Genomic DNA, 115,343 nt, shown 5'->3' on the forward strand with positions numbered 1-115,343 from the left:
TCCACCTGCAAAATAAGTGGGTGCTTAAGTTACAGGATCCTGGATTCGGGACCAGACGGTACTCAGACGACGCTTACGATTGGCAACCGGAACTACCATCGGCAACTTTAGCAGACAGTCCATCTCCAGTGGTGGATCGGCCACTGACACCACTATTAACATCGGTGGTGAACAGTTCATTTTCGACGGTGGCTCGGCTACCTCAATAATCATCAACAGCGGTGGTTCTCAAGTAGTCTCCAGTGGCGGTGAGGCCACCTCCACGACTATCTACAGCCGGGGAGAACAGGTCATATTCAATGGTGGCTCGGCTACATCTACCACCATCAATGACTTTGGTTATCAGCATGTTTACAGTGGTGGCACGGCAACCTCGACAATTGTCAATGAAGGTGGTTATCAGCACATTTCCAGTGGCGGTGCGGCCATTTCTACGACCATCATCAGCGGCAGTCAGGTTGTCTCCAGTGGCGGTTCGGCCACTGCCACGACCTTTTACGCTGGAGGCCTTGGCGGTCAGACCGTTGATGGTGGCTCTGTTACCTCGACAACCCTCAATGACGCCGCTCAGCTTGTCATAAATGGTGGTACAGCAACGGATACCATCATAAACGATAGCACTCAGATTATCTCCCTGGGAGGTACGGCAACCTCCACAACCATCAACGGTGGTGTTCAGTACGTTGAGAACTCTGGCTCTGCCATCTCCACCATCATTAGCAGTGGCAGTCAACGTGTCTCCAGAGAAGGGACTGTCACCTCGACAACCGTCAATAGCGGTGGTTCTCAGCAAATATCCTATTCAGGCTCGGCCACCTCTACTGACATTTATAGCGGTGGTGAACAGCTCATTTTCAATGGAGGCTCAGCTACTTCTACTACCATCTTCAAAGGCGGCAAACAACATATATCCAGTGGCGGTTCGGCAACCTCAACTACCATCAATAACGGTGGAAATCAGTATGTTTCCGGTGGCGGCACTACCACAGACACCACTATCAACGGCGGCAAGTCCTGGCTGATGACCGGCGCAGTGGCCAACGGCGAAACCAAATTGAGCACCGGTGGTGAACTGCTGATGGACGCTGGCGCTATCGCAACGAACGTCAACATCTCCGGGGGCACCCTCTCTGTCAATGACCTTTCCGCTGCCACATCCGGCCAGAACACAGTTCAGGTCGGGATGCTCACTATGGACGGCGGAAATGTCAACTTCCTGCGCAACAGCGACGGTGAGTTCGCGAAGCTGACGATTACGGAGCTGAACGGAACCGGGAACTTCCTCCTGAACACCTCGCTGGCTGATAAAGCCGGCAACTTCGTCACTATAGAACAGGGCTCAGGCCAGTTCGGTCTTGCCGTTAATGATTCCGGTAAGGAAATATCGAACCACGATGACCTGACGCTGAATCTGATTCATGAGAAGGGCGGTGACATTGACTTTGAAATGGTCACGGCGTCCGGCCGAAGCACCCGATTCGTGGATGGCGGTACGTATATGTACACCCTGTACAGCCAGCAGGATAAGGACGGCCTCACCGGCGGTAACGTCTGGTATCTGGGGGCCATGGGGAGTGGCGGCGAGAACCCGGGCGGCGAGAATCCGGGTGGCGAGAATCCGGGTGGTGAGAACCCGGGCGGTGAGAACCCGGGCGGCGAGAACCCGGGCGGTGAGAACCCGGGCGGTGAGAATCCGGGCGGCGAGAACCCGGGCGGTGAGAACCCTGGCGGTGAGAATCCGGGCGGCGAGAACCCGGGCGGTGAGAACCCGGGCGGTGAGAACCCTGGCAGCGGTGACAACGGCAACGCAGGAGGTAACGGAAATGGCGGTAAGAAGCCAATGACCACCCCTGCAACTGATGCCATTCTGGCCATGTCCAATGCAGGTCTGAACGTCGTCCATTCCGAGCTGGATGGCCTGCGCACGTATCGCGCGGGTCTGGATAAAACCGGACCAGAAAGCAACGTATGGGGACACTACCTCGGCAGTAAAAGTGACATTGATACAAGCAATGGCGCAGCCTATCAGCTTAGCCAGAACGGTATGGAGATCGGCGCTGACACCAGGACAGACTTTGCGGGCGGCAGCCTCGTCACTGGCGCATTCATGTCCTTTAGCGATAACAAAGTGAAGCATGCCCGCGGCGGCACAAGCAAAATCGACAGCTACGGCCTCGGCCTGTATGCCACGTGGTTTGACGCCAGCGGGTTCTACGCTGATGGTGTTGTGAAAGGTAACCGTCTTAACAACAAACTGAGAGCGGTTATGACTAACGGAGGTAGAACCGGCGGTGACTGGACGCAGTATGCACTCAGCACAGCCGTTGAAGGTGGTTATCAGTTTGATCTCAAAGATGACGTAAGCATCACGCCTTATGCGCGCCTGGCATTTGTTCAGATGACTAGTGAGGATGTGAAACTCAGCAACGGCATGAAAGGCAACACGGGCACTCCACGTTCTGTTACGGGTGAATCCGGTGCGAAGCTTTCCGGTAAGTTCAGTCTGGGTTCGACTGAATTCAAACCTTATCTGTCAGCTGCGGTGGTGCAGGAGTTTGCTAACTCAAACGAAGTCACGATCAATGAGCGCAATCGCTTTGATAACAACGTCAAAGGCACATCAGGTAAATACGGTCTGGGTGCATCGGTCAACGTTGGTAAAGACGTAACCTTGTACGGTGAGGCTAATTATCGTCAAGGCAGCCAAATCGAAACACCGATCCAGGGTGTGGCAGGTATCCGTATCGGATTCTGATGTTCCACAGGGGCCTTAGGGCCCCTTTTCACTGTGTTCTGAAATGTTCTGGTTATGTTTATGCCTCACATGATTTTGACGAAAGATGTTTTTTTGAATAAAGCGCTGTCTGTCATCCTTCAGCAAGCGTCCCCCGGCAGAAAGGTTTGCGTCGTAGATATTGAATCATTCAGAAGCCTGGGCGCCATTTTCAACCTACTGAAAAGAAAGAAACTCACTGAAAAGCATGAAATGATCTTCATCGGTGGCAAGGATGTCAGTTCAAGAGTTCTCGAACCGCTTGTGACAATCTACAGGAAATCATGCTTTATGGAGTTTCGAAAGCAGCTTACGGGCGGTCGGACGTATTCATCAGAATATGCGTTGAACCACATCGCGCGCTGCAGAAGTCTGAGCATGCTTTCAGAACAGGAGAAAAAGACACTTTTCGCCCTTCTGGATACTGATGACACGGTGGCTGCTGCAAGAAAAATTTACCTGTCCCCCAAAACTGTCTATACCTACACCAATAATATTGGGCAAAAACTTAACCTGAATTCGATACTTCAGGTCAGGCAATTTATTCATTCTGAATTCGAATAGCCGTTGCGAAAACCGGGCTCTGGGTCCGGTTTTGTTATTTGCTACGGTGACTTTATGTACTGAATCCGCAATTCTCCAGCATCGGTTCAAACTTCGGAACGTGCCCGCGCCAGGTGTAATACAAAGCCGCTCTGTTCGACAAACCCCAGCCAACCATCATCCCTGGCATCTTCGTCCACAGACAGGAGTCACACCCTGCCGCGCAGCTCCCGCCCAAAATATGGGCAAATAGCTGCTCCGCTAATGCGGCGCATTTCATAAAGAGGTGCTGGTTTTAGCCAGACGTTTCATCATTCCGTCGTAAAGCTAAGCTGCTCGCTGCCCATAAAATGGGACATGCGCCGATTAAGGCTGTACGCCAGCTCGCCCAGGACGCGAGAATGGACATAGTCACGACGCAATGACAGGCAAGGTCGATTGTACGAAAACCACAGAACAGAAATTTGTACCCGTTATGACACCCTGCTCTCTGTTTTGCTGAAATTAACGATCTACCTTGAGTTGTGTGAAAAACACTCAGGAGGGACACATGTACAACTCAATTTTGGTTCCTATTGACATTTCCGAGGATAGCCTGACGCACATGGTTATCCCGTTCGTTCAGGCGCACACCGCACTTAACACGGCCAAGGTCCACTTTCTCACTGTTATTCCATCGCTTCCCTATTATTCATCGTTAGGTTTGGCCTACTCCGTGGAAATGCCGAAGATAAAAGAATTCCAGCACGCTGCTTTAGCGAAACTGGATGAGATTGTTAAGCAATTCAAAATTCCTGCAGATAAGATACAGACTCACGCCGTGACGGGATCGCCTAAGGATCAAATCCTTAAGCTCGCTGACACAATCGGCGCCGACCTGATTATCATTGCCTCCCACAAACCTGACATATCGACGTATCTGTTGGGTTCGAACGCTGCGGCAGTGGTGCGGCATGCGAAATGCCCTGTGCTGGTCGTTAGATAGAACGCGCTTGCGTCTCAGTATACGGTCAGATAGCAGATGACAAAAAACCGGGCGAGAAGCCCGGTTTTTCATTTTCACTTCCCGGCGTAAAGCGTGTGAAGCTGATGGAAGCACACTTTAAAGATCTATTCTGTTTGCGTTTAAATTTAATTCCGTAATGGAAGCCGGTTTTCCAAGCAAGTAGCCCTGAACTTCATCACATCTATTTTTTTTAAGAAAAGAGAGCTGTTCGGTGGTCTCCACCCCTTCTGCAGTGACCGCCATTGAATAGGCCTTACCCAGATCGATAATTTTTTCTACGACTGACTGGTTCTGCGGCGAATCGGCCAGGGTAAAAATAAAACTCTTGTCGAGCTTGAGTCCATCAAACTGAAACTTCCGGAGATAGCTCAGAGAGGCATAGCCGGTACCGAAATCGTCAATCAAAATACGGACGCCCATTTTTTTGAGAGCCTTCATGGTCTGCAAGGTTTTTTCCGGGTCGGAAAGCGTAACGTTTTCAGTCACTTCAATTTCCAGCCGGTTGGGTTCAAGCCCCGTTTCGTGAAGGATCTCTTTTATTCTTTCGGCAAGATCGCTTGCCTGGAATTCGATAGCAGAAATATTGACGGAGACCGATAATCCCGGCAATTTGTCTTTCGTCTCCGTACAGGCTTTGCGTATGACCCAGTTGCTCAGGCTAATAATCAGCCCGGTTTCTTCTGCCAGCGGAATAAACTGATCGGGCATTATGGTCCCCCGAGCCGGGTGCTGCCAGCGCACCAGCGCTTCGACGGCATCAATAGTAGAATACCGGAGGTTATAACGCGGCTGGTAAACCAGGTAGAGCTGTTCTTCGCGAATCGCGGTCTTGAGTTCTAATTCCAGTTTCCTGCGTTCGGTCAACTTTTCCGACATATCCGGGCGATAATAGACCCATCGGTTTCTACCGGATTGTTTCGCCTGATACAGCGCAATATCCGCATAGCGTAGAAGATCGTTTGCGCTGCTGCTATCCCGGGGAGCCAGCGCAATGCCCATGCTTACGCCTATCGCCACATCATTGCCCTCAATGGCGAAAGGACGGTTAAGTTCTTGCACGATACGACGACACACCTCCTCAATCTGTTCTTGCTGGCTAGTGTTGCCGAGGAGAAGCATAAATTCATCCCCTCCCTGCCGTGCGACAAAATCACCTCGACGAACGCAATTTTTAAGACGTAGAGCGACCTCGCCAAGCAGCGCATCCCCCGTGGAGTGCCCAAAAATATCATTGACGGGTTTAAACTTGTCTAAATCGAGGCAAATCATGGCAAAGGGATAATGGTTAAGGTCTTCTTTAGCCAACTGGCCTGCCAGAAATTCCTTAATATGATAGCGGTTCGGCAGACCGGTTAATTCATCATGACGTGACAGGAACTCCACCCGTTTAGTTGCTTCAACTTCCAGAGAAACGTCGGTTGCCGCGCCTCGCAAGACCACCGTTCCATCAGGCTGAGCAGAAAGCTTTGCCAGAAGCGTGCAATAGGCCGTAGATTGTTGCGCATGAATATAAGGACAGCTCTTAAATTCAAAGCGTTCAGTTAATTCCCTGAACCTCACACAGTCTTGTAATAATCCGGTTGTAGAAGGAAAGAGCTCATCCAGCCTGCGGCCTATCCATTTGCTATTTTCATATCCCGTTACTGTAGAAAAACGACCTGAAAGCCAGGTTATCTTTAACGATAAATCTGTTTCCCAGAACCAGTCGCTGGTTGTTTCACTGACGTCCCGGAATCGTTTTTCACTGGTGATAAGATTCAACCGCGCCTGCTCGAGGAGAAAGGTATTTTCGTCAAGCATTCTCGCCTTCTGCATAATATGGCGCATGAGAATAACCGTCATCGATACCGTCAGAATAACTGAAAGAATGAGTAATGGTAAAAAATAAATAATCAACGCCTGGCCGGGGTTTTCACCGTCCCAGATAATTTGCACATCACCATTCTGGGTGCTTAAGGTAAATTCTGTTTGATTGTTTATTTGAGAAGTGACTGCATCAGGTGACGTACGAACATTTTTAATACCGGCATCCTGCCCAATCGCGAGGAGTTTTTTAGCCGTTAACTTGTCTACAAACACCATTATCGACGGTTTCCCCGGCAAGGGTTGCACGCTCGCGTCATCGCCCGTTGTTATCCATTCAGCAGAAACAATGGCTGGAATGGAATCGATAAGTGTGAGTATAGAAACCGGCAATCCATTGTTAACGCTCACCTCACGGAGTAATCGCTCCTTGGTTGATTTATCTAACCAGCGCCCGAGATCCTGAAGCTTCAGTTTCCCGTCAAGCACGCTGTATCGCGTGGTTCCTTCCGGGGAGAGAATAAACACCCCTTCGTAGCCAAAGTTGTCATACAGGGACTTACCCAGGTTCTGCTTATCCCATGCCCAGTGAACGTCAGTGTTCAAATGAAGATGTTTGTAGGCATCTCCCCATTCAGCATTATCTTTCAAGTGACTTCGCATGCTTTCCTGGCGGGAATCCAGGGCTTTCCTTAACAAAAATTCATCGTGCTTATCGCTGATTTTATTAACATTATTTTTTATTAATAGCAGGGAAATTATTGCCGCAATGAAAATACTTATCAACAATGTCACTATATAGGTAAAGGTTTTATTTATCAGCCCCTTAGAAGGCTCGGCATCCGTAAAACCGGGATTGTTCAGAGGTAGGGTCATCATTCGCCTTCTTATACTGCTAATACGTCAATTTTTATGCCACCTTTATTTATCGGCAAAGAATAATAAAAATTTATAGTTAAAACCCTTAAGCTTAAAGAACATTTGATTTTTACAATCCAGATCAAATTATTAGCTCTCTTACAGCCTGAATTCGGTTAAATACATCTCCCGGAGGGAGTGACCTTTAACCTCGCCGGTTTTATTTATAAAGAACATAATCTTAGTTTTTATGCTGAAACGGTTACAGGCGTATAAAAAACCGGGCGTAAAGCCCGGTTCTTTTTTCATACGGCATTGACTCTATTCGCTCAATCCGCGGTTATCCAGCATCGGCTCAATCTTCGGATCGTGCCCGCGCCAGTTCCGGTAAAGTTCAGCTAAATCAGTACTGTTCCCGCGCGACAAAATCGCCTCGCGGAATTTCTGTCCATTTTCGCGAGTCAACCCGCCCTGCTCGACAAACCACTGATAGCCATCGTCAGCGAGCATCTGCGTCCACAGGTAGGCGTAATACCCCGCCGCGTAGCCGCCGCCAAAAATATAGGCAAAGCATACTATCCATATATCTTTTTTATTCTTTATAAACAATAAATTAACTTGTAATCAAGGCATTGATTTGCACCATTTTCGCTCCTAATAGAACCTCATGCTATTCAGTAGGTTGCGTATCGTTTTGAGGAAGAATCTCCCTCAAAAATGCCCCTTCACCCACTCTAAAAATTCGCATTTCGCTCAATTAATGCACGACAAACGCTTCGGAACGTAAATAGCCTAACACTTTAACATTGCGTAGCTCCTTCCAGTTTCTCAACGACACGCTTTACCGTCTGCCTGACTTCCATCATGTCCCTGTTTCATAATCTTAATGTTTCGGTGCGCACCTCTTTTTCTCCCTGCCCTATACTTTCAGTCTGACTGACTGGAGGTTTCTATGTGTGGACGTTTTGCACAAGCCCAAACCCGTGAAGAATATCTGGCTTACCTGGCCGATGAAGCCGATCGCGACATTGCCTATGACCCGGAATCTATTGGCCGGTACAACGTTGCGCCTGGAACCAAAGTTCTGCTGTTAAGCAAACGCGATGAGCAGCTGCATCTCGATCCGGTCCTCTGGTCCCATGCCCCCGGGCGGTGGGACAAAGCACCACTGATTAACCCCAGCATTGAGACTGCGGCCACAAGCCGCATGTTTAAATCGTTATGACAACACGGCCGGGCGATATGCTTTGCCGATCGGTGGTTCGGAAGGCGACAAGAAACAACCCTACTTCATTCACCGCTCCGACGGACAGCCAATATTTATGGCGGCGATCGGTAGCACGCCTTTCGAACGTGGTGATGAAGCAGAGGGTTTCTTGATAGTGACGTCTGCGGCTGACAAATGACTGGTCGACATTCACGATCGCCGGCCACTGGTTCTTTCTCCAGAAGCGGCCCGGGAATGGATGCGGCAGGATATAGGCGGGAAAGAAGCTGTGGAGATTGCAGCCGACGGTGCTGTGCCAACCGACAAGTTTACCTGGCATGCCGTGACGCGCGCTGTAGGGAATGTACGTAATCAAAGCCATGAGCTTATAATGCCGATAAATTGAAACTATTAGGGCTATAGAATGACAAACAAGGAACTTTTGGATTGGATCAATAACACTTCTCCAACCATCGAACAGCAACTGAGGCGCTGGCTGAATGAAATTCTGGATAATGGACATAACTCATCGGAGTACCGCCATGGCGTAGAGTTGTATGACAAAAATCAATTGGCGTTCTTAAGGCCCTACACCAATAAATATAACGGGTTTTGTCTTTCGATTTGCACCGTGCGGTTGCCTGCTGAGATCCGGGGGAAGGGATGGTTTAAAAGTTTTCTTAAACTATGTTGCCACATGAATCCTTGACCCGATGTGATTTTAGAAAATGTTGAGAATGAACATTTAAAATCATTCTGCGAGCGTAACAATTTTCATGTACTGGACCCGTTTTATAAAACAACATATGTGGTTAATAAACAGGCTGTAATGAATTTAGTAACCAGCCCACTTGGTCGTTACACTAACTACCTAACTCTCAACAAATCTGAGTAACGTGTCGTATACCGCGGCGAAAGCATTTCCGGCTTCATCTGCCACTGCTGCTGTATGCCCTGTCCGGCAAAGTTGAGTGTGCCTTTTCCATCTTTAGCGTTCAGGTGATCGAGAACTTCCATCAACTTATCGCTTCCGGCCCGCGGCGCGTTCTCATCGAACAGGCTGAGCTGGGCCACACCCTAGCTGAAGAAGTCGCCCAGCATAATGCCAGCCTTTTGATAGCGGTGACCATCCTTCCAAATTTTGTCCAGGCACTTTACCGCGGCGTTGATGACGTCGCGGGAATTTTGGGTGGGGGTGAGAAGCTTCATTGAAGCGCTGTTGCCGTAATATGGCTCATTAAGCGCAAAGGGAGAGGTTTTCACGAATGCAGAAACAAAGCGGCAATACTGATGCTCGCCGTGAAGCTTTTCGGCACCACGCGCCGCATAGCTTCAAATGGCCTGCCTCATTTGCTCATAATCTGTGACCCGCTCGCCAAACGACCGACTGCAGACAATTTTCAGCTTTGCTGGTGCAAACTCCTCCAGATCCAGACAGGGCTCGCCGCGTAACTCCCGGACGGTTCGCTCGAGTACAACGTTAAAGTGCTTCCTAATAATCCACGTACTCTGTTCTGAGAGGTCCAGAGCCTTTTTGATGCCCATGGCGTTAAGCTTCTTGCTGATGCGCCTGCCGACGCCCCAAACGTCCTCTAGTGGTACCAGGGCAAGGAGTCGGCGCTGGCGATCGATATTGGATAAATCAACCACCCCGCCAGTCTGCCGCTGCCATTTCTTCGAAGCGTGGTTTGCGAGCTTGGCCAGTATCTTTGTCTGGGCAATCCCGACTTCAACTGTCAGATGAGTGCGTTCCGGGACCGTAGCGCGGATCTCTTTGCCGAACTCCGTCAGATCCCGGCAGTTTCGAACAACTGTTAGATCGCAAAAAGCTTCGTCGATGCTGTAAATTTCTACGCGGAGGCTCATTTCCTCCAGCGTCGTCATCACACGGTTCGACATGTCTGCGTACAGCTCGTAGTTACTGCTGAAGCAAACAACACCAGCGCGCCGGAACAATTCTTTTTGCTTGAAGAATGGCTCCCCCATAGTGATTCCGACCGCTTTTGCTTCTGCGCTGCGTGCGATTACACAGCCATCGTTATTTGAGACCACGACAACTGGGCGCCCTCTAAGATCTGGCCTGAGCACGGTCTCTCATGATGCGTAGAACGAATTCACATCACAGAGTGCAAACATGCTCAGCTCGCAGATTTCACGAAGAAAGTAACAACGCCGAAAACGTCCAGCGTATCTTCGCTGCCGACGATGATCGGCGAGTAAGCGCTGTTCATCGGAATGAGCTGGACTGTCGGGCGCAGCTGCAGGCGTTTAACAGTGGACTCCCCTTCTACAGCGGCGATAACAATGTCTCCATGCTCAGCAGTGCGCGAGCTGTCGACTACCAGCAGATCGCCGTCGCTGATCCCGGCCTCAATCATCGAGTCGCCGGCAGCTTTTACGAGATACGTCGAGCTGGGATGGGACACCAGCAACTCATTCAGATCGATACGCAGCTCGACGTAATCAGCAGCCGGGCTTGGGAACCCGCATTGCACCAAATCGCTGAAGAGCGGGATAGCAATAATTTCGCGTAACTCTGCCGGTCTGAAGAATTCCATGATGAATATCTCGAGCACTGTTTTTATATGCAGTAGTTTTAACTGAGGCACTGATCAAGATGGCCGCTTGTTTCTGTGCGGCTACTTCCTCGCCGCTTCGTTTCTAAGCCTGTAACGCTATTGGTTTTTTGGTATTTGTAAATTTCAGAAAGCAGAGTGTCGATTGCTCACTTTAGATACTACATGAAGGGACTTTCGTCTGAAGAAGCTGGGCAAATGGTATGCGTAACAACACCTACAAGACGAACGTCATCGAGTGCATCTCCTTCTGTAGTTTCACCATCTTCAGTGATGAGCGCGCCACCGGCCCAGTACGCATGCTGCTGGCGGCCGCAAAACAAGATGAGCAATGTGTCTCCGCGCTTGAATGCCGACGCGTTCTCAATGACATCATAGCCCTCCTGCGTTTCAACAATGCTCGCAGATGGAGGAAGGAATGTCTCACTGACCGCAACAAAGGCGGCATGTTTGTCTTCTGCTGACGATGGAAACTCCATAATGCACCTCTGAATAAGGCTGTATGTAAATACAGTGTTATTTATTTAAGATGTCGATCAATAGCGTTTGAGGTGCTACACTTCAGACCTTTCCGAATTCACTGATTTATATAATGTTAAAGTTATTCGCCAAGTACACATCAATAGGTGTCATCAACACGCTCGTCCATTGGGTTGTGTTCGCCATATGCATCTACACATTTCATACAGGGCAGGCTCTTGGCAACTTTGCCGGGTTCGTTGTCGCTGTGTCATTTAGCTTTTTCGCAAATGCTAGATTCACCTTCAAGTCATCGACCACGACCCTACGCTACATGCTGTATGTAGGGTTTATGGGGACGCTAAGCGCTGCGGTGGGCTGGGCGGCAGATAAATCAGGCATGGCACCTGTTATTACGTTAATCGTATTTTCCGCAATCAGCCTTGTTTGCGGTTTCATCTATTCTAAATTCATTGTCTTTAGGGATGCGAAATGAAAATTTCTCTGGTCGTTCCGGTCTTTAATGAAGAGGAAGCCATTCCAATCTTCTATAAAACCGTGCGTGAGTTTGAAGGCCTTAAACAGCATGAAGTCGAAATTGTCTTCATTAATGACGGCAGCAAAGACGCGACAGAATCAATTATAAACGCACTGGCTATTGCTGATCCTCTTGTGGTTCCTCTATCCTTCACCCGCAATTTCGGGAAAGAGCCAGCCCTGTTCGCTGGACTGGATCATGCAACCGGAGAAGCTATTATCCCGATTGACGTTGATCTGCAGGACCCTATCGAAGTTATACCCCACTTGGTTAATAAGTGGCTGGATGGGGCAGATATGGTTCTGGCTAAACGTTCTGACCGCTCTACCGATGGCAGACTGAAGCGTAAGAGTGCTGAGTGGTTCTATAAACTACATAACAGAATAAGCGACCCGCAGATCGAGGAAAACGTCGGCGACTTTCGCCTGATGTCTCGTGAAGTTGTTGAGAACATCAGACTAATGCCTGAGAGGAACCTTTTTATGAAGGGGGTTTTATCATGGGTAGGCGGTCGCACTGATATTGTTGAATATGCCCGTGCAGAACGAATTGCCGGGATATCAAAGTTTAACGGATGGAAACTGTGGAATCTGGCTTTAGAAGGCATAACAAGTTTCTCAACATTTCCGCTGCGTATATGGACTTACATCGGTTTAGCCGTTGCTGGAATGGCATTTCTTTACGGAGCATGGATGATAGTTGAAACATTGGCGTTCGGTAATCCTGTGCGTGGTTATCCATCTATTCTCGTTTCAATTCTATTTTTAGGCGGGGTTCAGTTGATTGGAATTGGAGTACTTGGTGAATATATTGGTAGGATTTACATTGAGACAAAAAAACGTCCGAAATACTTATTAAAAGGCAAAAAAAAATGATAAGAAAAGGATTACTCCTTACGCTGGTCTTTATATTAACATCTTATGTATTTATAGCATTTAGCCATAAATTCATACCTAGTTCTGACAGCATGAGCGGGATTTTAGAATCTGCAGATATAGCATATGGAAATTTAACATTGAAGGGTTGGTACCTTTCAACAGTAAACTTCTATTTTACAGATTTAATTTGGTATGCATTAGCCATAAAAATATTTGGTTACGAACCTTGGATTACATACATAATCCCAGGAATTATGGCAGGATCTCTTGTCACTGCAAGTTGTGCTTTAGGAACAAAAAAAAGCATAAGGAATATTTGGCCTATTTTTTTATTCATGGCCGTTCCAGGGGCAATGATAAGCTACATGCTTTCTGTAGCAATAATACACGTTCCAACCTATTCTTATATCGTAATAACATATATTTTCCTAGAAAAATATTGCAAATCAGAAGAAAAGAAATACCTTATACCCGCGATCTTCATATCCTCACTTACAGTATATAGTGATGATATAACGACATATCTGCTTTTTGTACCATTGACATTGGCCTGCTTATTTTCGAAAGAAAAAATCAAAATCAGAGTTTTTGTATTTGCATCTTTGATAATATCATTCGCTATCTATAAAGCAATATTACATTTAACAAGTTCTTCAGATTTCTTTTTCCTACCTGGTATCGGGAAGCCAGTTTTTGTAACTTACGAGAAACTGGCGTTCAATTTATCACTACTTTTCCAAGGCGTTCTTGTACTATTTGATGCTAACTTTTTTGGTAAATTGATAAGTTCACCAGAGGGTTTTTTTGCTGCTTTAAAATTTGTCGTTGGCGCTTCTTTTTTTTATTTTTTATATAAATCAACGAAGAAGTCATGTGCGTTATCATTAATCGAGATAGCCATCTTAGTGGCTGCGATGATAATGATACCAGCTTATGCTATTAGCGATAAACCAGTAGACCTTGGTACTACAAGATACCTTATCCCTGTGACGGTCTTCGGCTCTATTTTAATTTGCAGGAGATTAGACATTAGTGAAAGGAAAAATAATATTTTCATATCCTTGACCGTTATCACATCTTTAATATCGTTATTTTATATAAACAAGCCAGATTTTACATTCGAAGTCAATAGAAACACTGACAAATACAGCGCCATCTCGGATTATCTCTATAAACATAAACTGCAAAATGGTTATGCTACATTCTGGAATGCTTCAGCAGTAAGCAAAGCGCATATTTTTAATATCGGACCTATCAACATTGATACCAATTCAAAAAAAATAACTGCGTCATTTTGGCTTTCCAAGACTGCTAATTTTAATAATGGCAATAATTTCTTCATTGTAGACAATGAGCAACAATTAAATCTTATAAAGTATTTGTACGGAAATCCGATAGCGGTTGAAAAAATATACGACACCATAGTGATAACTTATGGTACACCTATAGCTTTGGATATTGGATCAATTAAATCAGTTGCTGGTGAAATAAATAGTTCCTTTGATGTTAACTCAAAAGGTGAAATATGCAACAATGGCAATGCTGGTTATGTTGCATTTGGTCCTTACAAGGATATTGGTGCTGGGCATTACATATTAAAAATTAATGCCACCGGAGATGATTATATCTTAGATATTTACTCCTACATAACAAATGTCAAAATAAACATTTCAAACAAATCCGCATTGGATGGCTACTACAATGTGACACTGCCAGTTGACATCCCTTCAGCAGAAGTCAGACTTTTTGCAAAAAATGGTACAAATGTTTGCTTTAAATCGTACTCCTTTGAAAGAGTGAGATAATCAAAGCCCACCAGTCAACTGATGGCTGGTGGGCCTTATAATGAAGAGGCAGTAAAGTTATTTACACAAGTATATTCCATTGAATTTATTGGCTTAAATGCCCCAAAATCTGCAAAGTTATCACAGACAAGATAACCAGTAGCTGAAACGTAGAGGTTTATTAATATAGAGGAACCGGATGCACTAACTCCAAATCCAGGAATTAATGTATAAATCTCTGGTATCATATTTAGGACAAGTTGAATGATATTTGCTCCTGACGATATCCCCCGAACAAAAGAACCAGAAATCTATACCTCACGGCCTAATGGTACGGCCTTGAAATCTGTTTCCTTAGTCCAATTGTTTAGTAGAGGTCCGTTTACAACGCTCGGTAGAGTACTGAAATTACCCGTGCAATTTCCATAACCTATGATTAAACCAGGATTGAAACCTACACCACCTGTATACTGTATACCATAGCCACCGTTGCCATTAGCAAGTAACGTATCGTGATAATTTGTATTTCCACCTGTAGAATAACCATGAGTTGTACTGCCAGTAACAGAACCATTAACGATACCACAATTTTGTGCAGCAGCATTGACTTTTATTCCACCAGATAAGCTACCGCAGATGTGAGAGCCTATACGCCAGTCGACGTATTATTGTCCGATTTCGAGTGAAAAGTAATTTCCGTATACCAGTAATGCAAAATATTCTCCGATAGCTACCTGGGTTGTATTACCTGTAGCTCCCTCATTAATTGCAGCAGGGATTAATACCCAAGAAGTATTAATTACTGAAAGACTTCCAATGTGAATATCAGCGATGCCCACTCCATCGTGCGCATCATATATTCCATCATTTGTTATAGTTGTTGGCCATCCTGCTGTTTCGACTAGGCCAACATCGATTGACTCCATACGTACAGAACGACATGCAGCGCCTGTATCTGATTTAATGATAAAAGCATCACCATACTGTATGTAACATTGTGCTCTTCCACCCTGAAGCCTTTGACATTTGATAGTCAAACTTTGGAAGCCACCGATACACTCGACATACCCCAATGTTACGCCAGGCAGAGCTTCTATAAGAATCGCATGGGTGGGTGGATTACTGGAAATTCCAAGCGAGTTGAGTGTTTTTACATTATCCAGTCCAATATGGAGGTTTTCATGGGACAGCTCGTTAGCCTGAAGGATTGGGCTTCCGGTCCAAACGGCTTTAAGCAACCACCATCCAGAGCGGCGCTGCACAAGATTGCTAAAACAGGACAAACAATCCCAAGGGCGCTGAAACAAGGTCGGCGGTGGGTTACTGATGAAGAGGCCAAATTCATTGGTATGCTCGCATCGCCGGCTCTACCACCACGCATGCCGAAAGCGGTTAAGACGCTTATGGAGAGAGTAATTAATGGCGGTCAGACCACGTAATCACTGGGTTAATATACCAAATCTCTATTGCAAGCTGGATAAGCGTAACAGCAAAACCTACTGGCAATATCGGCACCCTTTAACCGGTCAGTTTATCGGTTTTGGTACCGATCAGGCGGCGGCCAGACTTGCCGCCTCTGAACTGAATCGTCTTCTGACGCAGCAGGAAACTGCCCAGTCGTTTGCCCTGATAGATATGGTGAGCCATAAGAAGATTAATTCTAAGAAATCGATACGGATGCGCGTATGGATTGAACGGTATCTGAAAATTCAGGAGGAGCGACTCAGCAATAAAGAGATAAAAATTAATACGCTTAAATCAAGAAGGACATGCACAAACGTACTGGTTGAAAGGATGCCTGACATTGGCATTCAGGAAGTCACCACCAAAATGCTGGCAGCTATTACAGACGAATATAAAGCCAGAGGCAAACACGAATGGCGCAAACGCTCCGCAGCGTCTGGATTGACCTGTTCAAAGAGCGCAGCACGCAGGCGAAGTTGAGCCGGGATATAACCCGGCGCTAGCCACAAGAAAAGTCGTTGTCCGGGTAAGTCGTTCGTGCCTGAACCTTGAGATGTGGAAGGCGATATTTGAAGCTGCCTCCACTATGGTGCCCTACGTCCAAAACTCCATGCTTCTGGCAGTTGTCACCGGGCGCGGCGATATCGCCAAAATGAAGTTCTCTGATGTCTTGGACGGTCATATCCACGTTGAGCAGCAAAAGACCGGGGCGAAACTGGCTATACCGCTCTCGCTACGCTGCGAGATGTTGAATATTACACTGGCGCAGGTGATCAAGCGATGCAGGGATCGGGTCGTAAGCCCCTGGCTTCTCCATCACGTAACCTCAAGCGGTAATGTGAAAGCAGGCGATCAGGTTGGCGAGAACAGCCTTAGCGTCTCCTTCAAACTCGCGATCGATAGTACTGGCATTTCCGTAGAGGATGGGAAAACAATGCCGACTTTTCACGAGCAGCGTTCTCTATCTGAACGTCTATACGAGGGGCAAGGCATCAATACCCGGCAGCTACTAGGTCACTCATCAGACAGGATGACAGCGGAGTATCATAACGATCGCGGACTCGAATGGGTGAAAGTGAAGGTGTAGCTACGTGAATAATTGGACCGTATCCCCCTGCAAATTTCGCAGAATTTAAGAATTCATTTTGGGGAGGCATTTTGGAGGAGTTTTGGGGAAGAAAAAATCGGGCAAAAACCGGGCACCGCGCCCGGTTCTGCTTAGAGCCTGAAAAGCCCTTACGAACTCAACCCGCGGTTATCCAGCATCGGCTCAATCTTCGGATCGTGCCCGCGCCAGTTGCGATACAGTTCGGCTAAATCTGTGCTGTTCCCGCGCGACAAAATGGCCTCGCGGAATTTTTGCCCGTTTTCACGCGTCAACCCGCCCTGCTCGACAAACCACTGGTAGCCATCGTCCGCCAGCATCTGCGTCCACAGGTAGGCGTAATACCCCGCCGCGTAGCCGCCGCCGAAGATATGGGCAAAATAGCTGCTGCGGTAGCGCGGCGGAACGGCGGGCAGATCCAGCCCCTCTTTCTTCAACGCTGCCGCTTCAAAATCCTCCACGCTCGAAACGGCCTCGCTGATGCCGTGCCAGTTCATGTCCAGCAGCGCGGCAGCCAGCAGCTCCGTCATGTCATAACCCTTGTTGAAATGGGTCGCGTTGAGCATGCTTTCCCGCAGCGCGTCCGGCATCGGTTCGCCGGTTTCGTAATGGCGCGCATAGTGGGTAAACACCTGAGGATGGCTGGCCCAGTGCTCGTTGATTTGCGACGGGAACTCGACGAAATCACGCGGCGTATTGGTGCCGGAAAGGGTGGCGAAACGCTGGCTGGCAAAGAGACCGTGCAGCGTATGGCCAAACTCGTGGAACAGGGTTATTACGTCATCCCAGGAGAGAAGCGCGATACCGCCATTCGCCGGTTTCTGGTAGTTACAGACGTTGTAGATCACCGGACGGGCAGCAAACTCGAAGGATTGCTCGACGAAATTCCCCATCCATGCCCCGCCCTGTTTGGAATCACGGGCAAAGAAGTCACCGTAAAACAGCGCCATGCCTTCGCCGGTGTGGTCGAAAATTTCCCATACGCGGACGTCCGGGTGATACACCGGGATATCGAAGCGCTCGACGAAGCGAATGCCAAACAGCTGGCTGGCAGCCCAGAATACGCCATCCTGCAGCACGGTATTGAGCGCAAAGTAGGGCCTGATCTGCGACTCATCGAGGGCATATTTTGCCTGGCGCACGCGCTCCGCATAAAAGGCCCAGTCCCAGGCCTCCACGGTGAAACCGCCCTGCTCGTCGTCGATGACTTTCTGAATATCGGCCTGTTCGCGTTCCGCGCGGGCGCGGGCGGCAGGCACAATGCCGCGCATAAATTCCAGCGCGGCGGCCGGGGTTTTCGCCATCTGGTCAGCGATGCTCCAGCTAGCGTAATCCTCAAAGCCCAGCAGACGGGCCTGCCGCGCGCGCAGCGCCGTCAGACGAAGAATCAGCGCGCGGGTGTCGTTTTCGTCCCCTTTCTGGGTACGCGTCCAGCCTGCGTTGAAGAGGTTTTCGCGTGTCTGACGATTGCGCAGCGCGGAAAGCGCGGGCTGCTGGGTGGTGTTCAAAAGCGGGATCAGCCAGCGATCGTTTAGCCCTCGCTCCGCGGCAGCCTGCGCCGCGTCAGCGATCTCCGTTGCGCTGAGCCCGTCAAGCTGGTGCGCATAATCCACCACCAGCCCACCGGTCTTATCGGCAGCCAGCAGACGCTGGTTAAACTGGCTGGTCAGGGAGGCCGCCTCGGTATTCAGCGCCTTCAGCTCGGCCTTTTCTGTCTCATTCAGACGCGCACCGGCCAGAATAAACCGCTGATACAGCTCCTCGACCAGACGACGGCATTCGGCGTCCAGCGCGGCACGGTCCTGCCAGACGCTCTCCACGCGGGCAAACAGCGCGTCATTCAGCCAGATATCGTTTGCCAGCGCGGCAAGCTCGGTGGAGAACTGTTCTTCCAGCTCCTGTAAAAACGGATTGGTGTGCGCGGAAGTCATGGCGAAGAACACGCTGCTGACACGCGAGAGCATGGCGCCGCTCTTCTCCAGCGCCAGCACGGTGTTCGTGAAGTCAGGCGCAGCGGCCTGAGCGACAATCGCGTCAATGTCCGCACGCTTCTGGCGAAGGGCTTCATCGAAGGCCGGACGATAGTGGCTGTCGTTGATCTGATCAAAATGGGGGGCCTGGTAAGGCAGCAGGCTGATGTCAAAAAAGGGATTCGTGGCCGTCATCTTTCACTCCTGAGTACGGGTATCCTCCCAGAGTAGGCCAGGCCGCCATCCCCTGCAACGCTGTCATACAAATGTTGCCTTAACGCACCCTCTGCGGCCGTGCTATGTTAGTACAACACAAAAAGCGTTGAGGAACAGTGAGATGATTATTTTAGTTACCGGGGCAACGGCAGGTTTTGGTGAAAGCATCACGCGTCGCTTCGTCGCCAACGGGCACAAGGTTATTGCAACGGGCCGCCGTCAGGAACGTCTGCAGGAGCTGAAGGACGAATTAGGCGACAGCATCCTGACCGCGCAGCTGGACGTGCGTAACCGCGCGGCGATTGAAGAGATGATTGCCAACCTGCCCGCCGAGTGGCGCGCCATCGACGTGCTGGTCAACAATGCCGGTCTGGCGCTGGGCATGGAGCCGGCACACAAAGCCAGCGTGGAAGACTGGGAAAACATGATCGACACCAACAACAAAGGGCTGGTCTATATGACCCGCGCGGTGCTGCCGGGCATGGTTGAGCGCAATCGTGGCCACATTATCAATATCGGCTCCACCGCCGGAAGCTGGCCCTATGCAGGCGGCAACGTCTACGGGGCGACGAAAGCGTTTGTGCGCCAGTTCAGCCTTAACCTGCGTACCGATCTGCACGGCACCGCCATTCGCGTCACCGATATCGAGCCGGGCCTGGTGGGCGGCACCGAGTTTTCCAACGTGCGTTTTAAAGGCGATGACGCGAAAGCAGACAAAACCTATGAAAACGCTAACGCCCTGACACCGGAAGACGTCACCGAAACGGTCTGGTGGGTGGCGACGCTGCCAAAACACGTCAACATCAATACCGTAGAAATGATGCCGGTCAGCCAGAGTTTTGCCGGGCTTAGCGTCCATCGTAGCTAACGCTGCCCTTCCCGGCCTGCGGGCCGGGTCTGTTTCGGGTTATAAAAGAATGGTAGTATGTTCAGGCTAACTCTCTGAGAAATGACAACTCATGGCCGCTGAATCGCAACTCAATCCCACCCAGCCCGTAAACCAGCAAATCTATCGCATTTTGCGACGTGATATTGTCCATTGCCTGATCCCACCGGGAACGCCGCTTTCTGAAAAAGAGGTGTCCGTGCGTTTTGACGTTTCCCGTCAGCCGGTGCGTGAAGCGTTTATTAAGCTTGCGGAAAACGGTCTGATTCAGATCCGCCCGCAGCGCGGCAGCTACGTGAACAAAATTTCACTCTCTCAGGTGCGCAACGGCTGTTTTGTTCGCCAGGCCATTGAATGCGCGGTGGCGCGCCGTGCCGCAACGCTTATCAACGACAAGCAATGTTACCTGCTGGAGCAAAACCTGCATCAGCAGCGGATTGCGATTGACCGTAAGCAGCTGAATGATTTCTTCCAGCTAGATGATGAATTCCACCAGAAGCTGGCGCAGATTGCGGATTGCCAGCTGGCCTGGGACACCATCGAAAACATCAAGGCCACCATCGACCGCGTGCGTTATATGAGTCTCGATCACGTCTCTCCGCCGGAAATGCTGCTCCGACAGCATCATGATATTTTCAGCGCGCTGGAAAAACGCGACCCGGACGGCGTGGAAAAAGCGATGACGCTGCATCTGCAGGAAATCAGCGAATCCGTGCAGCTGATTCGTCAGGAAAATAGCGAGTGGTTTAGCGAAGAGTAATATTACGCCGCCCCCTTTCGGACGCGGCGATGGGTTTAGCGAACGACTAACACCGGAATTGTGGCGTAGCGCAGGATAGATTCCGCATTTGATCCCAGCAGATGGGTGGTGATGCCCGGATTTTTCGACCCGATGACGATCGCGTCATATTCCCCTTCCTTGCTCAGTTTGATGATTTCATCGCGGACGTTGCCAAAGCGAACCAGGCTGTCAATTTTCTCCGGCGAGATGTCGAACAGCCTTTTTAAGGCGTTCATTTTCTTCCCGGATTCCTCAGTCATATATTCTTCGAACTTTTTAATATCGGCGTTAAAACCGCGCAGCAGGGATCGGCTGCTGGTCGGCAGAATATTGACCAGGGTAATCGACGCGCCCTCGGCCTTCGCGAGGTTAGCCGCGTGGCGAACCGCTTTGTCACTCAAATCCATTTCAAATACATCAACAGGCATCAAAATCTTCTTATACATAAGCCTGGCTCCTTATTCCGATGAAAGGGTTATTTCCTGTATCCAGAATGGCATCGGGAATATAAACCAACCCTCAACGCTTCCCTGATGAAACTATCAATTAATGAAAATAACGGTCTGCTTTGTCAATTGCTGTCGTGAACCGTCAGCGCCCGACGCAATAAAGAAAAAAGTGTGAGTTTGATCAAAAACAAAAACATCTGATGCAGACAGGCGTATTTATATGCCCCGTGAACGGCAACCCTGAAATAACGCCGTAACGAACAGGTTAGAGAGGAGAAAATACCATGATGACATACGACCGTAACCGCAATGCAATCACCACCGGCAGCCGCGTCATGATTAGCGGCACAGGCAAAACTGGCGTGATTAAAGCGATCCACAGCGACGGGCTGGATGCTGCGCAGGTGCGCCGCAGCAAAACGGTTGAAGTGGAAGGATGCGAAGGTAAGTTCGAACCGATTGAGCTGATTCGCCTGGGCATGCACTAAACGGTGCGCAGACATGCCGCCGCGAACGGCGGCATGTGCTGAATTACCGTTGAGACACGTACTGCGCCACGGTCGCTTTCGCGCCCTTTTGCAGCAGCGTCTGGTACGCCTTCATCACCGCATCAACAAAGACGGCTTCACGCGGTAGCTCCTTGCCAAAGATGGCTTCAATGCCAAGCAGCGCCCTGACCCGGTTTTCCCCTTCCGCACTGCTCTTCACCGCCGCCTGAATCACTGCCAGCTGCGGATCGCTCACGTCAATTGCGTTACCCTGCTCATCCACGCCGCCGACATAGCGCATCCACCCTGCCACACCCAGCGCCAGCAGCGGGAAAGGCTTCTGATGCACCAGGTGCCAGCGCACGGAATCCAGCATGCGCTGCGGAAGCTTCTGGCTGCCGTCCATCGCAATTTGCCAGGTCCGATGGCGCAGGGCCGGGTTGCTGTAGCGGGCAATCAGGAGATCGGCATAGCGTCCTAAATCGACGCCTTTGACCTTCAGCGTAGGCGCCTGCTCGTTAAGCATCAGCGCGTGCGCGGCGACGCGGTAGTTTTCATCTTCCATACAGTCGTTAATATGCTGATAGCCCGCCAGATAGCCCAGGTACGCCAGGAATGAGTGGCTGCCGTTAAGCATGCGCAGCTTCATCTCTTCAAACGGGATCACGTCTGACACCAGCTCGGCTCCGGCTTTGTCCCACGCTGGACGGCCGGCCACAAAGTTATCTTCGATCACCCACTGACGGAACGGTTCACAGGCCACCGCCGCCGGATCGCGCACGCCGGTAAGCTGTTCAATTTTATTCAGCGTGTCGGGGGTGACCGCAGGCACGATGCGATCCACCATCGTTGACGGGAAAGTAACGTGGGATTCGATCCAGTCCGCCAGCTCACCGTCTACCGCACGGGCGTACGCGCAGGTGACATTGCGCATCACGTGACCGTTCTCCGGCATGTTGTCGCAGGACATCACGCTAAACGCCGGCAGGCCCGCCGCCTTACGCCGCGCGAGCGCTTCCACGACCACACCCGGCGCAGATTTCGGCTGGTGCGGGTTTTGCAGGTCTGCGACGATAAAAGGGTGATCGAGCATCAGCTGCCCGGTCGCCGGGGAATGGCAGTACCCTTTCTCGGTGATGGTCAGCGACACAATCGCCACCTGCGGTTCGCACATCGCGGCCAGGACGGTCTCGAGCCCGTCAACCTGCGCATGCAGCGCCTTTTTTACCACGCCAACCACGCGGGAGGTCCACGCATCGGCAGACATTTCCGCCACGGTATAGAGATTATCCTGCGCGTTCAGATCGGCAATCTGCTGTTCGCCGCCAATCAGGTTAACCTCACAGTATCCCCAGTCGCTACCGTGTTCCGCGGCGAGGATGTCGGCGTACACTGCCTGATGCGCACGGTGAAACGCGCCAAAGCCTAAATGAACGATGCGTGCTTTAAGGCTGTCGCGATCGTACTGTGGCAGCGTCGCGTTGGCCTGTAATAAGGTATTTTCCATGATTAAGACTCGTTAATTAGAAAGCTGTGGATCGCTGCCGCCCATACTGAAGCGGCAGCGCCTGCTGACTACACCAACTAGAATGGTAGCTGGAGTAAAAAAGTGAACTGCCATCAACCATACTGATACTGCCGTTTGAGTTTTTGATTTATATTAACTTTTGTTCATGTGGTGTGACACAAAATCAAAGTTGTGTGACAGGTAGCGCAAGCTATAAACCATCAGCGTCTTGAGGAGACGGCACCGTAACCGACCGTCTCTTTCGGCGCAGACTCGGCTGCGTCTTGCGCCGCGCTTAAATCACGGTCGCGCACTTCCGGCATCAGGATCGCCGAGATCAGTCCAATCACGGAATAGGCCACCAGCATGGCGACAATCGGCCACCAGGAGCCGGTCATATTGCAGAAAATCCCTGCCAGTACCGGACCAAAGCCCACCGCTACGAGACCGCCCGCCTCTTTGGAGATCGCCATACGGGTAAAGCGATTTCGCGAGCCAAACATCTCCGCCATGGTGATATTTTCCAGCGCAAACAGCCCCAGCACGGCGAAGTTATGGATAACGATGATGCAGAGCATGATCGTCCCGGGTGCATAGCTCTTATCGACGATGATCGACAGCATCGGATAGGCCAGAATAATGGCGGAGATATTGAGGATAATGTACGGCAGACGGCGCCCCACTTTATCGGAAAGCCAGCCCAGCAGCGGAATGGAGATAAACCCGAGAATGGAGCTGATCATCAGCGCATCGGTCGGGATGGCCTTATCGAACAGCAGCGTCTGGACCAGATAACCCGCGAGGAAGGTCTGGATCAAACCTGAGTTGCCTGCCTGGCCGAAACGCAGGCCGGTCGCCAGCCAGAAGGATTTGCTTTTCACCATGGAACCCAGTGAGGTGTCCGGCTGCGCAGCTTGCACATCGTTCACTTTCTCAAAGACCGGGCTCTCCTTGAGGTTCATACGCAGCCAGATGGCGAAGATCATCACCACGACGCTGGCGAGGAAAGGCACGCGCCAGCCCCAGGCGAGCAGCTGTTCACGATCGAGGGCAAAGAACATGATGGCCCAGATCGCCGTTGCGCTCAGCGTCCCGCAGTTAGTCCCCATCGCCACCAGCGAGGAGATGATGCCGCGTTTACCTTTCGGCGCGTACTCCGCCAGCATGGTCCCGGCGCCGGAGATCTCAGCCCCGGCGCCGAGGCCCTGAATAATGCGCAGCGTCACCAGCAGCACGGGGGCAAAAATCCCGATCTGCGCGTAGGTCGGCAGGACGCCAATCAGCGTGGTGCAGATCCCCATCATGGTGATGGTAATGAACAGCACCTTCTTACGACCAATGCTGTCGCCCATTCTGCCGAAGATAAAGGCGCCGACGATGCGCGCAATATAGCCTGCGCCGTAGGTGCCCATCGCGAGGATCAGCGCCATCGCGGCGGACTGTTCCGGGAAGAAGATCTCATGGAAGACCAGAGCGGCGCCCAGCGAGTAAAGCTGGAAATCCATAAATTCCAGGGCAGTGCCCAGCCAGCCGGAAACGGCGGCTTTCACCAGATCGGATGTGGTTCTTTGAGGTTGTACTTGCGTCATAATGGCTATCTCTGAAAGGTAAGATGCGTACCACATAGCGCCTGTCTGCGCAGGCGCTTAACCGCGTAAATGATTATTGGCCGAACGTGAGCAAAACTTTGCAGCACTGCCGCTGGTCTTTCTCAAACAGTTCAATAGCGTCTTTAACGTGGTGATAGTCAAAGGTATGGGTGATCAGTTTTTCCGGGTCGATCAGCCCCCTCTTCAGCCAGTCGATAACGACCGGGAATTTGTTGGCGTTCAGGCGCGAGGAGAAGATCGCCAGCTCTTTGCCGGTGATGCCCTGCTGAACAATCTGGCTCGGCTCGCTGGAGAACCCCATCAGCACGATGCGCGCCGCCGGTGAGGCCAGGGTTATCGCTTCCTGCAAAATGGAGGGATGGCAGGCGGCATCAATGATTAACGTCGGTTTGATGCCTTTTTCCTCCAGCGCGGCCTGCAGCGACTGCTCATCGTTATTAAAGACCCAATCCGCGCCGCTGCGCCGGGCCATCGCCAGACGCTCGTCTATGCGATCAACCACGATAACCTGCTTCACCTTATAGACGCCTTTCAGGGCCTGAACCGTAACCAGCCCCATCGGCCCGGCGCCATATATCAGCGCGACGTCCTGTTCAGTCGGTTTCGCCTGCCCCGTTACGTTGGCGGCGATGGTGAAGGGCTCAACCATGACGGCGTGCTTATCAGGAATGTCATCCGGAATGGGCCAGGCGTTTTGTGCGGGCACGACCGCATATTCGCTAAAGCCGCCGTCACGGTGAACGCCCAGCACCACCAGCGAGGTACAGACGTTCGGTTTTCCCACGGAGCACGGGTAGCAGTGCCCGCAGCTGATCACCGGATCGACCGAAACGCGTTGGCCCAGGCGCGCGCTGTCAACGCCCTCGCCCACGGCGTCAATCACGCCAAAAAACTCATGGCCGATGACGCGCGGATACTTCGCAAACGGGTTATGGCCGCGGTAGATGTGGCTATCCGACCCGCAGATCCCGGCCAGCTTGATACTGACGCGGACGTCACCTGCGCCAGGTACCGGGAGTTGACGCTCTTCAATTACCAGTTCGTTCGGCTGTTGAATCACTACGCTTTTCATCGTTTGCTCCTCGCTTACCAGTTCCACAGCGTGCCGTCTTCAAGACGGGCCACCGGCAGATAGGCCGGATCGTACGGGTATTTCGCCGCCAGCTTTTCATCAAACTCGATGCCCAGCCCCGGCTTGTCGCCCGGATGCATATAGCCGTTATCAAAGCGCCAGCTGTGCGGGAAGACCTCCAGCATCTGTTCGGAGTAGCCCATATATTCCTGCACGCCGAAGTTCGGCACCCACAGGTCGAAATGCAGCGCCGCGGCATGGCACACGGGCGACAGATCCGACGGACCGTGCGAGCCGGTACGCACCTGATAGAGCGACGCGAAGTCCGCGATGCGGCGCATCCCGGTGATGCCGCCTGCGTGGGTAATGGTGGTGCGGATATAGTCGATCAGCTGCTCTTCGATGAGCTGCTTGCAGTCCCAGATGCTGTTAAACACTTCGCCTACCGCAATGGGCGTAACGGTGTTCTGGCGGATCAGGCGGAAGCAGGCCTGGTTTTCCGCAGGGGTGGGATCCTCCATCCAGAACATGCGGAACGCTTCGATACTCTTGCCGAAGCGCGCCGCTTCGATGGGCGTCAGGCGGTGGTGCATGTCGTGCAGGAGGTGCTCATTGAAGCCGAATTTACTGCGCACCGCGTCGAACAGCTTCGGCGTGAAGTCGAGGTATTTTTCGGTGGACCAGAGCTGCTCTTCCGGCCAGTCGCCTTTGGTCGCAGGCTCGTAGGCCAGCCCCTTCCCTTTGGCCATGCCGTAGGTGGTTTTCATGCCCGGCACGCCGCACTGCACGCGGATCGCCTTAAAGCCCATCTCTTTGTGACGGGCGTAATCTTCCAGCACGTCGTCAATGGTGTGGCCGGTGGTGTGACAGTAGACCATCACCCCTTCGCGTGAGGCGCCACCCAGCAGCTGGTAGAGCGGCATGTTGGCCGCTTTGGCTTTGATATCCCACAGCGCCATATCCACGGCGGAGATGGCCGACATGGTAACCGGACCGCGACGCCAGTAAGCACCTTTGTAGAAGAACTGCCAGATGTCTTCGATGCGGTGCGCATCGCGGCCAATGAGCTGGGGGCAAAGGTGATCCTTCAGGTATGAGGCCACGGAGAGCTCGCGTCCGTTTAGGGTAGCGTCACCGAGGCCGACAATCCCCTCATCGGTGGTGATTTTAAGGGTGACAAAGTTCCTCCCCGGGCAGGTAACAAACACGTCAGCCGCGACAATCTTCATAATTCCTTTCCTTACATCGTTCGTTGTGATGCCGGAAATTTACGCAACTACACTACTACCATACAAGTATAATGATCGTAAAATAAGCTAACGATCACAAAACCGGGGGCTCATGCGCGGCCCCATCCCGCCACAATAATCAGCATACCGCACAGGGCAATCAGCGCGCCGCCCCAGTCATAGACGCTGAGCTTGACGCCGTCCACCACACGTAGCCACAGCAGCGCCGTGCAGACATAGACGCCGCCGTAAGCCGCATAAACGCGCCCGCTGGCCGCCGGATGCAGCGTTAACAGCCAGACAAACAGGGCCAGCGCAACGCTTGCCGGAATGAGCAGCAATACGGTTCCCCCCTTTTTGAGCCAGAGCCAGGGCAGGAAGCAACCGATGATTTCACACAGCGCAGTCGCAAAAAAAAGCAGCGTCGTTTTAAGCATATTTCACGTCAGGTGAGGATTTATTTAACCATCATACCTGATGATGCCCTTTACTTTTCCATACTCGCTCCGCGGGTATGCCGTCATTTCGCTTTAGTGTAGAATCTGTACGGGGTAACTTGATTATCTGCACCCATTTAAAAGGAAACGCTATGACCACATTAAGCAAACGCCTTTGTCTGACAGCCCTGCTGGCGCTGTCATCGTTCGCCTTTGCCGCCTCTGCGACAGCGGAAACCAGCAAGCTCATTATTGAGTCTGGTGACAGCGCGCAAAGCCGCCAGAACGCCGCCATGGACAAAGAACAATGGAATGACACCCGTAGCCTTCGCCAGAAGGTCAACAAACGTGCCGAAAAAGAGTGGGACAAAGAAGATGTCGCTTTTGACGCGCGCGATAAGTGTCAGCAAAGTGCAAACGTCAATGCCTACTGGGAGCCTAACACCCTGCGATGCCTGGATCGCCGCACTGGCCGCACGGTAGCCCCATAATGTCGGCGCCCTGCGACGTTAAACTCCGTCCGCTGGAGCGTGAAGACCTGCGCTTTGTCCACCAGCTCGACAACAATGCCAGCGTGATGCGCTACTGGTTCGAAGAGCCTTATGAGGCCTTTGTCGAGCTGTCCGATCTCTACGATAAGCACATTCACGATCAGAGTGAACGTCGTTTTGTGGTGGAGTGTGAAGGTGAAAAAGCCGGGCTGGTGGAGCTGGTTGAGATCAACCACGTTCACCGTCGGGCGGAGTTCCAGATCATCATCTCCCCTGAGCATCAGGGAAAAGGCCTTGCGTCACGCGCGGCCAGGCTGGCAATGGATTACGGATTCAACGTTCTGAATCTCTACAAGCTTTACCTGATTGTGGACAAAGAGAACGAAAAAGCGATCCATATCTATCGCAAGCTGGGCTTTATGGTGGAAGGCGAGCTGATTCACGAGTTCTTTATCAACGGTGAATACCGCAACACCATCCGCATGTGCATTTTCCAGCATCAGCACCTGGCCGGACATAAACCGTCAGGCGCCAGCCTGCTGAAACCTACCGCGCAGTGAGATCGATGACAAACCGTGTCATAAACCATTGAGCTGTCTTTCTTGCCGGGTGGCGCTGTGCTTACCCGGCCTACAGGGTGCTTCATTGTAGGCCCGTGCAAGCGTAGCGCCGCCGGGCGAAACGCACAAAATGCACTTTACGCTCAGTAATATTCAATCGTGTTCTTGATGGTGTACTTGTGCTCAACGGCGGGTTTGACGCTATCGTCCGTGATGGTCAGATCGCAGCTCACCGGGTTATTGTGGCGATCGTAGTCGCAGCTCTGCGTCACGTTGCCCAGCGGCTTGTCATTCAACATGCTGACTGCCGAGTAATCCATTCTTTTGCGCAGGTCTTTCGACGGCGTCGACTGGACGGACAGATGCTGATCCCCTGATACGGTGGTTTTGCCCAGCGGGTAACCATCCGCGTCGTAGCGATACTTCACTTCCATCTCTTTGCCGTGCGCCGCCACCACAAATCCGTTGTCGTCGGTATCCCACGTTACCCCGGCTGACGGCAGTTCGGCCAGCTGGCATTTGCCCTGCAGCTTCACTTTGCGCTGCTGGGTTTCCGCATCAAGATAGTAATTGGCATCCAGCACCAGCGCCACGCTGGTGTTGGCCTCCAGGTCGTGTAGCTCCAGCGTATCGAAACACCCTTCCGTCGAGACGGTGCCGGTGACCCGTTTAGACACTTCGCCCTTCTCGTTGAACAGCGTCTGGGTAAAGTCTTTGACCGGGCCGCGCAGCGGATCAAAATCAAATTCGTTTGAAAAACTCGCCATCTCGGGCGTAAACGACAGCGGCGCGGAGCTGTTGTCGCACCCCACCAGTGTTGCTGCCAGGAGCGTTATCGCTGCATATTTCTTCACATTCATTTCCGTACAGGGAGATTATTCCCAATCATATTAGCAAATACAGATGTTTACACGAAGCCTGCTAAAATTAATCTCTACACAGAGAAAAGGAGCTACAGATGAAACGGTTACCCTGGATTACCGCCCTGCTGTTAATGAGTGCCTCAACGGCCGCGCTGGCGGCACCGGATTCCTGCGAGCGCGTGAAAAGCGACATTCAGCAGAAGATCGTCAACAACGGCGTGCCTGAGTCAGGTTTTACGCTGAACATTGTGCCGAACGACCAGGCCGATCAGCCGGGCACTCAGGTTGTAGGCCACTGCGCTAACGACACCTTTAAAATTCTGTATACCCGCACAGGTAGCGGTGCGGCAGCTGAACCTCAGTAATTGAGCGTCAATTCCCTTTGATTTGATAAGGATTAAGATCTACTACCCCCAAATAAGTAACACTCACCCCATCATTAGCCCGGATATCATTTCGGGAGAAATAATACGCAATAATAATGATGGGGTGAGCCATGTCCGATGCTGAACATTACGACGGCGGAATTAGCCGTCGAACTCTCGTGAAATCTACGGCGATAGGTTCTCTGGCGCTTGCCGCTGGTGGGATCTCGCTTCCCTTTGGCCTTAAAAGCGCTGCCGCTGCGGTGAAGCATGCCGTCCAGCCTCCTGAAGATACCGTGGTGTGGGGCGCCTGCTCGGTCAACTGCGGCAGCCGCTGTGCGCTGCGTCTGCACGTCCGCGACAACGAAGTGTACTGGGTCGAAACGGATAACACCGGCGAGGATGTGTATGGCGATCACCAGGTGCGCGCCTGCCTGCGCGGACGTTCTATTCGTCGCCGCATCAATCACCCTGACCGTCTGAACTACCCGATGAAGCGCGTGGGCAAACGCGGCGAAGGCAAGTTCGAGCGCATCACGTGGGATGAAGCGCTCGACACGATCGCCGCCAGCCTGAAAGACGTGGTGGCCAACTACGGCAACGAAGCGGTGTATATCAACTACTCTTCCGGGATTGTCGGCGGCAATATCACCCGCTCCTCCCCTTACGCTTCGCTGGTGGCGCGCCTGATGAACTGCTACGGCGGCTTCCTGAGCCACTACGGCACCTACAGCACGGCGCAAATTGCCTGCGCGATGCCCTACACCTACGGCAGCAACGACGGCAACAGCACCTCGGACATCGAAAACACCAAACTAGTAGTGATGTTCGGCAATAACCCGGCGGAAACGCGCATGAGCGGCGGCGGGATTACGTACTATCTGGAACAGGCTCGCGAGCGGTCCAACGCGCGCATGATTGTTATCGACCCGCGCTACACCGACACGGCAGCCGGACGCGAAGATGAATGGATCCCGATCCGTCCGGGAACCGATGCCGCGCTGGTGGCGGGTATTGCCTGGGTATTAATCGACGAAAACCTGGTCGACCAGCCGTTCCTCGACAAATACTGCGTTGGCTACGACGAAAAAACGCTGCCGGAAGGCGCGCCCGCTAACGGTCACTACAAAGCGTATATTCTCGGCCAGGGCGATGACCACACGGCGAAAACGCCGGAGTGGGCCTCCCGCATCACCGGTATTCCCGCCGATCGCATCGTTAAGCTTGCCCGGGAAATCGGCTCCGCTAAACCGGCTTATATCTGCCAGGGCTGGGGACCTCAGCGTCAGGCGAACGGCGAGCTGACCTCCCGCGCTATCGCGATGCTGCCGATCCTCACCGGAAACGTCGGGATCAACGGCGGGAACAGCGGCGCGCGTGAGTCGACGTACACCATCACCATCGAACGTATGCCGCTGCCGGATAACCCGGTCAAAACGCAAATTTCCTGCTTCAGCTGGACGGACGCCATCGCCCGTGGGCCGGAGATGACCGCCCTGCGCGACGGCGTGCGCGGCAAGGATAAGCTGGACGTGCCGATTAAGTTCATCTGGAACTACGCGGGCAACCCCCTCATCAACCAGCACTCCGATATCAATAAAACCCACGATATCCTGCAGGATGAAAGCAAGTGCGAGATGATTGTGGTCATTGATAACTTCATGACATCATCAGCGAAGTATGCCGATATCGTGTTGCCGGACCTGATGACCGTCGAGCAGGAAGACATCATTCCAAACGATTATGCGGGCAACATGGGCTACCTGATATTCCTTCAGCCCGTGACCGCGCCGAAGTTTGAACGCAAGCCCATCTACTGGATCATGAGCGAAGTGGCGAAACGCCTCGGGCCGGATATCCACCAGAAATTCACCGAAGGACGGACACAGGAACAGTGGTTGCAGTATCTGTATGCCAAAATGCTCGAAAAAGATCCCAAACTGCCGTCCTATGACGAGCTGAAAAAAAGGGGCATTTACAAGCGCAAAGATCCGAACGGCCATTTTGTGGCCTATAAAAAATTCCGCGAAAACCCGGAAGCCAATCCGCTGAAAACCCCATCGGGTAAGATTGAAATTTACTCCAGCAAGCTGGCGGAGATTGCGGCCACCTGGGAGCTGGAAAAAGATGAGACCATCAGCCCGCTGCCCGTCTACGCGTCAACCTTCGACGGCTGGGACGCGCCCGAGCGCGCGCGGTTCCCGCTGCAGCTGTTTGGCTTCCACTTTAAGGCCCGTACCCACTCAAGCTACGGTAACGTGGACGTGCTGAAAGCCGCCTGCCGCCAGGAGGTATGGCTTAATCCTGTCGATGCCGAAAAACGCGGCATTAAGAACGGCGATACGGTGCGCGTCTTTAACGACCGCGGTGAGGTAAGAATTGAAGCGAAAGTGACGCCGCGCATCATGCCCGGCGTCAGCGCCATGGGCCAGGGGGCCTGGCACGACGCCACTATGAGTGGCGATCGTGTCGACCACGGCTCATGCATCAACACCCTGACCACGCACCGCCCGTCACCGCTGGCCAAAGGCAACCCGCAGCACACCAATCTGGTACAGATCGAGAAGGTGTAACGGGTGAATGGCGTGACCGTGGTTTATTCTATGGTTTGTATTATCGGTTAACTCAGTCGCGCGGACACCCTCCGCGCGAGCAAGGAAGATGTAATGAAAGATGTCTCACATCGTGAATCGTTCGCGTTCAGCGCCCGGGTGCTGGGTGCGCTGTTTTATTTCGCACCAGACAGCGAGCAGGCCGCGCCGCTGGTGCAGGCCCTCACCGCAGGCGAATGGGTTCAGGACTGGCCTCTGCCTTCGGAAACGCTGCGACCCGTAGCCGACACCTTTGCCGCGTCTGCCGACGAACCGCTGACGGACGCCTGGCAACGACTGTTTATTGGCCCTTACGCCCTGCCCGCGCCACCGTGGGGCTCCGTCTGGCTGGACCGCGAATCCGTGCTGTTCGGCGACTCGACCCTCGCGCTGCGCCAGTGGATGCGGGAGAACGCTATCGCATTTGAAATGCAGCAGAATGAACCGGAAGACCACTTCGGGACTTTGCTACTGCTGGCGGCGTGGCTGGCCGAGAACGGCCGCGATGAGGAGTGTGCTCAACTTCTGGCGTGGCACCTGCTGCCGTGGAGCACCCGCTTCCTGTCCGTGTTTGTCGACAACGCCGGGCATCCGTTTTATACCGCGCTGGGTAAGCTTGCGCAGCTGACGCTCGCGGACTGGCGATCCGGGCTCCTTATTCCGGTTGCGGAAAAGACGTTGTATCGCTAAGGGGTGTGGCTTGCTCGCGGGTAGCGAGCAAGCTACGGTCAAAAGAGGAAGCTTAAAAAATTTAACTCGAAACAGGAGGCATATTGAATTTAATAATATAAAATAGCTTTTCCTGGTAAGGTCAACACTTTCGTTTGATACATACAAAACAAAACCATGACTAAAAATTATTCTTTCGAAGATAAACGCAAGAAATTACTTGTTACAGCCGTGATATTCAGCGTTTTAGGTGGATGGCTCTGGTATATGTCATGGGCATCTGGCATCTCCCATAATACTATATTAAAAAAATCCGTCCCTGAATGGATGACATATATTTCACTTGGCGTTTTGATTGGAACAATTTTTGTTATGCGCGCTTTTTACCTGCGCACTTTTAACAAAACATTAGAATATATTGCCAGTGCTTTTTTTAGCGGCTTTTGCCTTGGGTTTGTATTGAGCTTAAATTGTTATGATATTTATGTCTATCTCTTCCCGGACAAAATAATTGGCTATGAATCTGAATATGAGGTTGTCTTTCCGGGACCTTCGAGAGGTAAGCATGGCCATTGTGAAGCGGGTCTCTGGTTAAAAGATCAGAACACCAACAGATGGATTCAGCTTTGTACAAACAAAGAATATCTGCACAGCCACCGTAAGCAGGGAATGACTGGGGTGTGGGTGACAGCCCGTGTGAATAATATTGGAAGTTACATTGTGAGTTATGAGTTTATTTATTTGTAGGCACGACCCTATCTATTTTTGTTCTGGCGAAAATGAATGGTACTCAAGGTCCCCTCCTTGCTTATAGCCGTCAGCCTGATACGGCGCACCAGAGATTGCGCATTCACAGCGGAGAAACCGGCTACGGGCAGGGTCATCTCAAAATCGAATCAGGGTAAATCTCATTCATACCCCCACATTTAGTGGTGGATACGTGACGACTGTTCCTCTATTCTGCTTTTTCAGCGAGCAAGCCGGAGTCATTTTTAGTGGATAATCCCATACTTCAGAAAACCATCATTATCTTTATTCTCATCCTGTGGGTAATAGACGGAGTCAGGAGAAAGAAAAAAAAGCGTTATGACTCCGCTATAGCAGAGGCTAATGCCAGAGAACGCTATGAATGGCGCTATCTCAGATGGGGCTGGCAGGCAATACGAGTGGCGGCGGCAGTGTATATCTTTGTTCAGCTGATTCAGGTTTTACTGAGATAGATGGCAGAAGAAGGTAAGACGGGCAAGGAACATCTCACTGTCCAGTCCAACAGTAGCTGAGCCTCGGTGGTAGAAATTGTGAGTGTTCCCTGCCTGCCAGTAGCATGCGTTACGAGCCTTTCACCACTATTTGGTTATGTATCACCGACTGATTCCCCCTCACTCGCACTCTCTTTGCTCTGAATGAACCGAAGTGCCAGGTAGAGGTCTGGCGCCAGAATCATGTCATCATCATTCATTGTTGGCCGACTGTCTTTAAACCAGCGTGTTAACTCCGTTTTCCTGCCCGCAAGAATTAATTTAATCTGTCGACCTTTCAGATCGCGCTTTAACTCATTAATGGTTGCCAGGACACTGATGTCTGAATAGGTGAAGCAGGCAACGGCATCAATGACCACCCATTTAGGCTGTATGGCTGCTCCATCAACCAGGTTCAATACCCGACGTTTAAAATAAGCCACATTAAAATAGGTCAACGGTGAGTTAAATCGATACATCAGCACGCCCGGGACCATTTTTATATCGGTGGTATTCCCTAACGAGTGAATCATTCCCTCTTCGTCAGTGCCCAGCAGGTGCTCAGAGGGACGAAATACCGTACGAAGGAACTGCAACAGGCCAAGCAACACTGCAAGGCCGATCCCCTGGATAACGCCGATAATTAACACACAGCCAAACGTGAAGAAGGCCAGGCGAAAGGCCTGTTTATTTCTGCGCCTCAGGTTCCATAGTCCACGTAAATCAATCAATGACCACGATGCATACATTAGAACAATCCCTAACGCAGATACCGGAATGAATTGTAATGGCTGGGTGAAAAATACTACGACGATACCGATGATCAAGGCGGCGACCACGGAAACCAACTGACTTTTCCCCCCAACCGAATCATTCACCGCGGTCCGGGAATCGGCTCCGCTGATAGCAAACCCCTGAGATAACCCCGACATAATGTTCGCAATACCCAGCGCACGGAACTCTGCATCCGCATTAATTTCGTAGCCATTTTTTGCGGCGAAACTGCGGGCGGTCAGCATCAGACTGACAAAACTGACCAACGCCAGGTTCAGCGCCGGGATCACCAAATCACGCATCGGCCCCGGCTGGAACGCCCCCCAGTGAACGACCGGTAAACCAGGCTGGAAGCCTTCTCCCCCAATCGTGGCGATGCCGTACTGTTGCGCAGAGGTCACCCATACCAGTGCCGTTGTTATCACAATGGCGATTAAAGGTGCTGGCCACTGGCTGCGATACGTTTTGATCACCATTAAAATAATTAACGTAAAAAGGGATATTCCTACGGTTAATAAATGGCTATCTGAAAGTCGACCTGGCAAGGCGATTATTTTTTCAATAACCTGCGCTTCATCAAGCTTAATCCCCAACACCTTGCCTAATTGCCCGACGATAATCGTCACGGCTACGCCATTAAGTAAACCGGTAAGAATGGGATGAGAAAGCAGATCGGCGAGCGCGCCCAGCCGAAATTTACTGGCAAGCAAACACCACCCGCCCATCATCAATGTCATGATGATCGTCAGCTGCCAGTGCAGTTCGGGGTTTCCTGCTGAAAGCGGAAATACGACGGCCGCAATCACCGCGCAGGTTGTGGCATCAGGGCCCACAATAAGCTGGCGTGAAGAGCCAAACAGTGCGTAAGCTATCATCGGTAAAACGCAGGAATAGAGCCCTACAATTGCCCCCACCCCCGCCAGCTCAGCGTAAGCAATCGCAACAGGTAGCGCTACGGCCGCAACGGATAACCCCGCTTTAACATCATGCTTTAGCCAGCTTTTATCGTAGGCTAACAAATTTTGTAAACCGGGCATGTAGTTTAACAACAGTTTTCCGAACACATTATTCTCCGGACAGAGATATTACTCGCGTCATGTTGGCACATTTCTTAGTGAGGTTCTGGTTTTCAAATGCTCCGGACGGAGGCCGACACTGTTGCGAATCTAATAAAACGTTAACTCTTTTATTATTCTGACTGATGTTAAACGTAGTTCAGATACTGCGGCTTAACCGGGGTTGGTCGTGCCGGATGCCGTGATGAAAGCAAGTGATGGAATAAATACAATGGTCATTATCAGTAAGTCTCGTTAATCGCTAATGTTGAATCATTTTGGCATAGATAGCAGGTTGTTACGCACCATGAGATTGAGATAGTTCATCACGCTTCCCGTCACCCAGCAGTAACGCCCCGCCATCTTAGCCGGAGCGGCTTACATACGTCGTTATCACATGCTCAAAAACTGTATGTCACCTTCAAACTCCCCGTCGGCGACGTTTTTCGATGCACAATCGGGCTATCGCCCGCATCCCCCGTCAGCTGCGCCACGCCCGCTGAGGCAAGCACGCTCCAGCGAGAGGTGAGCTTGTGGGTCCAGTCAAGGTTCATCGACCAGGCATAAATCCCGGCCCCGGCGTCATGTCGGGCAAAGCCCGATGCGGCCGACTGGGCGGCGTTGACCCCGTAATACGTCTGCATATACTTGTCGGATCCCCAACTGCCGGTCAGCGCCAGCGTCACCGCATTTGTTGGTGAGGTATAGAGCGGGCTGCTCAAGCCGAAATGCACTGCCTCTCCGTTGTCTCTCTCAGACACCGGTACCTCAGCCTGCAGCTGCAGATTCAGCCAGTCGGTCACCTTGTACCCCACCCCGGGTACCACGATAGCCGAGCCTTTAATCTCACCCATCCCCCGCAGCTCGTCGCTGCCAGAGCTGATCGAATCGCTGCTCACGTCTTTATCTTTACGGCCAACTCGATAGCTCAGCGCTGCGCTGTAATCCAGGTTGCCAACATTGTTTCCATAACCGATCCCTCGCGTGGTGCCGATAAAGAAGCCATTTGCCATGGAATAATCCACTACCTGAGCCGCTGAGACGCGGGTTTTCTCTGAACCCGAGTAGCGCGGCCCCACATCCACGCCGCCTCCCAGGGTTAAGACGTTACCCTGGCGCTGTTCTTCCGCCAGTACAGGCGTAGCCAGTAACGCCAGAACGACGCCCGGCACGAGGGTTTTCAGGCAGCGGCCCGAAAGTAAATGAGGGAACGTATGACGCAGTTCGATATTTCTCATTAAGGAAGTCCTTATGGATGCAAATGATGACGATGCAGGCGGTTAAACGCCGGAACGCCCATTTTGAAGCGTGACCCTAAGGTTCTTATGAGCCGAAAATGAAGAAAGACTGAAGCGCGCGCGGGCGCTGTCATCCGGACAGATTTCCTGCTACCGTTTTTTTCTTAAGAAATTCTTCATTCACGGTTGATACCGTTACCAATGTGAAAATTCTACTTATCGAAGACGACCTGGATCTCGGCAATGGCGTACGTATCGCCCTCTCAGATCAAGGGTTTGACGTCATATGGGTTCGCCGTAAAGAGGATGCGCTGCATCAGCTTGACGTCTGCGTGCCGGAACTAATTTTGCTCGACCTGGGGCTACCCGACGGCGATGGCATGAGCCTGATGACGCGTTTGCGCCAGCAGCTCAAGGGGATCCCCGTCATCATCCTGACGGCGCGAGGGACATTGCAGGATCGCCTGTGCGGCCTGGATGCCGGCGCGGACGACTATCTCGTCAAACCTTTTATTCTCGCCGAGCTGCTGGCGCGAGTGCGAGCCCTTGCGCGGCGCAGCTACGGTTTTGAAAATGAGGCGATAGAAATTCGCGGGCTATCCCTTCATGTCCCAACGCGCCGCGTGACGGTGAGTGCGCGCCATATCGATTTAACGGCCAGTGAATACGCGCTGCTGGAAACGTTGATGCTGCGCGCGGACCGCGTGCTGACCCGGCGGTTTCTGGAGGAAAGGATATTCGGCAACAAAGAGAACCTCAGCAACGCGCTCGACGTGCATATGGGAAATTTGCGGCGGAAAATCGGCGACGGCTATGTGCGAACGGTCCGGGGCGTCGGGTACGTCATTGATACCGTCTCCATTCAAAAGGTGAGCGGTTAATGCAAAACGTCTGGTATCACCTGAGGCGCCCGACGCTGGTGCGCCGAATTATCATCGCCCAGATGCTTCTGCTGACCCTGCTGTGGTGTCTTTTTCTAACCTTTATTCTGTGGGAGGACCTGCGCAGCCCTCCCATCCTCACGGGCAGTAAAACGTACGAAACCGTTTTTACCCTGGCTGAGCGTATGGACGGACGTCCGCAGGATCGTACCGCCGTGCTGGAAGCCTTTAGCCAGGCCCTGCGGGAAGGTTACGGCGGAGGGGAAGATCCCGTGCTGTCGATTAACCTCATCGTTCGCAAGAATAATGCCGTTATTTTTGCCTCCGACGGTGCGCCCGCGGGGATAACAAACACCCGATTCGGAGAACTGGAGCACGTTCAGAGTGGAGATCGTACCTGGACCAGCCGCACCCTTAAATCCCCTCACTCTGACGTTGAGGTCACCCTCTTCACGCCAGCCAGCGGCTGGAACTTCTTTATCTATCTGAACTCTCGCGGGTACTACATCCTGCCGCTGCTGGTCTGCTTCCCATTTCTGCTGTTTCCCGCGTGGCTCTCAATCCGCATTGCGATGCGTCCATGGAATAAGGTGGTCAATGAAATTACGTTACGCACGCCGGACGACCTCTCCCCTTTAAGAGCCGTACCGAAGCACCGGGAGCTTCGCCAGATGGTGGACGCGATCAACGACTTCCTTGCCAGGGTGCGTGAAAGCGCGGAAAGGGAGCGGGTTTTCATCGCGGATGCTGCACACGAGCTGCGTACCCCCCTCGCGGCGATGCGCATCAACGTGGAGGCGCTGCAGTCCTGGGTCATCAGCGAGAGCCAGAAGGAGCTGCTTGCGGGCGTGATTCGCAGCAACAGCCGCGCCGCGCGCCTCGTCAATCAGCTGCTGCTGATGATGCACAGTGAATCGCGCATTGATACGGCGATGGAACCCGTGCCGCTGACAACGCTTATTCAGGAACGAATGGCCGAGCTGGAACCGCTAGCGTCTGCGCGCAAAATTGAGCTGGAATTCTTTGCCGATGATGACGTCTGGATCCACGGCGTCAGGGAACGCCTGGTGTCGCTGATTGATAATCTCATTGAGAACGCCGTGAAGTACAGCCCCGAGGGCGGGCGGATTCAGGTCGACGTGAGCGCCTGCGATCGCGTCGTTCAGCTGCGCGTCTCCGATGCGGGCCCGGGTATTCCGCCTGAACTGCGCGAGCGCGTGTTCGACCGCTTTTTCCGCGATCCCAATCAGGTGCAGAGCGGCAGCGGGCTGGGGCTTGCCATCGTCAAAGCGGTGGCGCAGCAGCACAACAGCAGCGTAAACCTGAGTACGTCCTCGGAAGGCGGCCTCCTGGTGACGGTTGACTTCCCGAACCGCACGTTTAGCTAAAGCAGAACAGGGGGTTTGATCGCAAATGCCGCAGATTGCTTCAAAATAATTACCGTATTTGTTATATTGTTGTTTATTGCTTATTCACCTCTGCGGTGCCAAAAAGAACAAGATTCACCGCAACCCAGGACAGAGAAATGTTAGATTACCGCTTCCCGACAGCTTTGCAGATGGTTCTCAGCGTAGCGATGGCGGAGCAATTGGGTGAACGTTCGACGAGCGCGATTCTGGCCTACGGCCTGGAAGCGAACCCGAGCTTCATCCGCAAATTGATGGTTCCGCTGACGCGAGACGGCATTATCGTCTCAACGCTTGGCCGTAACGGCTCCATTCATCTTGGTCGCCCGCCGGAAGAGATCACCCTGCGCGACATCTACCTTTCGGTCATCGAAGATAAAAAACTGTGGGCGTCGCGCCCTGACGTACCGGCCCGCTGCGTGGTCAGCGCTAACGCCTGCTGGTACTTTAAATCGATTTCTGAAGAGGCCGAGCAGGCGTCGTTAGCGGTACTGGAGCGCCATACCGTGGCTAGCGCCCTGGAAGCGGTGAAAAACGCCGACAGCAGCGGATGGGATCCGCTCCCCGACCTCATTGCCCAGTATCAAAAAACGTCATAACGTTTTCCTGATGCGAAAAAAAACCGCCTTCACTGTGAAGGCGGTTTTTTATTATCAGCAACGTCCCTACGCGGGCAGCACGTCCCTTGCCTCTTTTTTGCCGCGCGTGACAAACTTACGCAGCGTCACGTAGAAAACCGGCGTCAGGAACAGACCAAACAGCGTCACCCCCAGCATACCGGAGAATACCGTGATCCCGGTGACGCCGCGTACTTCCGCACCCGCGCCGTGGCCGAGGATCAGCGGAATGGTCCCGGCAATAAAGGCGATGGAGGTCATCACAATCGGGCGTAAACGCAGGCGGCACGCCTCCAGCGCCGCTTCCATAATGCCTTTACCCTGAATTTCCAGCTCGCGGGCAAACTCCACGATAAGAATGGCGTTTTTACAGGCCAGCCCCATCAGCACCACCAGCCCCACCTGCACGAAGACGTTGTTATCGCCCCCGGTCAGCCAGACGCCAAACAGCGCGGAAAGCATGGTCATCGGCACGATGAGGATCACCGCCAGCGGCAGCGTCCAGCTTTCATACAGCGCCGCCAGCACCAGGAACGCCAGCAGTACCGCGACCGGGAAGACGATCAGCGCCGTGTTGCCCTGGGTGGCCTGCTGGAAGCTCAGGTCCGTCCATTCGATGTTCATCCCGTTCGGCAGGATCTGCTTAGACATCGCGTCCAGCTGCGTCATCGCCTGTGCAGATGAGAGCACGCGCGGGTCGGCATCGCCAATCAGGTCCGCCGCCGGGTAGCCGTTGTAACGGATCACCGGATCGGGCCCGTAGGTGGTCGTGATGTTCACCATACTGCCAATCGGCACCATTTCGCCCTGGCTGTTGCGGGTACGCAGATTCGCAATATCTTCCACGCTGTCGCGGAACTGCCCGTCGGCCTGCGCCATCACGCGCCAGGTACGCCCGAACTGGTTGAAATCATTGACGTACGACGAGCCCAGATAGGTTTGCAGCGTCCCGAAAAGATCGGTCAGCGACACGCCCTGCGCTTTCGCCTTGTCGCGGTCAACCTGGACGTCCAGCTGCGGCACGTTAGCCTGGTAGGTTGAGATCGGGAAATGCATCCCCGGCGTCTGCATAATCGCTCCGGACATGGTGTTCACCGCATTTTGCAGCGCGCCATAGCCCAGACCACCGCGATCCTGAATGTACAGGGAATAGCCCGACCCCTGACCCAGCCCTAAAATCGGCGGCGGCAGAATAGAGAAGCCAAAGCCCTGCTGGATTTGCGCGATTTTCGCGTTAATCTCCGCGTTAATTTCCGCCGCGGAATGTTTACGCTGGTCGAACGGCTTCAGGCCAAAGAAGACCGTTCCGGTATTCGGCGTATTGGTGAACTGCAGCGCGTTCAGCCCCGGAAACGCGACCGCATAATCCACGCCTTCGGTATTCATCCCGATTTCGCTCATTTTGCGGATCACCGCATCGGTGCGGGCCAGCGAGGAGCCTTCCGGCATTTTCACGCCGCCAATCAGGTACAGCTTGTCCTGCGTGGGAATAAACCCGCCGGGTACCGCTTTAAACATGACGCCTGCGGCACAAAGCAGCAGCAGGTAAACCACGAATACCGCGCCGCGCCGTCCCAGCGTTTTGCCCACCAGCCCCTGATAGCCGTTTGAACTGCGGAGGAAAAAGCGGTTAAACGGACGGAAAATCCAGCCGAACAGACGGTCGATAAGCCGGGTCGGAAAATCTTTCGGCGCGCCGTGGGGCTTTAACAGCAGTGCCGCCAGCGCCGGAGAGAGCGTCAGCGAGTTAATCGCTGAAATCACCGTCGATATCGCGATCGTCACCGCAAACTGCTTGTAGAACTGACCGGTAACGCCCGAGAGAAACGCCATCGGCACAAATACCGCGCACAGCACCAGCGCAATCGCGATAATCGGCCCGGACACTTCACGCATCGCCTGGTGCGCGGCCGCAAGCGGCGCAAGCCCCTCTTCGATATTTCGCTCGACGTTTTCCACCACCACGATGGCGTCGTCCACCACGATACCGATGGCGAGCACCAAGCCGAACAGGCTGAGGGTATTCAGCGAGAAGCCCAGCAGGTAGAGAATGCTGAAAGTACCCACCACCGACACCGGCACCGCGATCAGCGGAATGATCGACGCGCGCCAGGTTTGCAGGAACAGAATCACCACCAGCACGACCAGCACCACCGCTTCCAGCAGGGTTTGCACCACCGCACGGATGGAGTCGCGCACGAAGACCGTCGGATCGTAAGGTGCCGCCCACTTCATGTCTGCCGGGAAGCGCGTGGACAGTTCGTCCATTTTCGCGCGCACCGCGTTAGACAGATCGATGGCGTTCGCTCCAGGAGACTGGAAGATACCAATCCCGACCGCGTCTTTATTGTTCAGCTGGGAACGCAGCGCATAGCTCCCGGAGCCCATTTCAATCCGCGCCACGTCGCGCAGGCGGACGACCGTACCATCCTGCGTTGTTTTCAGGACAATATTGCCAAACTCTTCTTCGGTATGCAGGCGGCCCTGGGCGTTAATGGAGATCAGGAAGTCGCTCTCTTTCGGCAGCGGCTCGGCGCCAAGCTGACCGGCGGAGACCTGTACGTTTTGCTCCTGCATCGCCGTGACCACGTCCGAGGCGGTCAGCCCGCGCGCCGCCACTTTATTAGGGTCCAGCCAGACGCGCATCGCGTACTCACCGGAGCCGAAAATCTGGATCTGGCCGACGCCGGGCAGGCGCGCCAGCTCATCCTTCACCTTCAGCGTGGCGTAGTTGCGCATATACAGCGAATCGTACTTACCGTTTGGCGAAAACAGATGCACCACCAGCGTCAGCGTGGGCGACTGCTTCTGGGTGGTAATGCCCAGACGCCGCACGTCCTCCGGCAGACGCGCTTCGGCCTGCGCGACGCGGTTCTGCACCTGAACCTGCGCCTGATCCGGGTCAGTCCCCGGACGGAAGGTCACGGTGGTCACCAGCACGCCGTCCGAGCCCGCGACGGATTTCATGTACATCATGTTCTCAACGCCGTTGATCGCCTCTTCCAGCGGCGTCGCCACGGTCTCGGCAATCACTTTCGGGTTGGCGCCCGGGTACTCGGCGCGCACCTGCACGCTTGGCGGCACGACGTCAGGGTATTCGCTCACCGGCAGCAGCGGGATGGCGATTAACCCTGTGATAAAAATCAGAATCGACAGGACGGCAGCAAAGATCGGCCTGTCGATGAAAAAGCGGGAAAAGTCCATGGGTTGGATTCTCAGGTCAAGGGATCAGTTGAGGGCGGCGCTGGCGGTCATGGCAACGGTTTTGGCGTTAACCGGCATACCCGGCATAAACACTTTCTGTAAACCCTCGACGATGACTTTGTCGCCAGGGTTCAGCCCCTGCCGCACAATGCGTAAACCGTCTGCCAGACGACCCGGCGTAATGTCGCGACGCTGCGCTTTCCCCTCTTTATCGACGATATAGACGTATTTACGATCCTGATCGGTCAGCACCGCCTTGTCGTCGATAAGCGTGGCTTTGAACTCCGCGCTGCCCGGCAGGCGTACGCGGGCAAACAGTCCCGGCGTAAACTGACGCTGTGAGTTATCCAGCAGCGCGCGCATGCGGATGGTCCCGGTGCTCGGCGTGAGCTGGTTATCCAGGAAATCCACTTTGCCCTGATGGGGATAGCCCTCCTCGCCCGTCAGGCCAATCTCAACCGGCAGCGCCGTGTGATTGCTGGACGCCCCCTGCCCGCTGCGGGCCAGGTTTTGATAGTGAAGGTAGGTTGACTCGTCCACGTCAAAGTAGACGTACACCGTCTTCTGCGAGACCAGCGTGGTGAGGACGCTGGCGGTATCGCCCGCAGTCACCAGGTTCCCGCTGGTGATCAGCGCCCGGCTGGCGCGACCATCGATAGGCGCGGTCACTTTGGTGAAGTCCAGATTGAGCTGGGCTGCGTCAACCGCCGCCTGCGCGGCGCGAATATCGGCCTGCGCCTGAACGGCAGCCGAGCGACGCTGCTCCCACTCTTCCCGTGAGACCAGATGGGTATTGATCAGCTTATCGGTACGGTTAGCCTCACTTTGCGCCAGGCTGGCCTGCGTTTTGGCCCGCGCCAGGTTCGCCTGCGCCTGTTCCAGCGCGGCGCGATAGGTACGGTCATCAATGGTGAACAGCACCTCGCCCTTCTTCACTTCCTGGCCGTCGGTGTAATTCACCTTATCAATGTAGCCGGACACGCGCGGGCGCAGCTGAACGCTCTCCACCGCTTCAATCCGGCCGTTAAAGCTATCCCACTGGCTAATCGATTTCACCACCACGTCAGCGGCACTCACGGCAGGCGCAGGTGGCGCGGCATTTTGCGCGACGCTGTTATCGCATCCGACGAGCAGCACGGAGAGCAACATGGCCCCCAGCGCGCTCAGAGGAGAATTACCCCAGGTTTTTTGCAGGCTCATTATTTTTATTCCGATAATTGTCGCCACCGGGCAAGACGCAGCAGGAGGCACCGCGCCACTTCCTTTGTCCGGGGGCTGTCTTAAGGCCATTTGTGTCGTTCATCGCCACAAAACTGTAACAGTTGCGAATACACTATTCGCGGCGATTGTAGGAAGGCGCTTAACTAAGTGCAAGAATAATTGTTGCACTTTATGTGCTATTTGAGTGGATGTGAAAAGACCCGTTTCGGTCAGGGATTTAAATGCAACAATAAAACTTGCAATTACTGCAAAAACGCGCCACCTTTAAATGCAACAGACAAAGATACTTTTTCATCCGCTGCGTGGGGGTAACCAGATGAACACTGGCGCATTTATGCATGATTTACTCGACTGGATCGACAACAACCTGGACAGCCGCCTGGACATTGAGACCGTCGCCAGGCGTTCCGGCTACTCAAAATGGCACCTCCAGCGCCTGTTCAAAGAGCATACGGGCTATCCCCTCGCCGGGTATATTCGCGCGCAAAAGCTGCAAAAATCGGTTGAGCGGTTATCCCACAGCGACGAACCGATTCTGAACGTGGCGATCGCGCTGGGCTTTGACTCCCAGCAGTCCTTCAACCGCAGCTTTAAGCGCCAGTATGGTCAGGCGCCTGGGGCATGGCGACGCAGTATGGTTGGCCCGGAAACACAGCAGCTTCGCCAGTAATGCATATTTTGCTGCAACGTCGATTTGTTGCTGTTATACTGTATATAAATACAGTATAACGAGGTGCACGATGGCTGTTGAAACAAAATTTGTTGTCGTAAGAAAAGGTGAAGAGAAAATGACATTTGCCAGTAAGAAAGAGGCTGACGCTCACGACAAGCTGCTCGATATGGCCGACGCGTTCACCGACTGGCTGTTGCAAAGTGGAATGCAGATGGATGAAACGCAGGCTGAAAATCTTGGCCTGTATCTCGCCGAGCAGAAAGAGACCGTGCAGCATATTCTGCGTACCAGCAAGCTTCCCGATCTCACTGCTCCAGCTGTAGCGGATACAACTGACTCCGATGCGGCTGACACGAAAAAAATCAGGGCTGTGAAAGCGGCCTGATTGTCAGAAAACGTTATTAACGATCCTGTAGCCGTAAGCAGACATCTGCTTGCGGCTTTTTTTATCCTGAACATGAAAAGCGTAAAGGAGATGGCGTGCGGCAAGGAATTAAGGAAAAGATCATCAGGATCTATGATGCAAAAATTGCCTCTAAGGGAAGCGATGCTGGGCTTTCGTTTTATGCTTTTTTTGCTAATAAAAACGACGATCCGGAACTGCTTATGGAAGTGGCGCACTGGTGGATTGTGGAGATGAAGCTGGACCATTTTGAAAAGGCTGAAAAGATCAGGAACCTCGTCTCAGCCTTGTAAAACCTGCGTCTAAACATAGATTGAAACGCAAAGAGCAGGTTCGCAATACCTCGCCGTCTATTTCCAGGCTAGAGGCTGTGATCTGGTCAAACCCAAAGTAGCTGCTGTTGCAACATCGTGCCATGAATGGACGCTAGCATCTTTTTTATCTCACCTTTTGCAGGATTGCTCTGAACAGCTCGATGGACCTCCATATGTCATCATGCGTATCACCATCCCAATCAGGAACTGTGGCCAACTCAGCCATCAACTCCTTTATCAAGATATGCGCATCGGCAACTTCATCCTTCCGACATTTAGATGCGATACGAGATATCGCCTTCGGAGAGAGGCTGCTGTACGGTGAAAAGGTGGTACGCTCGGCTGCAATTAGTTTTTGTAATTTACGCATATGATCAATATATCCGGAGCACTGGTTGTGGGTCGCAAAAATAGAATACTATATATTAGTTCTTCCAGACTCTTGCAGCTAAAAATAGTTGGAACTCTGACTTCCGATCCTCGCTCAAAACAGACGTACTTATTTTGCAATGTCAGTTCTTGCCAAAAGCAGATGTGGTTATCGGCACGCTATATAATCATTAAAGTGTAAGCAGCCCTTTATTTATTGCCCTTTAATCAGTGCAACTTGTTGTAACAGTTTAACAGTTAACCCTCGTCTCATACTTAACCCATATTTATCCGGGTGGTGATAACTACTCGTGTTTAGACAAAATAGCACACCGAGTGACAGGACCATTTTCATAACCTTGAATGGTGTAGTTCGGGAAATCGGTCACTGTCACCATGCTGTCAGATTGATAACTCTCTGGGGCACTGCGAAGCTGGGTCTCATTTTTTTGAGCCATCTCCGCAGAGTATGGACTGGTTACGCTAACACTGTTCGGATCGATTTTATGTGTTTGGCCTGTTTCATCAGTTATGACGTTGAGGCGATAGCGTTGTGTGATCACAGCTGTGGCTGTGCCATAGGGTACAAATGTTGTGATGACCTGGTACGTTCGATTGTTACCTTGATTTGAAATCACAGTCATACTGTTTTTGGCGCCCTCCGTATTGCGCCGATAGCAGACATTCTTTATACGAACAAATTTTTTATTTTTATATTAATTTCAATTGAGGAAAAAACCATTGACACGAATAATAATCAATGGTTTTTTACCACAGGCTCATCTCGAGCCGTCCAGCATTGCTAAATGGCTAATGATGCCCGCCTAAAGATTACTCTAACAAGAGTACTGTTCACTTCTGCAATCTCTCTATTTTATTGTAAAGCATCTCAATTAGCTCTTTAGCATTTTGACTATAATGCAAAGCTCTATGACAATTAGGGCAAAGAGCAACACAGTTGCTTATGGTATCAGTACCGGATAACGAAAGAGGTACTACGTGATGTACTTCCAGATATGGGATTCCATCATTTATATAAAAAGGTGCATTTCCACCACAGCTTTCACAAATTCCATTACTTTTCTGTAATATCCACGTCTTCACTCTAGGATCTCGAGCATAGACCTTTTGAAGTCGCTCTACTACTAGTGGTGATTGATATCCTTTAGGTTCGCTTAAATTTTGTTTGATTAACTTGCTAACCCTTGCATTTAGAACAGCCTCATCTTCTGTAGGTTGAAAAAGTTCTGATAATTCCCCAAGTACTATCTGCTCCCAAAATTCGCCGCCATTGATACCAGGAACATTTATCATAATTCGCTTTGCCCTGTTCCCGGAAGGAACATCTTTTTTACCTGTACTACTAAAATGAGCCTGATAACTACACATTTCCAAGCGAATGTTTCGAGGATTATTACCTTTAAGAGAGAAAAATTCTCCAGGATGGATTTTCCTTTCAGTTATGGATGGCATATGTTTTCTAACTGTGGATGAAGCCAGATATACAATAACGTTATCTACACCGGAATCAATCAGTCTCTCAACGATACAATCAAGTGCTGTATTATAATCCTTGTTCCTGTGTGTTGGCCCCCAAGATTCAAGGATTAGTCCATAAATTCCATCCTCTTCACAAACAGAGCACTCTGCATCAAGTTTATTTCCATTCCCATCAAAAATATGCATTACATTGGCCTTTTCAGAGGGTTTTCTACAAAAATACTCTTCATCGATATAAATACATAACACTTAGTAGAAGCAATGTCGTCTTTATGCTTATTAGTAACTTCCAGTATGAAATTATTTGTGGATTTAAGTGTTCCGCCCCATTATATCCTATCGCAGACGTAACATTCTTCACTAAATCCTCCACTTCAAACCCAGAGCCTGCCAGCCACAAAACCTGGTAGCTATACAAACACGCCAGCCTGTTATGTTAATACGCGTTCCCCCCATCAACGAGGAATCGCGCATGACCCCACATCCGCTACGCCAGATCATCGAATCCTGTGACCACGCCATCACCACCAAAAACTATGATGTCCTGATGGAGTATTACGCAGAAGACGCAGCTCTGGTGGTCAAGCCCGGCATGACGGTTAAAGGCAAAGAAAACATCCGCAGCGCGTTTGTTGCCATCTCGGATTATTTCCAGGACCAATTGATTGTGGAACAAGGAGAGATGCAGGTGATCGAAGGTGGCGGCAATGCCCTCGTTATCATGGAAACCGTTCTACGTTTTCCTGATGGTCATGGTGGGACAACGGAAATGTCGCGCCGCGCGACCTATGTTTTTCGGCAGAAAAGCGACGGTCGCTGGCTTTGTACCATCGACAACTCCTACGGTACATCGCTTCTGGATACCGGGAACCGATCGCGTTAATCACGGCTTCAAAGGAGCGCTGCCGCCCCTCCACGCCAGCCCCTTAATGCGCAGTAATGCGCGGCTCCTTCACAAACTCAGCCAGCAGCCACACCATATCGTGCAGCAGGCCCGTCAGCTCTTTCGCTACGTGAGCGGGTAGCGTTCCCCCCATAACGGCCTGCGTCAGCGCCAGAACGTAGTCCACCTGCGTTAAGGTGTCCTGCCAGCAGTCGGGCACGCAGGAGTTGGTTTTCTCACCCATGATCAACTGTTCAATCAGGTATGGCGGAAGATCGGCATCACAGAGTTCACGCAACCTGCGCAGAGCCTGAAGGAGACGCTCGCACAGCGCAGTACGGCTCGCGACATCATCGGTTTCGACCAGCACGCTCACCAGCGCGGCGCAGTTGTCGGCGACGTCAAAGAGATCGGCATCGGCCGGAAGCGGTCGGGAGATACATTGCAGAATGATGTTTTCGTCAGACGGGAGATAATTCAAGGTTGGGATAGTCGCCATACAAGGCTTCCTTCTATATGGAGTTTATTTAACCACCCTTTGAGTTCCTACGCTCGGGGGGTAGCGCTGACAGAGGTAGGAATACCGCCCATATAGAAAACGGCCAGCCTTACGGCTGCTCCGTCAGCGCCACCGTTATTGTAACGAGATCGGCACTGCTGCGACATACGTAATGTCACTATATGGTTGACGGGTTCCTACGCCCGATTGCGGATGTGCCGCAACGCAGGCACTTTACGACCGCGACCCGTTGAGGAAAAGACATAAAGCTGAATTTCATAAGGTTACTTTGCGGTTTGCGAGGCGCCTTCCAGAAACGTTCACCGGGGCCACACAGAGCACGCCCCACCAAATTTTGCCCCAACCTCTCTGGCACATCTGGTGTATTGTTTTTAAACAATAACATCCTCTAAAGGACACCTGCGCAATGATCAGCATCCTCGGCAAAACCACCTCCATCAACGTTCGTAAAGTGCTCTGGACCTGCGAAGAAGCGGGCATAGCCTATCAGCAGGAAGATTACGGCAGCGGTTTTGCCTCGACGGAAACGGATGCCTTTCGCGCCCTGAACCCCAACGCCATGGTGCCGGTGCTGATAGATGGCGATTTCGTGCTGTGGGAGTCCAATTCCATCTGCCGTTATCTGGCGCGCAAGGCCGAACGTCACGATCTGCTGCCCGCAGAACCGCAGGCCTGCGCCAACGTTGAGCGCTGGATGGACTGGCAGGCCACTGAATTTAACAACGCCTGGCGCTATGTCTTCCCGGCGCTGGGGCGTAAAAACCCGGACTTTAACGACCCTGAGCGCATTGCGGCGGGAATCAAAGAGTGGAACCACTGCATCACCATTCTGGAAAACCAGCTGCAGCGCACCGGGGCCTTTGCGGCGGGCGAGACGTTTACCCTCGCGGACGTGGTGCTTGGGCTGTCGGTGAATCGCTGGAAAATGACGCCGTTTGATAAGCCAGACGTGCCCGCCATTGAGGCCTGGTTCGAGCGCCTTAACCTGCGTCCGGCATTTTTGCGTCACGGCAATAACGGCATGATATAAAACTTAATGCCTGAATGAATACCGCAACGAGGCTGTTTTATTTAATTACGAAACCCTGATTGTCGTCAGAGGGAATAATAATTAAGCCATATCCTGGACAGCCCGTTGCACCGCTTTGCTAGCCTGAATAGTCAGGCAAAGCTCAACCCGGAGGTATTCTTGCTGATTAAACTCAAGAAAGAACGAACGCATCAGGAGGATCGCCAGCTTGCTCTCTGGCTGGCGACCTCAGCAGGTTTGCTGAACGCCATCGCCCTCGGGGCATTTGGCTTTTTCCCCTCACACATGACCGGCAACACCTCACAGTTATCCAGCGAAGTTTCTTCTACCGATCTGAGCGATATGATTTTCTTCGGCTCGATAATTCTCTCTTTTGTGGCTGGCGCCATTATTGCGCGCACGATCGTGATATGGGGAATTATCCATAACGTCAGGCTGGTTTTTTGCCAGATCCTTTTTGTCGAGGGGATATTACTGACCGGCGTTTCCTTCTACGAAATGTATTTCCATGCGCTCACCAGCAATCGCGAAATTATTCTATTTCTCTGCTTTCTGATGGGCATTCATAATTCCACCTCCACGCAGCTTTCCGGCGGACGGGTAAGATCGACGCACATTACCGGCACGCTAACGGACGCGGGGATTTCCCTGGCCTCCGTCATGGTGGCGATGCTGCGCAGGGATTACTCCAAAGATACGGCGGCGCAAAAAAGCCAGCTAAAAACCCACTTAACCACCCTGTTTTCGTTCATTACGGGCGGCATCGCGGGGCTGCTGCTGTTCCGATGGATTGGCTTTAACGCCATGCTGGCGCTAGGCGTGATGCTCGCGTTTGTCGCCACCGTCTCAATAATCACCGTCTCGTCGCGGGTTCGACGGGTTCGCGCCCCTCTATGAAGGTAATGACCTGTACTCGGCATAAAAGCCCTTTAGATGTGACACTGTCACATTGAAAGATTCGCTTTAGGACTATTCTGCCCGCCCCACAATCAGGCCTTATGCCATAAGGCCTGACCTCAGGTTGCCACTAGTTTCATAGGGTTACTGATTTTCCCCCTTCGCTGGAACCCTTCCCAAACGCTTGCTATAGGTCAATTACCCCTGCCGAAACATGGCATAACAACAGGCAACCGGTGGTTGCTATAACGCATGCGCACAGGGAGACACACCGCAATGCACCCATTATTCAAACGTTCGCTGCTGTTTGTCGGCGCCATTATCGTGGTTCTCGCCCTCCTCGTCTGGGGGATCGGGCTGGAGACCATCAGAGCGCGTCAGGTTGACCTGATCTATCTCGGGCAACAGCATATGATTCTGGTTTTCTCATCAATGTTCTTTGCCCTGCTGGTGGGTATTCCGGCCGGTATTCTGCTGAGCCGCCCGGCCGCGCGGGGTATCGCCGAATATGTGATGCAAATCTTCAACGTCGGCAACACGCTGCCGCCGCTGGCCGTGCTGGCGCTGGCGATGGTGGTGATTGGTATTGGCGATACGCCGGCCATCATCGCCCTGTTCCTCGCCTCGCTGCTGCCGATCGTGCGCAACACCTATGCCGGGCTGTGCTCGGTCCCGCCGTCGCTGCTGGAAGCGGCAAACGGCATCGGGATGACCAAATGGCAGCGTCTGCGCCAGGTTGAGCTGCCTGCCGCCTGGCCGGTCATGCTCTCGGGGATCCGCATCGCCACCGCCATTAACGTCGGTACCGCACCGCTGGCGTTCCTGATCGGTGCCAGCAGCTACGGCGAGCTGATTTTCCCCGGCATTTACCTGAACGATTTTCCGACCCTGATCCTCGGCGCGGCGGCCACCGCCCTGTTCGCCCTGATCCTCGATACCCTGCTGGCGGCGCTGGGTCGCGTGATGAGTCCCCATCTCGCTCGATAACAATAACAAGGAGCTTTTATGAGACTGATATCCAGCCTGGCGGCGCTGTGTGCCGCGGCGCTGTTCACCGGCCAGACCATTGCGGCCCCGCTGATTCTGGCGACCAAGAGCTTTACCGAGCAGCACATTCTCTCGGCGATGACCGTGCAGTACCTTCAAAAGAAAGGCTTTCAGGTGCAGCCGCAAACCAATATCGCCACGGTGATCTCCCGCAACGCGATGATCAACAAGCAGATTGATATGACCTGGGAGTACACCGGCACGTCATTAATCATCTTTAACCATATCAACAAGCGCATGTCGCCCCAGGAGTCTTACGAGACGGTGAAACGTCTGGACGCGAAGCACGGTCTGGTCTGGCTCAAGCCCGCCGACATGAACAACACCTATGCGTTCGCCATGCAGCGCAAGCGCGCCGAGGCGGAACATATCAACACCATGTCGGAGATGGTGGCGAAGATTGAGCAGATCCGTAAAACCAACCCGGACAAAAACTGGCTGCTGGGCTTAGACCTGGAATTTGCCGGGCGCAGCGACGGCATGAAGCCGCTTCAGGCCGCCTATAAGATGGACCTGGACCGCCCGCAGATCCGCCAGATGGACCCCGGTCTGGTTTATAACGCGGTGCGCGACGGCTTCGTCGACGCCGGGCTGATTTATACCACCGACGGGCGCGTGAAGGGCTTCGATCTCAAGGTGCTGGAAGACGATAAAGGCTTCTTCCCGAGCTATGCCGTCACCCCGGTGGTCCGTAAGGACACGCTGGAGGCCAATCCGGGCCTGGAAGAGGCGCTCAACACCCTCTCGGCCCAGCTCAACAACGACGTTATCACCGAACTGAACAAGAAGGTGGATATCGACCATCAGTCACCGCAGCAGGTCGCCCGTGATTTCCTGCGTAGCAAACAGCTGCTGTAGGAGGCGCTATGGAGACGATTCACTACATTCTGGACAACTGGGACTACCTCTTAACCCTGACGCTGCAGCATCTCTGGCTGGTGGCGCTGGCCGTGGGCTTAGCCATTCTCATCGGCGTCCCGCTCGGCATTCTGATTGTCCGCCACAGGTGGCTGGCGACGCCGGTGCTGGGGATAGCCACCATCGTGCTGACCATTCCGTCCATTGCGCTGTTTGGCCTGATGATCCCGCTGTTTTCGCTGATCGGTCAGGGGATTGGCGCCCTGCCCGCGATCACAGCGGTGTTTCTCTACTCGCTGCTGCCGATTGTGCGTAACACCCATACGGCGCTCGACAGCCTGCCGCCGGGCCTGCGTGAAGCCGGACGCGGCATCGGCATGACCTTCTGGCAGCGCCTGCGCTGGGTCGAAATTCCGATGGCGCTGCCGGTGATTTTCGGCGGGATCCGCACCGCCGTGGTGATGAATATCGGCGTGATGGCGATTGCCGCAGTGATCGGCGCGGGCGGTCTGGGCCTGCTGCTGCTCAACGGCATCGGCGGAAGCGATATCCGCATGCTGATTGCGGGCGCGCTGATGATTTGTCTTTTAGCGATTGTGCTCGACTGGCTGCTGCACCGTCTGCAGGTGGTTCTGACTCCGAAGGGGATTCGATAATGATAAAACTGGAAAACCTCACCAAACACTTTTCACAGAAGCACGGCCAGACCTTCAAGGCCGTCGACAACGTCAACCTGAACGTGCCCGAAGGGGAAATGTGCGTCCTGCTCGGCCCGTCCGGCTGCGGGAAGACCACCACCCTGAAGATGATTAACCGCCTCATTACGCCGAGCAGCGGGACGATCCTGATCAACGGCGAAGACACCAGCGGGATGGACACCGTCACCCTGCGCCGCAATATTGGCTACGTGATCCAGCAGATTGGCCTGTTCCCGAACATGACCATCGAAGAGAACATTACCGTCGTACCGCGCATGCTGGGCTGGGATAAAGCGCGCTGCAAAACCCGCGCCGAAGAGCTGATGGATATGGTGGCGCTGGATCCGCATAAGTTCCTGAATCGCTATCCGCGCGAGATGTCCGGCGGCCAACAGCAGCGCATCGGCGTGATCCGCGCCCTGGCGGCGGATCCTCCGGTGCTGCTGATGGATGAGCCCTTCGGCGCGGTGGACCCGATTAACCGCGAGGTGATCCAGAACCAGTTCCTCGAGATGCAGCGCAAGCTGAAAAAAACCGTCATGCTGGTCAGCCACGATATCGATGAAGCCCTGAAGCTTGGCGACCGTATTGCGGTGTTCCGGCAGGGGAAAATCGTCCAGTGCGCAAGCCCGGACGAACTGTTGGCGAAACCGGCGAACGAGTTTGTCGGCTCGTTTGTCGGTCAGGACCGCACGCTGAAGCGCCTGCTGCTGGTCTCGGCGGGCGACGTCACTGACCAGCAGCCGACCATTACGGTGCGGGGTTCGACGCCGCTGCCTGAAGCCTTTGCCACCATGGATGATAACGATATTCGCGCGATTACCGTGGTTGACGAGCACGGCAAGCCGCTGGGCTTTGTGAAGCGTCGCGAAGCGCGTAACGCCAGCGGGACCTGCGCCGACATCCTGCATCCGTTCCGCATGACCGGCAAAGCCGAAGACAACCTGCGCGTGGTGCTGTCACGCCTGTATGAGAGTAACACCAGCTGGATGCCGATCGTGGATGAGGACGGGCGCTACAACGGCGAGATTTCTCAGGACTATATAGCCGAGTATCTCAGTTCAGGTCGTACGCGTCGGGCGCTGAATATACATAGCGAGAACTAATCTTTCCGGCCGGGCATCGCCCGGCTTTTCCGCACGCATACCTTTTGCTAACCCCGCGATTTCCCGCCACAATATTGTATCTTTCCCGTTTACTCGCGACCCATGCAACGTCTTCATACGTACCCCGACATCCGCGCGATGTTTCGTCGACTGCTGATTGCTACCGTCACCGGCGTGCTGGCCGCGCTGGCCGTTGCGGTGTTCCGCCACAGCATGTATCTGCTGGAGTGGCTGCTTCTCAGCAACGACAGCGGCAGCCTGGTGAATGCCGCCGCGTCGCTCTCACCCTGGCGGCGCGCGCTGACGCCCGCGCTGGGCGGGCTGGCTGCGGGACTGTTACTATGGGGATGGCAACGGCTGACCGCCCAGCGGCCTCATGCCCCCACCGATTATATGGAAGCGCTGGAGACCGGCGACGGTCAGTTTGACTACGGCGCCAGCCTGGTGAAATCCCTTGCCTCTCTGCTGGTCGTGGCCAGTGGAAGCGCCATCGGGCGTGAAGGGGCGATGATCCTGCTTGCCGCCCTCGCCGCCTCCTTTTTTGCCCGGCGCTTTACGCCCAAATCTGAATGGAAGTTATGGATCGCCTGCGGCGCCGCGGCCGGGATGGCCAGCGCCTACCATGCTCCGTTAGCCGGAAGCCTGTTCATTGCGGAGATTCTGTTTGGCACCCTGATGCTGGCCTCGCTCGGGCCCGTGGTTATCGCGGCGGTAGTGGCGCTTCTCACCACGCAGCTCCTGGCGCCGGGAACCGGCACGCTCTACGCGGTCCATTTGAGCGGCACACTCACCGCAACTGATTATGCCCTGCTGGTCGCCATGGGGCTGCTGGCGGGTCTTTGCGGGCCGCTGCTGATGTGGCTGATGGCGTTCAGCCACGGGCTGTTCCTGCGCCTTAAGCTTTCGCCGCCGTGGCAGCTGGCGCTCGGCGGTGCGATCGTCGGGCTGCTGTCTCTTCTGACGCCGAAGGTGTGGGGGAACGGCTATAGCGTGGTTCAGGCTTTTCTGCTCGCCCCACCGCTGCTGTCGATCGTTGCAGGCGTCTTTATCTGTAAACTGCTGGCGGTGCTGGCGAGCAGCGGATCGGGCGCGCCGGGCGGGGTATTCACGCCCACGCTGTTTGTCGGTATGGCGACGGGCATGCTGTTTGCACAGCTTTTCGCGCTGTGGCTGCCTGGCGCTGAGACGGCGATTCTGCTTGGGCTGGCGGGGATGGCGACGCTACTCGCCGCGACCACGCATGCGCCCATTATGTCGGCGCTGATGGTCTGTGAAATGACCGGGCAATATTTTTTACTGCCCGGTTTGCTGGTCGCCTGCGTGCTGGCGTCCGTGCTGTCGCGGACGTTACGCCACGACTCGATCTACGGTCAACACGCCACTGAGGGCAGAGAGATCGATGTACTGCGCTAGCTCGCGCTGCTCGGCGCGAGGCAGATAAGGCAGTTCACCCACCAGTGGTCCGGGTAGTTTAGCGCTCAGCACGTCGATGATCTCCGCATAGTGCGCCAGACCAGGGTTGATGCGGTTGGCCACCCAGCCAACCAGCGGCAGGCCGTCATTGGCAATCGCCTGCGCCGTCAGCAGCGCATGGTTAATGCACCCTTCCTGGATCCCCACCACCATCACCACCGGAAGCTGTTCCTGCACCACCCATTCCGACAGCGGGCGCAGATCGTTCATCAGGCTGCGCCAGCCGCCCGTGCCTTCCACCACCACGTGATCGACCTTCTCGCACAGGCTCGCCAGACCGTTGGACAGCAGAGGGTAATTAATCAGGCCGCTGTGCGCCACGCTGCTCTCCTCTTCGCTTAACGCAATAGGATTGATCGCGTGATAAGGCAGTTCCAGTGACGAGACGCTTTGCAGTACCAGGGCGTCTTTATTACGCAATCCCTCTGGCGTCTCTTTACTCCCTTTTGCGACCGGTTTGTACCCTGCCACGCGTTTACCGCTTGCTGCCAGCGCCTGCAGCAATGCGCGGGATACAACGGTCTTGCCGACAGAGGTATCTGTACCAGTAACAAAGAAACGCTTAAGCATGACTCACTCCACCTCTTGGGTATGCTTCGAAAATATAAACCAGGTAAATAATTCAGTGGAGGAAGTCTACGGGATGCGTGCGCTACCCGGCTTGAGATAGCGCAATTTTTCTTACATCTGCAAAAAAGAGTTAACCCTGTAACAGGCGGATCAACAGCGAGCCGTTATACATGGCATCTTTGACCAGCGCGGCGCCGGCCATCGTGCCCTGATTGGAAAACTGGGTACTTTCTACCGCAATGTTCCGGCTGTAGGCGGGAAGCGACTGCTGCTGAATACAGGCCGTAATCGCCGGGAAGAGGATCTCCGCCGCCTGGCTCAGCGGTGAGCCAATAAGGATTTTTTGCGGGTTGAAGAGGTTCACCATAATCGCCAGAATGCGGCCAACGTTATTCCCCACCCCGGTAATGATGTCCTTCGCCAGCAGATCGCCCTGACGCGCCGCGGCGCAGAGAGAATCCACCGTGAGGGGTTGTCCGTGCAGCGAGGAGCTCATGGACTGACTGAGCCTGACCTGCGCCAGCTCCAGCACGCTTTCCACGCTGGCAATGGTCTCCAGACAGCCGTGGTTCCCGCAGTAGCAGCGCTTGCCGTATGGGTCGACCTGGGTATGGCCAATTTCCACCAGACTGCTGCTTCCGGCGTGGAGAAGACGTCCGTCGGTAATGACGCCTGCCCCGACGTTATGATCGATAACCACCTGAATCACATCCCTCGCCCCGCGTGACGCGCCGAACAGCGCCTCCGCCATGGTCCAGGCGCTGATGTCATGCTGAATATAGACCGGCACGCCGGTATGGTTTTTCAGCACTTCCCCCAGCGGCATCTCTTTAACATCGTCGTAAAACGGCATGCGGTGAACAATGCCATTTTCGGTATCAATAATACCCGGCATGGTGATGGCAATGGCCGTTAAGCGTTCAAGCTTCTGCTGGTGACGAATAAAGAAGCGATCGATATGAGAAACAATCGCGTCGAGGAGCGGTTCCTCAGCGTTGAGTGGCAGATCAAGACGGTCTTCCACCACCAGCTTGCTGCTGAGATCGCGCAGCGCAAGGAAGATCTCCCCCCGGCTGATGCGCAGCGACAGGTAGTGCCAGGCCTCCGTCTCCACCACCAGCCCGACTGCCGGACGGCCACGGCTGCCCGGCTCCTGAATTTCCGTCTCCTGAACCAGGTGCGCTTCCAGCATCTCGCGGACAATCTTGGTAATACTGGCGGGTGCCAGCTGTGCCAGGCGCGAAAGATCGATACGCGAAACCGGACCAAGCTGATCAATCAGGCGATACACCGCGCCAGCGTTGGTCTGCTTAATCTGATCAATATGCCCTGGCTGACTATCAGCGACCACCTCGTACTCCCTTATTTTCGAGCTTCGAAATAAACTGTTGGCTATGGTGAAGCACTTGCAGGGCTGCCGTCAAATATTTACTTAGCCATGTGATTTACTGCACATTTTTGCCCACTTTTCCCTGAAAATGCCGCCCGGCGGAGGCGTTCATCAACTGCTGTTTGAAGCGCTGTGCGGCATGGCTCTGTTCGCGATGTTTTGCCCAGACCAGCCACATCTCTGAAACGGCATCCTCTTCGGCGATGGTCACCCAGCGCATTTCGCGCAGTTGTACCCGTTTAAAGGAGGCCGGAAGAATAGACACCCCCAGCCCGGCGGCGACCAGGCCGATAATGGTCATCGCTTCCCCGACTTCCTGGGTGATGACCGGGGCAAGATCGTAGCGGCGCATCAGCCCCAGGATATCGTCATACAGACCCGTTCCGACCTGCGGGTCAAAAAAGACAAACGGCTCGTTTGCCAGCTCTGCCAGCGAAACCGCCGGACGCGACGCCAGCGGGTGATCGTGCGGGATCATGGCCATCAGCGGCTCGCGCAGGATCACCTCCCACGCCAGCGAGTCCGGCAGCTGGGTATTACGCATCAGCCCCAGATCCAGCGAACCTTCATTGAGCGGCGCGATCTGCTCGCGGGTGTTGATCTCGCGCGTTTGAATATGCACATCCGGGAAATGGCGACGGAATGACGACAGGGTTTCCGAGACGGCGCTGATAAACGGTGCGGACGAGGTAAACCCGATGCGCAACTCTCCGGCCTCCCCGAGATAGAGCCGTTCTGCCCGGGCGGCGGCGTCCTCGACCATGCTCAGAATTTGTCGGCTGTCGATGAGAAACTGCTTACCCGCCGCCGTCAGGCTCACGCTGCGGTTGGTGCGGGCCAGAAGGCGCGCCCCGACCTGCTGCTCCAGGATCTGAATCTGCTGGCTTAACGGTGGTTGAGAGATATTCAGCCGTGCCGCCGCGCGGCCAAAATGCAGCTCTTCGGCGACGGCGACAAAGTAGCGAAGATGACGCAGCTCGATATTCATATTTCTAAAGTATCATTTGAGATTATTAATATATTAGACAGAATATTTACATTTTCCTACCCTTATCAGGTGGTCATACCCGTCACCAGAAATCACGGGGATGTTTAAGCAAGGAAACTGTGTGAGTCGTACAACTGCCATTGATATCGATCCGGCGAGCGATATCGATGATTTACCTGCAACATCGCAGCCGGTTCAGTTCATTAAACGTGGTACCCCCCGATTTATGCGCGTCACGCTGGCACTCTTCTCCGCCGGTCTGGCGACCTTCGCCCTGCTCTATTGCGTTCAGCCGATCCTGCCCGTGCTCTCCCATGAGTTTGGCGTTTCACCCGCCAGCAGCAGCGTATCCCTCTCTATTTCAACCGGGATGCTGGCGATTGGCCTGCTCTTTACCGGGCCGCTGTCCGACGCCATCGGCCGTAAACAGGTGATGGTAACCGCGCTGATGCTGGCCTCGGTTTGTACGCTACTCTCGACCATGATGACCAGCTGGCACGGCATTCTGGTGATGCGCGCGCTGATTGGGCTCTCGCTCAGCGGCGTGGCGGCGGTCGGGATGACCTACCTCAGCGAGGAGATCCACCCGAGCTTTGTTGCCTTCTCTATGGGGCTATACATCAGCGGGAACTCGATTGGCGGGATGAGCGGACGTCTGCTGAGCGGGGTATTCACGGACTTCTTTAGCTGGCGTATTGCGCTGGCGGTCATCGGCTGTTTCGCGCTGGCATCTGCCCTGATGTTCTGGAAAATTCTGCCGGAATCGCGTCATTTCCGCCCGACATCGCTGCGCCCGAAAACGCTGTTTATCAACTTCCGCCTGCACTGGCGCGACAAGGGGCTGCCGCGCCTGTTCCTGACCGGCTTCCTGCTGATGGGCTCGTTCGTCACGCTGTTTAACTATATTGGCTATCGCCTGATGCTCTCGCCGTGGCATCTGAGCCAGGCTCTTGTCGGTTTACTCTCGGTTGCGTATTTGACCGGAACGTGGAGTTCACCGAAGGCCGGGGCAATGACCGCCCGCTATGGCCGCGGCCCGGTCATGCTGTTCTTCACATCGGTGATGCTGGTCGGCCTGCTGCTGACGCTCTTCTCCTCCCTGTGGCTGATTTTTGCCGGCATGCTGCTCTTCTCCGCGGGTTTCTTCGCTGCCCACTCGGTCGCCAGCAGCTGGATAGGCCCACGCGCGCGTCGCGCCAAGGGCCAGGCATCGTCTCTTTATCTGTTTAGCTATTACCTGGGGTCCAGCATCGCCGGGACGCTCGGCGGCGTGTTCTGGCATAGCTACGGCTGGAACGGCGTGGGCGGGTTTATTGCGCTGATGCTCTGTGCCGCACTGCTGGTGGGCGCAAGTCTTCATAAACGTCTGAGATAATATGCTCGCGGGCGGACGTCCGTTTCCCGAAAAACGGCACCAGCGTACTGGTGCCGTTTTTCGTTCAGGAATCCCAGGCCTGTTCTATCTTACCGGCTTCAAACTGCGGAGGCGGTTTTCGGAAACGGCGCGTGAGCCATGTCAGGTAAAGGATCCCCAGCGCCGCCCAGATGAGGCCAAGCGTCAGGGACGTCGCTTCGAGGTTTATCCACAGCACGCCGACCGTGACGGCACCAATGAGCGGCAGCAGGAGATAGTGGAACCGATCTTTCCACGTTTTGTTCATCCCCTTGCGCCGCCAGAAATGGTTGTACACCGAGAGATTAACAAACGTAAACGCCACCAGCGCGCCAAAGTTGATCAGCGCCGTCGCGGTCACGAGATCAAAGTACAGGGCCGACAGCGCCACTATCCCAACCATAATGACGTTCAGGGCTGGCGTACGCCATTTCGGATGCACGTAGCCAAACACCCGCTCCGGAAACACGTTGTCACGCCCCATCACATACAGTAAGCGAGAGACGCTGGCGTGCGAGGCCAGGCCTGAAGCGAGCGTATTCACAAACGTGGTACACAGAAACACCGACTGGAAGAGCTTGCCGCCCACGTACAGCGCGATTTCCGGCAGCGCGGCGTCCGGGTTTTTGAAGCGCGCGATCGTCGGGAAAAAGAGCTGCATGAAAAACGAGGCAACAATGAATATCAGCCCGCCATACAAAGCGGTGAGGAAGATGGCTTTGGGGATCACCCGCGCCGCGTTTGGCGTCTCTTCCGACAGCGTGGTGACCGCATCAAAGCCGAGGAAAGAGAAGCAGACGATAGTCGCGCCGGTAATAATCGGGATCAGGTGTGCGTTCTCGCTGATAAACGGCTGGAGCGACCAGACGGTGCCGACGCCCTCCCCCTTATGCAGACCGTGCACCACGAGTATGACAAACACCACCATGATGGCGATCTGCACCAGCACAAACAGGGTGTTAAAGTTGGCGACCAGATTCACACTCTTCAGGTTCGCCAGCGTCAGGATCGTCACAAACCCCACCACCCAGACCCACGGCGGGACTTCAGGGAACAGCGCGGAAAGGTAGATCTTCGCCAGCAGCACGTTGATCATCGGCAGGAAGAGATAATCCAGCAGCGATGACCAGCCGACCATAAAGCCTAAATGGGGGCCGATCGATTTCTGCGTGTAGGTGTACGCAGAGCCCGCTTCCGGGAACTGTCGTACCAGTTTGCCGTAGCTGATGGCGGTAAACATGACGCCAGCCAGCGCCAGGAGATACGAGGCGGGCACGTGGCCGTTGCTGATACCGGACACAATACCGAAGGTATCAAACACGGTCATGGGGGTGAGATAAGCCAGCCCCATCATGACCACCTGCCAGAGCTTGAGGGAACTGCGCAGCCGGGTTCTGCCGGCCATGCGCGGCGAGTCAAGAGAGGTGTTAGTCGCCATAAACCGTCCCCCCCATGCTTACCGTGGTTTGCAATCGCGCTGTCCTTAACGCAAACCTGCTTAGCAAAGGGGGAAGTTGTAAAGAACACACGCGATCGTACCAGCGCACCGTCTCTGGCTCGCACTCACAGCAGGCGCCTGACTGGCCCCCTTCGCCCTGCGGATAGTTGAACATCTGCATCATTTCCTACCTCGTCACACAGTGTCGTTAAGAAAATCCCTGTGCCGCCTGCGCTCCATAACGCGACTCCCGGGAGAAAGCTGGCGTGCCAGCGAACAGTTAGGCCAGGCTCCGCGCAGGCCGTTTGGTGATACGTGTCAGATGAAACAAAGCGGCCCCTTACCGGGGCACGTCATCAGGCGTTTTTCAGCATCCACTCAATTTCCGTTTCGGTAATCAGGCGTTCAAACTGCAGCAATTCATCGTTTTTGCAGGCGTGATAGACGTGGCAGAAACGTTCGCCCAGCCGCTCGCGAAGGCTATCGTTTTGCATAAATTCCCACAGCGCATCGCTCTGACGAATCGGGAACGGCAGTCCGTCCTGCTCCAGACCGTTGCCTTCCACTTCTTCCTGCAGGGGTAAATCGTTATCCAGCCCATGTAAAATGCCGGCAAAAATCGCCGCCATCACCAGATACGGATTCGCGTCAGCGCCCGCCACCCGGTACTCGACCCGATGGTTATGGCGATCGCCGCAGGGGATACGCAGGGCAACGGTGCGATTATTGTGTCCCCATGACGCCTGCGTCGGCACGTACATCCCCGGCTGGAAACGGCGGTAGGAGTTGACGTTCGGTGCCAGCAGCGCCATGGACGCAGGCATCAGGTCGATCATCCCGGCCAGCGCGCGTTTCAGCAGCGCGGAATCCTCGCCGTTGGCGTCTGCGAGCACGTTTTCGCCGCGGTTGTTTTGCATGCTGATGTGGATATGCATCCCGCTGCCCGCATGTTCTTCATACGGCTTTGCCATAAACGTGGCGTGCATCTTATGTTTTTCCGCCATCTGCCTGACGAGACGTTTAAGCGCCAGCGCATCATCGCAGGCATCGAGCACGTTTTCCGTATGGTGCAGGTTTATCTCAAACTGGCCCGGGGAGGCCTCAGCCACTGCCCCGTCGGCGGGGATCAGCTGCAGCTGCGCCAGTTCGTCAATATCGTTCAGCACGTCAGCAAAATGGTTAAGATTATCAACCGAGTAGACCTGACTCTGCGTGTTACGCACGTCGGTGCCCGGCGCGCAGGGTGGCTGCAGATAGCCGTCGGCATCGCGTTTACGGTCAAGTAAATAGAACTCCAGCTCTACCGCTACCACGGGGAACAGGCCGCGCTGGCGCAGCTGCTGCCAGAGTCGGTTGAGTACGTTCCGCGGCTCAACGTCAAAGGGAGCGCCATCTTCATCGACCATGGTGAGCTGCACCTGACCAATGTATTCCGGGTCGGCGGCGGAAGGCGTCAGGGTGCCCGGCACCGGCACGCAGGTACAGTCCGGCTCGCCGAGCTCCTGCCCCAGACCCGCCTCTTCCACGACGTTACCTAAAATGTCCATGGCGAAAACCGATGCCGGGAAATAGCAGCCTTTTTCAAGCTTGCTCAGTCCAGCAACCGGGATGCGCTTGCCGCGAAAACAGCCGTTCAGGTCGGTCAGGAGGACATCAATAAACTGGGTGTCAGGATACTTTTCTAAATAGCGCTTCACTTCCTGCGTAAAGGCGCTGCCCCGCCTCTCATCCGTGTGCTGCACAAAGTTCTCAACTTCTACGATATTGGTTTCCATGATTTACCACCGTTTTTGGGATTTGCGTTCGCTGCTCTGGACTGTCAAATATAATGTCCACCCTATCGAATCTGTATGCAAATAAATTGTTTGTCAAATGTTAAATTAAGTTTGCAAAAGGCAGATCCCGTTGCTAGATTGAGAAAATATTGAACGAAAAGGCCGTTTATCAGGCGAAAATGGCCTAAATTTAGTCCACTTTGTGAGGGCGATCATGGAAAATATAATGAACAAGCCAGTTATTGGCGTGGTGATGTGTAGAAACAGGCTTAAGGGTCATGAGACCCAGACCCTGCAAGAAAAGTACCTGAATGCCATTATTAACGCGGGGGGTTTACCGATTGCCTTACCGCATGCGCTGGCAGAACCAGAGCTGCTCACCGCTCTGCTGCCCACCCTGGACGGGATTTACCTGCCGGGCAGCCCAAGTAACGTGCAGCCGCACCTTTATGGTGAAAACGGCGATGAGCCTGACGCCGATCCCGGGCGAGATCTTCTGAGTATGGCGCTGATTGCCGCCGCGCTCGAAAGGCGCATCCCCATTTTCGCCATCTGCCGGGGGCTGCAGGAACTCGTTGTTGCAACGGGGGGGACGCTGTATCGCCGCCTGTTCGAGCAGAACGACCTGCTCGAGCACCGGGAAGATCCTGAACTGCCGGTTGAGCTACAATACGCCCCGTCTCATGAAGTTCAGGTTCAGGAGGGAGGACTGCTGTCTCAATTAATACCAGGCTGTAACACATTTTGGGTAAACTCGTTACACGGGCAAGGTGCACGGACGTTAGGACCACGGCTTCGCGTGGAGGCCCGCTCGACGGATGGGCTGGTCGAGGCGGTCAGCGTTCATGACCACCCTTTTGCCCTCGGCGTGCAATGGCACCCCGAATGGAACAGCAGCGAGTACGCCCTGTCCCGTATGTTGTTTGAAGGTTTTATCACCGCCTGTCAAAGCCACATTGCCGAGAAGCAACGGCTTTGACCACTACCGTAAAGGAAATGCAACTATGAGCGATGACGGACTGGCGCCAGGGAAACGTCTGTCTGAGATCCGCCAGCAGCTGGGTCTCTCGCAGCGGCGTGCCGCCGAACTGTCTGGGTTAACACACAGTGCCATCAGCACCATTGAGCAGGACAAAGTCAGTCCTGCTATCAGTACGCTGCAAAAGCTGCTGAAAGTTTATGGGCTGTCGCTCTCGGAATTCTTTTCGGAACCGGAAAAACCTGATGAACCGCAGGTGGTTATTAATCAGGAAGACCTTATCGAAATAGGCAGTCAGGGAGTTTCGATGAAGCTGGTTCATAACGGAAATCCGAACCGTACGCTGGCGATGATTTTTGAAACTTACCAGCCTGGAACCACGACCGGAGAGAGGATCAAACACCAGGGTGAGGAGATCGGTACGATACTGGAAGGTGAAATATTGCTGACCATTAATGGCCAGCAATATCACCTGGTTGCGGGGCAAAGCTATGCCATCAATACCGGCATACCGCACAGCTTCAGCAACACCTCGGCAGGCATCTGCCGCATTATCAGTGCCCACACTCCCACCACGTTCTAATTACCACTCAGTCCCGGCGTAAGCGCGCTTACGCCGGGAAATATAAAAACGATCGCTGTCGGCATTTAACGGGTTAATTCCCGGGATGCCCCACGGCTTCGTATTGCCTGAAACGGCCATGCCTTTATTTATCTGATTGCGAAAGAAAGGAGTGAATATGCATTTTCAGCACCTGACTTACTGGCAGGATAAAGCAAAAAACAGCGCCATTGAGACCCGGTTATTTATTAACGGTGCCTATTGTGACGCCGCCGATAATGCCACGTTTGACACCGTCAATCCCGCGACCCAGCAGACGCTGGCGAACGTCGCACGGGGCAAGCAGGCGGACGTGGACCGCGCGGTTCAGGCCGCGCGTGCGGTATTTGAGCGCGGTGACTGGTCGCAGGCGTCTCCGGCGCAGCGCAAGGCCGTGCTAAATACGCTCGCCGATTTGATGGAACGGCATAGCGAAGAGCTGGCCTTACTGGAAACGCTGGACACCGGTAAACCCATCCGCCACAGCCTGCGCGACGATATTCCCGGCGCGGCGCGCGCCATTCGCTGGTACGCCGAAGCGGCGGATAAAGTCTACGGCGAAGTGGCGCCTACGGGTCCGGGCGAGCTGGCGATGATCGTGCGCGAGCCCATCGGGGTTGTCGCGGCCATCGTCCCCTGGAACTTCCCGCTGCTGCTGGCCTGCTGGAAGCTGGGCCCGGCGCTGATCGCGGGCAACAGCGTGGTATTGAAACCATCGGAGAAATCACCGCTCACCGCCCTGCGGCTGGCCGGGCTGGCGAAAGAGGCGGGCCTGCCTGACGGCGTGCTGAACGTGATAAGCGGTTACGGCCACGAAGCGGGCCAGGCGCTGGCACTGCACCCGGAGGTTGAGGTGCTGACGTTTACCGGCTCTACCCGTACCGGCAAGCAGCTGTTGAAGGACGCGGGAGAAAGCAACATGAAGCGCGTCTGGCTGGAGGCGGGCGGCAAGAGCGCCAACATTATCTTTGCCGACTGTCCGGACCTGGACAAGGCCGTGAGCGCGACCGCCGCCGGGATTTTTTATAACCAGGGGCAAGTCTGTATCGCCGGCACCCGCCTGCTGCTCGAAGAGAGCATCGCTGATGACTTCCTGGCAAGGCTGAAGGCGCAGGCCCGTCACTGGCAGCCGGGCGATCCGCTCGACCCCGACAGCACGATGGGCATGCTCATCGACGCCGCGCACGCCGATACCGTCCACACGTTTATTCGCGAGGGAACCCGGAAAGGTACGCTGCTGCTGGACGGGCGGGAACAATCATGGCCTTCCGCAGTCGGTCCAACCATTTTCGTCGACATCGACCCTGCCTCCCCGCTGTGCCGGGAAGAGATTTTCGGGCCGGTGCTGGTCGTCACCCGTTTTAAAACCGAAGAGGAAGCCTTAACGCTGGCCAACGACAGTGAATACGGGCTTGGCGCGGCGGTATGGACCCGCGATCTCTCCCGCGCGCACCGCATGAGCCGCCGCCTGAAGGCAGGCTCGGTCTTCGTCAATAACTATAACGACGGTGATATGACCGTCCCCTTTGGCGGCTATAAGCAGAGCGGCAACGGTCGCGATAAGTCCCTGCACGCGCTGGAAAAATTTACCGAACTGAAAACCATCTGGATTGCCCTGGAGCCTCAATCATGACCGAACATACCACCAGCTACTACGCGGCCAGCGCGAACGCTTACGAACCCTTCCCGACGCTTAACGAGTCGATCAGCTGTGACGTGTGCGTGGTGGGCGGCGGCTATACCGGCCTCTCCTCCGCGCTGCATCTCGCTGAAATGGGCTACGACGTGGTGCTCCTTGAAGGCGCGCGCATCGGCTTCGGCGCCAGCGGACGCAACGGCGGCCAGCTGGTTAACTCCTACAGCCGCGACATCGACGTGATTGAGAAAAACTACGGCCCCGATGCTGCCAGAGCCCTCGGGAGCATGATGTTTGAAGGCGGGGAAATCATTCGGGAGCGAATCCAGCGCTATCAGATCCAGTGCGACTATCGTCCCGGCGGGCTGTTTGTGGCGCTAAACCACAAGCAGCTGGAGACGCTGGAGGAGCAAAAGGCCAACTGGGAACGCTACGGCAACACGCAGCTGGAGTTGCTGGACGCCAGCGCCATCCGCCGGGAAGTCGACAGCGAACGCTATACCGGCGCGCTGCTGGATCGCAGCGGGGGGCACATTCATCCGCTGAACCTGGCGATCGGGGAAGCGGACGCCATTCGCCTGAACGGTGGGCGGGTGTATGAACAGTCCCCGGTGACTGCCATTCAGCACACCAGCCCGGCCGTGGTGAGCACGCAGCATGGTCAGGTGACGGCCCGCTACGTGATCGTCGCCGGGAATGCCTATCTGGGCGATAAGATCGAACCGGAGCTGGCAAAACGCAGCATGCCCTGCGGCACCCAGGTGGTGACCACCGCCCCGCTGCCGGAAGAGCTCGCCCGCACGCTGATCCCCAATAACTACTGCGTGGAAGATTGCAACTACCTGCTGGATTACTACCGTCTCACCGCCGACAACCGCCTGCTGTACGGCGGTGGCGTCGTGTATGGCGCGCGCGATCCGGACGATGTCGAGCGCCTGGTGATGCCAAAGCTGCTGAAAACTTTCCCTCAGCTGGCAGGCGTCAAAATCGACTACCGCTGGACGGGCAACTTCCTGCTGACCCTGTCCCGTATGCCGCAGTTTGGCCGTCTGGACAAAAACATCTATTACATGCAGGGCTACAGCGGCCATGGCGTGACCTGCACCCACCTGGCCGGACGGCTGATCTCGGAACTGTTGCGCGGTGACGCTGAGCGCTTTGATGCGTTTGCCAACCTCCCGCACTACCCCTTCCCGGGCGGCCGCAGCCTGCGGATTCCATTTACGGCGATGGGCGCGGCGTACTACAGCCTGCGCGATCGTCTTGGCGTATGATCGTTTCGACAAAAGGGTATCTGACATGAGTAACCAGGAATTTCATCAGCGCAGACTTTCTGCCACCCCGCGCGGCGTTGGCGTAATGTGTAATTTCTTTGCCCGCTCGGCGGAGAATGCCACGCTCACCGACGTGGAAGGCAACGACTATATTGATTTCGCCGCCGGGATCGCGGTACTGAATACCGGCCATCGTCATCCTGAACTGGTGGCCGCAGTGGAAAAACAGCTTCACCAGTTCACCCACACGGCCTACCAGATTGTGCCGTATGAAAGCTACGTTTCATTGGCCGAAAAACTTAACGAGCTGGCCCCGGTGCAGAGCCCGGCCAAAACGGCGTTCTTCACAACGGGCGCGGAAGCGGTGGAAAATGCCATTAAAATCGCCCGGGCCCACACTGGCAGACCGGGTGTGATTGCCTTCGGGGGAGGCTTTCACGGCCGAACCTATATGACCATGGCCTTAACCGGCAAGGTCGCGCCTTATAAGCTGGGATTTGGCCCCTTCCCGGGGTCGGTTTACCACGTGCCGTATCCCTCCGAGCTGCACGGCATCACGACGCAGGATGCCATCACGGCGATAGAACGCCTGTTCAAAGCAGATATTGAGGCGAAACAGGTGGCGGCGATTATTTTTGAACCCATTCAGGGTGAAGGCGGATTCAACGTCGCCCCGCCAGAGCTGGTGGCCGCCATCCGCCGTATCTGTGATGAGCACGGGATCGTGATGATTGCCGACGAAGTGCAGAGCGGCTTCGCCCGTACGGGGAAACTGTTTGCGATGGAACACTACGCGGACAAACCCGACCTGATGACGATGGCTAAAAGCCTGGCAGGCGGAATGCCGCTGTCCGGCGTGGTGGGCCGCGCCGAAATCATGGACGCGCCGGCTCCCGGCGGCCTGGGGGGCACCTATGCAGGCAACCCGCTTGCCGTGGCCGCCGCGCACGCGGTGCTGAAGATTATCGACAACGAGTCGCTGTGCGCGCGCGCCCGTCAGCTGGGCGATCGGCTGAAAGCCACGCTGGAGGAGATTCAGGGCACCTTCCCCGCGCTCGTGGCGATAAGGGGAAGAGGATCGATGATTGCGGCGGAGTTTTTTGACCCCGAGAGCCGTGAACCGTCGGCCGCCATCGCGCAGGCGATCCAGCAAAAGGCGCTCGCCCAGGGCCTGCTGTTATTGATCTGCGGCCAGTACGGCAACGTGATCCGCTTCCTTTATCCGCTGACCATTCCGGACGCCCAGTTCAACCAGGCGCTGGCGATCCTGCAACAGGTTATGCGCGATAAGTCCTGATTACCCACCGAAAACCGTCTCCCGGAATGCCGGGGACGGTTTCAACGGAGGAGATCGGCACAGATTTCCTCCGCGTGGGAAATGTTGGGGAATTGGGTCCGTTTCATTGTATGCTCCCTGAAACACATCCCCGGCATGAGGAAATAAGAATTGCAAAAAACATCAGCCTATCAGTCACTTGTGAAAACCTTCCAGCGTCTCTCCCGCTTCTCGCACCTTACCTCCATCGCCAGCTGGGACATGTTTACCATGATGCCGCCCGGCGGCAGCGCCGCGCGCGGCGAGGCGCTGGCGGAGATGAGCGTCCTGCAGCACCAGATCCTGACCGATAAAAAAGTCGGCGACCTTTTAGCGGCGGCGGCAGGTGAAGATCTGAATGACGTCGAACAGGCCAACCTGCGCGAAATGACGCGCCACTACCAGCAGGCGACCCTGCTGCCGGAATCGCTGGTGGAAGCCAAATCCCTGGCGGGCAGCAGGTGCGAGCACGCCTGGCGCACGCAGCGTCCCGCCAACGACTGGCAGGGCTTTTCCGCCAACCTGAAAGAGGTGGTCAAACTCAGCCGTGAAGAGGCACGCCTGCGGGCGGAAGCCAAAGGCTGCACACCGTACGACGCGCTGCTGGATATTTTTGAGCCCGACATGACCAGCGCCCGTCTGGACGTGCTGTTCGGCGACATGAAGTCCTGGCTGCCGGACCTGCTGGCAAACGTCGTGGAAAAGCAGGCTCAGCGATCGTTTGTTCCTCCTCAGGGGCCTTTCCCGACGGCAACACAGCGTGAACTGGGCCTGGAAGCCATGAAGATGCTCGGCTTCGATTTTAACGGCGGTCGCCTCGACGTGAGTGCGCACCCGTTCTGCGGCGGCGTACCGGAAGACGTGCGCATCACCACGCGCTACGACGAGGATGAACTGCTCAGCGCGCTGTTTGGCGTGATCCACGAAACCGGACACGCGCGCTACGAACAAAACCTGCCGCGCGCATGGGCAGGACAGCCGATTGCGCTGGCCCGCTCAACCGCGATCCACGAATCCCAGAGCCTGTTCTTTGAAATGCAGCTGGGACGCAGTGAAGCCTTCCTCAACCATCTTCTCCCTGCGGTGCACGCCCGCTTTGGCAGCCAGGCGGCGTTCAGCGAAGAGAACTTTATCGCCTGGAACCAGCGCGTGAAGCCGGGCTATATCCGCGTCGATGCGGACGAAGTGAGCTACCCGGCACACGTGGTGCTGCGCTATGAGATTGAGCGCGCGCTGATCAACGGCGAGATCGAAGTGGACGATATCCCTGCCCTGTGGGACGAGAAAATGCAGGCCTGGCTCGGGTTGTCCACCAAAGACAACTACCGCAACGGCTGCATGCAGGATATCCACTGGACCGACGGCGGTTTTGGCTACTTCCCATCCTATACGCTGGGGGCCATGTATGCCGCACAGCTGTTCCACGCCGCGAAAACGGCGCTTCCGGGTCTGCAGGCCTCCATCGCTGAGGGCGATTTTTCCGCACTCTTTGAGTGGCTGCGTCAGAACATCTGGCAGCACGGCAGTCGCTTCAGCACGTCGCAGTTAATCACCCAGGCGACGGGCGAAGATCTGAATATCCGTTATTTCCGCGAGCATCTGACCTCCCGTTATCTTTAATCCCTCTGCCGGAGCCTGCTCCGGCACTCTTCTCACCCTTTTCAATAAGAATATGATTTAGCACATATTGCCATGATTGCGCCGGGTGTATGAATGCGTGTCCTTCCGACACAATTAGACTGCTATCAGGCCAGGATTAAAAAAATAAAGGGATCAATGATGAAAGGCATAATGAAAACGATGTTAGCGATTCTGTGTGCGACCAGTTTAAGTACTTTCGCAGCCACGGATAATACCCCGCAAGACGCGTTCAACGATATTACCCGCTCTCTTGCAGACCTCCAGCCCATCACGTTTCAGGCTCCCGCTGAAAAATATAAGCTGCTGGTGTTTATTGATAATCAGTGCATTTACTGCAGCAATGTAGTGAAAAACGTTAAGCAATATACGGATGCCGGTTTGACGATGTCGTTTCTGACCGTTGCGCCCAGCGCCATTCGCGACTCGGTAATTGAAGATATGGGGCGCGTCTGGTGTTCAGCCGATAAGGTCAAAAGCCTGCAACAAGCGATGGCGGGATTTTTACCGAATAACGACACCACGACAGCGTGCTCCGATCTGATCGCGCGGCAATCTGCACTGGCAGAACGTTTGGGCATTAGCGTCACCCCGGTAATGGTGGTTATTGAGCCTGAATCACGGTCGATTATAGGCAGTCAGTCTCCGGCGGCTATTCTGGCCACACTGAAAAGATAACAGAGACCTGTACGAGCAGCAGCGTTTGGTCTGTTCGTACACTTTTCTCCCCTCTGTACATTCCGTTACACGCCGATACCAATCACTCACGGAAACCCCGAATTTACAGGGATATAGTTATTTCAACGGCCCCGCAGTGGGGTTAAATGAAAAACCAAATTCGAGGGTATGAACATGAAAAAAGTATTAGCTCTGGTTGTTGCCGCTGCTATGGGTCTGTCTTCTGCTGCGTTCGCTGCTGAAACCACTGCTGCACCGGCTGCTGCGGCACCTGCTGCAACGACCACCGCGGCGCCAGCAAAAACTGTCCATCACAAGAAACATCATAAAGCCGCTAAACCGGCTGCAGAGCAAAAAGCCCAGGCCGCTAAAAAGCACCACAAAAAAGCGACCAAACCAGCTGCAGAGCAGAAAGCCCAGGCTGCTAAAAAGCACCACAAAAAAGCGACCAAACCGGCTGTAGAGCAGAAAGCCCAGGCTGCTAAAAAGCATCACAAAAAAGCAGTAAAACACGAAGCTGCTAAACCAGCTGCACAGCCAGCTGCGTAAGAGTACAAGCTAAACCGTGCCCTTCGGGGCACGTTGGTAAACCGGCGCTGAACCGGAACAGGTTCCGCGCCGTTTTTTTTCCCGGAGGGCGTATGCTGCGGCGCTATCGGTTTGAGCTGATTCTGATCCTGCTTATTTTATGCGCGCTCATCGCCAGCCATTTTTATCTTTCCTGAATGTAGCACGCTGATTTTACTCCCACTTTAGCGCTGTCCCGTCTATAGTATTTTCATAGGGTTCACTTTTAATAATCATAATTACCCCCACCAGAGTGAGATATGCGTAAATCTGTTGTGTTGTTACTGGGAACGTTTGGTCTTTTTTCTGGATTCTCACATGCGGATGATGCCGGTGATGACACCATTAGCGCGAAAGAGCTAAAGACGCTTTTTTTCAATCATGACGACCGTACGCGCGTCGCCGATCCCACCCAGGCACCCTGGGATGCTATAGGTCAACTGGAAACCGCCAGCGGTAACTTATGTACTGCGACGTTGATCACCCCTCAGCTTGCCCTGACGGCAGGCCACTGTCTGTTAACGCCGCCAAACGGCAAGCCGGATAAAGCGGTGGCCTTGCGGTTTGTGTCGCAAAAAGGCACCTGGCGCTATGAAATACACGGCATTGAAGGCCGGGTCGATCCGTCTCTCGGCAAACGGCTGAAACCGGATGGTGACGGCTGGATCGTGCCACCGGCGGCCGCCTCATGGGACTTTGGCCTGATCGTTTTACGCTACCCCCCTTCCGGCATTACGCCGCTGCCGTTATTTGACGGCGATAAAGACGCACTCACCGCCGCGCTGAAAGCCGCCGACCGGAAGGTGACGCAGTCCGGCTATCCTGTCGACCATCTGGATACCCTTTACACCCACACCGACTGTATTGTGACGGGCTGGGCGCAAACCAGCGTACTCTCGCACCAGTGTGATACGTTGCCGGGCGACAGTGGTTCACCGCTGATGCTGAAAACAGATAACGGCTGGCAGTTGATTGGCGTGCAGAGCTCTGCACCGGCGGCGAAAGATCGCTGGCGGGCCGATAACCGGGCCTTGTCCGTGACCGGCTTTCGCGACAAGCTGGAAGCGCTGGCGCAGCAGTAAATCAGCATCGTCTGACCTGATGTAATGCCCTGATTGACTCAATCGGCATCGGCTGGCTGAACCAGAAACCCTGCAGTTGATCGCAGCCAGCCAGCCGCAGCAGTTTCATTTGTCTTTCGGTTTCGACCCCTTCGGCGACCACCGCCATCCCCAGCGCGTTGGCGATCCGCACCGTGCCGCTCACCAGCGCGGCCGCCTGTTCATCGTGGTCCACCAGCCCGGCCAGCGATTTATCAATCTTGATGGTGTCGAAGTTAAAACGCCGCAAATAGCCAATGCTGGAATAGCCGGTGCCAAAGTCGTCCAGCGCCACCGCGGTGCCCAGCGCTTTAAGATTGGCTATCGCCATGCGGGCACGCTCCGGGTTTTCCAGCACATAGGACTCCGTGACCTCCAGCTGCAGTCGGTTGGCAGGGAAATGGGTGGTCTCCAGCACGCTGGCCACTTTGTCTTCGAAGGCGGGATCGCGGAATTGTGCGGGAGAAATATTAACGGAAAGCGTTAAGTCACCGTATGGCTGGAGGTCCCGACAGGCGCGCTGCAACACAAACTGGCCCAGTTTGTAAATCAGACCGCTGGTCTCCGCGATGGCGATGAAGGTATCCGGGCCCAGCGGCCCTTCCGGGCGACGCGGCCAGCGGACTAACGCTTCGACGCTGTTCATTTTCTGGCTGCGGGCGTCAATAATCGGCTGATACCAGACCTCAAACTCATCGCGCTCCAGACCGTTACGGATCTGATTTTCAATCGCCAGCTTGCGCTCACGGGCGCTGTTCAGCTCGGCGTCGTAGTGGGTGATACGCCCTTTCCCGCTCATTTTGGCATGGTACATGGCAATATCGGCGCGACGAAACAGCTCGGAACTGGTGCATTCAATCAGGGTTCCGCTGGCGATCCCGATACTGGCCCCGATATGGATGGTGCGTTCCCCCAGCTGAATCGGGGCGGAGAGAGAATCCAGCACCGACACGGCAAAAGCGGTGGCCTGTGTCTCTGCCTTATCACCGCCGATTGTCATGGCAAACTCATCCCCGCCCATACGCGCCAGCATTCCCCCCGGCGGCACGCGTTCACTCAGCGTTTTCGCAATCGCCACGATGAGATCGTCACCCACGCTGTGGCCGTAGATGTCATTCACGTCTTTAAAGCCATCCAGATCGATAAACACCACGCTTTTGACGTCGATATCTCCGCGTAAGCTCACCCGATCCAGCGCCTCGATGAGCGCTCGCCGGTTCGGCAGATGGCTTAGCCAGTCCGTTCTGGCCACCAGACGCGCCTGGCTTTCTCCGCGCGCAAGCTTGTACAGCCCCACGCTGCTCACCAGAATAAAGAGCAGGATCAGGGCCGATGCCAGCACGACAATCTGGGTGATATCAGAGGATGCCGCCCGGGCGGCCTGCGCTCCCGGAAGCCGTGCCTGCCAGTTAAGATAGCCCAGCAGCTCCCCTGCCGAGCTGCGCAGCGGCATACTCAGCTCGTTAATTTTATCCGGCGTAAAGTGCAGGTTATCGATCTGAAAGGTCGACCCCAGGTCGGATAAAATTCTGGCGTTCAGATGACGGGTGATTACCAGATAGCGGCGCGTTCCGTCGGTAACCTGTAATCTTCCGACCATCGGGCGAATCAGCCCAATGCCCACAAAGGCGACGCCGCTTCGCGTTTTGCTGATCCCGGCATAGATATTTTTATCGCCTGATAAGGCGCGCGCGTGCTGAGCAATAAGCGCCTTCAGCCCCTTACCGAAAAAATCGAGATTCGTCTCCTGAAATGGCTGACTTTGAAACGATCCCCAGATGACGTTGAAATGCTCATCAAGCACGAAGGTGCCATCATAGAGGTTGTTGATTTTAAAGCCGGCGCCCCAGGTGTTATACAACCAGTTGGTATCGAGCGTGGGACGGTAGGCCTCCCGCACCGCATCGTCCCAGACGGCGTTATCCAGCACCAGCGAGGAGACGCGGTTGACCGATGTCTGAATGGCCCCCTGTACGGAAAGCGCCGCGCGATGTTCATCAATTTCATTGGTTTTGGTGCTGATAAGATGCAGGGAAAGATAGAGGAGTGCGACGACGGAGATGATTAAGCCGATGCCCGCCATAAAGACCATGGCAAACAACGTTCTCGCGGTGGGAATATTGCGCCAGCTTAATGTGCGATACATCCGCCATCCTCTTCAGGGTTTTGCTTTTCTAAGCGTAATACAGGCAGCGAATTTCGCTGCCTGTAAAGGATGGCTTTATGAGCGTCAGGCGAGTTTTATCATAATCATACCGGCAAGCAGCAAGATGAGTCCCATCCAGCCCTTGTTATTTAAACGCTGACCGAAGAGCACCCAGCCTGCGGCCAGCGTGGCGGCGATACCAAAACCGCCCCACAGCGCATAGGCCACCGACAGGTCAATCCCTTTTACCGCCTGGGACAGCGCGCTGAACGCGCCCAGAACCGCGGCAATCGACATCAGGCCGTAGAGCTTACGGCGAAAACCATCGGAGAATTTCAGCAGAACGTTCGCCAGAATTTCCAGCACGATGGCGAACCCCAGCCAGGCCGCATGAACCCACTCAAACTGTTGCATGGTTCTGCTCCTTCTGCACTTTAGACGGCTTACGGGTACCTGATTTAATCAGCACAATACCCGCGACCAGCGTCGTTAATCCGGCGACCTTCATTGTTGTTAATGTTTCGTCAAATATCAGAACGCTGAACAGCGTAATCAACAAAATACCGATCCCTTCCCACAGGGCATACGCGACGCCCAGCGCAATTTTTTTCACCGCAAATGAGAGGAAAATATAAGAAAGCGAAATCATCACCAGCATCAAAATAAAACCAGTATTGCCATCGCTGACGCTTGCCCACTTCATCGACAGCGTGCCGGTAATTTCAGCAATAATAGCCAGTGCTAATAAAATCCAGTAAAACATGTTTTTCTCCTGCTTGAGAATATAATCCATCGTGGCCCGCTGCGTGCAGCAAACCCAAAAATACGAATTGAAATCAGTCAGCTAAGCGCTTAGCGCCAGCTCAGGCAGAAGAAATGACTAGAGTGCGGTGCGCCAGTGTTGCTCACCAGAAAGCAGGCAGAAAGAGGTGAAGTATACAGCAGTATTGTTTGAAGAGTACGTCCTGAACATATTGTCCATAAAATTACAATTATCCGCGTTGTTGCTTCTCGTCTTTGCGGATGAAAATTGTCCTCGGTAGTTAAACACACCGAATTTGTACCATAAGCCAGGATTTTACTCAAAGTCTTTGCAATTCTTTACCCACCCCGTTTGATTTTGGTTAGTTTATTGCAACGCCTTTCACCTTTATTATAAAAATAACGAAAATTGCGGAGTCACCATGGCTAAACCCATCATTACCCTGAACGGGTTAAAAATTGTCATCATGCTGGGCATGCTGGTGATTATATTGACAGGCGTGCGCTTTGCCGCCGACATTATTGTGCCCTTTATTCTGGCCCTGTTTATTGCGGTGATCCTCAACCCGCTGGTGCAGCGCATGACGCGGCTTCGCATCCCACGCGTGCTGGCCATCACGCTGCTTATCAGCATCATTATTGTGGCGATGGTGCTGCTGGTCGCTTATCTGGGCACCTCGCTCAATGAACTGGCGCGAACGCTGCCGAAATATCGCTCTTCGCTGGCGATCCCCCTCCTGCAGCTGGAGCCCTGGCTGCAGCGCGCGGGGATCGAAGTCTCGGTTGAGGAACTCCTGAAATATATCGACCCCAATGCGGCGATGACGATCGTCACCAGCCTGCTGACGCAGCTTTCCAACGCCATGACCTCTATTTTCCTGCTGTTCTTAACGGTGGTGTTCATGCTGCTGGAGGTGCCCCAGCTGCCGGCAAAGCTGCAGCAGATCATGGTCCGTCCGGTTGAAGGAATGGGGGCGATCCAACGCGCGCTGGACAGCGTCTCCCGCTATCTGGTGCTGAAAACGGCCATTAGCCTGGTGACGGGCGTTGTCGTCTGGGTGATGCTTCTGGCGCTGGACGTCCGCTTTGCGTTCGTCTGGGGGTTACTGGCGTTTGCGCTTAACTACATTCCCAACATCGGCTCCGTGCTGGCGGCGATCCCCCCTATCCTTCAGGTGCTGGTTTTCAGCGGGCTTTATGACGCGCTGATCCTGCTGGCCGGATACCTGGTCATCAATCTGGTGTTCGGTAACATACTGGAACCGCGCATGATGGGCCGGGGCCTGGGGCTGTCCACGCTGGTGGTCTTTTTGTCCCTGATATTCTGGGGCTGGCTGCTCGGGCCCGTTGGGATGCTGCTCTCCGTTCCGCTCACCATCATCGTCAAGATTGGTCTGGAGCAGACGGCGGGCGGGCAAAGTATCGCCGTGCTGCTGAGCGATATGAGTCATAAATAGCCGTCATTCTGCCATCGACAGGAGGGGCTTGCGGGTCCTTCCACCTTCACGATAAGCGCTGAGCGCCCTTCGCCACTCCGCCAGCGGGTACACCGTAACGTCGCTGTACTCACTGTCGGGCAACCTCAGCCAGATGCGCTCGAACTCCGCGCGCCACGCCTCAACGCTGAGCGCATCCAGACCGTTTCGGATATGGAACCACGCCACGCGCGGCGCAGGCCGCCGCTGTGTAAAGGCTTGCCCGGACAGCAGCCCGTAGCAAACAAACATGCCCGGCTCGGGCATCACGCTGAGGATCGCTTCCGCAAGCGGCCCGCCGGTGGCATCGTAGACGATATCGCTGCGTGCGGCGACGGCGCCGATTCTGTGCGCGTCATGCTGCGCGACAGGCGTGATCCCCATCGCCTCCAGCCGTTCAGCATGCACGGCGGAACGGTGAATGCCGTACACCGCTTCCGCCCCCGCCTGACGCGCCCACTGCCCCAGCAGGATGGCGCAATCGGATCCCGCAGCCGTGAGCAAGACCCGCTTTCCGCGCGGCGGGTAGCGGGTCAGCATCATCTGCGCCGCCAGCGGGTTGATGTAGGCCCGCGCGGCCAGGCGCGAGTCGACAGCGTCCGGAACGGGTATCGCATACTCTGCCGGACAGTCCACATAGCGCTGCCAGGTGCCCTGACCGCGCAGCGGCAGGACGCGCTTACCCACCAGATGCTTAAACGAGGCGGGCGCCCCGGTGACAACCCCGACACCTTCATACCCCGCGACGGCGGGTAACGGGGTTCGGTGGCGATAGGCACCGGTGATGGGGATAAGATCGGACGCGTTGACCGGAGAAAACAGCATCCGCACGCGGAGCTGTCCGGGCGCAAGCGCGCCCAGCGGCGCGTTTTCAGGTTGCAGAACAGAGTCTGGCTCGCCAAACCGGCGATACCAGAGGGCCAGGTTTTCCATTACGATCTCAAGGCTGATAGCGGAACTACTCGCGCCAGCCCATTGCCGGTGCGACATGTTTGAGAATAGACTCAATCACGTGCGCATTATAATCCACCCCCAGCTGGTTCGGTACGGTCAGTAAGAGCGTATCCGCCTCGGTAATCGCCTCGTCTTTTTTCAGCTGTTCAACCAGCTTGTCCGGCTCCGCGGCATAGCTGCGCCCGAAGATGGCGCGCGTTTTCTCATCAAGATAACCCACGCTATCGCTGTCGTTGCGGCTGGCACCGAAATACATCCGGTCACGGTCGTCCATCAGCGCAAAAATACTGCGGCTAACCGACACGCGCGGCTCGCGCGTATGCCCTGCGTCTTTCCAGGCCTGACGGTACGCGCGGATCTGTTTTGCCTGCTGAATATGGAACGGCTCGCCGGTTTCATCGTCCTTCAGCGTTGAGCTTTGCAGGTTCATGCCCAGTTTTGCCGCCCATACCGCCGTCGCATTAGAACCCGCGCCCCACCAGATACGCTCGCGCAGCCCTTCTGAATAAGGCTCCAGACGCAGCAGCCCCGGTGGATTGGGGAACATTGGCTGTGGGTTCGGTTTGGCAAACCCTTCCCCACGCAGCACCTCAAGCAGCACCTCGGTATGACGACGCGCCATATCCGACTCGTTTTCCCCTTCCTGCGGGACATAGCCGAAATGCCGCCAGCCATCAATAACCTGCTCCGGTGAGCCCCGGCTGATGCCCAGCTGCAGGCGACCGCCGGAAATCAGATCCGCCGCGCCCGCATCTTCGGCCATGTACATCGGATTTTCATAGCGCATGTCGATTACGCCGGTGCCAATTTCGATGGTTTTTGTTTTTGCCCCTATAGCGGCCAGCAGAGGGAACGGCGAGCTAAGCTGTCGGGCGAAGTGGTGCACGCGGAAATAGGCGCCGTCTGCCCCCAGCTCTTCAGCCGCCACGGCTAAATCGATGGACTGCAGCAGCGTATCGGCCGCCGAGCGCGTGCCGGACTGCGGTGAAGGCGTCCAGTGACCAAAGGATAAAAATCCGATCTTTTTCATAACCCTGTGTCCTGATAATGCGTTGCGTTCTGTCCACTTTACGCATTACCCGGTAAGAATAAATGCCGTTTATTTAACGGAATGGTTCAAATAAATTGACATAACTGACGGGTTCGTCACGACGCAATGTTATGGGATATACTCTTCCCCCACTCTTTTCATGGCAGGTAAAACCGGCAATGGCTTTGATCCCCAAAAACTACGCGCGGCTGGAAAGCGGCTATCGCGAAAAAGCATTAAAAATTTATCCATGGGTGTGTGGACGCTGCTCGCGCGAGTTTGTCTATTCCAATCTGCGTGAACTCACGGTTCACCATATCGATCACGACCATACCAACAACCCGGAAGATGGCAGCAACTGGGAGCTGTTGTGCCTGTTTTGCCACGATCATGAGCATTCGAAATACACCGAAGCGGATCAGTACGGCACCACCGTGGTGGCCGGGGAAGACGCGCAAAAAGACGTGGGCGTCGCCACGTTTAACCCGTTTGCCGATTTGAAAGCGATGATGGATAAAAAGAAATAAACCTCTCGCCCCCTCGCTCACATCATGATCCGCGAATTTAGAATGTCCAGGTGATAGCGGCGGTTGCAGACCCCTCATTACGCCGCATCACGATCGGGCTTTGATTGGCATGGTCGCCAAGCCAGGTATAGTCCGCGCTGAGGACCGTTCCCCAGTGAGCATCGAACTGATGGCTCCAGGTCAGGCTGGTGTCGACGCCGTAAAATCCACCTGGCGCAGCATAGCGGCGATAGCCGGTGCGGCGGCTCTGCTGCTCACTGACCCCATACCAGGTATTCAGGTAACGGCTGTCGCCAAACAGGGCCGCAGACTGAAAGGCTATCGTGTCCTGGTTATTTTGTACCGGGATCAGCGTAACGGAGGCCTGATAGCTTGCCCCCTGACTGTCGGTTAACGGCAGCGTCGCTTTGCCTTCCATGCTCAGCCATGGCGCAGCCTGCCAGCCCACGGCAAGGCCGGTATTCAGGGTGGCATCAATATCCCCCATCCCTTTCAGGTTGTTTGCCCCCTCGCGCCAGCCAGAATTTTTATCAGCCCTTCCGGGGTCGTAGCCCAGCGTGTGTTCGAAATACCAGCCGCTGTCGTTTTGCAGGTCATATCCCACCCCTTTTTGTGCATCAACAAAGAAAGCACCTTTGCGTCCCTGCAGCACAGGAACCACCTGCCATACCTGCTTGTCTGAGCCTGAGTAACGCGGGGCATATTGCCCTCCCAGCCCGACGGTTAAGGAATCAGACGCGGTGTCATCATCCGCCTGCGCGGCGGATGCCACGACCATCAGAAGCGGGACGGACATATACAGGACTTTTTTTATCGCTATCATACTGCTCTCCTTACAGACGCTGGCGTCTCCTGAGACTGGGACAGCCACACAATGTTGGCGCAGTATGATTTGGCTGAATCAATGAATCGTCGGGATAGTGTTAAGAAATGGTCAAGGTGAACGGATGTTATCCAGAAGAGTGTTGATTATTGAAGATGACGCCGACGCGGCTGGCGTGCTCGAAGCCTATTTACGGCGTGAAAATTACGACGTGACCATTACCGGAGACGGTCTTTCCGGGCTGGATATGGCGCAGCGGTGGAAGCCCGACCTCATCCTGCTGGACGTGATGCTGCCGGGACTTAACGGCACCGAGGTGCTGGCGGGCCTGCGTCGTAAAAGCGATGTGCCGGTGATCATGGTCACGGCCATGGGGGATACTCCCGATCGCATTGGCGCCCTGCGTTACGGTGCCGATGATTACGTGGTGAAGCCTTATCATCCGGGCGAAGTGGTGGCGCGGGTGCAGGCGGTGCTGCGGCGCAGCAGTAAAAAAGAGACAGAGGAAAAGATCCTTCGCTGGCAAACGCTGGCGGTGGATGTCGCCGCCATTGTGGCGTGCGTGGACAACGGCGACGACGCGCCTGTGATGCTCGATCTTACGCCAACGGAATTCTCGCTTCTGGCAACGCTGCTGCGCTCGCCTGCGCACCCGTTCTCCCGCCAGTATTTACTGGAACACTGTTTGCCGGAAAGCGAGGCGCTGGAGCGCGTGGTGGACACCCATATTTATAACCTGCGTAAAAAACTCGAAGCTGTGGGTATTTCCGGCGTGCTGATCAACGTGCGCGGCGTGGGTTACAGGTTCAGACAGCCATGATAAAAAATCGGCACGCCTCTCTGTGGCGCTGGATTTGCGCGCGCATCTTAGCGCTGGCCATCGGCAGCGTGATCGTTATTGCCACCTGCATGTGGCTGCGCTATGCGGTCCAGAACTACTGGATCATGGGCAGGATGCCGCCAGCGGTCCGGCAGGAGTTTCTGACGCTCAGCCAGAACCCGCAGGCCAATCCGGCCCGCTTCCACTCGATTGTGGACACCTGGTGGGGCCTGAGCTATTCCACGCCGTCCATCGCCTCAGCGGACTGGGTCACGGTGGCCCTGCTGGTGCTGGTGATGATCCCGTTTATTGTGGTGATGGGGCTCAAACACGCCCGCCCGCTGGCACTGCAGTTCAGCCGCCTTCGCGATGCGGCAAAGGATGTCGCCGAAGGTCAGTTTGGCCGTCAGGCAGAGCTGATCAAAGATGCACCGGCAGAAATGGTCAGCTTTGCGACCGACTTTAACTCTATGACGGGACAACTTGCCCGCTATGAGAAAGAGCTCCGCGCCTCGCACGTCGCGATGGCGCATGAGCTGCGCTCGCCCCTGACGGCCGCCATCGGGCGTCTGCAGGGCATGTTAGACGGCGTGTTTGATGCCAGCCCGGCGCAGCTGGGCATGGTGATGAAACAGCTCCAGCACCTCAACCGCCTCACCGACGAGCTCCACCTTCTCTCTTTGGCAGACGCGGGTAACCTTGTGCTGGAGGACCAGCCGTTCTGTCTGGATGAGCTGATTCAGGAGCGGGCTGCCTGGATCATGCCCCAGGCGGATGCGCATCATTTCAGGATAACGCTGCGTAACCCGCACACCAGCCCCTTCCGGGGCGATGCGTTCCGTATGGGGCAGGTCGTTACTATCCTTATGGAAAATGCACTACGCTACGGGCGCGAGGGCGGCCACCTTGAGGTGGCGCTGCATTACGCCAGCGGGCATTACATCCTCGAATTCACCGATGACGGGCCGGGCGTGTCGCCCCAGTTCTTACCGGAAATGTTTAAACGCTTTAGCCGCGAGGAGCAGTCCCGCGCGCGGCATTCCGGCGGCAGCGGCCTCGGTTTGTCCATCGCCCGGGCGATTTGCGAGGCGCATGGGGGTGAGATTAGCGCGTCATTACCGGAAACCGGCGGCCTTGCGGTGCGCATTTTGTTGCCCTGGCTGCCGTCCGATAATGAAAATCTCCCCTCTTGATAAAGCCTTGACAGAACATCGAATCTTTCTCGACGTAGCGCGCATTTAATAACGCCATTCCCTTTATGGAGCGGCGTTATGTCAGACGAATTTTTTCTCTCCCTCCGCCACTGCCTGCATCATTTGTACGGCGTGGCGCGCACCCTTTCCTGGCTGCATTTTCTTCCCCTGGCCCTGCTTGCGCTGGCGATTTTTCCGCTGACCGGCTGCGGTGATAAACACGAAAACAAACCTGATCCAGTGCGTAAGGTACGCTACGTCGTCGTTGGCTCCGCCCAATCCCTTCCCGCGCTGGAAAGAACCGGTGAGATCCATGCCCACGATGAAACGACCCTGAGCTTTCGCACCGGAGGCCGGATACTGACGCGTAGCGTTGATATTGGCGACCGGGTCACTGCCGGACAGCTGCTGGCCACGCTTGATAATACGACCGGGCAAAACCAGCTCGACAGCGCCGCGGCCGACTATGAAGGCGCCAAAGCCTCAGCCCAGGTCGCCGCGCTTAACGTCAGTCGCATGCAAAAGCTTATGCCAACGGGCGCGATAGCCCGCACGCAGCTCGACAGCGCCCGTGCGGACTGGCTTGTCGCCCGCGCGCGCTTAAAAAGCAGCGAGGCCGCATGGCGAAATGCCCGCGAAAGTCTCGGCTGGACGCGCCTGATCGCCCCACAAGCGGGCGTCATCACGGCCGTGAGCGCCTCTGCGGGACAGGTTGTCAGCGACGGCCAGTCCGTGCTGACGCTGGCGACCGGGGAAGCCCGCGACGTGGCGTTTGACATTGCCGCGCCCGATGCGATCCTGCCTCTGGATAAGGCGGTTTTGCAGGTTTCCCTCCTCAGCGACCCGTCGGTACAGGCGTCTGCCCTGCTGCGGGATATGACCCCGCAGGCCGATCCTCAGACCCGCACGTGGCGCGTCAGAGCCACCCTGCAAAACCCGCCGGAGGCCATGGCGCTCGGCGCCAGCGTCACCGTAACGTTGCCCTCCGCCGCCCCGCACGGGTACGCGCTTCCCGCGTCGGCGCTGACCCGAGCCGGCGACAAACCGGCGGTTTTTGTGATTACCCCGCAGTCGCGGACACAGCTGCGCGTGGTGGTGCCCGTCGGCTATACGGCCACCTCCGTCATGATTGCCTCCGGCCTTGAGCCCGGCGACAGGGTGATTACGGCGGGCGTGAGCACATTACGACCCGGCGAGCCGGTGATGGCCGGAGAGGTTCAGCCATGAACACAGGATCGGAAGCCCAATTTAACCTTTCCGCCTGGGCGCTGAAGAACCAGCAGATGGTCAGCTTTTTCATGCTGCTGGTGATTGCGATGGGCGTGTTCTGCTATGAGAAGCTGCCGCGTAACGAAGATCCGGCATTCACCATTAAAACGGCCGTCGTCTCCGCACAGTGGCCGGGAGCCTCCGTGACGGATACCACCCGCCTGCTGACCGATACCCTTGAAAAAAAGCTGCAGGAAACGCCCTGGCTGGACTATCTCGAAAGTGAAACCCGTGCCGGACGCACCGTTATCCACGTCAACCTCCGTGACGATACGCCCCCGCAACGCGTGCCCGATATCTGGTATCAGGTTCGCAAAAAAATGCAGGACATCGCGCCGTCCCTGCCCGAAGGGGTGCAGGGTCCTGCCGTGGATGACGAGTTTGACGACACGTTCGGCACAATTTACGCCTTTATTCCCGAAGGCTTCACCCTGCGGGAGGTGCGGGATCGCGCAGAGACAATACGGCGCGAGCTCATGTCTCTGCCGGATATGGGCAAAACCACCCTGCTGGGCGAACAGCAGGAGCAGTGGGTTCTCGCCTTTTCTCCGGCGCGCCTGGCCGGTATGGGGCTGGATATTCAGGAGGTTACCGACGCCCTCCGGGCGCAAAACGCCGTTGTCCCGGCAGGAACGATGCGTACCGGGCAGGAGAACATGGCGATAAAGGTCAGCGGGGCGCTTACCACCGAAGAGAGTTTACGCGCCGTCACGCTGCACGTTAACAATCGCTATATTCCGCTGACCGACATTGCCACCGTCACCCGGGAAATCGCCGAGCCACCGGCCCCGGCCTACCGGGTGAACGGCAAACCGGCTATCGGACTGGCGGTGTCGATGGCGCCGACAGGCAACATGCTGCGTTTCGGTGCTGCGCTGAACGCAAAAATGGCGGCCCTCAGCGCCGGGCTGCCGCACGGTATTGAGATGGTGAAAGTCGCCGATCAGTCAGCGGTGGTGAGTGAAGCGGTAAGCGGGTTTATCCGGGTACTTATCGAAGCCGTTGTTATCGTGCTGGCGGTTTCATTTGTCTCGCTGGGTTTGCGGGCCGGACTGGTGGTGGCGACGGCCATTCCGCTGGTGCTTGCCATGACGTTTGTCGGCATGATGCTCGCCGGCATCGGCCTTCAGCGTATCTCGCTCGGGGCGCTGATCATTGCCCTGGGCCTGCTGGTGGATGACGCCATGATCGCCGTCGAAACGATGGTCTCCCGACTGGAAGCGGGGGATTCCCGTCGACTCGCGGCCACCTATGCATTCAAAACGACGGCCTTCCCGATGCTCACCGGTACTCTGGTCATGATTGCCGGTTTTATTCCCGTTGGTTTTGCGGCCTCCAGCGCCGGTGAATACTGCTTCTCCCTGTTTGCGGTGGTGCTCATCGCCCTGCTCTGCTCCTGGGCCGTCGCGATCCTGTTTTCGCCGCTAACGGGCACGTGGCTGCTGCCGGAAAAAGTCAGACATCACGCGGCAGGACCGGGACGGATCGCGCGCGGGTATGGACGGCTTTTACGCCTGGCGCTCCGCCACCGGCTCGCTACCGTACTGATTGCGCTTGCCGCGCTGGGGCTGTCAGCGTACGGCACGACGTTTATGCAGGGCGAGTTTTTCCCCGCCTCGGACCGGCCCGAGTTGTTGGTCAGCCTGACGCTTCCGGCCAACGCGTCGCACCCGGAAACGCTCAGAGAGGTGGAAAAGCTGGAAAAAGCGCTGGCCGACAACAGCAATATCGATCGCTTTTCGACGTACGTTGGCTCAGGTGCCATCCGTTTTTACCTGCCGATGGACGTGCTGCTGGAAAATGAAAATATCGCCCAGATGGTTGTGGTCGCGAAGGATCTTGCGGCGCGGGATCGTCTGCACGCACAGCTCAACACGATCCTGGCGACGCAATTTAGCGACATCATCACCCGCGTGTCGCCCCTTGAGCTGGGGCCTCCCGTCGGCTGGCCCATCAAATACCGGGTGAGCGGGCCGGATTATCTGCAGGTCCGGGCGCTTGCGAACCGTCTCACGGACGCGATTGGCCGCTCCCCGTTCTCACGCGACGTTAACCAGACGGCCGGAGAGCCGGAGAGGGTCATCACCCTTAAGGTGAATCAGACGGCGGCCAGAGCGGCGGGAATATCGTCAGAAAGCCTTGCCCGCACGCTGAATACCGTCTGGTCCGGCAGCGTTGTCACGTCCATCAGAGATAATGACCGCCTTGTCGACGTGGTGCTCAGGGCCGAGGACAGCGCGCGCCAGAGCACCGCCACCCTCTCCTCACTCACGATTCAGGGGAATGACGGTAAAAAAATTCCGCTCAGCGCCGTCGCAACGCCGGTCTGGGGCGTGGACGATCCGGTCATCTGGCGCCGCCAGCGCGTGCCCTTTATCACGGTGCAAACCGACCTCGCCCCGGGGCTGAGGGCTGAAGCGGTATCCGCCGCGCTGCGTCCGGCGGTCGATAAACTGCGCGCGAGCCTGCCCGCAGGTTACAGCATTGAAGAAGGCGGCGCGGTTGCCGAATCGGATAAGGGGAACAGCTCCGTCTTTACCGTTCTTCCGGTGACGCTGGTCATCATGCTGATGCTGCTGATGCTTCAGCTGCGGCGATATTCCCGGATGCTGCTGGCGCTCCTGATGGCCCCGTTTGGTTTACCGGGGATCGTGCTGGCTATGCTGCCTGGCGGCACGCCGATGGGGTTTGTCGCGCTGCTGGGCGTCATCGCCCTGGCAGGGATGATCGTGCGTAACGCGGTAATATTGATTAGCGAGGTTGACAGCAATCTAGCTCAGGGGATGGCAAATGATGCCGCGATTATGGCGGCCGCGGAGCACCGGGCCAGACCCATCTGTCTGACCGCCTGCGCCGCCATTTTGGGCATGATCCCCATCTCTCACCAGGTTTTCTGGGGCCCAATGGCCTATGCCATCATCGGCGGGCTGCTGGCTGCGACGCTGGTGACGCTGACCGTGTTACCCGCGTCGTTTAGCCTGCTGTTACAGTGGGGGGCTCAGCGCAAAGCCGCAGCCGACGGGCCGGGCTGAGTCCCCATCGTTCTCCGATTACGCGGCGGTCAGCGCAAAACGGTCTTTCAGGACATGGCGGATGTCCTCCTCCGCCAGCTGCCGCGTTTCAGTGCCGTTCGCCGTGATGGTTTTCAGCATATCGCCCAGCAAAATCTGGCGTCCTTCCGGGCTGTGCTGCACCACCACCCGCTTCTGCACAAAAATAGCCTCAGGATGCGTCGAGTTAAGGTAGTTGGCCGGAACGAAATCAATCCACTCCTGAGGCGTGAGATCGAAGCCGTATTGTCGGGCCCATTCGCCTTCCACCTTCGCCTCGAGCAGATACTCGCCCTCCGCGCTGCGGCTCAGGCGAAACGTGTCGAAGTCCTGGGTGATTTCCACGTCAAGCGTGTCCAGCGCCATTGGCGCGCGGATGCCGTAGCTGCCGAACCCGAGATCGCAAAGCCACTGGCGGCTCTCCACCTCGGCGATGAGCGCCATATGGGTTTTTGGCCGCCGCGCGGGGTAGAACATCGGGCGCGCCGCCACAAAACGGTAAGGTATCCCTAACGCTTCCAGCGCCATGGCAAAAAGCCCGTTCACCTCATAGCAGTACCCGCCGCGCCCTTTCTTTAACACCTTCTCGGCAATGTCGTCTGGTGCCAGCGAGACAATTTTCCCCGCCTGCACGTCCAGATTTTCAAAGGGAACAGAAAAGAGCTGATGACGCATCAGCGCATGCAGGGTGGACGTATCGGCCGCCGCCGGTCCGGTGTAGTTTATGCGTTTGAAATACGAGGAAATGTCGAAATTATCGCTGTGCATAATGCCTCCTTGTCCTGAACATGCCGGACACTATAGATGGCGCACATCATTGGCTGTATAGTCAGTTTTATCGAAAATTAGCCTGAACAGATACCCATGTCTGCCCCCTCCCCACACTATCGCCGGATTGCTGAGCGTCTGCGCCTCACGCTCTCTTCAGGCGCATTGCGAGTCGGTGACCGGATGATCTCCGCACGTAAACTGGCCGAACGCGAGCACGTGAGCCTTCCGACGGCGCTGGAGGCCCTTCGCTGCCTTGAGGCTGAAGGGCTGATCGTTGCGCGACCGCGTTCAGGTTATTACATCCGCCAGATCAGCCTCCCTCCGCGCGCGGAGCCTGCGCGTTCCACGCCGGGCCCGGTGCCCGTGACTATGTCCGCCGTGGCCCGCTCGCTGTTCAGCAGCGCAGAAGCCCGCCTGGTCCCGCTGGGCGCCGCCCTGCCCGATCCCGCGTGGCTGCCCGGGGAGGCGCTACAGCGGGCGTTACACTCCGTGGGCCGTCGTCTGGACGCGCATGGGCAGAGCTACAGCCTGCCGCCGGGAAGGCGTGATTTACGAAGCAAGATTGCGGCGCGTGCTGCACAGTGGGGAGCCCGTTTCGGCGCGGACGATCTGATTATTACCGCAGGCGCGACGCAGGCGCTGCGCCTGGCCCTGCGGGCCGTGTGTCAGCCAGGTGATGTGGTGGCGGTGGAGCAGCCCGCCTACTTTGGCACGCTCCTGCTGCTGGAGGATTTAGGCCTGAAGGCGTTAGAAATCCCCACCGATCCTGCTGAAGGTCTGTTACTGGAACCGCTGGCTGACGCCATCCGCTGCCACCGTCCCGCGGCCGTCCTGGCCTCGCCCACCGTGCAAAACCCATTGGGTGCCAGCATGCCCGTCGCGCGCAAGCAGGAACTGGTTGCTCTGCTTGAAGAAGCCGGTCTTCCTCTGATTGAGGACGACGTTTACGGTGACCTGGTCGGTGACGGGCAACGTCCTCCGGCCTGCAAAGCCTTCGACCAGAACGGGAATGTGATTTACTGCAGCTCCCTGTCTAAAACGCTTGCGCCGGGGTGGCGAATCGGCTGGATTGCCGCCGGACGCTATTACCCGCAGGTCTTGCAGGCCCGCATGGCCGGAGAGTGGGCAGGTGCGCCGCTGCTGGAAGCCGCGACGAGCGAGATGCTGGCAAACGGCGACTACGACCGTCACCTGCGGCGGCTAAAGCGGCGGATCGCAGAGGGAATCGCCGCCGTCGTGGTGCGGGTCAAGGCCAGTTTCCCCCCGGTACCCGCGTAAACGTCCCCGAAGCTGGCTTTCTGCTGTGGGTAGAACTTCCTCCGCAGGTCAACGCGCTGGAGGTGCATCGCCGCGCGCTGGCGCGGGGTATTGGCGTCAGCCCCGGCCCCCTGTTTTCCCCTGGCGCAGAACTCACGCACTTTCTGCGGCTAAACTGTGCAAACGAACCGACGCCCCGCCTGCTCAATGCCGTGGAGCAGATTGGTGCGCTATGCCATGAGCTGGCCGCTTTCACACCAGACTCTCCAGCCATTCGGTAAATACCCGTACCTTGCGGGAGAGATGACGGTGTGGGTAGAGCAGTGACAGTTTGCGGTCCGGCGAACGATATTCAGGCAGGACCTCAACCAGCAGGCCACGGTCAATGTAAGGCTGGAGAAAGAGATTCATTCCCTGCATTACCCCCAGCCCGGCCAGGCCTGCCGCGATGTAGGCCTCGGAGTTATCCACCACGAGCTTACCGGATAGCGCGATCTCCGCAACGCCCTCTGGCGTGGTAAACGTCCACGGCTGAACGTGCCTGCTGCTGTTGTTAATCCAGTTAATCGCCTGATGCTTGCGTAAATCCTCCAGCGTTTCTGGCGTACCGTGTTCAGCCAGCCAGGCCGGGCTGGCGCAGGTCGTGATTTTAATGTTCCCGATTTTACGCGCGATATAGTCGCCGTCGTCCAGCTCGCCCACCCGCAGCACGCAGTCCAGGCCGTCCCGCAGCATATCCCGACGGCGGTCAGAGCTGCTCAGGATGATGTCGATATCAGGATGCTGACGATAAAAATCAGGCAGGTTGGGTATCACCCGCAGCGCCGCAAAAGAGATGGGCATATCCACACGCAGCTGGCCGTGTATCGGTCGATCGGCGCCAAACGACTCCAGTAATTCGTCCGCCTGCGCCAGCAGAGGTTTACTGCGGCGATAAAAGGCTTCCCCATCCGGCGTCAGGCTAATCCGACGCGTGGTGCGCTGCAGGAGCCGCGTGCCGCTGTGTTGTTCCAGAAGCTGCAGCGCTTTGGTCACTGCCGGTCGATGGACCTGCAGATTCTCTGCCGCCTGGGTAAGGCTCCCCGAGTCGACAATTTCAATAAAAATCCGAATAGATTCAAAGAGGTTTATTTGCATAAGGGATGTCTTGCCGCGAGCGGGAGAAAATGATTGTTATTAATTTTATAACAGTGATGAATATTTTTGGCTATTTTTCCTAACAATCTTCCTCTCTACACTCTCCCTCATTCAAACGTAAGGGAGAGTCTGCTATGAAAAATAACCGTATCTGTCAGATCCTGGGTATCGAAAAGCCCGTTATTCAGGGACCGTTATCCTGGCTTACTGATGCCCGTTTAGTGGCCGCGGTCAGCAATGCCGGAGGACTCGGCGTGCTGGGCCCCAACGCCGGTTTAACCGCCGATACCGCGGTCTCCACGCCGGAAGAGACCGCCGAAAAAATGCGGGAAGAAATTCGGAAAACCAAACGGCTGACCGAAAAACCCTTCGGCGTGAACCTGATCCCCACCGCCGTTAATGACGTCTGGACCGGGCCAATTCTTAAGGTGGTAAAAGAGGAAGGCGTCAGGGCCGTGGTGTACACGGGCTATGGGGAAGGCAGCATTATTCCTGCGCTGTTCAATGAGTTAAAAGAGGCAGGTATCGCCATTATCTACCGCGACATCAATCCCACGCCGGAAAATACCCTTCTGGCTGAAGAGATGGGGGCAGACATCATCGTCGCCACCGGTTTTGATGAGGGTGGGACGTTACCCGCGACGGCGCTGGGTACCTTTTCCATCGTGCCGCTGATTGCCGACGCCGTGAAGCACGTCCCGGTGATGGCGGCGGGCGGTATTACCGATAATCGCACCGCCAGAGCGGCGCATGCGTTAGGGGCAGAAGGCGTGTTTGCCGGCTCGGTGTTTATCAGTACCGAAGAAAGCCGCGTGCCGCAGGGGGTCAAAGAGAAAATTGTTGCCGCCAACGGCCTGGACCTGCTGCTTTTCCGCACCGTCCCCCACTACTATCGTTCTCTCCCCGGCAAGCTGGCGGAAAAACTGGCGGCGATGGATAAAGCTGGCGCAAGCAACGAAGCGCTGGGCAAGGCGATGGGCGGATTACGGGGCCTGCGCCTGGGCATGCTGGAAAATAATACCGATGAAGGGTATATCGCGCTCGGCACGGGGATTGGGAATATCCGCAGCGTGAGAAGCGTGGCCGAGGTTGTCGATGCGTTAACGGTTGAGTAAGCCCTTAACCCTGATGCTATGGACGCTGCACAGGAGCAGCGTCCGCAAACCGTCTGCGGTCCTTTTTCATAGATTGAGGATTGCGCGTTCTTTAACCACAGCGTCAGGATTGGCACGTTTTACCGCTGCCAGAAAAGCCGTGAAGTTATGATTCCAGAGGGTAAGATTGTTATAAAACTGCACCTGCTTTTCATTAACACCGTCGCGGTAAATAACAATCCAGACCCGTCTGCTGTTTATCTCTGTATTCCCCGGTCTGATTTTAATGATGTTAGCCAGCGCAATTTTACGGGTGGCGTTGTTTTTAACTTCATATAAAAACTGGTCATCATAAAACCAGGTTTTACCTGCATTTCCGCCAAATATGGAGGGACTGGCAGATATCTTTTTCATCCCGTTACGGTCTGAAATGATACGTTTTGCCTGGCGAATGCGTCTGACCAAAAAGCTTAACAGAATGAGAAGCGCAATGAGGGGCAGAGCGACTGATATCATTTTTAGACTTTCGTGCATATCCCTGCCCCACAATACATTCATTTTAACGCGTGAGTATAACGCGCCGATCGTTGATGACAACAACCCTTACGGTCAGGGAATAATCCGCGCGGCTCTCAACTGCGCGAACAGGTGGAAAAACATCTCATCCGTCGCCTGCATTTGCGTAAAGCCCGCCCTGCGCAGCTTGCTCCCGTCACCAAACATGTCGTAGTCCCAGCTAAAGACAAAATCGGCAAACCGCCCGTCGCTCAGCTGCAGAATATCCGCTTCCACCAGCCGCTCTCCGGCAAGCTCGCGCCATACGCCGCGATAGTCCGTAAACAGCTGATGAAATGACAGCCTCACCGGCGGTGCAGAGTCCAGGTCAAACCAGCGTGCGATGCGCGGCCAGAGCTCGCTCCAGCGCCAGATATCACCATTATTCACGTTGAACGCCTGATTCTGTGCCGCAGGTGACGCGGCGGCCCACAGCGTTGCCTCGGCCAGCAGCCCGGCGTCGGTATGGTCAACGATACTGTGCCAGGTCTGTTCCGAACCGGGAAAACGCAACGGTAAACCCAGCGCCTTGCACAGGGAGGCGTACAGGGCAATGCTCAGCGCAAGGTTCATGGCATTGCCCGGTACCGCACTCCCTACCACGCCCGGCCTGATGGCATTCCAGTGCCAGCGCTTTCCCCGCTGAAACTGGCTGAGCCACGCAAGCTGCGCGGCGTTAAATTCGGCACCCGGTACGACGGGATCGCTTTCGCGCGCCGGGGTTTTAAACGGCCCCAGATGCGCGCCGTAGACCTTGTACCCCTGCATCAGGCTTACCGTCTGCAAAGGTGCCGTTTTTTCGAGGATGCTGACCAGATTACGCAGCATGGTGACGTTCGGCTCAACCATGTCTTCCCAGTTCGCCGCGTTCGCCCAGGCGCTGTAAAAGAGATGGGTGGCACCGTCCAGGGAGCGCAGCGCCCGGGCGCTGTCCTTTTCATCCAGTAAATCGATCTTGACCATCGGAATGCCGTCAGGATGCGACCCGGCATGGCGGCTAAGGCCGATCACCTGCCACTGATGGTGCAGGAGCGTGTTGACCATCTGTCTGCCGACAATGCCGCTGGCGCCCGCGACCAGGGCGACGTTGTGTTGCTGCCTATTATTCATGGTATTTCTCCGGAAAGGGTGACAGACGCAGTGTGATATATTATTTTTTCTGGAGATATCCCATGAAACCGATGGCACTTATAAGCAAAATCATTAAATGAATAATAAGCTCAATGCCATTTCTACCTTTCTGCGCGTCGCTGAAGCGGGCTCGTTTTCAGCGGCTGCCCGTCAGACCGGTATTAAGCAGTCCGCCGTCAGTCAACAGATCGCGGCGCTTGAGGAAGAGCTTGGCGTGGTACTGCTGCACCGTACGACGCGTACGATGAAGCTGACCGAACAAGGGGAACGCTACCGGCGTGATATGCAGCTCGTGCTGGACGCCATGGGGGAAGCGGAGAGGCGTTTACATCCTGTCGATCATAGCGTTCAGGGACGCGTCCATGTCCAGTTGCCGAGCGGCCTGGGGCAGATCATTTTGCCGCATCTGCTGGCGTTACAGCGCCTGCATCCCGAGCTGCAGCTGATGCTTTCCCTGGATGACCGCCTTGCCGATCTGGTGGCGGAGGGCGTGGATGTCGCGATACGGCTGAGCAGCGAGCCTCCGCAGGCGCACGCGGCTCGCGTGCTGGGACGGATTGAAGCTGCACTGTTTGCCGCTCCCGGTTTTCAGGCGGTACACGCGGTCAGCGAACTGGCGACGCTGCCACACGTACGGTTCAGCGGCATTCCGCCGGATGCTCCCCTGCGCCTGATGTCTGACGAGGAAACGGTCGAGGTCAACGTGAATACCGTTTTCCGTGCCAACACCAGTGAGGCGCTGCTGCAGGCGCTGGAGTCAGGCATCGGTATCGGCGGCATGCAGCGACCGCTCGTGGCCAGGGCTCTGCAGGCGGGCACGCTGGTACCGGTGCTGCCCGACTGGCGGTTACCCGATCGCTTCCTCTATGCCGTTTATCCTGATGCCCGCTTTATTCCGCAGCGCGTCAGAAAGGTCGTCAGCGTGATTGAGCAATTACTGCCTGAGATCGCGACCCACAACGCCACAAAATAACCGCCTTTTACCTCGCCACCGGTAAATCCGCGTACCGCGTCGTATAGGCCGGTGACAACATCTCTCGCTTCATCGCCCACGGTTTCTCAATCCCCTGCCCGGCAAACCATATCTTCCCTTTGCCGGAGTGATTGACGCTGTCGATCATCTCCATCAGCGCCGCGCTGTTGGCGCGCAGGCGATTGTCGTCAAACAGATTAAGCTGAGCGACACCGCTGCTGAAAAAGTCCGCCAGCATGACACCGGCCTTCATATAGCGATACCCGTCGAGCCATATCCGCCCCAGCGCCTCCGTGGCGGCACGGATGATATCCCGCGAGTCATTGGTGGGCGTCATCAGGGTGACCGAAGCCTGATTACCGTAATAAATTTCGTTGTCCGCATGCGGGCTGGTGCGCACAAACACGCTGATAAAACGACAGTATTGATGCTCGCCGCGCAGTTTCTCTGCGGCGCGTTCCGCGTAGGCGCAAATCGCCTGGTGCATCTCTTCATATTGCGTAATGCGATGACCAAACGAACGGCTACAGATGATTTGCTGCTTCGTGGGGGTGTACTCTTCCAGGTCAAGACAGGGCTCGCCGCGAAGCTCGCGCGCCGTACGCTCCAGCACCACGTTAAAATGTTTGCGAATGACCCACGAGGAGGCCTCCGCCAGCTCCAGCGCCGTGGTAATCCCCATCGCGTTCAGTTTTTTCGTGATGCGCCGCCCTACGCCCCATACCTCCTCTACCGGAACCTTTGCCAGCAGTTTACGCTGCCGCTCGCGGCCTGACAGATCGACCACGCCGCCGGTACTGGCCCACCGTTTCGCCGCATAGTTGGCCAGCTTTGCCAGCGTTTTTGTCGGGGCAATGCCGACGCCAACGGTTAAGCCCGTGTTTTTAAAGACCTGCGTGCGCATCTGGTGTCCGAACGCGTCCAGCGACATGCAGTTACCGATCCCTGAAACGTTCACGAACGCCTCGTCAATCGAGTAAATTTCTATGGCCGGAGCCAGATCCGTCAGCGTCTGCATCACCCGACTGCTGAGGTCAGCATACAGCGCATAGTTCGAACTGAAGACGTAAACCCTCGCCGGAAAAAGCTTCTCTTTGAATTTAAAATAAGGCTCACCCATTTTTATGCCGAACTGCTTTGCCTCCCGCGAGAGTGAAATGATGCAGCCGTCGTTGTTGGACACCACCACGATGGGCTTCCCCTCCAGATCGGGGCGGAATACCTTCTCGCAGGAGGCATAGAAGCTGTTCACATCAACCAGCGCGAACATGTTTATGCGTTTTAAGCGTGTGGGTGACGACGCCGAAGATCTGCAGCTCCTCTTCGGACTGAAAGGTAATCGGCTGATAGCGGGCGTTATGTGGCAACAGCCTCAGAACCGGGCGCGTCTGTAGCTCTTTCACCGTAAACTCACCGGCGACCGACGCCACGACGATATCCCCATGTTCGGCATTTAACGAGCGGTCAACCACCAGCAGATCGCCGTCGCCAATCCCCGCGCCAATCATGGAGTCTCCACTCACCTTGATAAAATAGGTCGCACTGGGGTGCCTCACTGCCAGCCGGTTAAGATCGAGACGATCCTCCACATAATCCTGCGCCGGGCTGGGAAACCCACAGGCAACACGTTCTAAAAACAAAGGTAGTTCAATGATTTGTTTTGGTTGATAAGAAAAGAGAGTGTCCATGATGCCTTTCTCGCCATATACTGTATATAAATACAGTATTACGGATTATGGTCAGGGATCAAGGTCATTTCCGGAAGCGAACCCAAACGCGTTGAAGTGTCAGAAGATTTAAAACGCGCAAAGCCCGGAAGCACATGTCGGGCTTTGTGCCTGTGACGATCAGTCCATCAGCGTGTTCAATGTTTCCAGCGCGTCAGGCGGCAGTTGCAGTTCCCCCGCCGCGAGGTTTTGCCGCAGATGCGCCACGGAAGAGGTGCCCGGGATCAGCAGGATATTCGGAGAACGCTGCAGCAGCCATGCCAGCGCAACCTGCATTGCCGTGACGCCCAGTGAATCCGCGACAGCCTTCAGCCCGGACGATTGCAGCGGCGTAAAGCCGCCCAGTGGGAAGAACGGCACATACGCAATCCCCTGCTGCGCAAGCAGATCCACCAGCGCATCATCACCCCGGTTCACAATGTTGTACATGTTCTGCACGCACACCACCTGCACCATCTTCTGCGCTTCCGCGACCTGGGTGGCCGTGACGTTGCTCAAACCAATATGCCGCACCAGCCCCTGCTGCTGTAATTCTGCCAGGGTGGAGAGCGGTTCAGCAATCGACCCTTCCGCTGGCCCGTGCGCGCTAAACATAATTCGCAGATTCACCACGTCCAGCACGTCCAGCTGCAGATTACGCAGGTTGTCATGCACCGCCTGCGTCAGCTCCTGCGCGGAAAAGGCCGGCAGCCACGCGCCTTTGTCGTTGCGACGGGCGCCAATCTTGGTGACGATCGTCAGATCGTCCCGGTAAGGATGAAGCGCCTCGCGGATCAGCTGGTTCGTGATATGAGGACCATAAAAATCACTGGTATCAATGTGGTTCACTCCCGCCGCCACGGCCTCGCGTAACACGTCCAGCGCGGCCTGCTTATCCTTCGGCGGCCCAAAGACGCCCGGCCCGGCCAGCTGCATCGCGCCGTAGCCCAGCCGTTTCACCGTCCGCGTCCCGAGCGCGTATGTCCCGCTTTTATCAATGCTGCTCATGTTGACCTTCCTCATAAAAATGATCCGGATTTACAACAGGTTCCCAAAAGGGCCCCTTAGTTAAGCGCGAGTTAATTAAAGTTTACATTCTCTACGACGATAGTAATGAAGTAACCCTGCATCTTCTCTAACGGACGACCGCTATGCTGAAAAATCTGCACGTGATTACCGGTATTATCTTTGCCCTCACCATATTCTGCCTGCTGCAAGTTGTCACGGGAGGGTTGTTCTACTCTGCCGTCAGTAACGATCGCCATAACTTCCAGAACTCCGGCGTGCTCAATGCCCAGCAGGAAAGCCTGAGCGACAGCGTGAACACGCTGGTGAAAACGCGCGTCACCGTCACCCGCGTGGCGATCCGCTACCTGAAAAACCAGCGTGACCCGGCTTCCCTGGCGGCGATCAATAAACTGCTGGGCACCGCAGGCGACTCGCTGGCAAAAGCCGAAGCCTATAACAAAGAGTGGCAGAAACTGCCGCAGGTTAAGGGCCAGGAGGCGGCATTGACCGACGAGATGCAGAAATCCTGGAACCAGATGCACGAAGTCATGCGTTTATCGATTGAGTATCTGCGCGCCGACAACTATCAGGCCTATGGCGATCTGGATGCGCAGCAGGCGCAGGACAATATGGAAGCGGTCTATAACCGCTGGCGCGCCGAAAATAACACCCTGCTGAAGGCCGCAACCGAAGAGAACCAGAGCAGCTTCACGCAGATGCAGTGGACGCTGGCGGCAATTCTGCTGGCCGTTATCGCGGTTCTGGTGGTCATCTGGCAGGGTTTACAGCACCTGCTGTTAAAACCACTCCACTCCATTATGGACCATATTCGCGCCATTGCAGGGGGCGACCTGACGCAGGAGATCGCTATCTCGGGCCGCAATGAGATGGGTCAGCTGGCCGCCGGCCTGCATGAGATGCAGCAGTCGCTGGTGACCACCGTCAGCGCCGTACGCGGAAGTACCGATTCCATCTACACCGGCGCAGGCGAAATTGCCGCAGGAAGCAACGATCTTTCCGCCCGCACCGAGCAGCAGGCCGCCTCGCTCGAAGAGACCGCCGCCAGCATGGAAGAGCTGACCGCGACGGTTAAACAGAACTCCGATAACGCCCGTCAGGCCACGCTGCTGGCGAAAAACGCCTCTGAAACGGCCGCGCGCGGCGGTCACGTCGTGGATAACGTGGTTCGCACCATGAACGAGATTGCCGACAGTTCGCAGCAAATTGCGCATATTACCGGCGTGATTGACAGCATCGCGTTCCAGACGAACATTCTGGCGCTTAACGCCGCGGTGGAAGCGGCACGCGCCGGGGAACAGGGGCGTGGTTTTGCGGTTGTCGCAGGGGAGGTCCGGACCCTGGCGAGCCGCAGCGCGCAGGCGGCGAAAGAGATCAAAGGGCTTATCGAGAACTCCGTCAGCCGGGTGAATACCGGTTCTGAGCAGGTTAGCGAGGCAGGCACCACCATGAAGGAGATCGTCGCCGCCGTGACCCGCGTGACCGATATCATGGGCGAGATTTCCTCTGCCTCTGACGAGCAGAGCCGCGGCATTGAACAGGTGAGCCTGGCCGTTTCGCAGATGGACAGCGTGACGCAGCAAAACGCCGCGCTGGTGCAGGAGTCCGCCACGGCGGCAGCGGCGCTGGAAGATCAGTCCGAACAGCTGCGCCAGGCGGTGGCCGCGTTTCGTCTGAACGGCAAAGAAAAAGCGGTAGCTCCACGTCCGGCCAGCGTGAAAACGCCTCAGCTGTTGCGCCCGGCAACCGCAAACGCCGCCACCGACAGCAACTGGGAAACCTTCTGAATCACCGGCGGGCGAGGAGATCGCCCGCTAGCGGCTGCGCTTGGCGTGCCGCTCCCAGTTCTCCTGTTTTGCTTCATCGGATTTACGCAGTGAAACGTAGCATGCCCCGCTGCCGCCGTGATGCGGCAGCGCCACGCAGAAGGCCTGCACTTCCTCGAACTCCGTTAACCAGCGCGCCAGATAGCTGCGCACCACATTAGGATGCGAGTTCTGCTCGCGCCCTTTTCCGTGAATGATAATCAGATTGCGTAACCCGTCACGTCCGGCCTGGCGAATAAAAGAATAGAGCATCTGACGGCAGCGTTCGGCGGGCTGACGCAGGAGGTTTAAGCTGGCCTGGCGGGCATATTTACCCGAGCGCAGCTTCTCGATAACGCCCTGCTGCACCCCTTCGCGCCGGAACGCCAGCGGTTCTTCCAGGGGAAGAAGGTCAAGAAAATCCAGCGTCAGGAAGTTATCCAGCTGTTCACTATCCACCTCCTGGCGCGCCCGCGTATTGCGGCTGGGCTGCCAGTGAATATCCGGGCCACGCTTCAGCGGCTGGACATCTTCCATGGCGTCAAGAAAAAAGGATTTGTCGTCAGGGTTCATGGATATCCTCCGGCTACAACTGAGGACGGTACTATACCTGCGCCTGAGACTGGCCTCAATCACCGTTACAGGCCCTCATGCGCCGCAAATATTAACCTGATGAATATATATAGTATTTATAAAATAAAGTTAAATATGACTTAACTAAAATTTCAGCAAAGATGAAATAAGTGATTTGTGTTAAATTTTCGTAAAATCAAACACTCAATATCCTTTCATTTTGCGGGAAAGGTGTTATACCTAAATATACCTGCTTCATGGATATAATATTCAGGATTGGCGAAAGGACGCACTGCTGTGTGTACTGGAGGATCTGTCTGATGTCGGGCAGATCCTGTTTTTTTTATTATCTCCCTTTCACGCCGCGATTATTTTTCTCGCTTCCCGTCTGAACTGCGTAATTAATGATTCAGCCAGGGGCGTCTGACGTGAATCACGGCGCTGAATTAAATAATATGCTGCTTTTGGAAGCGATTCGACAACCGGCAGCATGACCAGGCGGTGCGCCAATAGCGGGTCACAGCCTAACTCCTGCGGCAATATGCTTAGAAAATCACTTTGCGCAACCAGGCTTATGCAGGAAGAAAAGGTTTCGCAGACCACACCAATTCGCGGTATTTGCGAGCGATGGCTAAATACCTCTTCTAGCTGCTTATAATAACTTCCCCGCGGCGTCGGCATTGTCCAGTTATAATGCAGGAGTTCGTTAATCGACGTTGCCCCCGTTGCCGGATGCCCTTCGCGACAAAATACCGCAAATGGCTTCTCAAAGAGTTTTTCAAACGTAAATTCCTGGTCGTAAGGTCCCTGATAATAAGTATTGATGGTGAAATCCAGCTCTCCCTGCCGTAATTCGTTGATCATCGACACCAGCTGCCCTTCCATTATCCGCACTTTGACCTGCGGATGTTGGGCATGAAAGCGGGTGATAACGGCGGGCATCAGGCTGCGCGAAACGCTGGCCCCCATCCCGATGTTGATCTGCCCGGCCTGTTCCCCCTGCCGCTGACGAATGTCATCCTGCGCCGCGCGCAGCTCTTCCAGAATTAACCGGGCGCGCTGGTAAAAACCCTCGCCGCATTCGGTCAACGCCACGCCCTTACTCCTGCGCACGAAAAGCTGCGCCGCCATGCCCTCCTCCAGCTCTTTGATGGATTTGGTCAGCGCCGGCTGCGAAAGATTCAGCGTCCTGCTGGCACCGCGAATGCTGCCCTGACGTGCGACTTCAACAAACGCCCGGAGATGATGGAATTTAACCTGAAATGACATAGCCCGACCGATAACCGTTGTTTATCAGAGTAAAGAAACTGTCATCTACTTTACTGGAAAGGGATGTGCGAGGGTAATTCCTGAACGGTTAAAACTGTGAAAAATCGGTTAGTGATAAGTAAAAACTATCACAGCGTGAAGCAGTTCACATATTTTCATGATGACAGGAACAGATATGGACACACTGGCGCAGTACATCCAGACGTTAACCCCGCAGCTGAGCGCGTGGCGTCGCGATTTTCACCATTTTGCGGAATCCGGCTGGGTAGAGTTTCGTACCGCCGCGAAAGTTGCGGAGACCCTGAACTCGCTGGGTTACGAACTGGCGATGGGCCGTGACGTGGTCGATGCCGAAAGCCGGATGGGGCTGCCCGATGAGGCAACCCTGGCGCGAGAGTTTGCCCGCGCGCGGGCGCAAGGCGCGCCTGAGAAATGGCTGGCGCCGTTTGAAGGCGGCTTTACCGGCATTGTCGCCACCCTGAATACCGGCCGCCCGGGCCCAACCCTGGCGTTTCGCGTGGACATGGACGCCCTTGATTTAAGCGAAGCGCTCGACGACAGCCATCGCCCGTTCCGCGACGGGTTTGCCTCCTGCAATCCGGGCATGATGCACGCCTGCGCGCACGACGGCCACACCACCATTGGTCTGGGACTGGCACAGGTGCTTAAGCAGAATGAAGCCCGGCTCAACGGCACCATTAAGCTGATCTTCCAGCCTGCTGAAGAAGGCACGCGCGGCGCGCGCGCCATGGTTGCCGCCGGGGCGCTGGATGACGTGGACTATTTCACGGCCATTCATATTGGTACCGGCGTCCCTGCCGGTACGGTGATCTGCGGAAGCGATAACTTTATGGCCACCACCAAGTTCGACGTGAGCTTCACCGGCGTGGCCGCACACGCGGGCGGTAAGCCGGAGGACGGGCGTAACGCCCTGCTCGCCGCCGCGCAGGCCGCCCTCGCCCTGCACAGCATCGCTCCGCACAGCGACGGCGCATCCCGGGTGAACGTCGGCGTGATGCAGGCGGGCAGCGGGCGCAACGTGGTGCCCGCGAATGCCCTGATCAAAGTTGAAACCCGCGGCGAAAGCGAAGCGATTAATCAGTATGTCTTTGAACGCGCGCAGGCCGTCATTACCGGCGCGGCGGCGCTCTACGGCGTGAGCGCCGAGATGCGCCTGATGGGGGCTGCCACCTCCAGCGCGCCGACACCGGCGTGGGTGGATTATCTGCGCGAACAGGCGAGCCAGGTTTCCGGGGTTGTTCATGCCATCGATAAGGTGAAAGCGCCAGCGGGTTCCGAAGACGCCACGCTGATGATGGCCCGCGTGCAGCAGAACGGCGGCATGGCGTCCTATATGGTGTTTGGCACGGATTTGAGCGCCGGACATCACAACGAAAAATTCGACTTCGATGAGCAGGTCATGACTATCGCCATCGAAACGCTGGCGCGAACAGCGCTCAATTTCCCGTGGACGCGAGGTGTGTGATGCAGGAGAACTACGCTTTTATTGCCGATGCGATCGACACGCGATGTCGGACCTTAACCGATATTGCCGACGCGATCTGGGATCGTCCCGAAACCCGCTTTGAAGAGTTCTGGTCCGCCGAACGGCTGGCCAGCGAGCTGGAAGCAGAAGGCTTCACGCTGACCCGCGAGGCAGGCGGCATTCCCAATGCCTTTATCGCCAGCTTCGGCAGCGGGAAACCGGTTATCGCCCTGCTGGGCGAGTACGACGCGCTGGCCGGGTTAAGCCAGCAGGCACACTGCGCGACGGCGCAAACCGCCACGCCGGGGGCTAACGGCCACGGCTGCGGACATAATCTCTTAGGCACCGCAGCGCTTGCGGGCGCGGTGGCGGTGAAAAGCTGGCTGGAGCAGCACGGCGGCAGCGGAACGGTGCGTTTTTACGGCTGTCCCGGTGAAGAAGGCGGCTCCGGGAAAACCTTTATGGTGCGCGAAGGGCTGTTTGATGACGTCGATGCCGCCGTCACCTGGCACCCGGAAGCCTTTGCCGGGATGTTTAACGTCAGCACGCTGGCGAATATTCAGGCCGCCTGGCGTTTTCACGGCGTGGCGGCGCACGCGGCCAACTCTCCTCACCTGGGACGCAGCGCCCTGGACGCCGTGACGCTGATGACCACCGGCACCAACTTCCTTAACGAACACATCATCGAGAAAGCGCGCGTCCATTACGCCATTACCGACACCGGCGGGATTTCGCCCAACGTGGTGCAGGCGCAGGCCGAGGTGCTGTACCTGATCCGCGCCCCGGAGATGGCGGATGCGCAGCAGATCTACGAGCGCATCGAGAAAATCGCCCAGGGCGCGGCGCTGATGACCGAAACGACCGTCGAGTGCCGCTTTGATAAAGCCTGCTCCAGCTACCTGCCGAACCGCACGCTTGAGGCCGCGATGTATCGCGCCCTGCAGCACTACGGCACGCCGGAGTGGACCGAGGAAGAGCGAGAGTTTGCCCGCGAGATCCGCGCCACGCTGACGCCCAACGATTTACAAAACAGCCTGAAAAATATTGCCGCCACGGGTGGTGAAGCGGGTAAAGCCTTTGCCCGTCGTCATCAGGCGACGCTGCTGGTGGATGAAGTCGCGCCCTATGCCGTCACCGACAACGTGCTGGCGGGTTCAACCGACGTGGGTGACGTCAGCTGGAAAATGCCGGTCGCCCAGTGCTTCAGCCCCTGCTTTACCGTCGGCACGCCGCTGCACACCTGGCAGCTGGTGTCTCAGGGGCGAACCTCTATTGCCCACAAGGGCATGCTGCTGGCCGGGAAAGTGATGGGCGCGACCGCGCTCAATCTGCTGCAGGACGCCGCGCTGCTGAAAAAATGCCGTGAAGAGTTCGAACAACAACTAGAAGAAAAACCGTACGCGTGTCCGATCCCACCGGGCGTGACACCGTCACCTTTAAAATAAAAAAACACAACACAACAACACAACACTCCCGAGGAACGCCCATGAGTATGTCATCCATACCTTCGCATTCCCCATCCGGTAAGCTCTATGGCTGGGTTGAAAGGATCGGCAATAAAGTGCCGCACCCTTTCCTGCTTTTTATCTATCTGATTGTGATTTTGATGGTCGCCACCGCCGTGCTCTCCGCCTTTGACGTCAGCGTGCGCAGCCCGGCCGACGGCAGCCTGGTGGCGGTGAAAAATCTGCTGAGCATTGAAGGGCTGCACTGGTTTTTACCCAACGTGATTAAAAACTTCAGCGGCTTCGCCCCGCTCGGCGCCATTCTGGCGCTGGTGCTGGGCGCCGGGCTGGCCGAACGCGTCGGTCTGCTGCCCGCATTGATGGTGAAGATGGCTTCTCACGTCAGCGCGCGCTACGCCAGCTACATGGTGCTGTTTATCGCCTTCTTCAGCCATATCTCCTCCGACGCCGCGCTGGTGATCATGCCGCCGATGGGGGCGCTGATCTTCCTCGCCGTCGGGCGCCATCCCGTGGCGGGCCTGCTGTCCGCGATTGCGGGGGTGGGCTGCGGTTTTACCGCTAACCTGCTGATCGTGACCACCGACGTGCTGCTCTCGGGCATCAGTACGGAGGCGGCAAAAACCATTGATGCGGCCATGCACGTCAGCGTGATCGACAACTGGTACTTTATGGCAAGCTCGGTCATTCTCCTGACGATTGTCGGCGGGCTGATTACCGATAAGATCATTGAGCCGCGCCTGGGCAAATGGGAAGGCCGCAGTGATGAAAAGCTGGAAACCCTGAGCGAAGCGCAGCGCTTCGGCCTGCGCGTAGCGGGGATTGTCTCGCTGGCGTTTATCGCCGCGGTGGCGCTGATGGTGGTGCCGGAAAACGGCATATTGCGCGATCCGGTTAAACATACGGTCCTGCCCTCGCCGTTTATTCAGGGCATCGTGCCGCTGATTATCCTCTTCTTCTTCGTTGTTTCGCTCGCCTACGGTATCGCCACCGGCAAAATCCGCCGCCAGGGTGACCTGCCGCAGCTGATGATCGAGCCGATGAAAGAGATGGCGGGCTTTATCGTGATGGTGTTCCCGCTGGCCCAGTTTGTGGCGATGTTTAACTGGAGCAACATGGGCAAGTTTATGGCCGTGGGCCTCACCGACGCGCTGGAGGCTGCCGGGCTAAGCGGCGTACCGGCGTTTGTCGGTCTGGCGCTGCTGTCATCCCTGCTGTGCATGTTTATCGCCAGCGGCTCCGCCATCTGGTCGATTCTGGCCCCGATCTTCGTGCCGATGTTTATGATGCTGGGGTTCCACCCGGCTTTCGCGCAAATCCTGTTCCGCATCGCGGACTCTTCGGTTATCCCGCTGGCGCCGGTTTCACCGTTTGTTCCGCTGTTTTTAGGCTTCCTGCAGCGCTATAAACCCGAGGCCAAACTGGGTACCTACTATTCGCTGGTTTTACCCTACCCGCTTATCTTTTTAGGGGTATGGCTGGTGATGCTGGTGGCGTGGTATCTTGTCGGCCTGCCGATTGGGCCGGGGATCTACCCGAGGCTGAACTAAGGGAATGAGGATGCTGAGATTACTCGAAGACAAGATTGCGACGCCGCTTGGGCCGCTGTGGGTGATCGCGGACGAGCAGTTTTGCCTGCGCGCCGTTGAGTGGGAAGAGCACAGCGACCGCATGGAAGAACTGCTTGCGATTCACTACCGCGCCCAGGGGTATGAACGTATCCGCGCCACCAATCCGGGTGGACTAAGCGACAAGCTTGCGGCGTACTTCGAAGGCGATCTCAGCATCATCGACACGCTGCCCACCGCCACGGCGGGCACCCCTTTTCAGCGCGAAGTGTGGCAGGCGCTGCGGGCCATTCCCTGCGGGCAGGTGATGCATTACGGCCAGCTCGCGGAGCAGTTAGGTCGCGCTGGGGCCGCACGCGCCGTAGGTGCCGCGAACGGCTCTAACCCGGTCAGCATCGTGGTGCCCTGCCATCGCGTTATTGGCCGCAACGGCACCCTGACCGGCTATGCCGGTGGCGTGCAGCGAAAAGAGTGGTTGCTGCGTCACGAAGGGTATCTCTTACTCTAGTTCCCAGGCTTTTTGTGCTTAATTTTCTTCCGGTTAGGCTAAAAATCCATAATCAAGCTGTGGAATTTCAAGAAGATGGCGGCACATTGCCGTCTCTTGTCCTTATTGAGGGTTTGTCAGGCTTACGTACTTACCAAAAAGATGTTAAAATTGACCAATATCAATTAAGGCTTGAGCAAACCTATGATCCCGGAAAAGCGAATTATACGACGCATTCAGTCTGGCGGTTGTGCTATCCATTGCCAGGATTGCAGCATCAGCCAGCTCTGTATCCCGTTTACCCTGAATGAGCATGAACTCGATCAGCTTGATAATATCATCGAGCGTAAAAAGCCTATTCAGAAAGGGCAGACGCTGTTTAAAGCGGGAGACGAACTGAAATCGCTCTATGCTATCCGTTCTGGCACCATCAAGAGCTACACCATCACCGAACAGGGCGATGAGCAGATCACCGGCTTCCATCTGGCGGGTGACCTGGTAGGCTTTGATGCCATCGGTACGGGCCACCACCCGAGCTTTGCTCAGGCACTCGAAACCTCGATGGTTTGCGAAATTCCGTTTGAAACCCTGGACGATCTGTCCGGCAAGATGCCTAACCTGCGTCAGCAGATGATGCGTCTGATGAGCGGTGAGATCAAAGGCGATCAGGACATGATTCTGCTGCTTTCTAAAAAGAACGCAGAAGAGCGTCTGGCCGCGTTTATCTACAACCTCTCCCGCCGCTTCGCCGAGCGTGGCTTCTCGCCGCGTGAATTCCGTCTGACCATGACCCGTGGCGATATCGGTAACTACCTGGGTCTGACCGTGGAAACCATCAGCCGTCTGCTGGGTCGTTTCCAGAAAAGCGGGATGCTGGCCGTTAAGGGTAAATACATCACTATCGAAAACGGTGAAGCGCTGGCCGTTCTTGCCGGGCACGCCCGCAACGTGGCGTAAACGCCATACGTATACTGCCAGACCGATAAATTTTCCTGATTTATGGGTCTGGCCTGTCACCCCGTCTTTTATCTGCCCTTTTCACCGTAGCACGTCCCCACACAGCACCCAAAAGGGTCTCGTTGAGGTTATGAATTGAGAGAAAGTTTGTTTTTCGTTTCAGTCGTGATTGTCTCAGTGACCTTTATCTTCATCTGGATCATGCTTGTCGGCCCAATGAAGGGGGAGGAAAAAACCTACGTTCAGGACTCCACGACCTTTGCGATAGCGGTGATGGTGCTGCTGTTTATTGCGTTTATCGCGGTAACGACCACGGTGCTTTTCCTCTGATAAATTTTCATGAATTATTGATCTGGCAAAAGCTCTCCTCTGTTTCATTCAGGATATATAGGTTACTCTTTTAATTACAGACTGTGGTGACAGTAGTAAGGAGACCTGTATGGCCAAGTATCAAAACATGCTGGTAGCAATCGATCCGAATCAGGACGATCAGCCGGCATTACGACGTGCTGTGTATTTACATCAACGGATTGGTGGCAAAATCAAAGCGTTTTTGCCGATCTATGACTTCTCGTATGAGATGACCACCCTTCTGTCGCCTGACGAGCGCACCGCTATGCGTCAGGGCGTCATCAGCCAGCGTACCGCGTGGATCCGCGAACAGGCGAAGTATTACCTGGAAGCGGGCGTGCCCATTGATATTAAAGTGGTCTGGCACAACCGACCTTTCGAAGCCATCATTCAGGAAGTCGTTGCCGGTGGGCACGATCTGCTGCTGAAGATGGCGCACCAGCACGACAAGCTGGAATCCGTGATCTTCACCCCGACCGACTGGCACTTGCTGCGTAAATGCCCTTGTCCGGTCTGGATGGTGAAAGACCAGCCGTGGCCTGAAGGCGGGAAAGCCGTTGTGGCGGTAAACCTCGCCAGCGAAGAGGATTACCACAATTCGCTGAACGAGAAGCTGGTGAAGGAGACCCTCCAGCTTGCCGACCAGGTCAACCACACCGAAGTGCATCTGGTAGGTGCCTATCCGGTTACCCCGATTAACATAGCCATTGAGCTGCCGGAATTTGACCCGAGCGTGTATAACGACGCCATCCGCGGTCAGCACCTGCTGGCCATGAAAGCGCTGCGCCAGAAATTCAGCATCGATGAGAAAATGACCCACGTGGAAAAAGGGCTGCCTGAAGAGGTGATCCCGGACCTGGCTGAACACCTGCAGGCGGGGATTGTCGTGTTGGGTACCATTGGACGTACCGGTATTTCTGCCGCCTTCCTCGGCAACACCGCCGAGCAGGTGATCGACCATCTGCGCTGCGACCTGCTGGTTATCAAGCCGGATGAGTACCAGACGCCGGTTGAGCTTGACGATCCGGAAGACGATTGACCCGCAAGATGAAAAAAAACCGTCGGCGAACCGGCGGTTTTTTTTGCCGGGTGGCGGCTACGCCTTACCCGGCCTACGGGTTTGGTAGGCCCGGTAAGCTTGCGCCACCGGGCTTTACCCTGTCAGAGCGCTTTCAGAATCGCATCCACGCTGGCTTTGGCATCGCCAAACAGCATGTGGGTGTTCTCTTTGAAGAACAGCGGGTTCTGCACCCCGGCATAGCCGGTATTCATTGAACGTTTAAACACGATCACGTTCTGCGCCTTCCACACTTCCAGAACCGGCATCCCGGCGATTGGGCTACGCGGATCGTCCTGCGCCGCCGGGTTAACGGTGTCGTTAGCCCCAATGACCAGCACGGTGTCGGTGTCGGCGAAATCATCGTTGATCTCGTCCATCTCCAGCACGATGTCGTAAGGCACTTTCGCCTCCGCCAGCAGCACGTTCATGTGGCCTGGCAGACGCCCCGCCACCGGGTGAATACCAAAGCGCACCTTGATGCCGCGCGCGCGCAGCTTCTCGGTGATCTCCGCCACCGGATACTGCGCCTGTGCCACCGCCATGCCGTAGCCCGGGGTGATAATGACCGAGTGCGAGTTTTTCAGCATCTCGGCGGTATCTTCCGCGCTGATCTCACGGTGCTCACCCACTTCCTCATCGGAGCCGGTAGACGAGCCGTCAGAACCAAAGCCACCGGCGATGACGCTGATGAACGAGCGGTTCATCGCCTTACACATGATGTAAGACAGGATCGCACCGGAAGAACCCACCAGCGCACCGGTGACGATCAGCAGGTCGTTGCTCAGCATAAAGCCCGCCGCCGCCGCCGCCCAACCGGAGTAGGAGTTCAGCATGGAGACCACCACTGGCATATCCGCACCACCGATGGACGCCACCAGATGCCAGCCGAAGGCCAGCGCGATGATAGTCATCACCAGCAACGCCAGCACCTGCAGACCGACGCTTTCGGTACGCACGAAGACCACCAGCAGCACAAACGATACCACCAGCGCCGCCAGGTTCAGCTTATGACGGTTTGGCAGCATCAGCGGCTTAGAGGAAATCTTCCCGCGCAGCTTGCCGAACGCGACAATGGAGCCGGTGAAGGTGACCGCGCCAATGAAGATACCGAGGAACACTTCCGTCAGGTGAATATTCACCAGAATCGGTTCCAGACCTGGCGTGTGGTACAGGTAGCTGTTGAAGCCCACCAGCACCGCGGCCAGACCCACAAAGCTGTGCAGAATTGCCACCAGCTCCGGCATTTCGGTCATTTCAACGCGTTTCGCCAGGCGAATACCAATCGCACCGCCGATGATCATCGCCACCAGGATCCACGCCACGTTGCCGGTGTCCGGCCCGAAGATGGTGGCAATCAGCGCAATCGCCATCCCGGCGATACCAAAGTTATTCCCCTGCTGAGACGTTTCGTGTTTGGAAAGCCCCGCCAGACTGAAAATAAACAGGATTGCAGCAACAATGTATGCGGCTGTCACTAATCCTCCAGACATATGCTACCCCTTAGCCTTTACGAAACATTTTCAGCATGCGCTGAGTCACGGTGAAACCACCGAAAATATTGATACTGGCGATCAGCACCGCGATAAAGCTCAGGAAGCTGATCCAGCCGCCGTGGCCAATCTGCAGTAACGCCCCCACCACGATGATCCCGGAGATGGCGTTGGTCACCGACATCAGCGGCGTATGCAGCGCATGGGAGACGTTCCACACCACGTAGTAGCCCACGACGCAGGAGAGCGCGAAGACGGTAAAGTGGCCGAGGAACTCTTTCGGCGCGACGTCAGCCAGCCAGCCGAACAGAATAATCACCAGCGCCATGATCGCGTATTTGCGCCACGGGGAAGCCGGTTTGGCAGGTTCTTTTGGTTCAGGCGCCGCTTTAGGCGCTGCCTGAGGCTGGGCCGAAACCTGAATCGGTGGCGCAGGCCAGGTAATTTCACCTTCACGCACCACGGTCACACCGCGCACCACCACGTCGTCAAAATCGACGGTGATGTTGCCGTCTTTCTCTTTGCAAAGCAGCTTCAGCAGGTTGACGAGGTTGGTGCCGTACAGCTGAGACGATTGCGTCGGCAGGCGACCCGGCAGATCGGTATAGCCGATCACCTTCACGCCGTTTGCGGTCATGGTCACCTGATTCGCTACGGTATATTCGCAGTTGCCGCCGTTTTGGGCGGCCAGGTCGACAATCACGCTGCCCGGCTTCATGGAGTCCACCATCTCACGGGTAATCAGCTTCGGCGCCGGTTTACCCGGGATAAGCGCGGTGGTCACAATGATGTCGACATCTTTCGCCTGCGCGGCGAAGAGTTCCATTTCGGCTTTGATAAAGGCTTCGGACATCACCTTCGCATAACCATCACCGCTACCCGCTTCTTCCTTGAAGTCCAGCTCAAGGAATTCGGCCCCCATACTCTGGACCTGTTCTTTCACCTCAGGACGGGTATCAAACGCGCGAACGATAGCGCCCAGGCTGTTTGCCGCACCGATGGCTGCAAGTCCCGCCACGCCCGCGCCAATCACCATCACCTTCGCCGGAGGGACTTTACCCGCCGCGGTGATCTGACCGGTAAAGAAGCGACCAAATTCGTGGGCCGCTTCAACGATGGCGCGGTAGCCCGCAATGTTTGCCATCGAACTTAAGGCGTCCAGCGACTGGGCGCGCGAAATACGCGGCACGGAGTCCATCGCCATCACGGTGACGCCGCGCGCGGCCAGTTTTTCCATCAGCTCAGGATTTTGCGCAGGCCAGATAAAGCTCACCAGCGTGGTGCCCGGATTCAGCAGCGCAATCTCACTCTCTTCCGGTGCGTTGACCTTCAGAATAACCGGCGACTGCCACACGTCGGCACTGTCCACCACTTCCGCGCCAGCCTGAATAAAGGCCTCGTCATCGAAACTCGCCAGTTTGCCCGCGCCGCTTTCAACTGCGACGGTAAAACCCAGCTTAAGCAGTTGCTCCACCGTTTTCGGTGTTGCCGCTACGCGGGTTTCATTGGCTAACCGTTCTTTTGGTACCCCAATACGCATAGTTTTCCCTTCCATCGGTTTTTGATGATGGTTTAACGATAAGTGCCCGCGGTTTGTATCATTTTTCGCCATCACGCAAGCAATGAGACACAATTCACCCCGGAAAATAAAACAGTAACAAACTGTCTATAACCTACTGAAAATAGCGGCCGTGATCTACCGCCAGAAAACACTATTTCTTACTTTATCTGTGAAAAATAAGCGATCGGCGTCACTGACAGTGATATTTACCTTAAATTCATCGCCAGAACCGATAATTCGCGCAAGCGAAGCGGTAAAAACATGATATAGCGCCATAAGAGAACAACTTATTAACATTAAATTAACTTGTAAAAGTCATAAGCTTTATCAGTTTTACTTGTCAAACGCGTGTTTTTTCAACATATCACTAAATGTTATCTAATAAGGTGATTCAGTGAGCACAGGCAGTGAAAAATGGCGCAGACAGCGACGGGTTTTAAATGCCATAATCGGGACCGTCTCAAATTAACAACAATACCAGTACATGGTTTGCGCAAGGCGAAGGATCATTTTTATGAAGCTTAAGAACACACTCCTGGCGTCCGCACTTCTCTCCGCGACCGCCCTGTCTGCGAATGCCGCAACAGAGTTAACGCCGGAGCAAGCGGCAGCGTTAAAACCTTTTGACCATAAGGTCATTGTGGGTCGTTATAATTCTATTGGCGACGCCGTCGCCGCTGCATCAAAGGCCGCTGATAAAAACGGGGCAGCCTCGTTTTATGTTGTTGACCAGTCTGATAACGGCAACAGCGGTAACCAGCGCGTGACCATTGCGCTGTATAAGGACAACGCGCCAAAAGCTGACGCACCGAAAAACCGCGTGATTAACGGTGTTGTTGAACTGCCGAAAGATCAGGCAATTGCGCTGGAACCGTACGACACCGTCACCGTTCAGGGCTTTTACCGCAGCCAGCCTGAAGTGAACGATGCCATCACCAAAGCCGCGAAAGAGAAAGGGGCCTACTCTTTCTACATCGTGCGTCAGGTCGATGCTAACCAGGGCGGCAACCAGCGTATTACCGCGTTCATCTATAAAGAAGATGCGAAGAAACGTGTTCTGCAGAGCCCGGATGCGATTCCGGCAAACTCCGAAGCCGGTCGCGCGGCGATAGCGAAAGGCGGCGAAGAAGCGAAGAAAGTGGAAATCCCAGGCGTCGCAACGACGGCTACGCCAAGCGCTGAAGTGGGCCGTTTCTTTGAAACGCAGTCCACGAAAGGTGGTCGTTATTCGGTTACGCTGCCAGACGGTACCAAAGTTGAAGAGCTGAACAACGCCACTGCCGCGCAGATGGTGCCGTTCGACAGCATCAAATTTACCGGCAACTACGGCAACATGACGGAAGTCTCTTACCAGGTCGCGAAGCGTGCGGCGAAGAAAGGGGCGAAGTTCTACCACATCACCCGCCAGTGGCAGGAACGTGGTAACAACGTGACCATCAGCGCCGATCTGTACAAGTAACAAAATCGTTTAAAAAAGGCGGCGCAATGCCGCCTTTTTTGTTACTTTTTTTGAATTTCTGCCACACGTCATTGCATGCTTTCGTTACACTCCGTAAAATCCCGCGCCTTAGTGTGATCCACCATTTTTATGCGCCTGAGCGAAATAATTATTCTGGATTTTGACCTTTCATAACAGGAAGCCAATGGAAAAGAAACTTGGCCTGAGTGCTCTGACTGCACTCGTTTTAAGCTCAATGCTGGGTGCGGGCGTATTCAGTTTGCCGCAAAATATGGCGGCCGTCGCCAGCCCGTCTGCCCTCATCATTGGCTGGGGCATTACGGGTGTCGGAATATTGCTGCTGGCCTTCGCCATGCTGCTGCTGACGCGCATTCGCCCGGATCTGGACGGCGGCATTTTCACCTATGCCCGGGAAGGTTTCGGCGAGCTGATTGGCTTCTGCTCCGCCTGGGGATACTGGCTGTGTGCGGTGATCGCCAACGTCTCCTATCTGGTGATCGTTTTCTCGGCCCTCAGTTTCTTTACCGATACGCCTGAGCTGCGCCTGTTTGGCGACGGGAATACCTGGCAGTCTATTGTGGGCGCCTCGGTGTTACTGTGGTTCGTCCACTGGCTGGTGCTGCGTGGCGTACAAACGGCCGCCAGCATTAACCTGGTGGCGACGCTCGCGAAGCTGGTTCCGCTCGGCCTGTTTATCGTTCTGGCCTTCATTGCGTTCCGTATGGACGTGTTCACGCTCGATTTCAGCGGCGTTGCGCTGGGCGTCCCCGTCTGGGAGCAGGTGAAAAACACGATGCTGATTACCCTGTGGGTGTTCATCGGTGTTGAAGGCGCGGTTGTGGTTTCCGCCCGGGCCCGAAATAAACGCGATGTGGGCCGCGCCACGCTGCTGGCGGTACTGGCTGCGCTCGGGGTCTATCTGCTGGTGACGCTGCTGTCGCTGGGCGTGGTGGCGCGTCCTGAGCTGGCTGAAATGCGTAATCCGTCAATGGCGGGCCTGATGGTGAAAATGCTCGGCTCCTGGGGCGACGTGGTGATTGCGGCGGGTCTTATCATCTCCGTCTGCGGAGCCTACCTGAGCTGGACCATCATGGCGGCTGAAGTGCCTTTCCTGGCCGCGACGCACAAGGCGTTTCCACGCCTGTTTGCGCGTCAAAACCAAAACAGCGCGCCGTCTGCCTCACTCTGGCTGACCAACATCAGCGTTCAGATCTGTCTGGTGCTGATCTGGCTCACAGGTTCAGACTATAACACGCTGCTGACCATCGCCTCGGAGATGATTCTGGTACCCTATTTCTTAGTGGGTGCGTATCTGTTAAAAATTGCCACTCGCCCCGCGCATTATGTCGTGGGTGTCGGAGCCTGTATTTACGGCCTGTGGTTGTTGTATGCTTCCGGACCTATGCATCTGCTGCTGTCGGTGGTGCTGTACGCACCGGGTCTGCTGGTGTTCATCTACGCCCGCCGCACGCATCAGCTGGAGAACGCGCTGAAGCGCCGCGAAATGGCATTAATTGGACTGTTACTGGTTGCTGCTGTGCCGGCAACCTGGATGTTAGTGGGATAGCATCGCCTTTCCCATTGTTGAACTGTAAAGGAGAATACGATGGGAAATGCACCGCTTCGCCCCATACTGATCACTGGCGGAGGCCGCCGTATCGGCCTCGCCCTCGCCCATCATTTTCTCAACCTTCGCCATCCGGTCATTGTCAGCTACCGCACGGAATACCCGTCGATTGAAGGGCTGCGCAAAGCCGGGGCGGTCTGCATTCAGGCTGATTTTTCAACCGATGAAGGCATTCTGGCCTTTGCGGAAAAGGTGAAATCCACCACAACGGGTCTGCGCGCCGTGCTCCATAACGCCAGCGCATGGCAGGCCGAAAGGCCGGGTACGTCACTCAGCGAAACGCTCTCCGCCATGCTGCAGATCCACGTCAATGCCCCTTATCTGCTTAACCACGCTCTGCAGGATCTGCTCCGCGGCCACGGGCATGCTGCGGGCGACATCATTCACTTCACGGATTATGTGGTGGAGCGCGGCAGCGACAAGCACATTGCCTATGCGGCCAGTAAAGCCGCGCTGGATAACATGACCCGCTCGTTTGCCCGCAAGCTCGCCCCCGAGGTGAAGGTGAACGCCATCGCCCCGGCAATGATCTTATTCAACGAAAACGATGATGCGGAGTATCG

The 115,343-nt window shown here is 55.4% G+C and carries 104 protein-coding genes and 4 pseudogenes (1 of these 108 running past the window's edge); 62 read left to right on the forward strand and 46 right to left on the reverse strand.

Annotated elements, in window-relative coordinates; translation table 11 throughout:
• Positions 1-79: 79 nt before the first annotated feature.
• From C6A40_RS04015 to uspF, 3 genes are all read left to right on the forward strand, one after another.
• On the forward strand, positions 80-2,755 hold the full coding sequence (locus tag C6A40_RS04015) for an autotransporter outer membrane beta-barrel domain-containing protein (protein WP_114191240.1): 2,676 nt from the start codon (positions 80-82) through the stop codon (positions 2,753-2,755).
• A 60-nt stretch (positions 2,756-2,815) separates the two neighbouring features.
• Entirely contained in the window at positions 2,816-3,337 is a 522-nt protein-coding gene (locus tag C6A40_RS04020; protein WP_021241313.1) for a helix-turn-helix transcriptional regulator, read from the forward strand.
• 529 nt (positions 3,338-3,866) lie between these two features.
• On the forward strand, positions 3,867-4,301 hold the full coding sequence (gene uspF, locus C6A40_RS04025) for a universal stress protein UspF (protein WP_045335951.1): 435 nt from the start codon (positions 3,867-3,869) through the stop codon (positions 4,299-4,301).
• A 117-nt stretch (positions 4,302-4,418) separates the two neighbouring features.
• Here uspF and C6A40_RS04030 read toward each other — a convergent pair whose 3' ends face one another.
• Positions 4,419-7,001 carry a bifunctional diguanylate cyclase/phosphodiesterase gene (locus C6A40_RS04030; RefSeq protein ID WP_045335954.1) on the reverse strand — a complete coding sequence of 861 codons (2,583 nt, stop codon included), beginning with the start codon at positions 6,999-7,001 and terminating at the stop codon, positions 4,419-4,421.
• A gap of 303 nt (positions 7,002-7,304) precedes the next feature.
• Positions 7,305-7,592 (reverse strand): M3 family metallopeptidase, encoded by a 288-nt coding sequence (locus C6A40_RS04035; protein WP_045335956.1) that lies wholly within the window; start codon positions 7,590-7,592, stop codon positions 7,305-7,307.
• Between the two features lie 343 nt (positions 7,593-7,935).
• Here C6A40_RS04035 and C6A40_RS24995 point away from each other — a divergent pair.
• Positions 7,936-8,596 (forward strand): annotated as a pseudogene (locus C6A40_RS24995) (SOS response-associated peptidase).
• Between the two features lie 461 nt (positions 8,597-9,057).
• On the opposite strand, the pseudogene C6A40_RS04055 reads toward C6A40_RS24995, so the two are convergent.
• The 3 genes and pseudogenes from C6A40_RS04055 to C6A40_RS25070 all read right to left on the reverse strand — a co-directional run bounded on the left by C6A40_RS04055 (position 9,058) and on the right by C6A40_RS25070 (position 11,245).
• Positions 9,058-10,278, reverse strand: a pseudogene (locus C6A40_RS04055) (Y-family DNA polymerase).
• A gap of 50 nt (positions 10,279-10,328) precedes the next feature.
• Positions 10,329-10,748, reverse strand: a complete 420-nt coding sequence (locus C6A40_RS04060; protein ID WP_045335958.1) for a translesion error-prone DNA polymerase V autoproteolytic subunit — start codon at positions 10,746-10,748, stop codon at positions 10,329-10,331.
• 179 nt (positions 10,749-10,927) lie between these two features.
• Positions 10,928-11,245 (reverse strand): hypothetical protein, encoded by a 318-nt coding sequence (locus C6A40_RS25070; protein WP_065366009.1) that lies wholly within the window; start codon positions 11,243-11,245, stop codon positions 10,928-10,930.
• A gap of 113 nt (positions 11,246-11,358) precedes the next feature.
• Here C6A40_RS25070 and C6A40_RS04070 point away from each other — a divergent pair, with 113 nt between their 5' ends.
• From C6A40_RS04070 to C6A40_RS04080, 3 genes are read left to right on the forward strand one after another with little or no spacing between them, the layout of a single operon-like run.
• Positions 11,359-11,721, forward strand: coding sequence for a GtrA family protein (locus C6A40_RS04070; protein ID WP_045335960.1), 363 nt, complete (start codon positions 11,359-11,361; stop codon positions 11,719-11,721).
• A complete protein-coding gene (locus C6A40_RS04075) occupies positions 11,718-12,638 on the forward strand; it encodes a glycosyltransferase family 2 protein (RefSeq protein ID WP_045335962.1) in 921 nt (306 codons plus the stop codon). The genes C6A40_RS04070 and C6A40_RS04075 overlap by 4 nt, the downstream gene beginning before the upstream one ends.
• Entirely contained in the window at positions 12,635-14,446 is a 1,812-nt protein-coding gene (locus C6A40_RS04080; protein ID WP_045335964.1) for a hypothetical protein, read from the forward strand. Before C6A40_RS04075 ends, C6A40_RS04080 begins: the two co-directional genes overlap by 4 nt.
• A 644-nt stretch (positions 14,447-15,090) precedes the next feature.
• Here C6A40_RS04080 and C6A40_RS25075 read toward each other — a convergent pair.
• On the reverse strand, positions 15,091-15,663 hold the full coding sequence (locus tag C6A40_RS25075; RefSeq protein ID WP_165472807.1) for a hypothetical protein: 573 nt from the start codon (positions 15,661-15,663) through the stop codon (positions 15,091-15,093).
• Between the two features lie 181 nt (positions 15,664-15,844).
• Here C6A40_RS25075 and C6A40_RS04090 point away from each other — a divergent pair.
• Positions 15,845-16,976 (forward strand): annotated as a pseudogene (locus C6A40_RS04090) (phage integrase Arm DNA-binding domain-containing protein).
• Between the two features lie 149 nt (positions 16,977-17,125).
• Here C6A40_RS04090 and dcp read toward each other — a convergent pair.
• Positions 17,126-19,159 (reverse strand): peptidyl-dipeptidase Dcp, encoded by a 2,034-nt coding sequence (dcp, locus tag C6A40_RS04095; RefSeq protein WP_045335966.1) that lies wholly within the window; start codon positions 19,157-19,159, stop codon positions 17,126-17,128.
• A gap of 142 nt (positions 19,160-19,301) precedes the next feature.
• Here dcp and ydfG point away from each other — a divergent pair, with 142 nt between their 5' ends.
• Together ydfG and C6A40_RS04105 are read left to right on the forward strand one after the other, a co-directional pair.
• Positions 19,302-20,048: a bifunctional NADP-dependent 3-hydroxy acid dehydrogenase/3-hydroxypropionate dehydrogenase YdfG gene (gene ydfG, locus C6A40_RS04100; protein ID WP_021241307.1), complete on the forward strand. Its 747-nt coding sequence runs from the start codon at positions 19,302-19,304 to the stop codon at positions 20,046-20,048.
• 91 nt (positions 20,049-20,139) lie between these two features.
• Positions 20,140-20,826 (forward strand): GntR family transcriptional regulator, encoded by a 687-nt coding sequence (locus tag C6A40_RS04105; RefSeq protein ID WP_008502405.1) that lies wholly within the window; start codon positions 20,140-20,142, stop codon positions 20,824-20,826.
• A gap of 35 nt (positions 20,827-20,861) precedes the next feature.
• Here C6A40_RS04105 and C6A40_RS04110 read toward each other — a convergent pair whose 3' ends face one another.
• The gene (locus C6A40_RS04110) at positions 20,862-21,293 is read right to left on the reverse strand and encodes a universal stress protein (protein WP_023327349.1); all 432 of its coding nucleotides are present in this window, start codon (positions 21,291-21,293) and stop codon (positions 20,862-20,864) included.
• 287 nt (positions 21,294-21,580) lie between these two features.
• Between C6A40_RS04110 and ydfZ the strand changes: the two genes are divergently transcribed.
• Entirely contained in the window at positions 21,581-21,784 is a 204-nt protein-coding gene (gene ydfZ, locus C6A40_RS04115) for a putative selenium delivery protein YdfZ (protein WP_014883679.1), read from the forward strand.
• A gap of 43 nt (positions 21,785-21,827) precedes the next feature.
• Here ydfZ and C6A40_RS04120 read toward each other — a convergent pair whose 3' ends face one another.
• From C6A40_RS04120 to C6A40_RS04140, 5 genes are all read right to left on the reverse strand, one after another.
• Complete coding sequence (locus C6A40_RS04120; protein ID WP_045335969.1) at positions 21,828-23,291, reverse strand: mannitol dehydrogenase family protein; 1,464 nt, start codon at positions 23,289-23,291, stop codon at positions 21,828-21,830.
• 221 nt (positions 23,292-23,512) lie between these two features.
• Positions 23,513-24,880 (reverse strand): MFS transporter, encoded by a 1,368-nt coding sequence (locus tag C6A40_RS04125; RefSeq protein WP_008502410.1) that lies wholly within the window; start codon positions 24,878-24,880, stop codon positions 23,513-23,515.
• A gap of 73 nt (positions 24,881-24,953) precedes the next feature.
• Entirely contained in the window at positions 24,954-25,973 is a 1,020-nt protein-coding gene (locus tag C6A40_RS04130) for a Zn-dependent oxidoreductase (RefSeq protein WP_045335971.1), read from the reverse strand.
• A 14-nt stretch (positions 25,974-25,987) separates the two neighbouring features.
• A complete protein-coding gene (gene manD / locus C6A40_RS04135; RefSeq protein ID WP_045335973.1) occupies positions 25,988-27,202 on the reverse strand; it encodes a D-mannonate dehydratase ManD in 1,215 nt (404 codons plus the stop codon).
• 110 nt (positions 27,203-27,312) lie between these two features.
• A complete protein-coding gene (locus tag C6A40_RS04140) occupies positions 27,313-27,639 on the reverse strand; it encodes a YnfA family protein (protein ID WP_044596335.1) in 327 nt (108 codons plus the stop codon).
• 152 nt (positions 27,640-27,791) lie between these two features.
• Between C6A40_RS04140 and C6A40_RS04145 the strand changes: the two genes are divergently transcribed.
• Both C6A40_RS04145 and speG read left to right on the forward strand, forming a co-directional pair.
• Positions 27,792-28,130: a DUF1283 family protein gene (locus C6A40_RS04145; RefSeq protein WP_008502414.1), complete on the forward strand. Its 339-nt coding sequence runs from the start codon at positions 27,792-27,794 to the stop codon at positions 28,128-28,130.
• A complete protein-coding gene (speG, locus tag C6A40_RS04150) occupies positions 28,130-28,690 on the forward strand; it encodes a spermidine N1-acetyltransferase (protein WP_008502415.1) in 561 nt (186 codons plus the stop codon). The genes C6A40_RS04145 and speG overlap by 1 nt, the downstream gene beginning before the upstream one ends.
• A gap of 143 nt (positions 28,691-28,833) precedes the next feature.
• Here speG and C6A40_RS04155 read toward each other — a convergent pair whose 3' ends face one another.
• Entirely contained in the window at positions 28,834-29,550 is a 717-nt protein-coding gene (locus tag C6A40_RS04155; RefSeq protein WP_008502416.1) for a YnfC family lipoprotein, read from the reverse strand.
• A 98-nt stretch (positions 29,551-29,648) separates the two neighbouring features.
• Here C6A40_RS04155 and C6A40_RS04160 point away from each other — a divergent pair, with 98 nt between their 5' ends.
• From C6A40_RS04160 to C6A40_RS25200, 5 genes are all read left to right on the forward strand, one after another.
• On the forward strand, positions 29,649-29,918 hold the full coding sequence (locus tag C6A40_RS04160) for a DUF1161 domain-containing protein (RefSeq protein WP_021241220.1): 270 nt from the start codon (positions 29,649-29,651) through the stop codon (positions 29,916-29,918).
• 131 nt (positions 29,919-30,049) lie between these two features.
• Positions 30,050-32,491: a selenate/tellurate reductase subunit YnfE gene (gene ynfE, locus C6A40_RS04165; protein WP_114191241.1), complete on the forward strand. Its 2,442-nt coding sequence runs from the start codon at positions 30,050-30,052 to the stop codon at positions 32,489-32,491.
• A 93-nt stretch (positions 32,492-32,584) separates the two neighbouring features.
• Positions 32,585-33,199 carry a Tat proofreading chaperone DmsD gene (dmsD, locus tag C6A40_RS04170; RefSeq protein WP_045335975.1) on the forward strand — a complete coding sequence of 205 codons (615 nt, stop codon included), beginning with the start codon at positions 32,585-32,587 and terminating at the stop codon, positions 33,197-33,199.
• A 156-nt stretch (positions 33,200-33,355) separates the two neighbouring features.
• Complete coding sequence (locus tag C6A40_RS04175) at positions 33,356-33,925, forward strand: hypothetical protein (protein WP_021241217.1); 570 nt, start codon at positions 33,356-33,358, stop codon at positions 33,923-33,925.
• 248 nt (positions 33,926-34,173) lie between these two features.
• The gene (locus C6A40_RS25200; RefSeq protein WP_032674682.1) at positions 34,174-34,398 is read left to right on the forward strand and encodes a hypothetical protein; all 225 of its coding nucleotides are present in this window, start codon (positions 34,174-34,176) and stop codon (positions 34,396-34,398) included.
• A 134-nt stretch (positions 34,399-34,532) separates the two neighbouring features.
• Here C6A40_RS25200 and C6A40_RS04185 read toward each other — a convergent pair whose 3' ends face one another.
• A complete protein-coding gene (locus C6A40_RS04185; protein WP_023344028.1) occupies positions 34,533-36,254 on the reverse strand; it encodes a SulP family inorganic anion transporter in 1,722 nt (573 codons plus the stop codon).
• A gap of 392 nt (positions 36,255-36,646) precedes the next feature.
• A complete protein-coding gene (locus tag C6A40_RS04190) occupies positions 36,647-37,483 on the reverse strand; it encodes a MipA/OmpV family protein (protein ID WP_045335977.1) in 837 nt (278 codons plus the stop codon).
• A 203-nt stretch (positions 37,484-37,686) separates the two neighbouring features.
• Between C6A40_RS04190 and C6A40_RS04195 the strand changes: the two genes are divergently transcribed.
• The 3 genes from C6A40_RS04195 (at position 37,687) to C6A40_RS04205 (ending at position 40,369) form a co-directional block, all read left to right on the forward strand.
• A complete protein-coding gene (locus C6A40_RS04195) occupies positions 37,687-38,364 on the forward strand; it encodes a response regulator (protein WP_021241213.1) in 678 nt (225 codons plus the stop codon).
• Complete coding sequence (locus C6A40_RS04200; RefSeq protein WP_045335979.1) at positions 38,364-39,752, forward strand: sensor histidine kinase; 1,389 nt, start codon at positions 38,364-38,366, stop codon at positions 39,750-39,752. Before C6A40_RS04195 ends, C6A40_RS04200 begins: the two co-directional genes overlap by 1 nt.
• A gap of 137 nt (positions 39,753-39,889) precedes the next feature.
• Entirely contained in the window at positions 39,890-40,369 is a 480-nt protein-coding gene (locus C6A40_RS04205) for an RrF2 family transcriptional regulator (protein ID WP_008502426.1), read from the forward strand.
• Between the two features lie 66 nt (positions 40,370-40,435).
• Here C6A40_RS04205 and oqxB read toward each other — a convergent pair whose 3' ends face one another.
• Together oqxB and C6A40_RS04215 are read right to left on the reverse strand one after the other, a co-directional pair.
• Entirely contained in the window at positions 40,436-43,591 is a 3,156-nt protein-coding gene (gene oqxB / locus C6A40_RS04210; RefSeq protein WP_045335981.1) for a multidrug efflux RND transporter permease subunit OqxB, read from the reverse strand.
• 24 nt (positions 43,592-43,615) lie between these two features.
• On the reverse strand, positions 43,616-44,791 hold the full coding sequence (locus C6A40_RS04215) for an efflux RND transporter periplasmic adaptor subunit (RefSeq protein ID WP_032651679.1): 1,176 nt from the start codon (positions 44,789-44,791) through the stop codon (positions 43,616-43,618).
• Positions 44,792-45,128: 337 nt separating this feature from the next.
• Here C6A40_RS04215 and C6A40_RS04220 point away from each other — a divergent pair, with 337 nt between their 5' ends.
• The 3 genes from C6A40_RS04220 (at position 45,129) to C6A40_RS04230 (ending at position 46,181) form a co-directional block, all read left to right on the forward strand.
• On the forward strand, positions 45,129-45,482 hold the full coding sequence (locus tag C6A40_RS04220) for a helix-turn-helix domain-containing protein (protein WP_028015790.1): 354 nt from the start codon (positions 45,129-45,131) through the stop codon (positions 45,480-45,482).
• Between the two features lie 70 nt (positions 45,483-45,552).
• A complete protein-coding gene (locus C6A40_RS04225) occupies positions 45,553-45,870 on the forward strand; it encodes a YebG family protein (protein WP_045335983.1) in 318 nt (105 codons plus the stop codon).
• 95 nt (positions 45,871-45,965) lie between these two features.
• Positions 45,966-46,181 (forward strand): DUF6500 family protein, encoded by a 216-nt coding sequence (locus C6A40_RS04230; protein WP_045335985.1) that lies wholly within the window; start codon positions 45,966-45,968, stop codon positions 46,179-46,181.
• A 145-nt stretch (positions 46,182-46,326) separates the two neighbouring features.
• Here the strand turns inward: C6A40_RS04230 and C6A40_RS04235 are convergent, their stop codons facing one another.
• From C6A40_RS04235 to C6A40_RS04240, 3 genes are all read right to left on the reverse strand, one after another.
• A complete protein-coding gene (locus C6A40_RS04235; RefSeq protein WP_045335987.1) occupies positions 46,327-46,572 on the reverse strand; it encodes a hypothetical protein in 246 nt (81 codons plus the stop codon).
• 304 nt (positions 46,573-46,876) lie between these two features.
• Positions 46,877-47,215, reverse strand: coding sequence for a hypothetical protein (locus tag C6A40_RS24890; protein ID WP_131641675.1), 339 nt, complete (start codon positions 47,213-47,215; stop codon positions 46,877-46,879).
• 208 nt (positions 47,216-47,423) lie between these two features.
• Positions 47,424-48,257 (reverse strand): HNH endonuclease, encoded by an 834-nt coding sequence (locus C6A40_RS04240; protein ID WP_072050937.1) that lies wholly within the window; start codon positions 48,255-48,257, stop codon positions 47,424-47,426.
• Between the two features lie 286 nt (positions 48,258-48,543).
• On the opposite strand from C6A40_RS04240, the gene C6A40_RS04245 reads away from it, so the two are divergent.
• Positions 48,544-48,954, forward strand: a complete 411-nt coding sequence (locus C6A40_RS04245; protein WP_045335989.1) for a YybH family protein — start codon at positions 48,544-48,546, stop codon at positions 48,952-48,954.
• Between the two features lie 43 nt (positions 48,955-48,997).
• On the opposite strand, the gene C6A40_RS04250 is transcribed toward C6A40_RS04245, so the two are convergent.
• Positions 48,998-49,453, reverse strand: coding sequence for a hypothetical protein (locus C6A40_RS04250; RefSeq protein ID WP_045335991.1), 456 nt, complete (start codon positions 49,451-49,453; stop codon positions 48,998-49,000).
• Positions 49,454-49,880: 427 nt separating this feature from the next.
• Here C6A40_RS04250 and C6A40_RS04260 point away from each other — a divergent pair, with 427 nt between their 5' ends.
• From C6A40_RS04260 to clcB, 7 genes are all read left to right on the forward strand, one after another.
• Positions 49,881-50,504, forward strand: a complete 624-nt coding sequence (locus C6A40_RS04260) for a glutathione S-transferase family protein (protein WP_045335993.1) — start codon at positions 49,881-49,883, stop codon at positions 50,502-50,504.
• Positions 50,505-50,663: 159 nt separating this feature from the next.
• The gene (locus tag C6A40_RS04265; RefSeq protein WP_045335995.1) at positions 50,664-51,401 is read left to right on the forward strand and encodes a YoaK family protein; all 738 of its coding nucleotides are present in this window, start codon (positions 50,664-50,666) and stop codon (positions 51,399-51,401) included.
• A 276-nt stretch (positions 51,402-51,677) separates the two neighbouring features.
• Positions 51,678-52,388 (forward strand): osmoprotectant ABC transporter permease OsmY, encoded by a 711-nt coding sequence (osmY, locus tag C6A40_RS04270; RefSeq protein ID WP_039266233.1) that lies wholly within the window; start codon positions 51,678-51,680, stop codon positions 52,386-52,388.
• Between the two features lie 18 nt (positions 52,389-52,406).
• Positions 52,407-53,306, forward strand: a complete 900-nt coding sequence (osmX, locus tag C6A40_RS04275; RefSeq protein WP_008502442.1) for an osmoprotectant ABC transporter substrate-binding protein OsmX — start codon at positions 52,407-52,409, stop codon at positions 53,304-53,306.
• Between the two features lie 8 nt (positions 53,307-53,314).
• Positions 53,315-53,962 carry an osmoprotectant ABC transporter permease OsmW gene (osmW, locus tag C6A40_RS04280; protein WP_021241193.1) on the forward strand — a complete coding sequence of 216 codons (648 nt, stop codon included), beginning with the start codon at positions 53,315-53,317 and terminating at the stop codon, positions 53,960-53,962.
• The gene (gene osmV, locus C6A40_RS04285) at positions 53,962-55,110 is read left to right on the forward strand and encodes an osmoprotectant ABC transporter ATP-binding protein OsmV (RefSeq protein WP_023344013.1); all 1,149 of its coding nucleotides are present in this window, start codon (positions 53,962-53,964) and stop codon (positions 55,108-55,110) included. The genes osmW and osmV overlap by 1 nt, the downstream gene beginning before the upstream one ends.
• Before the next feature lie 102 nt (positions 55,111-55,212).
• The gene (gene clcB / locus C6A40_RS04290) at positions 55,213-56,523 is read left to right on the forward strand and encodes a voltage-gated ClC-type chloride channel ClcB (protein WP_063453369.1); all 1,311 of its coding nucleotides are present in this window, start codon (positions 55,213-55,215) and stop codon (positions 56,521-56,523) included.
• On the opposite strand, the gene bioD is transcribed toward clcB, so the two are convergent.
• The 3 genes from bioD to C6A40_RS04305 all read right to left on the reverse strand — a co-directional run bounded on the left by bioD (position 56,458) and on the right by C6A40_RS04305 (position 59,531).
• On the reverse strand, positions 56,458-57,153 hold the full coding sequence (bioD, locus tag C6A40_RS04295) for a dethiobiotin synthase (RefSeq protein ID WP_021241191.1): 696 nt from the start codon (positions 57,151-57,153) through the stop codon (positions 56,458-56,460). The genes clcB and bioD overlap by 66 nt on opposite strands.
• Positions 57,154-57,283: 130 nt before the next feature.
• Positions 57,284-58,504: a sugar metabolism global transcriptional regulator Mlc gene (gene mlc / locus C6A40_RS04300; RefSeq protein WP_008502447.1), complete on the reverse strand. Its 1,221-nt coding sequence runs from the start codon at positions 58,502-58,504 to the stop codon at positions 57,284-57,286.
• A 94-nt stretch (positions 58,505-58,598) separates the two neighbouring features.
• Positions 58,599-59,531, reverse strand: coding sequence for a LysR family transcriptional regulator (locus C6A40_RS04305; protein WP_023292581.1), 933 nt, complete (start codon positions 59,529-59,531; stop codon positions 58,599-58,601).
• 121 nt (positions 59,532-59,652) lie between these two features.
• On the opposite strand from C6A40_RS04305, the gene C6A40_RS04310 reads away from it, so the two are divergent.
• Entirely contained in the window at positions 59,653-60,906 is a 1,254-nt protein-coding gene (locus C6A40_RS04310) for an MFS transporter (RefSeq protein ID WP_045335998.1), read from the forward strand.
• A 64-nt stretch (positions 60,907-60,970) separates the two neighbouring features.
• Here the strand turns inward: C6A40_RS04310 and C6A40_RS04315 are convergent, their stop codons facing one another.
• The 3 genes from C6A40_RS04315 to C6A40_RS04325 form a co-directional block, all read right to left on the reverse strand.
• A complete protein-coding gene (locus C6A40_RS04315; protein ID WP_023292582.1) occupies positions 60,971-62,362 on the reverse strand; it encodes an APC family permease in 1,392 nt (463 codons plus the stop codon).
• Positions 62,352-62,546 carry a YmjE family protein gene (locus C6A40_RS25580; protein WP_023292583.1) on the reverse strand — a complete coding sequence of 65 codons (195 nt, stop codon included), beginning with the start codon at positions 62,544-62,546 and terminating at the stop codon, positions 62,352-62,354. The genes C6A40_RS04315 and C6A40_RS25580 overlap by 11 nt, the downstream gene beginning before the upstream one ends.
• A gap of 172 nt (positions 62,547-62,718) precedes the next feature.
• Positions 62,719-64,137: a glutamine synthetase family protein gene (locus tag C6A40_RS04325; RefSeq protein ID WP_045336000.1), complete on the reverse strand. Its 1,419-nt coding sequence runs from the start codon at positions 64,135-64,137 to the stop codon at positions 62,719-62,721.
• A gap of 214 nt (positions 64,138-64,351) precedes the next feature.
• Between C6A40_RS04325 and puuD the strand changes: the two genes are divergently transcribed.
• The 9 genes from puuD to C6A40_RS04370 all read left to right on the forward strand — a co-directional run bounded on the left by puuD (position 64,352) and on the right by C6A40_RS04370 (position 73,907).
• Complete coding sequence (gene puuD / locus C6A40_RS04330; protein WP_023292584.1) at positions 64,352-65,116, forward strand: gamma-glutamyl-gamma-aminobutyrate hydrolase; 765 nt, start codon at positions 64,352-64,354, stop codon at positions 65,114-65,116.
• 25 nt (positions 65,117-65,141) lie between these two features.
• Complete coding sequence (gene puuR / locus C6A40_RS04335) at positions 65,142-65,699, forward strand: HTH-type transcriptional regulator PuuR (RefSeq protein ID WP_008502454.1); 558 nt, start codon at positions 65,142-65,144, stop codon at positions 65,697-65,699.
• 157 nt (positions 65,700-65,856) lie between these two features.
• Positions 65,857-67,350 (forward strand): aldehyde dehydrogenase PuuC, encoded by a 1,494-nt coding sequence (puuC, locus tag C6A40_RS04340; protein WP_044596710.1) that lies wholly within the window; start codon positions 65,857-65,859, stop codon positions 67,348-67,350.
• Entirely contained in the window at positions 67,347-68,627 is a 1,281-nt protein-coding gene (locus C6A40_RS04345) for an NAD(P)/FAD-dependent oxidoreductase (RefSeq protein ID WP_025911468.1), read from the forward strand. The genes puuC and C6A40_RS04345 overlap by 4 nt, the downstream gene beginning before the upstream one ends.
• A gap of 25 nt (positions 68,628-68,652) precedes the next feature.
• The gene (gene puuE, locus C6A40_RS04350; protein WP_023344009.1) at positions 68,653-69,924 is read left to right on the forward strand and encodes a 4-aminobutyrate transaminase; all 1,272 of its coding nucleotides are present in this window, start codon (positions 68,653-68,655) and stop codon (positions 69,922-69,924) included.
• A gap of 150 nt (positions 69,925-70,074) precedes the next feature.
• Positions 70,075-71,562, forward strand: a complete 1,488-nt coding sequence (locus C6A40_RS04355) for a carboxypeptidase M32 (protein ID WP_045336005.1) — start codon at positions 70,075-70,077, stop codon at positions 71,560-71,562.
• Positions 71,563-71,733: 171 nt separating this feature from the next.
• Positions 71,734-72,258, forward strand: coding sequence for a thioredoxin fold domain-containing protein (locus tag C6A40_RS04360; protein WP_236547250.1), 525 nt, complete (start codon positions 71,734-71,736; stop codon positions 72,256-72,258).
• Positions 72,259-72,432: 174 nt separating this feature from the next.
• On the forward strand, positions 72,433-72,807 hold the full coding sequence (gene asr / locus C6A40_RS04365) for an acid resistance repetitive basic protein Asr (protein ID WP_021241183.1): 375 nt from the start codon (positions 72,433-72,435) through the stop codon (positions 72,805-72,807).
• A 278-nt stretch (positions 72,808-73,085) separates the two neighbouring features.
• Positions 73,086-73,907 carry a trypsin-like serine peptidase gene (locus C6A40_RS04370; RefSeq protein WP_021241181.1) on the forward strand — a complete coding sequence of 274 codons (822 nt, stop codon included), beginning with the start codon at positions 73,086-73,088 and terminating at the stop codon, positions 73,905-73,907.
• Position 73,908: 1 nt separating this feature from the next.
• On the opposite strand, the gene C6A40_RS04375 is transcribed toward C6A40_RS04370, so the two are convergent.
• From C6A40_RS04375 to C6A40_RS25585, 4 genes are all read right to left on the reverse strand, one after another.
• The gene (locus tag C6A40_RS04375) at positions 73,909-76,071 is read right to left on the reverse strand and encodes a bifunctional diguanylate cyclase/phosphodiesterase (RefSeq protein WP_045336010.1); all 2,163 of its coding nucleotides are present in this window, start codon (positions 76,069-76,071) and stop codon (positions 73,909-73,911) included.
• Positions 76,072-76,155: 84 nt separating this feature from the next.
• Positions 76,156-76,485: a multidrug/spermidine efflux SMR transporter subunit MdtI gene (gene mdtI, locus C6A40_RS04380; protein WP_008502462.1), complete on the reverse strand. Its 330-nt coding sequence runs from the start codon at positions 76,483-76,485 to the stop codon at positions 76,156-76,158.
• Positions 76,472-76,834, reverse strand: a complete 363-nt coding sequence (gene mdtJ, locus C6A40_RS04385; RefSeq protein WP_008502463.1) for a multidrug/spermidine efflux SMR transporter subunit MdtJ — start codon at positions 76,832-76,834, stop codon at positions 76,472-76,474. Before mdtJ ends, mdtI begins: the two co-directional genes overlap by 14 nt.
• Before the next feature lie 117 nt (positions 76,835-76,951).
• The gene (locus tag C6A40_RS25585) at positions 76,952-77,122 is read right to left on the reverse strand and encodes a protein YdgV (RefSeq protein ID WP_088728389.1); all 171 of its coding nucleotides are present in this window, start codon (positions 77,120-77,122) and stop codon (positions 76,952-76,954) included.
• Positions 77,123-77,255: 133 nt separating this feature from the next.
• Between C6A40_RS25585 and C6A40_RS04390 the strand changes: the two genes are divergently transcribed.
• Complete coding sequence (locus tag C6A40_RS04390; protein ID WP_023617736.1) at positions 77,256-78,290, forward strand: AI-2E family transporter; 1,035 nt, start codon at positions 77,256-77,258, stop codon at positions 78,288-78,290.
• Positions 78,291-78,293: 3 nt separating this feature from the next.
• On the opposite strand, the gene C6A40_RS04395 is transcribed toward C6A40_RS04390, so the two are convergent.
• Positions 78,294-79,241, reverse strand: coding sequence for a zinc-dependent alcohol dehydrogenase family protein (locus C6A40_RS04395; RefSeq protein ID WP_045336014.1), 948 nt, complete (start codon positions 79,239-79,241; stop codon positions 78,294-78,296).
• Between the two features lie 25 nt (positions 79,242-79,266).
• Complete coding sequence (locus C6A40_RS04400; RefSeq protein WP_049121949.1) at positions 79,267-80,292, reverse strand: LLM class flavin-dependent oxidoreductase; 1,026 nt, start codon at positions 80,290-80,292, stop codon at positions 79,267-79,269.
• A gap of 179 nt (positions 80,293-80,471) precedes the next feature.
• Between C6A40_RS04400 and yajD the strand changes: the two genes are divergently transcribed.
• Positions 80,472-80,819: an HNH nuclease YajD gene (yajD, locus tag C6A40_RS04405; RefSeq protein WP_003857471.1), complete on the forward strand. Its 348-nt coding sequence runs from the start codon at positions 80,472-80,474 to the stop codon at positions 80,817-80,819.
• A gap of 37 nt (positions 80,820-80,856) precedes the next feature.
• On the opposite strand, the gene C6A40_RS04410 is transcribed toward yajD, so the two are convergent.
• Positions 80,857-81,642, reverse strand: coding sequence for a MipA/OmpV family protein (locus C6A40_RS04410; RefSeq protein WP_045336019.1), 786 nt, complete (start codon positions 81,640-81,642; stop codon positions 80,857-80,859).
• Positions 81,643-81,766: 124 nt separating this feature from the next.
• On the opposite strand from C6A40_RS04410, the gene C6A40_RS04415 reads away from it, so the two are divergent.
• The 4 genes from C6A40_RS04415 to C6A40_RS04430 all read left to right on the forward strand — a co-directional run bounded on the left by C6A40_RS04415 (position 81,767) and on the right by C6A40_RS04430 (position 87,956).
• Positions 81,767-82,462 (forward strand): response regulator, encoded by a 696-nt coding sequence (locus tag C6A40_RS04415; RefSeq protein WP_008500520.1) that lies wholly within the window; start codon positions 81,767-81,769, stop codon positions 82,460-82,462.
• Positions 82,459-83,655, forward strand: coding sequence for a sensor histidine kinase (locus C6A40_RS04420; RefSeq protein WP_045336021.1), 1,197 nt, complete (start codon positions 82,459-82,461; stop codon positions 83,653-83,655). Before C6A40_RS04415 ends, C6A40_RS04420 begins: the two co-directional genes overlap by 4 nt.
• A 78-nt stretch (positions 83,656-83,733) precedes the next feature.
• On the forward strand, positions 83,734-84,882 hold the full coding sequence (locus C6A40_RS04425; protein ID WP_045336024.1) for an efflux RND transporter periplasmic adaptor subunit: 1,149 nt from the start codon (positions 83,734-83,736) through the stop codon (positions 84,880-84,882).
• On the forward strand, positions 84,879-87,956 hold the full coding sequence (locus C6A40_RS04430; RefSeq protein ID WP_045336026.1) for an efflux RND transporter permease subunit: 3,078 nt from the start codon (positions 84,879-84,881) through the stop codon (positions 87,954-87,956). Before C6A40_RS04425 ends, C6A40_RS04430 begins: the two co-directional genes overlap by 4 nt.
• A gap of 18 nt (positions 87,957-87,974) precedes the next feature.
• Here C6A40_RS04430 and C6A40_RS04435 read toward each other — a convergent pair whose 3' ends face one another.
• Positions 87,975-88,742 (reverse strand): arylamine N-acetyltransferase family protein, encoded by a 768-nt coding sequence (locus C6A40_RS04435; RefSeq protein ID WP_045336029.1) that lies wholly within the window; start codon positions 88,740-88,742, stop codon positions 87,975-87,977.
• Positions 88,743-88,838: 96 nt separating this feature from the next.
• Here C6A40_RS04435 and C6A40_RS04440 point away from each other — a divergent pair.
• Positions 88,839-90,283 (forward strand): annotated as a pseudogene (locus tag C6A40_RS04440) (aminotransferase-like domain-containing protein).
• Here the strand turns inward: C6A40_RS04440 and C6A40_RS04445 are convergent.
• Positions 90,255-91,139, reverse strand: a complete 885-nt coding sequence (locus tag C6A40_RS04445) for a LysR family transcriptional regulator (RefSeq protein ID WP_045336031.1) — start codon at positions 91,137-91,139, stop codon at positions 90,255-90,257. The pseudogene C6A40_RS04440 and the gene C6A40_RS04445 overlap by 29 nt on opposite strands.
• A gap of 134 nt (positions 91,140-91,273) precedes the next feature.
• Between C6A40_RS04445 and C6A40_RS04450 the strand changes: the two genes are divergently transcribed.
• Positions 91,274-92,254, forward strand: a complete 981-nt coding sequence (locus tag C6A40_RS04450) for an NAD(P)H-dependent flavin oxidoreductase (RefSeq protein ID WP_023343995.1) — start codon at positions 91,274-91,276, stop codon at positions 92,252-92,254.
• A gap of 66 nt (positions 92,255-92,320) precedes the next feature.
• Here the strand turns inward: C6A40_RS04450 and C6A40_RS04455 are convergent, their stop codons facing one another.
• Both C6A40_RS04455 and C6A40_RS04460 read right to left on the reverse strand, forming a co-directional pair.
• The gene (locus tag C6A40_RS04455) at positions 92,321-92,767 is read right to left on the reverse strand and encodes a hypothetical protein (RefSeq protein WP_045336035.1); all 447 of its coding nucleotides are present in this window, start codon (positions 92,765-92,767) and stop codon (positions 92,321-92,323) included.
• Between the two features lie 75 nt (positions 92,768-92,842).
• Positions 92,843-93,898, reverse strand: a complete 1,056-nt coding sequence (locus C6A40_RS04460; RefSeq protein WP_045336037.1) for an SDR family oxidoreductase — start codon at positions 93,896-93,898, stop codon at positions 92,843-92,845.
• Positions 93,899-93,995: 97 nt separating this feature from the next.
• Here C6A40_RS04460 and C6A40_RS04465 point away from each other — a divergent pair, with 97 nt between their 5' ends.
• Entirely contained in the window at positions 93,996-94,892 is an 897-nt protein-coding gene (locus tag C6A40_RS04465) for a LysR family transcriptional regulator (protein WP_058657635.1), read from the forward strand.
• A 7-nt stretch (positions 94,893-94,899) separates the two neighbouring features.
• On the opposite strand, the gene umuC is transcribed toward C6A40_RS04465, so the two are convergent.
• From umuC to C6A40_RS04480, 3 genes are all read right to left on the reverse strand, one after another.
• Complete coding sequence (gene umuC, locus C6A40_RS04470; protein WP_008500531.1) at positions 94,900-96,162, reverse strand: translesion error-prone DNA polymerase V subunit UmuC; 1,263 nt, start codon at positions 96,160-96,162, stop codon at positions 94,900-94,902.
• Complete coding sequence (umuD, locus tag C6A40_RS04475; protein ID WP_008500532.1) at positions 96,146-96,580, reverse strand: translesion error-prone DNA polymerase V autoproteolytic subunit; 435 nt, start codon at positions 96,578-96,580, stop codon at positions 96,146-96,148. The genes umuC and umuD overlap by 17 nt, the downstream gene beginning before the upstream one ends.
• Before the next feature lie 159 nt (positions 96,581-96,739).
• A complete protein-coding gene (locus tag C6A40_RS04480; RefSeq protein ID WP_032651641.1) occupies positions 96,740-97,606 on the reverse strand; it encodes an aldo/keto reductase family oxidoreductase in 867 nt (288 codons plus the stop codon).
• A gap of 143 nt (positions 97,607-97,749) precedes the next feature.
• Between C6A40_RS04480 and tcp the strand changes: the two genes are divergently transcribed.
• On the forward strand, positions 97,750-99,411 hold the full coding sequence (gene tcp, locus C6A40_RS04485) for a methyl-accepting chemotaxis citrate transducer (RefSeq protein ID WP_023292604.1): 1,662 nt from the start codon (positions 97,750-97,752) through the stop codon (positions 99,409-99,411).
• A gap of 27 nt (positions 99,412-99,438) precedes the next feature.
• Here tcp and smrA read toward each other — a convergent pair whose 3' ends face one another.
• Positions 99,439-100,002 carry a DNA endonuclease SmrA gene (gene smrA, locus C6A40_RS04490; RefSeq protein WP_025911514.1) on the reverse strand — a complete coding sequence of 188 codons (564 nt, stop codon included), beginning with the start codon at positions 100,000-100,002 and terminating at the stop codon, positions 99,439-99,441.
• 357 nt (positions 100,003-100,359) lie between these two features.
• Positions 100,360-101,271, reverse strand: a complete 912-nt coding sequence (locus C6A40_RS04495; protein ID WP_008500536.1) for a LysR family transcriptional regulator — start codon at positions 101,269-101,271, stop codon at positions 100,360-100,362.
• A 175-nt stretch (positions 101,272-101,446) separates the two neighbouring features.
• Here C6A40_RS04495 and C6A40_RS04500 point away from each other — a divergent pair, with 175 nt between their 5' ends.
• From C6A40_RS04500 to uspE, 7 genes are all read left to right on the forward strand, one after another.
• On the forward strand, positions 101,447-102,757 hold the full coding sequence (locus tag C6A40_RS04500) for a M20 family metallo-hydrolase (RefSeq protein ID WP_045336041.1): 1,311 nt from the start codon (positions 101,447-101,449) through the stop codon (positions 102,755-102,757).
• Positions 102,757-104,202, forward strand: coding sequence for a M20 family metallopeptidase (locus C6A40_RS04505; RefSeq protein WP_045336043.1), 1,446 nt, complete (start codon positions 102,757-102,759; stop codon positions 104,200-104,202). The genes C6A40_RS04500 and C6A40_RS04505 overlap by 1 nt, the downstream gene beginning before the upstream one ends.
• Before the next feature lie 41 nt (positions 104,203-104,243).
• A complete protein-coding gene (gene abgT, locus C6A40_RS04510) occupies positions 104,244-105,770 on the forward strand; it encodes a p-aminobenzoyl-glutamate transporter (protein WP_021241160.1) in 1,527 nt (508 codons plus the stop codon).
• Positions 105,771-105,780: 10 nt separating this feature from the next.
• Positions 105,781-106,296, forward strand: a complete 516-nt coding sequence (ogt, locus tag C6A40_RS04515) for a methylated-DNA--[protein]-cysteine S-methyltransferase (RefSeq protein WP_021241159.1) — start codon at positions 105,781-105,783, stop codon at positions 106,294-106,296.
• 183 nt (positions 106,297-106,479) lie between these two features.
• Positions 106,480-107,232: a fumarate/nitrate reduction transcriptional regulator Fnr gene (gene fnr / locus C6A40_RS04520; protein ID WP_006174991.1), complete on the forward strand. Its 753-nt coding sequence runs from the start codon at positions 106,480-106,482 to the stop codon at positions 107,230-107,232.
• 147 nt (positions 107,233-107,379) lie between these two features.
• Positions 107,380-107,562 (forward strand): hypothetical protein, encoded by a 183-nt coding sequence (locus C6A40_RS04525; protein WP_239991044.1) that lies wholly within the window; start codon positions 107,380-107,382, stop codon positions 107,560-107,562.
• 109 nt (positions 107,563-107,671) lie between these two features.
• Positions 107,672-108,622, forward strand: a complete 951-nt coding sequence (gene uspE, locus C6A40_RS04530) for a universal stress protein UspE (protein ID WP_008500542.1) — start codon at positions 107,672-107,674, stop codon at positions 108,620-108,622.
• A gap of 122 nt (positions 108,623-108,744) precedes the next feature.
• Here uspE and pntB read toward each other — a convergent pair whose 3' ends face one another.
• Entirely contained in the window at positions 108,745-110,133 is a 1,389-nt protein-coding gene (gene pntB / locus C6A40_RS04535) for a Re/Si-specific NAD(P)(+) transhydrogenase subunit beta (RefSeq protein ID WP_021241158.1), read from the reverse strand.
• Between the two features lie 10 nt (positions 110,134-110,143).
• A complete protein-coding gene (pntA, locus tag C6A40_RS04540; RefSeq protein ID WP_045336048.1) occupies positions 110,144-111,673 on the reverse strand; it encodes a Re/Si-specific NAD(P)(+) transhydrogenase subunit alpha in 1,530 nt (509 codons plus the stop codon).
• Between the two features lie 535 nt (positions 111,674-112,208).
• Between pntA and ydgH the strand changes: the two genes are divergently transcribed.
• The 3 genes from ydgH to folM all read left to right on the forward strand — a co-directional run.
• Positions 112,209-113,153, forward strand: coding sequence for a DUF1471 family protein YdgH (gene ydgH, locus C6A40_RS04545; RefSeq protein WP_008500545.1), 945 nt, complete (start codon positions 112,209-112,211; stop codon positions 113,151-113,153).
• 184 nt (positions 113,154-113,337) lie between these two features.
• Positions 113,338-114,720 carry an amino acid permease gene (locus C6A40_RS04550; protein ID WP_008500547.1) on the forward strand — a complete coding sequence of 461 codons (1,383 nt, stop codon included), beginning with the start codon at positions 113,338-113,340 and terminating at the stop codon, positions 114,718-114,720.
• 39 nt (positions 114,721-114,759) lie between these two features.
• A protein-coding gene (gene folM / locus C6A40_RS04555; protein ID WP_021241156.1) for a dihydromonapterin reductase crosses the window boundary here: on the forward strand, positions 114,760-115,343 show its 5' portion. It continues 139 nt past the right edge of the window; only the first 584 of its 723 coding nucleotides appear in the window; it begins with the start codon at positions 114,760-114,762; its stop codon lies beyond the right edge, outside the window.

Source organism: Enterobacter sp. GER_MD16_1505_Eko_090 (genome assembly GCF_003331015.1).
Classification (GTDB): domain Bacteria; phylum Pseudomonadota; class Gammaproteobacteria; order Enterobacterales; family Enterobacteriaceae; genus Enterobacter; species Enterobacter roggenkampii.

Coding starts and splice junctions, on each gene's coding strand:
- C6A40_RS04020 (WP_021241313.1), top strand. CDS start 2,816: ATGCCTCACATGATTTTGACGAAAGATGTTTTTTTGAATAAAGCGCTG.
- uspF (WP_045335951.1), top strand. CDS start 3,867: ATGTACAACTCAATTTTGGTTCCTATTGACATTTCCGAGGATAGCCTG.
- C6A40_RS04030 (WP_045335954.1), bottom strand. CDS start 7,001: ATGACCCTACCTCTGAACAATCCCGGTTTTACGGATGCCGAGCCTTCT.
- C6A40_RS04060 (WP_045335958.1), bottom strand. CDS start 10,748: ATGGAATTCTTCAGACCGGCAGAGTTACGCGAAATTATTGCTATCCCG.
- C6A40_RS25070 (WP_065366009.1), bottom strand. CDS start 11,245: ATGGAGTTTCCATCGTCAGCAGAAGACAAACATGCCGCCTTTGTTGCG.
- C6A40_RS04070 (WP_045335960.1), top strand. CDS start 11,359: ATGTTAAAGTTATTCGCCAAGTACACATCAATAGGTGTCATCAACACG.
- C6A40_RS04075 (WP_045335962.1), top strand. CDS start 11,718: ATGAAAATTTCTCTGGTCGTTCCGGTCTTTAATGAAGAGGAAGCCATT.
- C6A40_RS04080 (WP_045335964.1), top strand. CDS start 12,635: ATGATAAGAAAAGGATTACTCCTTACGCTGGTCTTTATATTAACATCT.
- dcp (WP_045335966.1), bottom strand. CDS start 19,159: ATGACGGCCACGAATCCCTTTTTTGACATCAGCCTGCTGCCTTACCAG.
- ydfG (WP_021241307.1), top strand. CDS start 19,302: ATGATTATTTTAGTTACCGGGGCAACGGCAGGTTTTGGTGAAAGCATC.
- C6A40_RS04105 (WP_008502405.1), top strand. CDS start 20,140: ATGGCCGCTGAATCGCAACTCAATCCCACCCAGCCCGTAAACCAGCAA.
- C6A40_RS04110 (WP_023327349.1), bottom strand. CDS start 21,293: ATGTATAAGAAGATTTTGATGCCTGTTGATGTATTTGAAATGGATTTG.
- ydfZ (WP_014883679.1), top strand. CDS start 21,581: ATGATGACATACGACCGTAACCGCAATGCAATCACCACCGGCAGCCGC.
- C6A40_RS04120 (WP_045335969.1), bottom strand. CDS start 23,291: ATGGAAAATACCTTATTACAGGCCAACGCGACGCTGCCACAGTACGAT.
- C6A40_RS04125 (WP_008502410.1), bottom strand. CDS start 24,880: ATGACGCAAGTACAACCTCAAAGAACCACATCCGATCTGGTGAAAGCC.
- C6A40_RS04130 (WP_045335971.1), bottom strand. CDS start 25,973: ATGAAAAGCGTAGTGATTCAACAGCCGAACGAACTGGTAATTGAAGAG.
- manD (WP_045335973.1), bottom strand. CDS start 27,202: ATGAAGATTGTCGCGGCTGACGTGTTTGTTACCTGCCCGGGGAGGAAC.
- C6A40_RS04140 (WP_044596335.1), bottom strand. CDS start 27,639: ATGCTTAAAACGACGCTGCTTTTTTTTGCGACTGCGCTGTGTGAAATC.
- C6A40_RS04145 (WP_008502414.1), top strand. CDS start 27,792: ATGACCACATTAAGCAAACGCCTTTGTCTGACAGCCCTGCTGGCGCTG.
- speG (WP_008502415.1), top strand. CDS start 28,130: ATGTCGGCGCCCTGCGACGTTAAACTCCGTCCGCTGGAGCGTGAAGAC.
- C6A40_RS04155 (WP_008502416.1), bottom strand. CDS start 29,550: ATGAATGTGAAGAAATATGCAGCGATAACGCTCCTGGCAGCAACACTG.
- C6A40_RS04160 (WP_021241220.1), top strand. CDS start 29,649: ATGAAACGGTTACCCTGGATTACCGCCCTGCTGTTAATGAGTGCCTCA.
- ynfE (WP_114191241.1), top strand. CDS start 30,050: ATGTCCGATGCTGAACATTACGACGGCGGAATTAGCCGTCGAACTCTC.
- dmsD (WP_045335975.1), top strand. CDS start 32,585: ATGAAAGATGTCTCACATCGTGAATCGTTCGCGTTCAGCGCCCGGGTG.
- C6A40_RS04175 (WP_021241217.1), top strand. CDS start 33,356: ATGACTAAAAATTATTCTTTCGAAGATAAACGCAAGAAATTACTTGTT.
- C6A40_RS04190 (WP_045335977.1), bottom strand. CDS start 37,483: ATGAGAAATATCGAACTGCGTCATACGTTCCCTCATTTACTTTCGGGC.
- C6A40_RS04200 (WP_045335979.1), top strand. CDS start 38,364: ATGCAAAACGTCTGGTATCACCTGAGGCGCCCGACGCTGGTGCGCCGA.
- C6A40_RS04205 (WP_008502426.1), top strand. CDS start 39,890: ATGTTAGATTACCGCTTCCCGACAGCTTTGCAGATGGTTCTCAGCGTA.
- oqxB (WP_045335981.1), bottom strand. CDS start 43,591: ATGGACTTTTCCCGCTTTTTCATCGACAGGCCGATCTTTGCTGCCGTC.
- C6A40_RS04215 (WP_032651679.1), bottom strand. CDS start 44,791: ATGAGCCTGCAAAAAACCTGGGGTAATTCTCCTCTGAGCGCGCTGGGG.
- C6A40_RS04220 (WP_028015790.1), top strand. CDS start 45,129: ATGAACACTGGCGCATTTATGCATGATTTACTCGACTGGATCGACAAC.
- C6A40_RS04225 (WP_045335983.1), top strand. CDS start 45,553: ATGGCTGTTGAAACAAAATTTGTTGTCGTAAGAAAAGGTGAAGAGAAA.
- C6A40_RS04235 (WP_045335987.1), bottom strand. CDS start 46,572: ATGCGTAAATTACAAAAACTAATTGCAGCCGAGCGTACCACCTTTTCA.
- C6A40_RS24890 (WP_131641675.1), bottom strand. CDS start 47,215: ATGACTGTGATTTCAAATCAAGGTAACAATCGAACGTACCAGGTCATC.
- C6A40_RS04240 (WP_072050937.1), bottom strand. CDS start 48,257: ATGCATATTTTTGATGGGAATGGAAATAAACTTGATGCAGAGTGCTCT.
- C6A40_RS04245 (WP_045335989.1), top strand. CDS start 48,544: ATGACCCCACATCCGCTACGCCAGATCATCGAATCCTGTGACCACGCC.
- C6A40_RS04250 (WP_045335991.1), bottom strand. CDS start 49,453: ATGGCGACTATCCCAACCTTGAATTATCTCCCGTCTGACGAAAACATC.
- C6A40_RS04260 (WP_045335993.1), top strand. CDS start 49,881: ATGATCAGCATCCTCGGCAAAACCACCTCCATCAACGTTCGTAAAGTG.
- osmY (WP_039266233.1), top strand. CDS start 51,678: ATGCACCCATTATTCAAACGTTCGCTGCTGTTTGTCGGCGCCATTATC.
- osmX (WP_008502442.1), top strand. CDS start 52,407: ATGAGACTGATATCCAGCCTGGCGGCGCTGTGTGCCGCGGCGCTGTTC.
- osmW (WP_021241193.1), top strand. CDS start 53,315: ATGGAGACGATTCACTACATTCTGGACAACTGGGACTACCTCTTAACC.
- osmV (WP_023344013.1), top strand. CDS start 53,962: ATGATAAAACTGGAAAACCTCACCAAACACTTTTCACAGAAGCACGGC.
- clcB (WP_063453369.1), top strand. CDS start 55,213: ATGCAACGTCTTCATACGTACCCCGACATCCGCGCGATGTTTCGTCGA.
- bioD (WP_021241191.1), bottom strand. CDS start 57,153: ATGCTTAAGCGTTTCTTTGTTACTGGTACAGATACCTCTGTCGGCAAG.
- C6A40_RS04305 (WP_023292581.1), bottom strand. CDS start 59,531: ATGAATATCGAGCTGCGTCATCTTCGCTACTTTGTCGCCGTCGCCGAA.
- C6A40_RS04315 (WP_023292582.1), bottom strand. CDS start 62,362: ATGGCGACTAACACCTCTCTTGACTCGCCGCGCATGGCCGGCAGAACC.
- C6A40_RS25580 (WP_023292583.1), bottom strand. CDS start 62,546: ATGATGCAGATGTTCAACTATCCGCAGGGCGAAGGGGGCCAGTCAGGC.
- C6A40_RS04325 (WP_045336000.1), bottom strand. CDS start 64,137: ATGGAAACCAATATCGTAGAAGTTGAGAACTTTGTGCAGCACACGGAT.
- puuD (WP_023292584.1), top strand. CDS start 64,352: ATGGAAAATATAATGAACAAGCCAGTTATTGGCGTGGTGATGTGTAGA.
- puuR (WP_008502454.1), top strand. CDS start 65,142: ATGAGCGATGACGGACTGGCGCCAGGGAAACGTCTGTCTGAGATCCGC.
- puuC (WP_044596710.1), top strand. CDS start 65,857: ATGCATTTTCAGCACCTGACTTACTGGCAGGATAAAGCAAAAAACAGC.
- C6A40_RS04345 (WP_025911468.1), top strand. CDS start 67,347: ATGACCGAACATACCACCAGCTACTACGCGGCCAGCGCGAACGCTTAC.
- puuE (WP_023344009.1), top strand. CDS start 68,653: ATGAGTAACCAGGAATTTCATCAGCGCAGACTTTCTGCCACCCCGCGC.
- C6A40_RS04360 (WP_236547250.1), top strand. CDS start 71,734: ATGAAAACGATGTTAGCGATTCTGTGTGCGACCAGTTTAAGTACTTTC.
- asr (WP_021241183.1), top strand. CDS start 72,433: ATGAAAAAAGTATTAGCTCTGGTTGTTGCCGCTGCTATGGGTCTGTCT.
- C6A40_RS04370 (WP_021241181.1), top strand. CDS start 73,086: ATGCGTAAATCTGTTGTGTTGTTACTGGGAACGTTTGGTCTTTTTTCT.
- C6A40_RS04375 (WP_045336010.1), bottom strand. CDS start 76,071: ATGTATCGCACATTAAGCTGGCGCAATATTCCCACCGCGAGAACGTTG.
- mdtI (WP_008502462.1), bottom strand. CDS start 76,485: ATGCAACAGTTTGAGTGGGTTCATGCGGCCTGGCTGGGGTTCGCCATC.
- mdtJ (WP_008502463.1), bottom strand. CDS start 76,834: ATGTTTTACTGGATTTTATTAGCACTGGCTATTATTGCTGAAATTACC.
- C6A40_RS04390 (WP_023617736.1), top strand. CDS start 77,256: ATGGCTAAACCCATCATTACCCTGAACGGGTTAAAAATTGTCATCATG.
- C6A40_RS04395 (WP_045336014.1), bottom strand. CDS start 79,241: ATGGAAAACCTGGCCCTCTGGTATCGCCGGTTTGGCGAGCCAGACTCT.
- C6A40_RS04400 (WP_049121949.1), bottom strand. CDS start 80,292: ATGAAAAAGATCGGATTTTTATCCTTTGGTCACTGGACGCCTTCACCG.
- yajD (WP_003857471.1), top strand. CDS start 80,472: ATGGCTTTGATCCCCAAAAACTACGCGCGGCTGGAAAGCGGCTATCGC.
- C6A40_RS04410 (WP_045336019.1), bottom strand. CDS start 81,642: ATGATAGCGATAAAAAAAGTCCTGTATATGTCCGTCCCGCTTCTGATG.
- C6A40_RS04415 (WP_008500520.1), top strand. CDS start 81,767: ATGTTATCCAGAAGAGTGTTGATTATTGAAGATGACGCCGACGCGGCT.
- C6A40_RS04420 (WP_045336021.1), top strand. CDS start 82,459: ATGATAAAAAATCGGCACGCCTCTCTGTGGCGCTGGATTTGCGCGCGC.
- C6A40_RS04425 (WP_045336024.1), top strand. CDS start 83,734: ATGTCAGACGAATTTTTTCTCTCCCTCCGCCACTGCCTGCATCATTTG.
- C6A40_RS04430 (WP_045336026.1), top strand. CDS start 84,879: ATGAACACAGGATCGGAAGCCCAATTTAACCTTTCCGCCTGGGCGCTG.
- C6A40_RS04435 (WP_045336029.1), bottom strand. CDS start 88,742: ATGCACAGCGATAATTTCGACATTTCCTCGTATTTCAAACGCATAAAC.
- C6A40_RS04445 (WP_045336031.1), bottom strand. CDS start 91,139: ATGCAAATAAACCTCTTTGAATCTATTCGGATTTTTATTGAAATTGTC.
- C6A40_RS04450 (WP_023343995.1), top strand. CDS start 91,274: ATGAAAAATAACCGTATCTGTCAGATCCTGGGTATCGAAAAGCCCGTT.
- C6A40_RS04455 (WP_045336035.1), bottom strand. CDS start 92,767: ATGCACGAAAGTCTAAAAATGATATCAGTCGCTCTGCCCCTCATTGCG.
- C6A40_RS04460 (WP_045336037.1), bottom strand. CDS start 93,898: ATGAATAATAGGCAGCAACACAACGTCGCCCTGGTCGCGGGCGCCAGC.
- C6A40_RS04465 (WP_058657635.1), top strand. CDS start 93,996: ATGAATAATAAGCTCAATGCCATTTCTACCTTTCTGCGCGTCGCTGAA.
- umuC (WP_008500531.1), bottom strand. CDS start 96,162: ATGTTCGCGCTGGTTGATGTGAACAGCTTCTATGCCTCCTGCGAGAAG.
- umuD (WP_008500532.1), bottom strand. CDS start 96,580: ATGGACACTCTCTTTTCTTATCAACCAAAACAAATCATTGAACTACCT.
- C6A40_RS04480 (WP_032651641.1), bottom strand. CDS start 97,606: ATGAGCAGCATTGATAAAAGCGGGACATACGCGCTCGGGACGCGGACG.
- tcp (WP_023292604.1), top strand. CDS start 97,750: ATGCTGAAAAATCTGCACGTGATTACCGGTATTATCTTTGCCCTCACC.
- smrA (WP_025911514.1), bottom strand. CDS start 100,002: ATGAACCCTGACGACAAATCCTTTTTTCTTGACGCCATGGAAGATGTC.
- C6A40_RS04495 (WP_008500536.1), bottom strand. CDS start 101,271: ATGTCATTTCAGGTTAAATTCCATCATCTCCGGGCGTTTGTTGAAGTC.
- C6A40_RS04500 (WP_045336041.1), top strand. CDS start 101,447: ATGGACACACTGGCGCAGTACATCCAGACGTTAACCCCGCAGCTGAGC.
- C6A40_RS04505 (WP_045336043.1), top strand. CDS start 102,757: ATGCAGGAGAACTACGCTTTTATTGCCGATGCGATCGACACGCGATGT.
- abgT (WP_021241160.1), top strand. CDS start 104,244: ATGAGTATGTCATCCATACCTTCGCATTCCCCATCCGGTAAGCTCTAT.
- ogt (WP_021241159.1), top strand. CDS start 105,781: ATGCTGAGATTACTCGAAGACAAGATTGCGACGCCGCTTGGGCCGCTG.
- fnr (WP_006174991.1), top strand. CDS start 106,480: ATGATCCCGGAAAAGCGAATTATACGACGCATTCAGTCTGGCGGTTGT.
- uspE (WP_008500542.1), top strand. CDS start 107,672: ATGGCCAAGTATCAAAACATGCTGGTAGCAATCGATCCGAATCAGGAC.
- pntB (WP_021241158.1), bottom strand. CDS start 110,133: ATGTCTGGAGGATTAGTGACAGCCGCATACATTGTTGCTGCAATCCTG.
- pntA (WP_045336048.1), bottom strand. CDS start 111,673: ATGCGTATTGGGGTACCAAAAGAACGGTTAGCCAATGAAACCCGCGTA.
- ydgH (WP_008500545.1), top strand. CDS start 112,209: ATGAAGCTTAAGAACACACTCCTGGCGTCCGCACTTCTCTCCGCGACC.
- C6A40_RS04550 (WP_008500547.1), top strand. CDS start 113,338: ATGGAAAAGAAACTTGGCCTGAGTGCTCTGACTGCACTCGTTTTAAGC.